Origin of the sequence: Treponema sp. OMZ 788 (assembly GCF_024181245.1) — a bacterium.
Classification (GTDB): domain Bacteria; phylum Spirochaetota; class Spirochaetia; order Treponematales; family Treponemataceae; genus Treponema_B.
The window spans coordinates 634383-749725 of record NZ_CP051199.1 but is presented as its reverse complement, the minus strand read 5'-3'; the positions used below and the strand labels follow the sequence as shown (position 1 = coordinate 749725).

Genomic DNA, 115343 nt, shown 5'->3' with positions numbered 1-115343 from the left:
GCAGCTCTACAGGCAATGTTGCTTTTAGGGCTCTTCTTTCGGGAAAAGTGAGAGCGGATAAGTGCTTGGTGAACGGAACGCCTGCAACGGTTGAGCAGTTGGACGCTTTAAGAGCTTGTTCGATTGTGCCTGTTGAAGTTATGGATTTATCCCGAACGGAATAAATCAAAAAAGAAAATATTTATAGGAGAGGAAGATGTTACCTAGTTTGATTACAAAGATTGTAGAAGCGTTTAATCGAAAGCCCGATATTAACAAGATGGGTTTTCTTTCTTCGTTTTTTAGAACTACAGAGGATTCGTTTACGGATGCCGAAGAGTTTGAGTATGATTTGACAAGAACGGGCGAAGAGGTTGCACCTGTTGTTAGGGATTTGAATACAGGGGCTGTTTATATTGTTGAAGATAAATTCGGCAATAAAAAAGTACCCTTCCCTGTTTATGCTTTAGCGAGTGTTGCGGGGATTGCGCAGCTTATGAAAAGACAGCCGGGAGAAAATTCTTATGCCGAAAAAGTAAACTGGTTAGGCAAGATTGCCAAGATTTTGGTAAATGCCTTTTCAAAGATGACTGCGATGCTGCGTTATTCGATAGAGCTTCAAGCAGCACAAGTTTTGCAGACAGGAAAGATAACCCTTACGGACGAAAAAGGTAATGCGGTTTATGATTTAGATTTAAAACCGAATCCTTCACACTTCCCTACTGCGGCTATTGCTTGGGGTGCTTCGGGGGCTACAATTAAAAAAGATATTACAGCCCTTGCCGATGTAATCAGGAATGATGGACTTTGTGATGTTACCAATTTGATTTTCGGAAAAGAAGCGTGGGAGGCTTTTGTTTCAGATAACGATATTAAGGACGATTTGAAACAAGACGGATTGAGACTTGGAACGCTTAACCCATCGCTCGTAAACAAGGGCGGTAAGTATATGGGTTGGATCGATATCGGAGCTTACCGTTTTGATTTATGGCTTTATAATGCAGGATATAACAAGTTCGGTTCAAAAGATAAGGTTAAGTTTGTCGATGACGATAAGGTTATCTTCCTGCCCGATACGGAAGATTTGGATTTTAGAAAGATGTTCGGCGGTATTCCGTCTGTTGATCCCGATGCTATGTTCCCTGAATTGTTTGCCGGAAAAATACAGATCGATAACGAGTACGACTTTAGACCTAGGGTTTGGTTTGAAAAGAAAAACGAGGCTTATATCGGTGAAATCAAAAGCCGCCCGCTTTGCTGGCCCTTTTCAATCGACAGGTACGGCTGCTTAAAAATTAAGGCTTAATGTTTTTATAGGAGAGAAAAAAATGAGTAAGAAATATGTTGTTGCTGAGGGGTTTGCGTTTACTTCCGGCGGAATTATTTTAAACGAAGGTGATGAAATTACGGCTGAAAATTTCGGCGGTAATGAAGATGTTTTTAAGACGGCTATAGCCGATAAAAAAATTGTCGAAAGTTCAGAGCTTGCGGACGAAAAAAAAGAAGATGATAAGTCTTCCGGTAAAAATCCGCTTGAAAAGCTAAACAAAAAAGAGCTTGAAGATTTGGCTGCAAAGTTGAATCTTGAGACCGAGGGCAAAAAGAAAGAAGAGATTTTGCCGCTTATAAAAAAAAGCTGTTGCAGAATTATTGCAAAATGTTGAGGTTACACCTGAAGATCAGCTCAAGAACTTTGCCGTTATTTTCGGGTTGGAAGTTGAAGGCAAGACTAAAGACGAAGTAGTTACAGCCTTAAACGATTTACAAAAATAGGAATTAAAAAAAATGAATTTACGGGAGCTTGCGGAACAAGATTTGTCTCTTACCCTAGAAGATACTAGTCTTACGGGCTCCCGTTTTTTGTTAATCGACAAAAATAGAAATGAGTTTGAGCTTACGGGGCAGGTCGGAGATATAGGCTATCTTCTTAATATGGATGGAGTTCCTGTACAGGGGCGGACAATTACCGTTTGTTACAGAATGTCATCACTTGCATTGAAGACTAAAAATATTCCGCAAAGAGGCTGGCGGGTTCGATTAAGGGATTTAGGCGGGGCCGAATACGATTTGTATGTGGCCCGCTATGAGCCTGATAGGACTATCGGAATCGGAAGATTGATTTTATCGGTAAGTTTAAACGAGGGTTAATTATGGAAGCACAGATACAAGGACTTTTAAACGAGCAAGATAATGTTGAAAGGATTAGGGATAGGATTGCTTTTATTTTAAAAACCGAATTAAAAAATCAATATGAACTTGCCGTTAAGGATGGTTTGAAAAATGCTAAGGATTTTGATGTTAAGGTCTTTTTGGAAAATGACAGGCCTTGGGAATTTACTGAAAATGAAAGCGATAAAAATCCTTTTCCGTTAGTTAATGTTTGTTTGGTTGAGACAAAGAGAGCCGAAGGCAAGGCCGGAAGTGCTATAGGAAGGAAAAAATATACGGCTTCTTTTTTGGTCGATTGCTACGCTTGCGGTAATTACGGGCAAGACGGAAGGGATGACGAACTTAGTACGATTAGGGCGTGGACTTTAGCCCGCATAGTCAGGAATATTTTAATGAGCGGATTTTACGCTTATTTAGGTATGAGGGGCGTTGTACTTGAAAGGGATTTATCGGGAATAAAGACAGGAAGTCCTAACGATATAGAGAATAGTGCTGTTGCGGTAACAATCGCAAGGCTGGATTTTTCGGTTTCTTTTTACGAAGATTCTCCTCAAGGTGAGGGTGTCGAGTTTGAAGGAATCGATTTTAACTTGTTATCAAAAACCGGAGAGGTTTTAGTTAATTCGTAATTTGTAATTAGGAATTAGATAGGGGGTGTTTATGGGAGTTTCGGCGGCGGCTGTCAGCCGTGTTTGCGGCGTTAATGTCGAGTACAGAAATTTTAATTCGGGAAAGGCGTTTATGTTACCGCAAAGAGTTGCTATTATCGGACAAGGAAGCGATGATGCGGTGTTTGGTTTGGATAAGTTCGAGATTGAAGGAAATGCTAATGAGGTAGGAGCGAGGTACGGTTACGGAAGCCCTCTTCACCTTGCGGCATTGCAGTTTTTCCCACAAAACGGAAAGGCTGCGGATTTTCCTGTTACGGTTTATCCTTTAAAAAAAGCGGAACAGGCTTTGCCTGCTAAGGGTTCTATCGAAATAACGGAAGAGCAATCAGGACAAGGGGCTAAGGGAAACGGAGCCGGTGCTGTTTATATAGGCGGCGTGTCTTGCGAGTTTTCGGTTAAAAAGGGAGACAAGATAAATGTAATTTTACAGTCGATTAAGGCGGCGATTGACGGACGCTTAAATTGCCCTGCGAAGACCGAGGATATAACGGAATCCAAATTACCGCTTGTTTCCAAATGGTCGGGAGAAAGCTCTAACTTGATAACGCTTGAACTTGATGCCGATGTTCCCGGTGTTACTTTCAGCGTTAAGAAGTTTACGGGCGGAACGGTTGATCCTGATGTCGGGCAGGCTTTGAATAAAATAGGTGTTGTTTGGGAAACATTTATTTTAAGCTGTTTCGATTATAAAAAACCTGCAAGGCTGGATGCTTATCAGGAATTCGGCGAGGCAAGATGGTCGCCTTTGGAAAAGAAGCCCGTGCTTGTTTGTCATGGCTGTACGGATGTTTTGACCGATAGAACGGCCGTTACCGATAAAAGAAAGACGGATGCAATTAACTTTTTGATTGTATCGGTAAAAAGCAGGGAGCTGCCATTTGTTGTTGCGGCCCGTGGTCTTATTAACGACATTGTTAGTACCGCAAATTCCAATCCGGCGCAAGGGTATAAGGGGTTGTTGACGGGGCTGCATTGCGGGGCCGATGACGAGCAAGAAAATTATGTGCAAAGAACGGCATCGGTAAATAAGGGTTCTTCTACGAATATAAAAAACGGGAACATTGCAGAATTGAACGACATCATTACTTTTTACCATCCCGAAAACGAAGGGCAATTCCCAAGTAAGAGGTATGTTGTCGATTTGGTTAAACTGCAAAATGTTGTTTTTAATGTTAGGTTGATAATGGAAGCAGACGGCTTAAAGGGTGCACCCTTGGTAAGCGATGCTACTATTACAGAAAACAAAACGGCGGTACAACCTAAGACGATTAAAACTTCGTTTATGAATTTGGCTGACTCGCTCGCTCTTCAGGCGATTATTCAAGAACCCGAATTCAGTAAAAAGAATATGGAAGTTAAAATTGACGGCAATAATCCTAAACGGGTTAATGTTAAATTTCCCGTTAAGTTGTCCGGCAATGTTGAGATTTCGGATTCCGATATTTATTTTGGATTTTATTTAGGAGGTAACTAATGATAGCAGGGCCTTTTGAAAGTCATACGCTTAACGGCAGACGGTTTACTTGCGATGCCGATGACGACGCTAAGTGGAAGTTCGGCGGAAAGAATAATGAGGTAAAGCCTAACGGAGACGGATCAAGCCGTGTTGTACAATCGAGAAAAACCGATTCCATTGAAGGGGTTAGTTTGGTTATAGATTTTGACAAGGGCGATGATGACTTTTTGCAGGATTTAAAAAATTCGGGCAAGATGTTTGATTATTCGGGAACGGCAAATGACGGGGCGGTCTTTGCCGGTTTGGTGCAGATTGTTGACGATATAGAAATTTCTTTTAAGGAAGGAACGGCAAGTATTTCGTTGCAAGGAAAAATTGAAAAACAAGGAGTTTAAAAATGGAAAAACAATTTAAGGTTGACAGGGAAACGGCGGTTTCGGAGTTTGAAAAGTATTGTGAAGCAAACGAGATTGATTATGATGAATCGGCAATGAGCGATGAAGATATTGAAGGCTTTAAGCCGTTAAAAGAACGGTTTGTAAAGGCTTGTATGGCGGGGCGTGTCGAAGTTGACGGAACAGAGATTAAATATACGGTTTCGCAATTCAGCAGTAAAAACGGCGGAGATGTTGTAACGATAAAGAGACCTGCGGGAAAATCTTTTATCGCTATGGACGGAAGCAGTGATAAGCAGTCTGTCAAAAAACTTCAAGCATTTTTTTCGGCAATGACGGGTAAGGAAACAAGTTATTTTAGTAATTTGGATGTTAAGGATTGGCTTTTTTTCCAAGGAGTTGCAATACTTTTTTTAGCCGAATAATTTCCGTTTGTGCCGTTGACGGAAAGAAAAAAAAGGTTTTAGGGGCGGCGGGCATTGTTAATCAGTTTTTGCAGATTTGTTTAGACTATTCGAGCTTGCCGCCTTTAAATGAGATGAGTATTGAGGATATTCATTTTTTTTATGGTGCAAGAATTAAAGAGCTTTGCAAGATGCAAAAGGATTTATAAATGGGTAAGAAATATTCGTTATTGGCTATCTTTAAAATTAAGGATCAAGCTAGCGGTACGCTTGATAAAATTAGTGGTAAGGGAAGGGCTGTTACTGCAAGATTTAAAGGCGATATGGCTAAAACCGAACAGATGATGGCTAGGGTTGGCGATAAGATAAAAACTTATGGTAAGTATGCCGTTGGTGTAGGTTTGGGTGCAATCGGAGCCGGAATTGGTGTTGCTACTAAACAGTTTGTTAATTTTGATGCTGCCGTAACTAAGTCAGGAGCTTTGTTTAAAGATATGAATCCTTTATCGGAAACTTATGCTTCACAGCTTGAGGCAATAGGGAAAAAAAGCCGTGAAGTAGCAGCCCTTACCGAGTTCAATGCCGTTGACACCGCCGGAGCTATGCAAAAAATGGCAATGGCGGGACTTTCAAGCGAAAAGGCTATGGATTTATTAATGGGAACAACTAATCTTGCGACTGCTGCCGGAACGGATTTAACAACAGCCGTTGATATAGCAACGGATGCTCTTGGTGCTTTTAAAATGGATGCAACATCAAGTAATTTGCAAAGAATTAGTGATGTTATGGCTAAAACGGCAAGCAGTTTTAATACAGATTTAGGACCGATGTTTGAAGCTATACAATATGCAGGGCCTAGTTTTACTTCGGCAGGGCAAAGTGTAGAAACATTATCGGCTTCTATCGGTGTTTTGGCAAATGCCGGTATTAAAGGTTCTAATGCAGGTACCGCTTTAAATGCCGTGTTTACACAACTCGGAAACGCAGCAAAACAAAAGCAGCTAAAGGGGTTGGGAATAAATGTAACCGATGAAAAAGGGAATTTTTTACATCTTTTCGATATTGTAGGGCAACTTGAAAAAAAGTTAGGCGGTGTGGGTAATGCTCAAAAGCAAGGAATTCTTAGCAGTATTTTTGGAGAACGAGGTAAAAGGGCTATAGATTTACTTATGTCCCAAGGTACGGAAGGGTTGCAAAAATTTGAAAACGAATTAAAAAACGCAACAGGATCAGCTGCTTTAATGGCTGATGTTATGCGAGGTTCAATTCAAAATAAATTAAAAGTTTTAGGTTCAGCATTGACGGAATTAGGATTTAAGTTTGTAGACGCTTTTGCAAAAAAAGGAAGTGTAGGAATTTCAAAACTCACAGATGCTGTAACTCGTTTTAATCCTGAACCGATTATTAATTTTTTTAAGGTTGCGGGAGGGGAATTTTTTAGAATTTTAAAAATTTTATGGGGTTTGAGAGATGTAATTGTGATTGCAGCAGCTTCATGGGGAGTTTATAAAGCGGCTTTGATTGGAGCACTTGCAGTAAAAAATATAATGGATATGGTTGGAGCTATAAGACTGTTGATGGCATCACAGCAAGGAATGAATGTTGTACAAGCTGCTTTTAATGTTTTATTAAACGCTAATCCTATAGGGTTGATAGTTGCCGGGGTTACTGCTTTAGTTCTTGTTATAAGAGAAGTTTGGACTGAATGGGATAGAGTTACGGAAGCTTTTAAAAATAACGGAATGGGGGCTGCTATCGGTATGTTTTTTAAATTGATAGTATCGGGGTTATTAATGCCTATTCAAAAATTGCTGGAGCTTTTATCGGCTCTTCCTTTTGTCGGAAAACTTATTCAGCCTGCTGCAAAAAAAAATAGAATCATGGCGGGATAGTCTAAAAGGGGTTGAACTTGAAGCTAATTTAGTAAATACGGCATCGGGGGTTGGTGCCGGAGCTGTTTCACAAAGTGTTGCTAAAGAAAATGAATTATCCGTTGTATCTCCGGCACAACAGGCGGCTTATTATTCGAGGCAAGACACATACCAACATGCGGAAATTTCGGTAAAGGCGGAGCCGGGTACAAGTGCTAGGGTTAGTAAGCCCCCTGCTTCTCCTAATTTTAATCTTGCCGTTTCGGGGAGTTATTAAGGATTTTTTTATGGAATGGGAAAACAAAATAAGCGAGGCTAGGTATACATCTCCGAGTGAAAAGACCGTTACATTTTTATACGGGAATGTTTCCAAAGAAACGGATTTAAAAACAGGGCTTTTTACTTTTCCCGATAAAGACGGGGCGATGGTGCAGCACCAAGGTGCGGGGGCTATGAGTTTTCCTTTAACCTGTATTTTTAACGGCTCGGATTGTATCGAAAAAGCCGATAGGTTTGAAGCAATGCTTTTTGAAAAGGGAATAGGAGAATTGCAGCACCCGATATACGGAATACATAAGGTGGTTCCGCATGGAAAAATAAAAAGGATTGACGATTTAATTTCGGGGCTTCACGATTCGATTGTTGAGGTTACTTTTGTTAAGGTTATTACGGATGAAAATATTCCGAAACTGCAAAAAGTTGAAGCTGATGAAATAGAAAAACAATATGAAGATTTTGCAAACGCCGCTTGTGAAGATTTTGCCGGCGGTGTTACTTCTAAAAATATAGATGATGAGTTAATGCAAAAGTCTATTTTAAATACGCAAACCGAAAACATAAAAAGTGAAATGGAAGGACTTGTTTCTTCAAAAAAAGAAAAAGCGGATTTTTTTATAAATTTAAATGAACTTAAAAATGCAAACAATAAGATTTTTGATAAAGAAAAATCGAGCGGAAACGGAGTGTTAAATGTTGCCCGTTTTGTTTTTGGAATAATGAATATTCCTTCAAGGGCTGCGGTTAGCGTTTCCGAAAAGATTAAAAAATATAATTCGACGGCCCGTAAACTTATGGTTCAATTTAAAAATGATCCATTCGGGAAAACGGCGGCTGTAAATTCGATAATGACAGCCCGCTTGTCTTTAGGCGCTCTTGTCGGAAGTTTGGCGGCGGGTGCTGCTTTACAAATTGCCGAAGGTGCGGCGAGTAATAAGAAAGACTTGAATAATCTTGTTTCAAGAAGCGATGCTTTAAATGCGGCGAGTGAGATAGAAAGTTTATTTTGGACTATAAAAAAGTTTGATGATGAAAAGGTAAAGACTAATAAGTTTGTAGATAAAGATGCGGATTCTTATTTCGGGTTATATAATTTAATTTATAAAAGTATTTTGCTTATTATAAATTCTTCTTTTGCCTTGCCTATGCAAAGGATTATTGTACTTGATAGGGATAGGCAGCTTATAGAATTGAGTGCGGAATTATACGGCTCGATTGATTATGTTGATTCACTTATTTTTGACAATAAATTGACGGCCGATGAAATTGCTTTATTGCCTATGGGAAAGGAGATTACTTATTATGTCAAAAGTGCATAAGGTTGTTTCGGGTGATACGCTCGGAGCAATTTCAATAAGGTATTTGGGTTCTTTTCAAAAATGGCATAACATAGTAACCGCCAATCCTCAACTTGTCGGAAGGAAAACTGCTATTGACGGATCACCTTTAATCTTTCCCGGAGATGTGCTGATTATACCTGTTAATGAAAGCGACGGGAAAGGCGTTGTTTCTGTGGTAGAAGTTGCAGACGGAGAGCAGGATGTTGCTATCGTTATAGGCGGTAAAAAATTTGTAGGATTTACGGGGTATGAATTAAATTTATCTTTTGATTCGCTTGATACCTTTTCTTTTTCGGCCCCTTATGATTCCGAATTAAAAGAATTAAAAGAAGCTATAGAACCTTTTAGCTATAAGTCTTGTGAAATTTATTATAAGGGTTCGTTAGTTTTTAACGGGAAACTTTTAACGCCTGAACCTAAGCTGGAAGACAGTACGGCCGAAATAACTTTACAGGGTTATCCTCTTTGCGGTGTTTTAAATGATTGTAATATTCCGCCTTCAAAGTATCCTGCGCAATATAAGGGATTGAATATTAAGCAGATAGCGGAAGAGCTTACAAGTTCTTATAATATCAGAGTTGAAATGAAAGGCGATACGGGGGCAGATTTTGAAAAAGTTGCTTGCGAGCCTTCCGAAAGTATTTTACAGTTTTTAACAAATCTTTTAAAGCAAAGGGATTTACTTTTTACAAATAACGAAAAAGGGCAGCTTGTTATTTTTAGACCGAAAGAAAAAAAAGCCGAAGTTTCTTTTGTTGAAGGAGAGCCGCCTTTATTATCGGTTGTACCAAAATTTAATGCTCAAAATTTTTACAGCCACATTACGGGTTTTACAAAAACCGATTCTAAAAACGAAAGTTTATCTTATACCTTTAAAAATAATTATTTAATAAATAAGGGTGTACAGCGTTATAAATCAATTATGATTGATGATGCTAAAACTCAAAACGATTTGGAAAAGGCGGTTAATTCACAGGCAGGGAGGATGTTTGCCGATTGTGTTTCTTACGAGCTAAATTGTGAAGGGCATGTGTTGATTGATAATCAATTATGCAAGAAAGGACTTTGCGTTTGCGTGAAGGCTCCTAAAGCTATGATTAGGCGTGAAACGAATTTTATAGCACGCAATATTAAAATTATTAGAACGGCAGAAAATAAGACAACTCAATTTTCGCTTATATTGCCCGGTTCTTATTCGGGAAAGATGCCGGAGGTGTTTCCATGGGAATAATCGGAAGGTTTTTAAAAATTGTAAAGGAAGATAAATTTAACGTTGTTACGGCCGAAACAAGGAAGGGGTTTGATGAAGAGGCTTTATTATACGCAAATGCCGGAGATGATTCTGTTCCTTGCGATAATGACAGGCTTATTTTAATTAAGGCAGGAAACACGGGAGAAAGGGCGGCCGTCGGAAGTTTAAATGAATCGCAGGGTGCGAAGCCCGGGGAGAAGATTTTATTTTCCAGAGATAAAGACGGGAAAGTTGTTGCAACTATCAAAATGCTTAATTCAGGAAATATTGAAATCGAATTAAAAGGCGATTATAAAATAAAGACGGAAGGGAATATTGAATTAAACGGTTCGGATTTTGGGGGACTTATTAAAATTGAAGAACTTAAAATGCAGCTTCAAAAAAAATACGGCAATATTAAACGGGATTTTAGGAACTTTAAAAGCTCCTATTCCTGAGCCGGGGAACGGGGCACCTAGTGCTTTTCAAGGGGCTTTAATTGCAGCTGTCGGAACGATGCAGGCGGGGGATTTTTCAAATATCGAAAATAAAAAGGTTAAGCACGGGAGCGGTTAATGAGTGATTTTGAAGGGGATGTGCTTTTGATTGAAACTCCTGATGGGGGCGATGTTGTTGTTGAAGACGGATTGATAAAACCTTGTAAGGATTTTTCAAGTGCCGTTTATCTTTCTCTTTTCGGCGGAAATAAGGCTGATGACGGAAAGGTTAAAAATTCTAGGACTTGGTGGGGAAATGTTTTAGAGGATTTAAGTGAAGACGAAAAAATGATTTCGAGATTTCAAGCTGTTGTTTTAGGAATGCCTTTATCCGTTAAAAATATGAGAGAGGCTGAAAGGGCTGCGAGCCTTGATTTAAATTGGTTTATCGAAAAAAAGATAGCCGATGAAATAAAAACATCGGGGCGGATTAAAGAACGGAATAATTTTTTATTGAGTGTCGAAATAAAAAAAAGAAGGTAAGACATTGTATGATGAAGAGTTTGCTTTATTATGGCAAGGAGGTTTAAATGGCGTATAAGAATAAAAGTATAAAAGAGATTGAGGCTCTTTTGATAAATTCTTTTGAACATGAGTTTAATAAAAAATTACGCTTATTGCCTAAGTCGTTTATCAGAGTTTTTTGCCGTGTCCTTGCCGGGGTTTTTATTATTTTATACAAGCAAATAGGATGGTATTTTTTACAGCTTTTTCCTGAGACGGCCGATTGGCAAGAAGTTATTATTTTAGGACAAAGAATTAGGCCGCTGGTTAAGTTGGGTGCTTTATTCGGAATAGGTGAACCTTTAGCCGGTGTTCAATGGCAAGGTGTTATTGAGGCTGGTGTTTTAAAAACGGGAAGTGTCCTATATTCGGGTACTCAATTAAAAAGCAGTGTAACGGGGAAAGTTTATGTTACGAATGAAACAAAAACTTTGCTTTTGAACAAGGAAAGGGTTAAGGTTGTTTGTACAGAAATAGGCACGGCGGGGAATTTGGAAGTAAGCGATGTACTTAATTTTGTAAATCCTTACGGGTTTATAAAATCGGAAGCGGTTGTTTTGGAAGTTGAAAGAACGGGACTTGATGAAGAGTTGGAAGCTAACTATAGGGAAAGACTGATAAACAGATTCCGTTTACAGCCTCAAGGCGGTGCATTGGCGGACTATAGAATTTGGGCTGCCGATGTTCCGGGAGTGTTAAGGGTTTACCCTTATAACGATAAGGAACAGCCGGGCGGTGTGCTGCTTTATGTTTCAGGAATACCTTCGGTTTTTGATAATAGAATTCCTGATAAGGGTTTGCTTAAAAAAGTCGGAGAAGCCTGCACCTATGATCCCGAAACAGGAAAGGCAATACGCAAGCCGTTGACGGCTATGCTTGATCCAAAGAATGACGGCTCTTATGAAAATATTAAACCTATTTCTGTTGTTGAAATAGAGGTTGCCGTTACCGGCGTTACAGGAATTGCCCCTGCCGATTTTGCGGAATTGATTAAACCCGCCCTTAAAAATTATTTTTTGGATAGGGACTTGTATATTAGAGGATTATCCGATGATAATAATCGTACAAATGTTGTTTCAAAAAATCATGTTATAACCGTAATAAATCAAATAGCCGTTGCTGCTAAGGCTGTTTTTGAAGAGGTTGTTTTAAAAAAAGAAAATGTTGTTTTTAGCTCTTATGTTTTAGATAACGGCAAGCTGGCAAAGTTGGGAGCTTTTTCAATCAACGGGGTTTCTTATTAAGGAAAAAAATAGATGGTAGGTGCTTTTTTTAATGCTATAAAATTATTGTTTCCTAGATCGAGAGCTTTTGAGCTTGTAAAAGATACAAATAAAAAAAAGTTAATTAAGGCTATAGCCGTTTTGCCGGAAGATATTCGGGTTGAAATGGAAAAAGTTTATTTTGATTTGTTTCCAGAAACAAGCCGTGCTATAGATGATTGGGAAAAGACCTTTGCTGTTGTTTTTTCAAATAAAGAATTAGAAAAACAAAGGGGTGTTTTGGCGGCTCTTTGGAAAATGAATAAGGGCGGACAGTCTTTGTGTTTTTTGCAAAATATATTAAAAAATATAGATGAAAGAATTTTGGTTGCAGAAAACTTACCGATAAGCAATCCCAGACAAAGAAGCGTTACGCATGTTGCTGTTTGCGGAAATAAAATAATGTGCTGCAAAAATAAAAAAGCGGTATGCGGATATAGAATAGGAGATGATAATTTTATACCCTCGGTTTTAAGAAATGATGTTTCGGAAGTTTATTCGATTAAAAACGATCCTAAGTTTTGGGTTTATTGTTTTTTTGTTTGTAAAAAAATTATTCGGAATTCGAAAGGCAAAATTTTATATATCGAAAAACTAAAAATAAAAAAAGAGTTTAGAAATTATATTGAGTATTTAATTTTAAAAATAAAACCCGTACATTCGGTTGCGGTTTTATTTATAGAATGGATAGATTAAAATAATGGAGTTACGATAAACAGTTCGGCAGAAATTCCGCCTCACTGTTTATCATCGAGTTTTGTGCTTGCACAAAACATCGTATTATTTTATGCAGTTTGTAAACAAACTGCGTGAAAAAACTTTTTTCGCAAATTGATATTTGCTGCAAAAAGTTTTTATGGAGGTATTATGATTAAATTGGATGCAACATATTCGGATTATGTGAATACGAGCGATCCGAAATACCCAGCCGGTAAGGCGGTAGATGCTTCGGGAGAAGAGAGTACGGACGGCACTCCTCTTTTGGCGAAATGGATGAATGATATTAATGGCACAAGGCAGGCTATTATCAAAGAGGCATTCGGCGATATGTCCAGTATATCGGGTGTTCCTGATGATGCAGATGATTCGGATGTTTTGAAAGCGTTAAAAAAAATAACGCAAGATTATACGAATCAAAAATTTATCGAACATTACCAAAAAGGTTACTTCCAAATGCCCGGAATGCCCAGCCCGCTTGAAGATCTAACAATGCATTATGCCGGCTATAGTTGGTATGAAGTAAATTATAGGGGTAACTTCTTTAGAGCAAAGGGAGACAATGCAAATCCCTTTAGTTCTAAAAAATTGACAAAAGAGCAAATCAAGAATGGAGACTGTGTCTTTCAAGATGATGAGCAGTGTGATGCAATAAGAGAAATCAACGGATATCTAACAACATTTAACGTGAATATGTATTCACATCAAGGTGGAGCTTTGTTCACGACCTCGTGGGACGAATATTCGGTACGCGGTTCTGAGAATATAAGCTCTAAAGTTGGAGCTATTAACTTTTCTGTAGCAAGAGCCGGTCTCCCAACGGCAGAAGAAAATCGCTCACGCAACCTAACCTTTACCTTTTGGTTGCTCGTTAAAAATGAATAGGAGAAATTAAATATGGAATATTTTGAAAGAATAGAAATTGAGAACAACCTTATTACAAAGCATGTTATCGGCGAAAAGCCGAAGGTCGAGAAAAAAGGGCGTAACTTACATCTACGCCTCAAACATACAGTCGAACATCGGAGACGATGTTCGACTGTATGAGGATTTAATTACGGGAAAGAAAAAACCTTTAAAAAAACTTGTAGAAGAAAAGCTCATCGAACCGCCCGAAGGTAAGAAGCTCAATACTGACGGCACAGCCTTTGAAGATATGACAGACGTCGAAAAGGTTGAGGCGGGATTAAGAGTTTTAAAAGACGATGAAAAAATAGAGGGAGATTGTATTGTTAAAAAATCAAAAAGAGAACTTTACAACGAGGGTAAGTTATCAAAAGAACAATACAATTTATATATTGACGAATTGAGAGAAGCAGATTATCGGCGTGAGGCTGATCCTCTCGGTATGCAGGTTTTTCGAGGCGATGTCGAAAAATCTGTATGGCTTGAGAAAATTGAGGAAATAAAAAAACGGCATCCGAAGGTTGAATAGAATTTACTTTTGTAATTTATCCATTTGAGAATTAAAAATCTTTTGGCCGTCGATTGCGGGTTTTTCGCAAGCGTTTTGAAAAAAAAGGTGTAGGTGGGGTGCGTGTTTGTGATTTTGAAAAACTGTACACTTGTTTTAATTTAAAAGACACCTGCCCTTTTGAGGAGTGAAATCTTGTAACCTTGTGAAGATTTTTACCGAAAGAAATTAGTTTACCGGTTTTAAAAGAAACATAAGCACGGGCAACTTGCCGGGCTTTTTGGGAACGGATATTTTTTTTAAAAAGGCCTTTAACTTTTTGAGAGCGAAGTTTATTTACTCTATATATTCTTGAAACGGGCTTTGCTCTGTTTCCGCTTCGGGCTGTATCGGTTGGGATTGCGAGTTTTGAACCTGTTGCAGGTTTATGAATACCGCCTTTTTCTTGGCGTTCCATGTACGAGGCTTTTTGATTTATACCGACTGTAGAGTGAATGGCGTTTAAACTATATAAACCCTGCGGCATTTTGTCAAACTGAACTTGTTTTGTTGTAAAATTATTTCGGAGTGTAAATTTATTTTTCATAGTGTTAATGGTGTTTTTTCTTGCAAGAGCTGCCTGAACATTCACCGTGTTTGTTGCTGCCTTTATAATTGTTTTTTTTGCATCGATTGTTAAAAGATGAAAACTTTCGGGATCGTGAATTACCATTTTTGCAGTTTGAGACATTTTTTTTCTCCTTTTAAAATAACTCTAATTGATTATAGTTTATAACCGTAAAATCTTCAATAAGATGTTTGGCTTTTCGAGATTGTTTACAGTTTTCTTTTATTTCCTTTTTTGCTACTTTTAAGGCTTCATGTTTTGAAAGAAAAATAAAATCTTTTTCATGCGGCGTTTTTTGTTTTATTATTTTTTCTATTTTCATTTTGTATTCAAAAGAAAATCGATTATCCAAACGATAAATATTTATTTCGATAAAGTTACCTTTATGATTTTCACTTATGCTGTCTACTTTTGTAAGAGGAAGTTTTTCATTGTTTAAAATATTGAGTGGTGAAACAAACATTTAATACTCCTTAATCATCTTCAAAAGGATTTTCATCCGGCGGTTCAATGTAATTATTTTTAAAATCATCTTCAGGTATTGTGTTTGAATGGACGTTTTTATTTTCTTTTTCAGTTAATGACGGCTGTTGTGTCTTGCCTTCATAGGGTTTTAAACGGACATTAAAAAAACAGAGTTCGGGATTACCGTCTATTTTTTTCTGTTTGTAATTTATTTCGAGATAATCATGTTTTAAAAATCGGACAAATTTATTGCGGGTTAGGGCTTCTTTGTCATCTGCCGAAAAATTGTAATAATCAAGATAGCGTTCATATACCGCTTGAACTTTTTCAAAAACATTTCCGGACATATCGAATTCAAGATTATCGGTTACGAATTTATCAAGATCGGTTTCTTGTTCTTTTACATAGTTTTGTTTGTAGTTTTTACATTCTTCCGATAATGGAATTGCCCCTTCATGTTCGTACTTTAAATCAATATATGTTTCTGCAAAGTATTTTATGATTGCAGGATATTCTTCTTTTATTGATTTTAAAATAGTTGATAATGACTTTGTTCCTTTTTCGCCTTTTTTATGTTGAACAGAAAAAGGAATAACTATCATTCGGTCTATTGTTGCTTCATCGTGTGCATCAAAACGAGGGCTGTGGTTTGTACACATTATTATCTGTGATGTAGGAATAAAGTCGTGAGGTTCTTTGTAAAGACCTCGTGCAGTTAAAGTATCGCCGCCCGTTAATTCTTTCCATAGGGCATTATTTAAATATCCGTTGCGTTCCGTTTCTTGAGCGATTGCCGCTCCCTTTCCTTCAAGGCGGGCAATATAAGGCGTTGCTTCGTTTCCCGATAAGCGCCTTTTATTTTGAGAAACAAGAACATCGGAAGGAAGGCGTTCCAGCATGTTGGTGTAAATATCTTTTAATAATTCTATTGTTGTGGTTTTGCCGGTATGAGTTTTACCGATAAATATTCCGCCGTATTTATATTGAGTATTCCGTGATGGTATAAGTGATAGATAATAGATTAAGGTTTGCAGTGTCTCTTCGTTTTTAAAATTGGATTTCATAAAGTTTAAAAACTTTTCAGGCTTTAAGGCTTTTTCTACGCTTTCTGTTTTGTACGGTAAAACTTCTCTTCGGTATTCTTCAGGTTCGGATTTTCGGAATACGATTTTGTTTCCCGAAAAATCCATAACGCCGTCGAGAAGCGTAAGCGATTCTTTTACCGTAGGGCCGTCAAACAAAACTGATTCACGGAATACTTCAGGTTTTAATCCCGATAAATCTTGCACTAATTCAACACGGAAACGGCGGGCTTCTATTTTTTGTAAAAGTTCATAAACTTGTGCCTTGTTTCCTATTCGTCTTTGTAAAAAATAACGCAAAATGTTTGATAGGATTGTGTATGAGATACCTGCGACATCGGGCTCTCTAGTCCAAACGTGGCCGTCAAAGAAGTAATGTTTTTTTTCGGATTCAACATAAATCAATTTACCTTTTAAAACATCGGCTATGAGTTGAGCGGCTGAACGCACTCCTTTTGTTGTTAAAAATTGCATTGCGTTTGCGTTGAGTTCCATCGACTTATAGTCAATAGCAACTATTGTTTTTTGCTCTTTTATTTTTTTTAGGATTTCGCTTTCAGGAACTAGGGCTTTTTCTATTTCTTTTAATAAATATTTTGAAGCTCCGTATTTTTCGCAAGCCTCAATTAAAAAGTAAGGGCTATAGTCGGTGTTCTTTTCAATCTCTTCATTTGAAGCCCCCCACTTGGCAAGTTCTTGTTTTATTTGTGAGTGTCCGCAAGCCTTTACGCAAGCAGACACAAAGGGTTGAATGTCTTTATCGTCGAGATCGTTGTATTGTATTTTTTTTAAAATTGTCTTAATGCGTTTAATGCTTACCGTTTCGTAGGCTTCCCAAAAGGGCACATCCGTTTTAGGCTTTTTTTGAGGCGGGGTATATTCTTTTGCCTCTTCAATGGCTTTTTTTACTGCATCCAATTTACCGGCTATTATTGCGGCATCTTGATCCTTGTATGGGAAGCCATCAGGAAAGGAAGCGATTTTTATTTTTCCTTTAAAGCCGGCTTTTAAAAAAGTTTCAGGCAGATTTGAAGTTCTTTTATCGTTTTCGTCGAAAGAAATAAGCCCCGCCGTTTTTTTGCCGGAATCGTCGTTGTCAAAAAAAATGATAATTTCAGGAACATTTAAAAGGTATTTTTTTATTTTAGGAGCGGTTAAGCCTTTTGTTCCGCCTGTAGAAAAAACATTTTTAATTCCTGATGCTGAACATGCGATTGCGTCAAGCTCGCCTTCTACAAGAATAACAGGTTTTGAAGCGTCTATCGTTCCGGGCATTGGAAAGGTGGAACATGATTTTGTACCTCGCTTTTCACAAACGCCGTCTTGATAATAGTGCAGCTTATAGCCGGTGCCTAGTTTAATGACTACGCCTGAATGCTCCCAGCTTGAGTAACCCGTTTTAGGATGCGCAAGCGGAACGCCGGCGCCCTGCAGCACGCTCCTATCCAGCCCGCCCCGTGCGAGGTCGAAGCCGGGCCAGTAAAAAAAATACTTTACCAAATTGTCGATCATGCCTGAAGGGTAAGAAGTATTTTTTTGAGTACCTGTTCCGCCGCTCGAAGCGGCCCTTGTGTTTAAGAAGTTTATTATGGCTTTTTTTGAAGCTTTATTTTTTAATAGATATTTTTCAAATTCTTCACAGGCTTTTGTATCGGGAGTAAAGGTTTGTTTTTCCGTTTTTATTTCGGGAGGCGGAACATAGTCATCGCCGAAGGTCTTTTCTACAGCTTTGAATTGTTCGGCTTTGTCTTTGATACCTTCCAAAATTTCTACGGCATCGTAAATGTCGCCGTGAATACCGCAGTTTCCCGAATAACAAATGAATTTATCGTCAAATAATTCGCAAGACGGATTTCTATCTTCATGATTGGGATTAAAACAGCGGATAAGTCCCCGTTCAGCTTTAATGCCTTTTAAGCGTAAGTATTCGATTAAACGGTTTTTGTATTTTTCGTAATTCATTTGTGCTATCCTTTTGGCGTTAAGGTGTCGTTATTTTTTTTAGGCAGTAAAGATTTTTATTGTTAAAATTGCAATAATAACCGCTTCGATGATTGCGATTATTCCGATTAAATCTCTTTTGCGAGCGAGATTAAAAATAGTTTTTTTTAGCGTTGATTGAGCTTTAGCGTTTAAGGCTTTTTTATATTGCTTGCGTAATTTTTTGGATTGTTTTGAATTCATATTTTTTTATAGATCCTTTACCATATTTCCAATTCCTCTTCTTTTTCTTGTGAGGCGGTGAGTTCGATTTTTGCTATTTCGCCTTCAAAAGTTTTTTTTATGTTATGAAGCTTTTGAGTTACGATTGTTTTATTTTCTTTTATCATAGCAATTTCCTTTGGACTGTATCTGGTTCCGTCTTTACAATAAACCCAGCCGGTTTTTAAGTGGACGGCGATTTCTTGTTTAAGAGATTCGCTGTAAATGTATTTCCAGCCGGGTTTTTGTTTAGTCATTAATCCCTCGTATGAAGTAAGGCGATGATGTCATAGGCCGCCTCAATTTTTGCCTGCTCGCTTATTTTTAATGTTTCATTTTGTAAAGTGCCTATTTTGTTTTTAACCGCTTGAATATAGTCCGTTATTTGATTAAACACAAATTTAGAACTTATTAGCTTATCTTCCGGCTCTATCTCTTCTCCGTATATGGTTTTGCCTTTTAGAGGGTTTTCGGGTTTAATATTTTTTTCAAAATAAGTGTGTTCTTGCTCTGTAGAAGTTTGAGCAATTACCGAGTTTTCATCATGGATTTCGGATTGAGAAGTTAAAGGTTCTTGCATGGGTTGAGTTTGCATTTCTTCTTTAATAGCCGACTCTTCCTTCAGGGGTTGTGGCTCTTCATTTTTGAAGTTTTCCGATTGGTTTTCTGAAACCCCTGTATCGGCGAGTGATGGATTTTTATATTCCCTTGTAATTTTTTCGGCAGCAGCTTTTGTTCCGCCTAGTTCTTCAAGTTTTTCTACTAGAGGAATTAAATCATCATCAGGAATTGTACGAAAGGCCGTTAAAATGTTTGTTTCATACTCGCAATTTATTCCTTTAGATGTAAGGATTTGACGAGTTTTGTGAGCGGCAAGGTGTCTTGATACCCACTGCTCGCTTTTAGCTAATTTTGCGGCAATTTCACGCTGACTTAAACCTGTGTTAAGCATTTCAAATACGCCGTTCTCCCTTTCGGCCGATGTTAAATCGCTTCGTTGAATGTTTTCGATTAACTGTAGTGTAAGTTTATCACCCGTGATGATTACTGCATCGACCATTGAAAAGTCATCGCCTTTTGAACATAGAAATTCAAGGGCTCTTTTTCTTCGGTTACCTGCAACGAGTTCAAATTGCGGAATACCTTCGGAAGTCAGCCCCGCCCGCTTAACTACTATAGGCTGCATAAGTCCGTTGTCTTTTATTGATTGTGCAAGTTCTTCAATATCCCGATAATCTTCACGGACATTGCCTGTTTCTATAATTTGTGAAAGACTTATTTTTTGCGTCCTTCCTGCTGATTCAATTTTAGCCATTGTTTACTCCTTTTAAAAAATAATCGATATAATTTTCAAGCCGTTTTTTTACGGAAGCATGAATCGGGTAATTTACATTTTCGGTTAAGCGTTTTAGAGACGGAATATCGGGAATTGCTCCGGGGATTAAAAATTCTTTAAAAGTATTTTGATATTTCTCCAAAATGCCCGGTTCGTTTGTTTTTGTATTCGATTTGTTAATCGAAACATAGGTATCGGCTACGATGTTGCAGTTTTTCAAAATATCAAAATAAAGTTCGATTGCCGAAAAGTCCAAAGAAGAGCAAGTGCCCGGCAGAATTAAAATGTCCGCACAAAAAACGGCGTTCCGGGTGTGTGCACACCAATACCCGGGCGGATCGATTAAGATATAATCGTACATGTCTTTTAATCCTGTTTTTGCAAGATTGATTTTTAATTGAATGTCCATAATATTATTTAACAAATTGTTTTCGAGGCAAGACGGAATTATGTCAATGTTTTTTTTTGCAGGATAAACGCCGCTAAAAGAGCTTACCGTTTCCGTCAATAAATTTTTAGAAGTTATATCTTGAAAAAGTTTATTGTAACATTTGGTAAGGGTGCAGTTACTGTCAAGGTCGATTTCAAGAACTTTAAAACCTCGACTTGCAAGCGTTTCGCCTGTCGTTGTGATTATGGTGGTCTTCCCTACCCCGCCTTTATAGCTTGATGCAACTATTATTTTTGCCATTGTTTGCTCCTTTATTTAAAACGGAATTCCTTCCGGCTGTTCCATTAGATCAGAATCATAGATTGGATTTTCTTCATTATTTGTACTTTTGCTTTTCGGCGAGCTTAAAAGAACGAGGTTTTGAACATTTAAAACAATGTCATTGTGAAGAGTCTCGTTTTTGTCTTTCCAAGGTTTATGATTTAATTCTGCCTCTATTGCGATTTGCTTACCTTTGGTCAAATGTTTTTGCATAGCTTCACCGTATTTGCCCCAAATTACGCAATTAAAAAAATGAGCTTTTTCAACCCATTCATCATTTTGTTTATACGACTTATTACAGGCTATGCTGAAAGAGGTGCAAGCGGTTTCGTTTGCAGTGTACCTTAATTCGGCATTGCCGGTAAGTCTTCCGGTTGCTGTAAATTTGTTTAAGTCTGTCATTTATTTACTCCTTAATTATTTTAAAACTTTTGACAAAACACTTCCTGCATGGAACTTCTTCGCCTTTTGCCCAAAATTTACTCGCACCTTCCAAATAATCATCTGCTAAATATAGCGGATACCATTCTTCATTAGTGTTAAAGTCTTTAATAGCTGTAGCTTTAAAAACAGAATGGATAGAAGAATTGATTTGAATTAGAGTGTTCTTTTTGATTATCATTTATTTACTCCTTAATTATTTTTTCAAGAAACATACATCGTTTCTTGTTATATTTACGGCGTTAGCCAAAATATACATGTACTCTTCCGTTGCAGCTTGAAGTCCATCGAAGACTTTTACTTGCGTGTTTTCTTCGTCTTGAACGGTTGCTGCTATAGTGCCCTCTTCCGTTTCGGCAAGGCCTGTATAAAAGCCTTGAAGGTCTAGGCGGCTGTGCGGAATTATTTTAATGATATATTTGCTGTTTTCGTTTTTCATTCTTGGCTCCTTTTTTCGTAGTTTGAAGGAAGTTTAACGCCGAAGCGTTCAGCGTAAGGTTTTAGGTTGTTGTCGGTTATGCTTAGCCATTCAAGGACATCGGACTTTTCCCAAGACTTAATACCCCCGACCAATTTATAGTTTGTTCCGCAGCAGGGCTGCAAGAAAAGTTTAGACCGATAGGTTTCGATAGACCTGTTGGTTTTTAGTTTGACGGCAGTTTCCAAATCTACCCATGCAGGAAGGGAATCGGTGAAATTCTTTTTAGCTTCAATTTCCCTATTTTCTTTTATAAGAGAAATTGCCTGCGTTATTTTTAGATCTAAAACTTGGAACTGATATTCTTGTTCTTTCATAAGCCGTACTCCATTTTTAGGAAGCATTTACGATTGACCGTCCATGCTTCGGTTGCTATTAAATTTTTTTTTACCGGAACGGGAAGCCCGTCCGATTTTTTTAGGGCTTTCCAAAGTCCTACCGAGGAAAGTCCCGATTCAACACTTGCAGTAAAAAAGCTGTAGTATAAGAAGCCGTTTATAAATACGGGTTCTTTTTTACCGCTCTTTTTCATCTTTGCCCCCCCTTTAAAAATGACGGCTTGCCGTTTCGCAGTTAGCCGCAAAAAAATTGCGCTGTCGGCCCCTAACCGTCCGGCTTATTCCTTGCTATATATAAACTAGGAGAGTCCTAGCCTTATCCGTGGTTGACTGCGAGTTTTATAGGTACTTTTATTTGCGAGGCATCAAACTCTGTAGATTCATTGGTTATCTGTTTTTGAGCTTGCATTCCTGCGATAAAAACAGAAAGATTTTTATTTTCTGCTTCAGACGATTCGAGAACATATTTGATAATCTCTTCTTTTAAATTTTTAATCATAATTGAATTACTCCTTATTCTGTTTGAATAACTCAATTATACATTGAATTATAAAACTTGTCAAGCATTTTTTATTGACTTATTCAATTTTTTTTGATATAATCTTTTTTAAGAGGTTGATAGATGAGTTTATCAGATAGAATGAAGTTTATTTTAGAAAAATCAGGACTTAATCAAAAAAAATTTGCAGAAAGAATTGATGTGTCTGATGGTTTTATTTCAAAATTATTGAAAGGTAATTGTAAAATATCGAATACAACAGCCGCAGTAATTGAAAAGGAATTTGGGTTTTCAAAAACATGGGTTTTAGATGGTGTTGAGCCTAGGATGGTAGAAAAAAAGGAACTCACTTCTACACAAAAAAAAATAATCTATGATGTTGAAAATGTTTTGACAGAAGAGGAAGCAAGAGCTGTTTATGCTTATATTCAAGTTCAAAAACAAATGAAAAAAGAGGAGAAAGAAAATGACAATTAAAGAAATTGCGGAATTGTGCGGTGTTGAAGAACGCACTGTAAGGAATTGGTGTCATGGAAAGAGATTTCTTAGGGAAAATTTTTCCTTAAGAAATGTTATTGTAAAGAAACTTGAAAAAGGATCACCTGAAAGACCTTCTGATTTTTCTCTTGAAGAAACATTGGCTATAATCGGCGATGGAGGCGGTAATAAGACTTTAGCGGCTATGCTTGAAGAAAATCACGCTCTTGAGGCTCAAAAAGCCCTTAAAACGCATGAAAACAGCCTTTTACCGCTTAGTTTTAACGGTTTTACGGTTAGAACGCTTACAATCAATAATGAGCAATGGTGGATAGCTAAGGATGTTTGTGATGTTTTAGAATTAGTGAATTCCCGTAAGGCATTAGTTTCCTTGCCCGAAGATGAAAAGATTACCGTAACTAGTAGTTACGGTAATCCGAGAAATGGTGTCCCGCATCAATTAAGTGCAGTTAATGAACCCGGGTTATATAGGCTGATATTTTTAAGTAGGAAGCCGTGTGCTGAAAAATTTAAAAATTGGGTTTTCAAAGAGGTTTTGCCGAATATCCGTAAAAACGGGGTATATGATGCTACAGGGGCTATTAACGATAGGCTTGAACGGATAGAAAAGGCTCTTTCAAGGATTGAAAGGGGGCAAAATGCACAATCAGGATATACGGCATTACCGCTTCCTGAGGATACACATGCCGATATACTTAGGTTTGGCGGTAAATTTCTCGAAATAACGGGCAATGATGCAGATTTTATTGAGGCGAATGTACTTTTTAAGCTGTTTTTTAGGCATGCAATGACGGTTCCCATTAACAGCAAGAAGTTTTTTGAGGAATTAAGCTATATTTTTCCGCAGCTCCGTTTGGATTCAAGCCGAAAACATAACCCTGTTTTCAGGGGATGTATAATAAAATAGCTAAAAAGGGGGTAGAAAAAAGCTACCCCTCTTTTATTTTGCTTGCCAAATTTGGCAAGCAAAAAGGCTGGTGGTTTTCCCCAATTTTGGGGAAAACCTTTGTTAAGGTTTAAAACTACAAAAATTAAGGAGAAAGAAAATGAATGAACTTATTAAAATTACAGAAAAAGATGGGGATCAGCTTATAAATGCCCGTGATTTGCATGAATCCCTACAGGTTGGAAAAGATTTTTCAAATTGGATTAAAGACAGGATTGAAAAATACGGTTTTATTGAGGGAGAAGATTTTTTCAAAGACAGTAAATCTTGCTCGCCAAATTTGGCGAGCAAGATTCAAAACGGTTGGGGTGGTAATAATAAACTTGAATATTTTTTGACACTAGATATGGCAAAAGAGCTAGCTATGGTTGAAAATAACGAAGCAGGCAGGGAAATTCGGCGCTATCTTATTAAAGTTGAGAAAAAATTCAGAGAAATAGCTATTTCAGGGAAAATTCCAATGCATACGGAGTTAAAAAATGAGCTTTCCGAGATTAGAAAAGCCCTTACAGATATTAAAAAAGGACAATTACAAATTTCTGCACAGCCTGAAATAACCGATCCTAAGACGGCGATGCTATATTTCGGCGGTAAATTCCTTGAAATAACGGGAAAAGATGGTAATTATGTCGAAGTTCAGACACTTTTCAAGATTTTTAAAGGTATGTTTAAGGTTGAAATTGATTCTCATAAGTTTATGTATGAATTGCCGCTCGCTTTTCCGGAAATACGCCTCGATACAAGGCGTAAATATAAAGCTCTTTTTAGGGGTTGTATGATAAAATGATTGAATAAAGCACTATGGGAAATTCCTATAGTGCTTTTTGTATAAAAAGCTGATACGAAAACTTTTCGTATCGGGACAAAATAAAAATTAAGGAGTTGGAGAATGACAATTAAAGAAATTGCGGAATTGTGCGGTGTTGATGATACTACAATATTACGATGGACACGCAATATATCTGACTGCAAAATGCAGTCAGATATTAAAAGCAAATTAAAAAAATCAGGGCATGGAATTGCTTCTGATTTTTCTCTTGAAGAAACATTGGCTATAATCGGCGATGGAGGCGGTAATAAGACTTTAGCGGCTATGCTTGAAGAAAATCACGCTCTTGAGGCTAAAAAAGCCCTTAAAACGCATGAAAACAGCCTTTTACCGCTTAGTTTTAACGGTTTTACGGTTAGAACGCTTACAATCAATAATGAGCAATGGTGGATAGCTAAGGATGTTTGTGATGTTTTAGATATTAAAAATCCTCGTGATGCTATTAGTTTTTTAGATGATGATGAAAGGGGTTCCGTCGGAATTTCCGACGGAACCTCCCCTAAAGGCGGGAATCCGAATATGAATATCATCAATGAATCGGGTTTGTATACGCTTATTTTGCGTTCCAATAAGCCGGAGGCTAAAAAGTTTAGAAAATGGGTTACTTCCGAGGTTTTACCGAGTATTCGCAAAAATGGGGCATACGATGTTACAGGGGCTTTTAACGATAGGCTTGAACGAATGGAAAAGGCTCTTGAGGACTTAGCAGAATTTAAAAGCACCATATTAAAAATAACTTCCGAGCCGAAAGTTGTAGAATATCGGACTATAAACTCGCAATTGGACGAAGATATATATATTTTTTATAAAAAACATGTAGACGATTCCGTTCCTACGGCCGTTTATACAAAAGCTATCGATGTTTGGGACTTATTCAAATACGATACTCACGCTAAGTACCCAAAAGCCGAGTTTTTGGAACGCTTTAGAGCTATATATCCGCAGTTTACATTTGAGAAAAATAAAAATATTGATGTATTTTGGGGATTTCGTCTGGTCGATACATGCGGTGTTTGTTGAAGGTGAAGATTTTTTAACAAAAAAATTTTGAGCTCGCTAAATTTGGCGAGCTCAAAAAGGACTTGGGAATTTTCGCCAAATTTGGCGAAAATTCCTGTGAAAATGTAAAAAAAGCTAAAATCTTGCTCTCCAAATTTGGGAAGCAAAAAAATTTCTAGGAATACCCTAAGAATTTTTTAGGGTATTCCTAGAAAAAAAGGGGGTAGAAAAAAGCGACACCCTTTTAATATTCTATACAAAAATCCCTGACAGTTAAGTCAATAAAAAAGTCAAGTAATGCAGACGGCTATAGCAAGACTTGACTTTTTTATCTTCTTATTATATAGTCATCAGCAAGGTATGGATGTATATAGCAAGTTAAATGTTATTAGTTTACACCCAGAATGTCGGCGGTTCGATCCCGTCAGCGCCCATTTCTTTTCTTTTAAAAACAAATCCAATTTTTTAATATGACAAAATTTTGTAAATTCAGCTTGTTTTTCCTTTTTATTTTAATAAGTGTTTAATCAGCATTGACAGACTTACGCCAATGGCGTATAATAAGATATGAAGATTATAGAAACGCCTGTTTTTACAAAACAAATAAATAAATTACTGGATGAAGATACGTATAAACAATTTAAAGAATATCTAGTATGCAATCCATTAAAAGGTAAGTTGATTAAAGGAGGCGCAGGAATACGAAAAATAAGATGGGGTAAAAAGAATACGGGAAAAAGCGGCGGTGTTAGGATTATCTATTTTATAAAAACTGAAACAAAGATATATTTGCTATTTGCTTATTCAAAAAGCGATGCGGAGAATATTACAAAAAAACAAATAAATATGCTGGCAAGTTTTATTAAAGATTTATAAGGAGTTTTTATGTTTAAAAGAAAAAAAATGAGTGATGAGATGTTTACTGAATTACTCCAAAGCGTAAAAGAAGCTGTTTTAATTGAAAAAGGAGAAATCATCCCTTCAAGGGTTTTTGAAATAGAGCCTTTAGATATTGCTAAAATACGTGATAAGACAAATAAAACACAAGAAGAATTTGCCGCTATGCTTAATATCAGTATAGGAACCCTACGAAACTGGGAACAAGGACGGCGTAAACCTGACGGGGCGGCATTATCTCTCCTTAAAATTGTTTCGGCTAATCCCCAATATGTAGAAAGTGTACTGCAAGGCGGTTAAAAATGTATGTCCTTTAGGAATGCCAAAGTACGAATAAAGGAAAGTGCAAAGTGAGAATGTCGAAGGACGAACGATTGGAAGTACGAATGTCAAACTTTGCTCTTCGTACTTTGTACTTCTCACTTTGATATTCTGCCTAGGGGCCGGCAAGCCAACGGAAACAGAGGCCGTCGCTCCAGCCGCCTCCGCGTACCGTATAGTCTAAAATATAAAAAAGGTCAAGATAAAAATAAGGTAAAATTCTCTTCGCAAGCTTAAAGAAAATGCCCAGTCATAATTTCTTTAAGTTTTTTCTAGTTTAATTAAAAAATATTTATTTGGCTGTAGTCAATATCAAAAGCTGAAGCAATTTTTAGCTTGGTCGTTTTGCGGATTCTTTTTGCTTTTTCCATTTGGCAATAGGCTGCCTGGCTTATACCGATTTTTTCAGCTACTTGTGCCTGCGTAAGACCGAGGTATTCCCGCCATGCTTGAACGGGACTTATACCTTGGTGAGCAATGTTTTTTATTATTTCGTGAGGTATTGTTTTTTCCTCGGTAAGTTCCTTTGTGTTGCCGTTGATTAAGGTTTGAAAAACCTTAAAGGGGACGATTGCATATTCCGGTACTCCTGCCTGATTTTTAATAAATTGAATGTTAGTAAGTGTTGTCATCTCTTTTTTTAACCTCCTCAATTGAAATTATTTCGATCACTTTGCGAAAATTAAATAATATCCTAAAGCGTCCAATTCTAAGACGGTATTGGTATTTATGATTTTTCAAAGTTTTTACATTTTGAACATTAGGAAAATTATACAAGACATCAACGCCATCGGCTATTTGAATTTGCTGCTCCTGCGGGAGCTTTAAGAATTGTTTTGTTGCCTTGTTTTTCCATTCAATTTTTATCATATAAGTATTATAGGTTATTATAAGTATTATGTCAATCTTGTTTATATTTTTTCTTCAAAATTTACTACCTCTTACAAGCATTTTTGCAAAAGGTCGGGGTTGCGGACTGCTTCGTCTATAATGCACCTTATAGGCTTTCCACGGCTTACGCATGAATTCCTGAGCTAAATAAAACATTAAACCTAAATGAATCATCAAAAGTACAAAGCATTTTCTTCCTTTTCAGAGTTTTACCGTTTTGATACATTTTCATTCGATTAAAGCAAATCCTCCTTAAAATTGCTATGTTTTCAGCAGTATTTTTTTCTCGAATTTGACATTCATCGTCTCTAAATATTACATCCAGCGACCAGTGTAAGGTGTTTTCTATTGTCCAATGTGTTCTTACAGCTGTTACAAACTCATTTATATCCTCTATACTGCTAATAAAGTAACGCTTTTCACTGTATTGTTTGCCTTTGCACCTTACAGTGCTTTTGACCATTCCAAAACTCTTTAAATTTGCCCATTTATTCTTATCTGCAAACCAGTTTATATTACTTGAAAGAAAGTATTCTCTTTTTTCTTCTCTGCCATGCCCGATATCCAAGGTTTCAAATCTTAAAAGTGTGTTTTGAAAGTCTTTATCTTCTATAGAAAAATAATCTTTTACATCATTATACGCTGCCGGTTGATTTTCTTTTAGAGCCAATACATAATCACATTTTTTCTTTGTGATTTCTTTTGCTATTTCTTTTTGACAACCCATGGCATCTATAGTAATTATCGAGCTTTTTAGTTTTAAAAGGTTAAGGAGTTCAGGAATTGCTGTGATTTCATTCGATTTTTCAGCACATTTTATTTGTCCTAGTACAACTCCCGCTTCGTGAGCGAATGCACTTACCAAATGAATACCTCTACTTTGTTCACTTGCACTTCCACGTAATGTTTTTCCATCAATGTGAATGTATGAACCTGCTGGAATATTAAGGGATTGTTCAATCCACGAGATAAAAAGGTTTTGAAATTGTTTGGGATTAATCATCGCAAGGACTCTTCCTATGGTGTCGTGCGAAGGAACGCCATTTTCTAACAAGAGTCCTACCTCATTTTTTAGCCAATCCTTTTTTACTTCGGCAAATTCCCCTATTTCAAATACAGTTTGAACTCCGCTACAAACAGCACACAGTGCTATTACCAATATTTCACTGATTAAGTGCTTTACTTTGCCCGACTGACGATTATCGTTCAGCTCGCTAAAATATTCTTTTAATGTTTTCATACTTTAAATATCGGCTATTTTTTTTCATGCGTAAGCCGTGTAGGCTTTCCCCCATTGCTGGACAAAAGGCCGATTTTTTTGTAAAATAACAGGAACTTTAGATGCGGCTTTAAGGAGCATAAAAGATGTATAAAAGCGATTTTCCCTTGCTTATGCAAAATCCTAACATTCATTATTTGGATTCATCGGCAACGGCACAAAGGCCTGTACAGGTTATCGAAGGCGTTAAAGAATATTTTTTACACTCAAACGGGAATGCGGGGCGGGGCTCTCATTCCCTTGCAATAGCTTCTTCCATTTTGGTTGAAGAAACAAGAAAAAAAACGGCGGAGTTTATCGGGGCAGATAAAATAGAAAGCATTATATTTACAAAAAATTCTACCGAAGCTCTCAATATAGTTGCTTATTGCTACGGCTTATCGCAGCTTAAAAGCGGAGATGAAATTCTATTGGCTGTATCAAACCATCACGCAAATCTTGTACCGTGGCAGTTCGTTGCAAAACAAACAGGGGCAGACCTAAAATTTATCTACCTAAATAAAAACGGCACCTTGGACATGAATGACTTTAAAGCAAAACTTTCAGCTAAAACGAAGGTTGTTGCCCTTTCAAGCGTGGTAAATGCAACCGGAATTATAAACCCTGTAGAAGATGTTATAAAACTCGCCCATGAAAACGGAGCCGTTGTTGTAGTCGATGCAGCCCAATCGATAGCTCACTACAGGCAGAACGTATCGGCCCTTGACTGCGATTTTTTGGTTTTTTCGGGCCATAAGATTTTTTCCGACTTCGGGGTCGGAGTGCTTTACGGAAAAAAAGAGCTCTTGGACAAGATGCCTCCCTTTTTATACGGGGGAGATATGATCAATTTTGTCACGGAAGAATCAAGCGAGTTTAAGGAAGCCCCTTATAAATACGAGGGCGGTACCCATGACACTTCTGCCATAGTTTCTCTTAAACACGCAATAGAATATATCGAAAAAATCAGCTATTCCAATATAGAAAAAACCGTAAAAGAATTGGACGATTACGCTCTTTCGGAATTAAAAAAACTTGACTTTGTTGAAACCTACGGAACCGATGCTCCGGAGCGGGCAGGCATAATCGCTTTTAACGTAAAAGATGTACACTCGCACGACACTTCCTATATCTTAAACGAGTACGGAGTCATGGTAAGAAGCGGTCATCATTGTACTCAGCCCCTCATGGCGCACTTAAACATAAACTCCTGCTGCCGTGCAAGTTTTTCTATTTTTAACACAAAAGAAGACATAGACGTTATGATAACGGCATTAAAAAAAGTAAAAAGCGTTTTTTTAAAGGATTAAAAAAGAATATTGATAAGGAAACATAAATGGATATAGATACAATTTATCAGGAAATGATTTTAGAATATTCCAGAAAAAAAGAAAACTGCCGGGAACTTTCGGGCGAAGGCGTAAAGATAGAAAGAGGTCATAACCCCTCATGCGGCGATGACCTTACCCTCCTCATCAGGGAAAAAGACGGAATCATTGAAGAAGCTTCTTTTTTGGGAAGGGGCTGTGCAATTTCTACGGCTTCTACAAATATGCTCATCGAACTTATAAAAGGAAAAAAAGCCGAAGAAGGCAAACGCAAGGTAGAAATATTTTTTAAGATGATGAACGGGAAAGAAGTTTCTGAAGAAGAAAAGGAAGAACTGGAAGATGCTCAAATCTTGGAATACTTTGCCCAAATGCCTGCCCGCATAAAATGTGCAACTTTAAGCTGGCACTCAGCCGATGTTCTTTTAAACGAAAAAAAAGGGACAGTGTAAAACAAAGTCCCTTTTTAATAAACAGCAAAACCAAGGCTTATTTTTCGATATCGCTTGATTTTACTTTTACAATATGGCCGGGGCCTGCATCAAAGATAATCACAAAGTCTTTTACCTTGATGTCGGCATATTTAATGATAACCTCATTGTTTTTATCAAGCTTGGTCTTAAGAATAACCTTTTTTTTGGGATCCTTTTCCTTGGGGTTTTCAATGCGTATTTCGGTACCTGCAGCGGGTGAGCCGTCAGAAAAACCGCCTTCACAGATAAAGGTTCCGTCACCATTGTCATAGCAAAGCAACATCGGGGCATGAGCAAACAAAAGAGCTGCTCCCAATACTAAAAAACAAACAAAAATAGCTGTTCTTTTTTTCATCTTTCCTTCTCCTATTAAAATTTTTTATTATAATATCAAATAAGTTCCTCTAAAGCCAATCAGACCTTAGAGGAATATCCATTTATTTTTGTATGAGTCCGCTTAAAATTTTGCGGCAAGAACCTTCAACGCGCTTTGCAATCATTTCGTTTGATGAATTTGCAGGTATGCAAGTCGGTTTTCCTTTAATCTTTGCAAAATCAGCATCTGTCATACCATACCAGAAGTGGAAATGAGATGGACTTCCGCCGGGGTTTGTAAAAGAAATTGTCTTAAACATTCCGGCATCTTTTTTATCCGTAGATACGGCCAAGAAGCCGGGTTTTGCAGCATTTTCGGCAACTCTCTTATAAGCTGCCCTGTAAATTTCTTTTCCGTCCTTATACATGACAAATTCGTTCTTTCCGTTCTCGGTAACAAATTCGATGTGAGTATAAAGCTCTGTTGTTCCGTATGCTTTTTTCATTTCGGAAATGATTTCGGCCTTTGTAAAGTCTCCGCCCTTAGGATTTTTTCCGGCAAATTCTTTGATGATTTTGTCGTAAGCAGCATTAACTTCAGCACTTGTATTATCGTAAATTAAGGAGCTGTTCATCCATTTTCCTTCTTTAGCATAAACGGCAAAGGGTGCAGGAAGTTTGGCAGCACTTGATTCTATCGATTTTTTAAAATTTTCCAAAAGTTTTTCATTGCTTGTCGAACCTGCAACATAGGTAGGCCAATAAGAAGGATCGGCTTTTTTTACAAGGGTATCAATATTCGTTCCGCCGAATCTTACATGCCAGTGAACCTGTCCTCCGTCATGGCTATGAGGATGAGTACAGATCATATACTTGGCCATATTAAGTCCGCGTACATTTTTTACAGCCTCAAATGTTTCCCAAAAAGAACCTTCATAACCGGGCATAGGAACCTTGCCTAGATATTTATATTCGGCAACGATCTCTTTTTGTTTTCCGTCTGCATCAATAACGGTAAAACTTATCTTATTAGTCCCGTCAAATTTTACCCTTGCAAAAGGCGTCTTTCTTCTTCCTTCAATAGCATCTTTGATACCCTCTTGGGTATAATTTGAATTCTTTGATGCAGCTTCTTTGTATAATTCTTTCAAAGAAGGATCGTTTTTTACAACATCCACCGAAACCCATTCACCTTTCCAGGCAGCCAATTCCATTCCGGGAATAAGTTTTTCAACTTCAGCCTTAGCCGACTTAGCGGCTTCAGGCATGGACTTACATGCAGTAAATGCTACCGCAACAGCAATCAAAATAAGTGCAATTTTTGCACCGATTTTTTTATTAGACATAACATCTCCTTAAAATAAAATTATGACTAAATGCTGCCGATTTATATTTAAACAATCGGCAGCAATTTCATTTTTAATAACAGAACTATTTTCCGGTTAATGCTGAAAGAGTTCTTTTTGCGGATCTTTCAATACCGCTAGCTCGGATATCGGCAGGAACATCTACCTTGTAACAGGTAGGGGTACCTCTCTGAGCAGCAATATCCTCTTCGGTTGCTCCGTACCACAAATGGAAGTGATAATTAGGAGCACCATGAACAACTACAAAGGATATAAGAGAGAACATTCCGGCATCTTTCTTTTCGGCTTTCATTGTCATATAAGCCTTTGCCTTGCCGGGCGCAACTCTTACATAGTTTGATCTGAAGATTTCTTTCGAACCTTTAAAAACTATAAGCTCATTTTTTCCGTCTTTTATATTAAACTCAAGATGAGTAAAATCTTTTAAACTGTCATCGCTTTTTTGCAATTCTGCAATAATTTCTGCTCTGGTAAAGTCTCCGCCCTTAGGATTTTTTCCTTCAAACTCTTTGATGAGCTTAGCATAGACATCCATAACCTCTTTGCTTGAATTTTCAAAAACAAGGAGACTATTGATCCACCTTCCGTGTTCTGCATAAGACTTAAAGGGAGCTGCATCCGTCCATTTAGGCATAGTTTCAATTGAAGATTCTGCACCCTTTAACATATCGTTCTTTTTTGTTGAGGCCGGAACAAAGGTAGGCCATGATTTTTCTCCGTTTATAAGCCAATCAAAACCGTAGTAGCCGAAACGAACATGCCAATGAACAGGACCATCTCCGTGTTGATGAGGAGGCATAATAATCATATTTTTTACAGCCTGCAATTCTTTTCCTGGGTTTACCGCTTCAAACGTATACCAAAGTGAACCCTCATAACCGGGAACAGCCTTCGTACCCATGTATTTGTATTCACATACTACATTGGATTCACTACCGTCTTTCTTCTGCATTGTAAGAGTAACCTTATTGGTACCGTTAAATTTCATAGCGGTTACAGAACTTCCATACATATCTTTGACGGCAGCCTTCAAACCGCCTTCAGTATAATAAGGCATTCCTTCAGCAGTCTTCTTATAGGCTGCATTCAATGACGCATCATTCATTACCGTATAAGTAGAAACCCATTTACCTTTCCAAGCTGCAAGTTCTTGTCCTGCTACCAATTTATCGGGACTTACTTCCACTACAGCAGGCATAGACTTACATGCAGTAAATATAACTGCAAATGTAACCAAAATAAGTGCAATCTTTGCACCGATTCTTTTATTAACCATAAAATAAAACTCCTTTAAGTTAATAAGTTAAATATGTCTAACATTTAATTCAAGAGAACTCAGAATTAAAGCAAGTTAGTCTACTTTTTTTCTTCCGCAGAGCAGCCGCAGCATCCGCAACCGCAGCCGCTCTTAGGATTGATGTTTTTTTCTCCGCAGCTGCAGGCTGAAGCCTTACCCTTAAATATCCTGTAATATTTACGGATGAGTAAGACAACAACACCTGCAACTATGGAAATAGTCAAGACCATTCCTAATGTCATAAGGACATTCCTTATTTTACAGGCATTGCCTCAATCCAGAGTACGGCATCCTGAGAAAGTTCTTTACCGGCAAATTTCTTGGCTCTTCCTGCTCCTAAAGCAGCAAAGCCCCAATAACCGGCCTTATGTGGAACAAAGGAGAAAACACCGTTTTTATCTGCAAGAATAATAGTTGCAGCAGCCTCGGTTTTAGCTTTATCGCCGAATTTGCTTGCCTTCATATCTACATCAAAGTTAATATATTCAACTTCAATTTCAGCATTGGGAACGGGCTTACCTTTTGAATCTACAACAACTCCTCTAAAAATGCCTCCTACCCAAACATCATAGGGCTTTACCAAGGGCATAATTTCGGGGTAACCTTCAGCACATCTTGCACTCCAATCAGTATCAAGACCGGCCTTATTTATAAACACCTTGGTAATCTGCTGGATATATGCATCCTCGGCACCTTCATAGTAAGGATGGGGAACAGCGATAAGAGCCCAGTCTCCGCCTCCTCTAAAACCGTTATCTTTATTCAAGGTAAGATCATAAGCCGAAGCTGTATTTTCGGAAGTTGTAAACTGTGTTTTCTTTAGTGAAGGCATAAGGTCCTGCATCTTTTCTTTATGAATAGAAAAGAATTTTTCAAAACCTTTAATTTCACCGGCTTCGTTTTTACCGATGTCCATTGTATGGCCGGATTCGGCAGGATGGGTAAAAACAATCTTAAAATCAACAGAGTTGCCTTCAACGATTGAAGTCGGGGTATAAATCATTTGAAAGTGAGCAAATGAAGCCATAGCTACAAAGAATAAAAGTAAAACTATTCCTGTAATTTTTTTCATATAAAACTCCTATACATATTCTAGTCTAAAGACTCATTATCTAAGTTCAAAAAAAGATAGAGTAAAAAGGCACCCCTTAAAACTCACGGATAAATCTTTTTTCGAATTTAAATGTAAATTATCGCTGACAATCTATATTATTTCTTAAAAAAAAGCAAGCCCTCCAATAAAAATTTATAGGAAACTCTTAATTAAAAATACACGGAGAATAAATAAAGAAAAAACGAAAAACATGGATAGAGCTATATAATAATTAGTTTTCCGATTTTCCTTCCCTCCGAAGGATTCGTAACACAAATAGGCAGGTCTCCTGACTTATGATTTAAAGTTTATCGCCTTCCCATATTAACAGTGGCTCATGCTTCTAACCATATAAATAAATTACAAGCATTATGATAAACAAACTCAATTACAGTAGCGGGGGCTGTGCAGGTTTTTCACCTGTTTCCCTTTTAATCTTAAAATTATTTAAGAACCTTATTTGACTATAACCTCGAGAATGATTATAAACATTTTAAAAAAAAAGCCAAGCCCCCAAAGAGGCTCGGCTTTTATTATCTACTTGTTTTCGGCCTTATCCGAAATCTTTTTAAATATAGGAGGCCATGCAAACATAACCACAAAGAGTAAAATTACGATAATCAAGGCAGCAGGAGAAAAGCCATCCTTAGGACCGGCTTTTTCAGGTTTTGCGGCTTCAGCAGCAGGAGCTTGGGCAACAGGCATAACAGCCTCTTCTGAAGCATCTTCAATCTTACTAACCTCAAACCAGATAACGGCATCCTGAGAAAGTTCCTTGCCGGAGAATTCCTTTTCCTTACCTACACCGAGGGCGGCAAAGCCCCAATATCCGGGACAGGGAGGAATAAATTCGAAAACGCCTGTATTATCGGCCATTATCATACCAGCACCGGATTTTTGCAGCTTGGGTTCTCCGGTAAATTTCTTGTTTGCCATATCAACATCATAGTTCATATTTTCAAATTCAACCTGAGCATAGGGCACGGGATTTCCTTCGGAGTCCAGAACAAGGGCACGAATAACGCCTCCCTCCCAGATTTCATAAGGCTTTACCAAAGGCAGTATCTCGGGATAACCTTCGGCAATCCTCGACTGCCAATCGGTTGAAAGTCCGGCCTTATTAATAAATACCTTTGTTATCTGCTGAATATATCCGTCATCTGCCGCTTCAAAATAAGGATGAGGAACGGCAACCAAGCCCCAGTCTCCTCCTCCCTTAAAGCCTGTATCCTTATTAAACTCAAATGTATATGCAAAGGCCTTGTTTTCTAAGGATTCAAATTCTCCTTTTTTTAAAAAGGACATTAAATCGGTCTTGGCTTCTTTATGAACGGAATAAAATTCTTTTAAACCCTTGACTTCTCCGGCTTCATTCTTACCTATATCCATTGTAAGCCCAGACTCAAATGGGTGGGTAAAAGAAATTATAAAATCAACCTTATTATTTGAATCTTCTATTATGGAAGACGGAGTATAAATAATCTGAAAGTGAGCAAAAAGGCTCAAAGCCGTACAGCATAGCAATACGGAAAAGAATAACTTTTTCACTTTTTACACCTACCTTTTTTGTTTTTTAAACAGGAAGACAATTAGTACCGAATTTATCACGGCAAGCACAAGGGCTAAAATTGCCGTAAAAGAGGGACCGACAGCGGGCATTGCCGAAACGGTATCCATGGGAACCCATCCTACGGAACCGGCAGCAGCAACAGGTTTTTGTGCCGGAGCAGCCTCTGCAGGAGCTTCGTTTCCGCTTGCCGATGCATCAGCAGCCTGACTGCCGAAACCGCCTGCAGGCTCAGGTCCTTCCTTTACAATAATATGACCGGGACCTGCATCAAATGTTACAGTATACGGAACACTCGGAATAGGCAGATTGAGTTCGCCTACATCGGGGAATTCTCCTTCCCAGATTTTTTGACCTGTAGCTTTATCGGTAAGATAAAGTTTAACTCCGGCAGCAGTAGCTCCGTTTGAAAATCCGCCTTGAACATAGATAGTTCCGTCGCCGTTATCCTCAACAGTCAATAGGGGCGAATGTGCAAAAAGCAGGATAGAACACATCATCAAAATAAATACAATGCTTATTTTTTTCATTTATATAACTCCTCTAAAATTTATAATTTAAAAATCAAAAACCGAACAATCTTCCCAACTGGAATACAAGGACGGCAACCAGAGAGCTTAGCACTACAGGATATAGAACACTGAACAAGGTCCAGCCTACACTTTGAGTCTCGGTCTTTGTTGCCATAACGGTAGCAATACAGGGCGGGAAGAGAGCAATCAAAATCATAATGGTAAGACCGTCTAAGGGGGTCAACCCCGTTTCCTTATCCTGAATGCGGGCTTCCAAAACCTTGCCCGAATCCTCGCTTGCAGACTCGACACTGTAAATAGTACCCAAGGTAGAAACAAGGGCTTCTTTTGCAGCGAAAGAACCTAAAATAGCAATGTTTACCTTCCAGTCAAAACCTGCATATTTTGTGACTGGTTCCATAGCCTTTCCAAGATAACCCAAAATAGAATTTTCCAAGGTTTCTTTTCGCAGCTGTACAGATATAAGTTTTAAATCGGCACTTGCAGGGCGTATAGCCTTTGCTGCGGCAGCGGCCTCAGAATCGATTACGGTTGTGCCTGAAATTTTTATCTTTCCGGTTCTGACAAGGGCAAAAAAGTAAGGATTGAGCTTTTGCCAATAAGCATAAAAGGAAGCCTTTAAAATAGGCTTTTGAAATTCTTGAGCACCATCATAAGCCTTATCAAAATCTTTTTTTGCAGCAGAATACATATCAAGGTAGTTTTTAAAAGCACCTATATTGCTGCCGAGTTCGATTTTTCCCTTTAAGGCTATTTTTGTAAATTCGGGATTTTGTAAAAAAAGCCTGTTTACATTTCTTTCCGTCCCCTTAGCTCCGCCGAACCAATTTAAGGCATCATATAGATAAAGCTTTTCGTTTAAACGCTGGAATTCTATAAAACCTTTTTCGGAAGCAAAATATTGGGAATATGAATTATTTAGTTTTCCTGCAAAGTCCTGAATATAGGCTTCTTTTTTTGCTTCGTATTGAGCGGTTTTTTCCGTGTTCAAAGAGGGAAAGTTTACACCCGCCCAGATTATAACCGAAACGGCTACTACTGTAGTCGCAACTTTTTTTATAAAACTCCATAAGCGTTCAAAGGTGCGGATTAAAACGCCTCTTAAAGTCGGCATATTATAAGCCGGAAGCTCCAAAACAAAGGGTTCGGGCCTGCCGTGAACAACATAGAGGCTGAAATATTTTGCAACAATCAAGGCCACAATCAAAGTAAAGAATGAAATTCCGCCCAGCACTATCCATTGATAGCTTGTAAAAAATATTCCCGTAATTAAAACATAAAAGGGAATCTTTGCCATACAGTTAAGCAGAGGCAAGATTAGGATAGTTACCAAGCGGGACTTATCGTCACGGATTGTTCTTGTGGACATAACACCGGGAACAACACAGCCCCCCATTATAACGCCAGACAAAATCATAGGAAGGGTTGACTGTCCGTGTAAACCGAACTTGCGTAAAACCCTGTCCATGATAAAGGCAAGACGGGCCATGTATCCGACATCTTCCAAAAAGGCTATTAAGGCAAACAAGCAGAAAAAGATGGGCACATAGTTTAGAATCATTATTGCACCGTCAATTATTCCGCTTAAAAATAGGCCTCTCAAAGGACCTTCGTTTATAAGGCCGTCAGGATAAATAAGCTGAGACACTATCGTGCGTACAAATTTAAATATCGGGAAAACCTTATCGGTCATCTTATAACCCAAAACTACGGTTATCCAATAAAAGACCAAAACTAGCTCGACCAAGATCAAAAGACCGTAAACCTTGTGACAAAGCACCTTATCGATTCTGTCGGTCGAGTTTATACTGCCTGAGCCGCCTTTGGTATAGATAATAGCGGCACCTCCGGTAAAGGCAAGAGCTCCGGTTATGCTAAGGACCAAGCGGAGAATGTTGTTTGCAAATATCTGAATCGGCAAAAGCAAAAAAAGCGAATCCAAAATCTCATAAGTTACAAAACAAAGAATAATGGCGGCAACAGCCTCGGAAACCTTTCTTTTAATGTTTAAGGTCTCGACGGCTTTTTGTTCAAGCTCTTTTTTTGAAACCGCAGCTTCAACAATTTTTTTTGCAGCAGCCGAGCGTGCAAGGGCTATTTCTATTTCAAAACTATGCTTATGCTTTTCCTTGTGCTCCGCTTCAATTTCCTTTATAAAATTTAAAACGGAATCAAAGTTTGTAAAATTTTTACCCTCCTCCTCGATAACCGCTGCATCCTTTTCACAAAGCTTGATTGCAAGCCATCTTAGAGGAATCGAGAAAAGATCATCCTTTGCAGAAGCCCTTAATTTTTCTACAATCTTTTCCAAATAGGATTCCATGTCCTTACCATAGGTAAGCATAAAGGGTTTTTGAGGTTCAGAGCTTTCAGCCGTTCTCGAAATAAGTTCTTTTAATTCGTTTACTTTTTCTTTTTTCTTGGCTGAACCCGCGATTATAGGAATCCCTAACAGGGATGACACCTTGTCTACATCAATTTGAAGACCTGAATTTTTTGCAGAATCCATCTTGTTTAAATACATAACAATGGGGCAATTCATCTCCAAAAGCTGAAATGTAAGATAAAGATGTCTTTCCAAATTTGAGGCATCGGCAATGTTTACTAAAAGCTCAGGTTTTTCACGCAGAATAAAATTGCGGGTTACTCTTTCTTCAGGCGAATAAGAAGTAAGGCTGTAAGTACCCGGCAAGTCGGTAATAAAAACCGACTGATCAAGGGCAAAATACTCTCCCGTTTTTTTCTCTACTGTGATGCCCGGATAGTTTGCAACATGCTGATGAGCTCCCGTCATCATGTTAAATAGGGTTGACTTGCCGGAGTTAGGCTGACCGGCAAAAGCAATATTTATTTTTTCTTTTTTCATATTCTAAACTTCTTTTACAATGATTTTTTTAGCTTCGTCCTTACGGACTGCTACAAGCGAACCGCAGATTGAAATATCAAAAGGATCTAAAAGGGGGGCTTTTCTTACAACCGAAACTTCAGCTCCGGGAGTAAACCCTAAACTTATAAGTCTTTGTAAGGTCATGCCGGAAATCTCAAGGTCTTCGATTATTCCTTTTTTCCCCTGCTCCAATTCATCAAGAGTCATTTAAACCTCCTTTACCTTAATCTATAAACGTACCAATATTTTGGAAGCAAGATTATAATCTACCGCATATTTTGAACCGTTTACCAAAAGCAAAATAGGCCCTTTTTTGTCGGCCTGAGAAGTAACGACGGTTACTTCAGTATTAATATCTATTCCGAGACTGCGAAGACGGGAAAATTCGGCCCCCGTTCCGTCAAATTTAAGCACGGAGGCCCTGTCGCCTTCCTTTAAAATAATTAAGGGTACCAATGTCAGCGTCCTCTCACAAAATGTTGTAAGAAGCATACATCATTTTTTTATTTTAATCAAGGCATAAAATTAAAAAAATTAAAATTTAGTTCTCATCCCTGTATAGATCAGCCTGAGAGGAATAAAGCCTTCTATATTCCATACATCTTTATAATAAACATCGTGGGGAAGATCCATAAGGGAACTTAAATCTTCAAGCTCTCTTTCATCAAAAACTTGAGAAGCATAGACGGCTTGGATTTTTTGTGTTGCAATATATTCATTTATAAAATCCAGAGTCAAAAAAGCACACCATACAGAAATACTCAAAGATTAAATTTTTGAGAAAACTACCTAATTTTAAAGAAAGTTAAAATCTGTAAACGGCGGCTGTTTTTGTCTACTTGTTCAATTTATTTTCTTCTCAATCCTGTATATGCTTCACGCCTATCTGCAATTTTCGGCTAAAGTCTATTAAGGCAAGTTATCTCTAATTTTTTCAATCCTTTCTTGATCCGACATAAAATTATATAGGCTTTTAGCATCTTCAAAACTTATAGGCACACTTTCAAAAGAAATTATAAATTCATGTTTCGGATTGATAGGCTTAGCCATAAAAGACTTGACAACCAAATAAGCACTATTATCTTTTAACAAAAATCCGAATTCCAAATGATTTTCTTTTGAATTTAAAATCAAAAACCGCTCCATGCTTTCATCTATTTTAGAATTTATAAAGCAATATAATTCCGTAGAACCTAGTAAGCCGGATCCGTTTCTTATATTATCTTTTTTCGCAGTTTCAACTATCTTAAAAAAATATTCAAGAATAGTTTTAAAGGAAGCCGAAGAATCAAAATCCAATCGGGTCTTATATAAAAGAGAATCAAGCTCAATCGAAATAAAATCGTCTTTCTCGCTTTTATTCAAATTATAGCTTACCGTATATGAAACATCAAAACCGGACTCAAGAGTCTGAACTCTTTTTTCTTTAGCAATACTTTGAGAATGAATCGAAGTCTTGGGAAGTGTAGCACAGCCTGCAAAAAAAACAGCTAAAACAAAAATATAAAAGAAATAATTTTTTCTCATGCCTTTTATCCTCTCACACATTTATTATATCTCATTTAAAAAAAAAGTCAATCCGATTTTAGAAGTCAGACTTGACCCTCATCAAAAAAAAGGATAGTATCTGCATATGAAGAAATTTGAAGAAAGACTTGAAAAGCTTGAAAAGATAAGTAACGATATACGCTCTTCCGATATTCCGTTGGAAAAAGCTTTGTCCCTATTTGAAGAGGGAATAAAACTTGCCAAGGGGCTTGAAAAAGATATAGAAAAAATGGAAGGAAAGATTGAAGTCTTATTGAACCAGCCCGTACTGCCTGAAGAAGAACCTGAACTTGATCTATTCACGATTACAGAAGAAAACTAGAGGAAAACCGAATGAGAGAATACAAGCCCGTTAAGCTCTTATCAAAAGAAACTGCAAGTAAAATAGCAGCCGGAGAAGTTATCGAACGGCCGGCCTCTGTTGTGCGGGAGCTTTTGGATAACTCGATAGATGCGGGAGCCTCTCAAATTATAGTAGAAATTGAAGAAGGCGGAATAAGTACAATCAGGGTGAGCGATGACGGCTGCGGTATGACAAGGGAAGACTTGGAGCTTTGCACCCATACCCATTCCACAAGCAAGATAGAAGAGGCGGAAGACCTCCTCCATCTGCGGAGCTTGGGCTTTAGAGGCGAGGCTCTTTCTTCGGTACAGGCGGTAAGCTCCCTCGAAATTACCTCGACGCGTGAAGGCCCTGCCGCCTGGAAACTTTCTTTGGGAAAGATTTCCCCTGCCCGCCTAAACAAGGGCACAACAGTCGAAGTTAAAAACCTTTTTGAAAACTTCCCTGCCCGTAAAAAATTTTTAAAACGCCCCCAATACGAGGCTTCCCAATGCCGGCAAACCTTTGTCGAAAAGGCCCTCCCCCACTACAATATTGAAATGCGCTATATAGCAGACGGAATAAATAAGCTCATTCTTCCGGCTCATTCTTCTTTAAAAGAAAGATGCCTTACCGCCATGGGCTTTAAAGAGCCTGAAGAACTTTTTTATGAGATAAACCAAGAGGGTGACGGATTTTGCTTTACAGCCGTTTTAGGAAGCCCTGCGGTAGTCCGCTCCGACAAGCGGAATATCTACATCTTTGTAAACGGAAGGCGGATAAACGAGTACGGCCTTGTTCAAGCCGTGTGCTATGCCTCTGAAGGATACTTTCCCAACGGAGGCTTTCCGGCAGCCTTTGTCTTTTTAAATATAGAACCCGAAAGAGTCGACTTCAATATTCACCCTGCAAAAAAGGAAGCCAAATTCGAAGATTATAAAGAAATTCATCACAGCCTAAGCTCGTCCATCAGTTCTTTTTACAGGCAAAAAACCGTGTCGGATCTTTTAAAGGAAAGCTATGAACCTGAATACACACCCGATTTAGGCTTCGAAAAAAAAGAATTTGAAGCTGCCGAGTTAAACCAAAGCTATAGCTCCGGCTTGAAAGAAACCTATTGGCCGGGACGTACATCTGCCTATTGGCCCGCTTCTCCTATAAAACAAATTGAGACCTCAGCCCCTGCTTACGGCACATCGGCTGCCGCTCACAAAGTGCCGGCTCCTCCGCAAGATATACCCAAATCCGACTTTAAATTTTTAGGTCAATTTTGCGGCACATTTATAGCCGTAGAAAAAAACAATGCCCTCTATATAATAGACCAGCACGCAGCCCATGAGCGGATTCTCTTTGAAGACTTAAAAGCAAGTCTAGGCCCCTCTCAGGAGCTTTTAATTCCGTACCGCATCGAAACGGAATCGGACAAAGACGATGAAATAATAAGATTAAACCTCTCTGAGCTTCAAAAAGCAGGGTTTATTATAAATGAAGAAAAAAAAGGCCTTTGGATTATAAGGGCTGTTCCCATAAGATGGCACGGCACTGAAAAAGATTTAAAAGAAGACCTTGCAGGAGCAGGTAAGGATCCTGCAGGACTCATGCACCACATCCTTGCAAGCTCAGCCTGCCGCACCGCCTGTAAGGACGGCGACATAATCGATCCAGTCTCTGCATACAATATAGCGGTCAAAACCTTTGCCCTCCCCGAACCGCTTTGCCCTCACGGCCGTCCCTTGTATTTTATAATCGACCGCACAGAGCTTTTTAAGCGTATAAAGAGAATTTAACTTATGCTTGACTCTGATGCCTTAAAAGGGTAAAATAAACACATAAAATTTGTTTTTAAGGAGTTTTAAATGAAAGAAATTATCGCAACAAACAAGGCACCCTCAGCTATCGGCCCCTACTCTCAGGGAATTAAGGCAAACGGTTTTGTATTTACATCGGGACAGATTCCCTTGGATCCTGCTACAGGAGCCTTCCCCGAAGGTATTAAGGCCCAGACACGCCAGTCATTACTTAATGTAAAGGCAATCTTGGAACAGGCAGGAACAAGCATCGAAAAGGTAATCAAAACCACCGTTTTTTTAAGCGATATGAATAACTTTGCTGCAATGAACGAGGTATATGCAGAAATCTTCGGTTCATCAAACCACCCTGCAAGATCAGCCGTACAGGTTGCCCGCCTTCCTAAAGATGCCCTCGTCGAAATCGAAGTAATCGCCCTTGCATAATTTAATTAAAGTACGGATTTTTCCTGTGCTTCTGGCTTCGGTCCTCTTATTTGCCGCTTGTGCAAACAAAGAGGCCGAGTCCGGAACAGCATCTTTACCGGAAAAAACTGAGGCGGAAAGCAGACAGATAAGCACAGCCTGGTATTATTTTACTCAAGATGAAGCATCGGAAGTGCCATGCTTAAAACAAGCAGACTCTCCCGAACAAGTTCCGGAGCAAGGCTTTCTGCCGTGGACAGAGGCTCTAAGAGTATCCGGCTTAGGACTCATGTATGATCCTCCCCTCTTTCTTGTAAATAAGGCAGGGATTTTACCGGCATTCTCCATTGAACGAGAGCCCAAAATAGAACTCAAAAGCGAATTTTATACAAAAACGGCTGAAGGATTTTATAAAACCGGCCTCGGAAGCCTTTTAAGATTATATACAAATACCGTTTTTTCGGATGTTCTGCCCGATGAAGCTCCATCAAGCCTCCTTAGGTATAATAGCGTAAACGGAGAACTTTTAAACATTGTCCGCCCGGAACACTTTAAACTCTCAAACAATTCACAGCTTTCTGCATTGGAATTCGAAAAAAAATGGTTTGCGGCTTTTAAAACGGAAGAAAAAGATCATGTCGGCTTTGACTATTTTTCATTTTCTTCGTTTGAAGACCTTTTAAAAGGAAAATACTCCGTCATTAGCCAAGAAGAATTTATACAAGCATCTTCTCCTTATTCCGTCGTTGGAGATAAGGACGGCATAGATAACATTCTCAAGATGACCGAAAAAAACATAAAGGCTGAACTTTTTTCTGAAGATCTAAGAACAAAAAAGGTAATTTTTTACCAAAATTCCAATACTTCATATGCAGGAGACTTTGAAGCCGCAGCCGTAATATGCGAATTCGGTAATGAAAACAATCAAAAGGCCTTTAAAGCCGTTCTTTTAGAAACAGGAAGGCTTTTTTATACGGATCCTGAAACACAAGAATGGAAAAACACTACCCTGCCTTCCCTCCCCGATAGCTTTGTTTATACATACTTTGTCATAAAAAACGGAACCATAATTTCGGCATGGGAAGAACAAAGTTTTTTCGAAGTAGGCCGCTCCGGTTTATTGGTACACAAAATACCGCAATAAATTATATAAAAAAGACAAGAATTTGATATTATCTAGTTGACAAAAATGCGAGCTCTCATCTATTATAATCATATAGATATAAATTAATAGTAGTATAAGGGGTTGTTTATGCTTGAAAATCTTGAATTGGAAAAATTAGATAAGGCCTTAATTTTTAGTGATTCATACAATGATGACTTTGACGATGATGACGATTTCGATGATGATTTTGACGATGACTTTGACGATTTCGACGACGATGACGATTTTGATGAAGACTTTGACGATTTCGACGATGATGAAGACTTTGACGATGATTTCGATGATGATTTTGACGATGAAGATTTTGAATATGATGATGACGATGATGACTTAGATTATGATGACTTTGATGAATAATATGTAAAAATATATTTACCTAATAACCAAAGAGCAGAATAAATTCTACTCTTTGGTTATATTTTTCTTCTATTAGTTATTGAATTAAATTAAAAGCTAGGGTATAATTAACTATAATTTATTGTATAAGTAAGATTAGTTCTATAATTAATCTGTTCTGCCTGCTTAAAATAAAGGCTTGAGTGTAACATTTTATAATGTGCTATGTTTAGAGTATTGTAAATCAATGCTTAGTATTTTACAGCCGATACAGTACGAGTTTTAAATATTTATATAAGTATATTTATAAGGAAAGAATATTGCAAGAAATTAAAGAAGGCTTTATAAAAACAGGCGAGCTGCCTGTAAAAACCTTGACATCAGAGCAAAAGGCTAAACTCAATCTTAGAGGTAATGAACTTTATAATAAAAAGGACATAGCTGCTGCTGAAAGGATTTTTATTACAACCGGCTATTCTGACGGTCTTGCAAGAATCGGCGACTACTACGCAAAACAAAATGAACACCTGAAAGCATTAAAATTTTATCATCTGGCACATAATACATATAAAGAAGGGATTTTGCTGGATAAGTTGGCGGAAATTATACGTATGCTGATTTAAAATTTCGATGCATATAATTAATTTTGGATGTAAGTACATATATTTACGGAGGATTAATGTCAGACATCAAACATAAGAAAGAATTAGCCAATATGGATAAGCTGGATGAAACTACAGGAATTTTCACAAACAACACAGAAAAAGAGAATCCAGCCCTTGAAGAAACGGATTTTTTAAATAGTCCGGCTTTTAATGAAGACATCTTTAACACAGAGGATTCAAAACAAATAGAAATTTCGGAACTTTCAAAACAGGCCTATTCGCTTTTAAAAGGCAACAGTATTAATGAAGCTATAAATGTTTTTAAAAAAATATTAGAGCTTGATCCTACAAATAATTATGCCTTAGTCGGATTAGGCGATGCCGAGCGTAAAAACAATAGATTTAATGACGCAGTACAATTCTATAAGCAATGCCTTGAACATCATCCCGGCAATAACTATGCTCTTTTCGGTCTTGCAGATTGCTATAAATCAATGAACCAATTTCCAAAAGCTATCGCAATATGGGAAGAATACCTTAAATTTGACGATAAAAACATTACCGTCTTAACACGTGTTGCCGACGCTTACCGAAAAACCAAGGAATTCGACAAGGCTGAAAAACTGTATTTAAAAGTATTGGAAAAATCTCCTAAAAATGCTTATGCCCTAATCGGTTTGGGACACCTAAATTATGACTTTAAAAAATATAGGGAAGCCCTTGTCTATTGGGAAAAAGTGATGGAATCAAGCGGGGAATTTGTCGATATACGAATCCTAACTTCAATCGGAAACTGTTACCGTAAAATGAAACTTTTTGATAGGGGCGTATATTATTTTGAAAGAGCTCTTGAAAGGTCGCCCGACAACTTCTACGGACTTTTCGGTTTAGCCGACTGCTACCGAGGCTTAAACCAGCAGTATAATTCTATAGTATATTGGAAAAAAATACTTCAACTGGATCCTAACAACAAGGTTATTTTAACACGAATAGGCGATGCCTACCGCAGTATGAATGATTTTGAAAAGGCAAAAGAAAACTATCAAAAAGCTCTGGATATTGACTTTGATTCATACGCAATGTTGGGCCTTGCAATATTGTGTAAGCTGCAGCAAAAATATGATCAGGCGATCACAACCCTAACTCACCTCAAAGATACAGAGGATACAAATTACAGGGTATATCTTGAACTTGCTCAATGCTATATCGAAAAGAAAGAAAAACAAAAGGCAATAGAAACTTTAACCGATTTTCAAAAACTTGGAATCAAAAATCAGACAATTTCAGACCTGCTTTTTGAATTGACAAAAAATGACCACTAAAAAAAATGAAGCATCTCTTTCAGGAATGATTCCTGAAGAGATTCAAAGCTTCTGCGGTCTAAAAGATAAATTCCGAGCCGAACAAGTTTTTCGATGGATAGCTTCAGGAGTACAGAGCTTTGATGAAATGACCAACATTTCATTGGATATGCGCTCTGCCCTCGCAAAAGATTTTTCTTTATTTTCGACCAAAATAAAAGAGGCTTTAAAAGACAAAGACGGTACAATAAAGCTGGCTGTAGAGCTTTATGACGGAGCCGTAATAGAAACCGTATTATTGACAGATAAAGCAAAACGGAAAACAGCCTGTGTTTCATGTCAGGCAGGCTGCCCCATGAAATGTGCTTTTTGTAAAACCGGACAGATAGGCTTTTTAAGAAACCTATCGGCTTCAGAAATTGTAGAACAGTTTTTACATTTGGAAAAAGAAGCCGGAACCTTGGATAATATAGTCTTTATGGGCATGGGAGAGCCGATGCTTAATTTAAGCGAAATAAACAAGGCTATCAATATTCTTGCTCATCCTAAAGGTAGAAATCTTTCAAAGCGGCGTATAACAATTTCGACTTCAGGCCTATGCAATGGAATATACGAGATGGCAGATAAGGGGCCGGAAGTCCGGCTTGCTGTTTCATTGACAACAGCCGACGAAACATTAAGGACAGAACTCATGCCGGTAAATAAAACAAACAGCCTCGGTGAGTTAAAGCAGGCAATAAAATATTTCAACTCAAAATCGAACAAAAGGGTAACCTTAGAACTCGCCCTTATGAAGGGACTTAACACCGATAAAAAAGCGGCCGGGCAGGTTATAGAATTTGCGAAAGGCCTTGAGTGCTTTATAAATTTAATTCCTTGGAATCCTGTAGAAGGCTTAAATTTTAAAACTCCGTCAGAAACGGAAGTCCGAAACTTCGAAGCTTATCTAAAAAAGGCAGGCCTAAATATAAGCACGCGTCAAAAAAGAGGCCGGAGCATAGCAGGGGCATGCGGCCAGCTTGGCTCTACCTCAACAAAAATCAGGACAATTCAAAATTAATACAGAGAGAAAATTCTGTTTAACTCCTGTATTCTTTCTTCCGGTATAGGAATAATATCAAAAGAAGGCTTTGCAAAAAAGTATCCCTGAAACAAGTCTACACCGAACCGCAGCAATACATCAATCTCATCTATTGTTTCAACACCTTCAGCTAGGATTATTATATCTCTTTTCTTTGCATAGGAAACAAGGTTTTCCAATACATTTTGTTTATCGAGACTCTTATGAACATCCCTTACTATAGACATATCTATCTTTACAAGATTGGGTGACAAAAATAAAAGAGATGACTCGTTACTATAACCGCTTCCAAAGTCATCAATTGCAACCATTGCATTCCAGTTACGAATTCTCTCATTTTTTAGATCATAAAAGTTTGTATTAAGAGGTTCGGACTCAGTAATTTCAAGAACAATATTTGAAAGATAAGGCTTAAATCTTTCTTCAAATTCAAAAAACTTTGCTTCAGACAAAACCTGGGAGCTTATGGTATTTAAAAATATTTTAGTGTTTTTCGATATTTCGCCTTTTTCTATCTTTTTAACAAATGTTTCCATTGCTCCAAAAAAAGTAAGCTCTTCAAGTTTATGCAGTTTTGATTGAGCCTTAGCAAGACGCAGAATATCTTCAGGGCTCTTAAATTCCGGAGCAAAAGAGCGCATAAGCATCTCATATCCGTAAATATCGCCTGTACCGGAAGTAACAATCGGCTGTAGGGCATATTCTATGAGATTCCTTTCAAGCATCTGATTAAGAGCTTCCGTACCATGGATCATTATATAATTCTTTTTATAAACATCCAAGTTAAACTCATGTAAAGAACCCTTAAACGAATGTTTTACATCATACATTGCAAAATCTGCATATCTCACCAAATCAGCCTGGTTATCTGCATCATAAGGATACCAAGCCAAACCTGCAGAAACGCGGAGTCTTGAATTTTCTCCGTTTGGGAGAACTATAGGTGTTTCCTGTATATCCTTCCAAAAAGCGGTCAAGATAAGCTTTATTTCATCAGAGGTCGAAAATGTGTAAAAGAAAGTATAAAACTCATCCCCTGAACGGCGGCAAACAAGACAGCGATCCTGTTGAAGCATGGCAAGTTTTTTTCCAAAAGACATAAGATGGGTATCGCCGTACGCATGACCAAAAGAATCGTTTAGATATTTTAGGTTATCGAGATCCCACATTACAAGGGCACAGATGCCTAAATGCTTTTGCTTAAATACTTCGGTAATCTTTCTGTCAAAGGCGGCTCTATTATAAAGACCGGTAAGGTCATCATAGTTCATTTGAAGCTCAAGTTTTTTTCGGTCTTCGACTTCCTTTGTAATATCAAGAGCTATACCTAAAATTTTGTCGTTTTCCTTAGTCTGCATAAACCGAATCCAGCGGACCATTCCGTGAGCCCCCGTCGGTATAGCATAGATAGTTTTAGAATCATCCTTTGAATTTATATAGTACTCATAATGATCCAGCAATTTATAAAATTCGTCAGTCTTCAAAACCGAATCGCCTGAATATTTTTGAATATTAAAAAGCTTAAACCAAATCGAATTACAAAAAACCGTTCCCATTAAGATATTATGTTCAAAAACTCCTATAGGAACTTGAAGTTTTTCTATGATTGTAGATACACGCGATGCAGCATTAAACACACTCGCACTTAAGTTTTCTATAGCGACAATAAGAGTATCGATTTCGGTTATATTCATTTTTTCGATATTTACTATTTTTCGGGGATCACTATTTTGCAGCTTTAATACAACCTTTGTAAACATATTCGAAATATGTTTACTCGATAAGTAAGAACCGGCTAAGAACAAAAAACCGGACACAAGTACAGACTGCCAAAATATTTTTTTAAGAGTTACCGAAAATGAAAGAAGGCTGGCTTCAGGAGCCAAACCTATCAGCACCCACTCTTGATTTTCGTACATTCCGTTCCGCTGATAAAGATGAAAAGGCTCTATCGCCAGACAGTACTTCTCTTCAAAAATTGAGACCTCTTCAATCGTATAAACATTCTTATAATTGGAACGCTCTACTTTAAAGGCCGGAATATGGCTTGCATTCAAATTTCTAGCTATGCTGCTAAAAACTATCGGCAAAAAAGTTCCTGCATCATTATGAATATCATGCACTGCCATGCAGTACATTCCCTTTTTAGAAATATCCAATTCATCAAAACCTAAAAATGTTTGTATATACTTTGCAGAAAGATCTATACCTAGCACTCCATAAATATTTCCTGCATCATCCTTTATTGGAATAGAATATGTAATCGCATCATCACTCAAAGGATCAAGCTTAGAAAGCGTATTCCAAAATGCAAGATTTTTAGCAGGCTCATTAGGATACTTCATGGCGGCGGCAATAGGAGCATTAAAATAACGGTAAGCTACATCATGACTATTAGGTACTATCGTAAAAAAAGGCGACCAGTCTACACCAAGGGCAATATTATGATTTTGCACAACCTCAGAAGATCCTCTCGATATAACAAGATCATCGTTTATAGAAGAATAGGATGAAGGCTCTTCGTTTCTGACATATAAACCGGGATAAAAGAACGCGTTTGTCTTTACCAGAGGGCTGGGAGCATCTATAACAAAAAAGACTCCTGTAACATAGTTTCTTCTTATGGTATAAATAAGCTCAGGTAAAATAGTATTAAGAACTCGGTTTTGCAATTCAGGCATATTTGCAAGCTGATAAAGATCAATATTATTACGGGATAACTCAGTCTTAATTACCTTTAAAACTTTTTCATGTAAGTCCGAAATTCTTGTCCATCTATTAGACATTTCATTTTCGATCAATATTTTTCGGTTTAAAACTTTTTCGCTTAAAACACCGTAGGCATTATCGCTGGATTTTTTTAAGATATCGGAACTTAGGAACATCGACATCATAACCGCTGCCTGAATAACAAATACAAAAAGCATAGGAACTAAGAGCCGTGACAAAATGGAGGTAGAATGTTTTCGCTTAGCTTTACTTTTTTTCATTATCACTCCGCTTATTTTAAATCAAATAATTTTTTTTCCAAATCGGTAAACCATGCTTCAAATGAAGCATCTCCAATAAAATTTTTTAATGCATCTTCATTGCTTTTTCCGGCTTTAATCTTTTCAACAACCTTAGCCCTATCTTCTTTTGCTTTTTCTTGGAGCAAATCCGAAAGAATGTGCCTTGCTTTATCGGAATTTTTAAAAGCAGGTTGAAAATAAAGATCCAAAGACTTCATTGTATCTATACTTACCTTGAGTGCATCCTGTACAATAGGCAAAATACATATACCGTCACTACAAAATGCAGCCGTTACGGACTCCACTTCCAGCTCCTTTTTCTTTACGGGAAGATACCCTGTAGAAACTGCAAACTCGGAATATTTTTGCATATCGGTAAACCATTTTAAAAACAGAACCGATGCAGTTTCTCTTTTTATGTTACTCCTTAATACTGCCATACCGGCACCTTGCTGAACAACGGTTTTACGCTTTGCATTTCTAAAATGCGGAATGGGTAAGACCTCCAAATCGACAAGCCTGAAATTTCCAAAAGAATCTATAACCTTAGACGGCATATATATTGAAGAAGAAGTTGAAGTTATACAGGAAATAATATCTCCTGTTTTTAAATCATCAGCCCTAAACCGTCCCTTTGCAGTAAAAAAACCTTTAACATAAGGAACATAATAATTATCCCAACAAGTCCTCAAAGTTTTTTTATCCAAGACAAATTCGACATCGCCGTTTTCCAAAACTTTAAAAATATTATTGCCTAATTCATAAGTACCCGTTAAAATGTAATTACTTAAGGCATCCCTCCCAAAAAAAGGTCTACCGTCATTAGGCTCTTCAGTTAAAGAATCCGTCCAGTTATAATATAATTCGGCAACCTTTACCAAGCCTTCCCAAGTAGTTAGGTCTCGGTAGGAAACACCCATCGCTTCAGCAAAGGGTTTCCATGCAGTTTTATTTAAAACAAAAACTTCAGTGGCCTTTGCAACCGGAAAGAGTTTAATTTCATCATTTACTCCAAAACCTGAGGAATATAGAAAACTTTTAACATACTCGTCTTTCTCTTTTTTGGTAAAAAAATCGGACAAATCCACCAAAAGATCTTGTTTATTAAAGTCATAGGCTGTATCGGGATAGGCCGAAAAAATATCTGGGATTTCATCAGCCCCTAGTTTTTGGGAGAGGGCATCGGATAAAAATGAAGATATTTCTCTGGCATTTCCGGCCCTTCTAATACCGCGGACATAAACGCCGTATTTAGCTCCCTCTGAAGCATTAAAATTATCTACCAGCCTGTCAAATTTTTCTTTTTGAGATGCACTATAATAATGCCAAACATTTATAGTAATGGGATCATTTTTATCCAAAACATTATCTAAATCATACTTAACGGCATTGCCTTTAGATAACCCACGATTACATGAGAATATAATCAGACAAACACAACAAAAAAAGACCAGCTTCAATATTTTCATAAATGCCTCGTGTGCTATATTCTACCATATAGTATTGGCAATTTCAAGTATTAATAGAGAAAGTAAAGTATTTTTTTTATATTTAATAAGAACTAAGGATTCTTTTTTATCTTAACATACCCCAAAGGAAGCAATTCACTATAAAGAGGCCTAAAAGAGTTATCAAATCCGTAGGTTGCTGCAAAGGCTGCAACATAAAACGCATCGGGGGACGGACTACTTGAAACTTGCACATCAGAGTCACCTCTTTTTGCATTAGAAAATAAATCACCGAATTGGCGTAAAGCCGTTGCAAGTATTTCTCCTTCAACGGCAAATTCATTAGGTAATGAAAGCACAGCTTCAAGCCTGAATTTTACACGCCTATTATTAGATGGGGATGAACTTGGACCTGAAACAAGAGGTCTATCTTGATAAGATTTGCCTTGATATGTCAGCAGCTTATAATTATAAGACGACAATAGATAATTAACGGCGTTGGCAGGATTTGACTCATTATACTTTACCATATTTTCTATCAGATTTTTACAATCAGTTTCGGATTCATAAATGCGGTAATAAACTTCAAACCCTTTAAAAAAACCTAATGCAATATCCCAGTTTTTTATATCGGATGTTCTAAATTCAAAATACATCTGATTTTCATCAGTATGTCCGGCAGGATTATGTATTAACTCGGGAGGCTCCAAATAAACAATATCGTCTATCCCGCAGGAGAAAAAAATAAAAACACTTAAAAAAAATATTAACTTTTTCCCAAGCATAAGACCTCGTTTAAGGATAAATCCGTTTTACCGAATCTATCCTTAACTCAATTATTGGTTATCACTTCCGGTAATTACGATTATTCGGGATTTTGCAAGAAGAGCCCATTCATTTTGAGGATACTTTTCCAAAAGTCTATTATAAGTATGTACAGCATCTTCTTTTTTGTCCAAAGCTTCGTATAAGCGGCCGGCATTAAAGATAGCCCTCGGAATTAGCGGAAAATTTTCGACTTTTGAAGCTCTTTCGTAGTAAGAGAGAGCTTTTTCTTTATCACCTAACTCATCGGCACAAGCGGCAGCATTAAATGAAGCAACACCTTCAGCATAGGTGTTTTTTACGGCTCCGGCAGCAAGTTCATAAAATTTTAAAGCATCTTCATACATTTTTCGCTGAAAATAAATTTCGGCTATTGCAGTATTGGCTCTAAAACCGGCATAGGATGAAGAATATTTGCTTCCTAAAGCTTTTAATTCTTCAATGGCCTTGTCTTCGGCTCCTTTGACAGCCTCAGAAACTTGTTTCTCACTCTGATCGGCAGGATCTTCAGCTGAAGGATTTTTAGCCTTATCTTCTCTTTTAAACTCTTCAAGCTCATAAATAACTTTTTCAACGCCGATTATGGAAGTTTTTCTGGAATTCTCGACTGTTACAAACCAAACAATTGTAACTGCTACTGCAGCCAGAATACAAACCAAAACTCCAAGCACTATTTTTCTGTATTGGACTAAAAAATCATTGATTTTTTGTGCCAAATCTTTATTTTCCTCTGAAACCATTTTATATCTCCTTAATTTCAAGCTCTTTTATCAATCTCGATAAATATGTACGCTGTATTCCGAGTTTTTCGGCAGCAGCTGTTTGATTCCATTTATGTTCATTTAGAATTTTGACAATAAAAGATTTTTTAAAATCATTTACGGCTGATTTTAAATCCCGATCCGAACAATTAGCCTCAGGCTCAAAGGATGAGGACTCAAGTTTTAAAAGCAAATCCTTTTCCTCGATATAAGGCGGCTTACCCAAAACACAGGCTCTCTCAACGGCATTTTCAAGTTCCCTAATATTTCCCGGCCAAGAATAAGCATTTATAAGTTTTTCAGCATCGGGCGAAAAGCCCAAAAACGGCTTTTTTACTTCTTTGCTGAATTTTTTTAAGAAAAAATGAGCAAGCTCCGGTATATCCTCCTTCCTGTTTCTAAGGGGAGGAATATATATCGGCAAAACATTTAGGCGGTAATAAAGATCCGATCTGAATTTACCCTGCCTTACAAGCTCTTCTATGTCCTTATTTGTTGCCGCTATAATCCTGGTGTCAACTGTGAGGGTTTTATTTGAGCCGACCCTTTCAAAGGCCATTTCCTGCAAGACCCGCAAAAGCTTTGTCTGCAATGTTAAAGGGATATCGCCTATTTCGTCCAAAAAAATGGTTCCCTTATCGGCTAGCTCAAACCTGCCCTTCCTGTCCGAAATTGCATCCGTAAAGGCTCCTCTTACATGGCCGAAAAGCTCGCTTTCAAGCAAGCCTTCGGGTAAGGCCGCACAATTCACCCTGATAAATGGATTATTAACACGCCTCGAATTCAAATGAAGCTGTTCGGCAATCAGCTCCTTCCCTACACCGCTCTCTCCCAATATGAGTACGGAAGCATCGGAAGCGGCTATATTCCGGCAAAGTTCAAGTTTTTCATTCATCACCTTGCTTTTTGCGATAAATGTATGATAGCCTCGATCTTGTTCCAATTGGTCTTGGAGGCAAATGATTTCTTCCCTGGATTTCTTATAATGCTTTGCGTTTTGATAGGCTATGGCTGTCTGAGTAGCAAAAAGTTCCAATACATTCAAATCGTCGGTATCAAAATCCTTTTCGTCTCTTTTGTTTAAGACTTCAATAACCCCGATACACTCGTCTTTAATACGCATGGGTACCGCAATCATATTACGGTTTTTATAGCCTGTAACCTTCTGAACGGTAGGATCAAAACGAGGATCGCTTAACACATCGTTTATTATGGCACTTCGGTTATATTTTATAACCCAGCCGGCAATACCGTCCAGTGCAAGCACTATTTTTTTTGCTTCAATCCCCTTAGGCCCTATTGCAATTTCAAACCTAAGTCTTTCACCGTCCGGCTCAAGCATCAAAAGAGATGCAGCATCCCCTTCCACAACATCCATTGCCGATTCTACAATTTTTTCCAACAGAATGCTCAAATTGGAATAGTTTGAGTTTATCAGCAAGCTTGTGTTTATAAGAGTGTTAAGCTTATCTCTTTTAATGCTCTCAACCGTGCTCATAAACGAACAGATTTACTCCGGTTTATTCTTTAAGAGGTCTCCAAGAGTATAAGATGAATCATCATCTTCTTGTTCGGTTGACATATACTGAGAAATTTCTTCCTGCTGTTGTTTTCGTTTAAAATCTTTAATTGAGAAAGCAGTCTTTTTGTTTCTCGGATTGATTTCAATTACCACAGCCTTTATCTTATCGCCTACAGCATATTTTGCAAGAGCTTCTTCCGGTGTTTCCTCTCTGGACTCAACCAAATTTTGTTTGTGGATTAAGCCTTCGATGTCTCCGGGCACTTTTACAAACACACCGAAGTCGGTAATTGAGGAAACTTCTCCTTCAACAATAGAACCTACCTTGTAAGCGGCTCCGAATTTTTCCCACGGATCATCGGTAAGCTGCTTGATACCCAAACGGATTCTTCTCGACTCTGCATCGCATTCGATAACGATAACTTCAATTTCCTTGTCTACCTCAAGCTCGCTTCCCGGATGCTTTACGCGTTTAATCCATGAAATATCGTCTGCGTGTAAGAAACCGTCAATACCTTCTTCAAGAGAAATAAAGGCTCCGGCATTTGTAATTTTAACAACCTTTCTGGTTAAGCGTGTTCCTACAGGGTAGCGTTCTTCGATGGTATCCCAAGGATTATCGGTAACCTGCTTTAATCCCAAAGAAACTCTTCCGGCCTGAATATCGTAGCCTAGAATCATACATGTTACCTTGTCTCCGGGCTTTAGGATGTCCTCAGGCTTATTGATCTTCTTAACCCAGCTGAATTCGCTGATATGGGCCAAACCTTCGATTCCTTCATCCAACTCGATAAAGGCACCAAAGTCTGTCGTCTTTGTAACAGTTCCGGTAACAATGTCGTCAACATGGAACTTGTCTTCAAACTGAAGCCAAGGATCCTGAGTAAAATGCTTTAATGAGAGATTAATTCTCTTGTTCTCGGGATCAAGGCGGATTACCTTAAGCTCGATTTCTTCGCCCTTCTTTACGAAGTCCTTAGGACGGGTCACATGGCCCCAGCTCATATCATTGATATGTAAGAGACCGTCAAAGCCGCCTAAATCAATAAAGGCACCGAAACTGGTAAAGCTCTTAACAGAACCTTTTACGGTGTCGCCTATCCTTGTATTTTCAAAAAAAGCGTCTCTTTCTTTTTCGGTACGCTCTTCCATGTACTTGCGTCTGTTTACAACAATATTCTCGCCTGAGCGTGAGTTAAAGCTCAACTTTTCAATGTAGAATTTTGATTTTAAACCAACCAAGGTTTCCGGTTTTTCAACTCTGGATACATCTGCCTGACTTAAAGGTAAGAAAGCAGTCAGTCCGCCGCCGAGCTTTACCTCGTAGCCGGCTCTTACCTGCTTTAAGATAGTGCCTTCAATGGGAGTCTTATCGGCATAAGCCTGTTTAAACTCTTTTTGAAGAATCAGCCTATCGGCCTTAAGTTTTGATACGGACAAATGACCGTTTGAGCCTTCGGTTTTTTCGATAAGAATAGTTACCTTATCGTTTACCTTAGGAGCCTCATCAAACTCATCCAAAGGAATATGACCTTCGGATTTACCGCCTACATCGACAAAAACGGTTCCGTTGTTTACTTCAACAACATAACCTTCTTTAATTGTCCCCGCCTCTGGAGCCTCAAAATTATTTAAGTACTCCTCTTGTAATTGTGCTTGGATGTTTCCGTTGGAGTCTTTTTCAACATCCTTTACCACTTCCATCTTTTCCATAGATAACCCTTTATTATTGATATTTTCCGACTTTGACATCGGCATTATTGCCGACACCTTCGCCAGCATTTTTGCATAAACTTCATTTATATTTAAGCCCGATGTATCTAAATACACGGCATCGGGAGCTATTTTTAAGCTCCCTTCTTTTTTATTTTTATCCACCTCATCTCTTTCGAGAATCGTTTTTTTTATTTCTTCCAGCGAAAGATTGCTTGTTCCCTGATTGAAGCGTCTTTTTGCCCTGGCCTCTGCCGAAGCGTCAAGATAAAACTTAATATCGGCGTTAGGAAATACAACAGTTGTCATATCCCTGCCTTCACAAACAGCTCCGGTCTTAGCGGCTTCTTCACGAATCTTTTTATTTAAGATACGCCTTATAGGAACTATAGCTGAAAGAGGAGCAACAATTGATTCAACTGCATCACTTCGAAGATAAGCTTCAACATTTTCATTACCTAAAAACATTGAACCGTTTATATAAAACAGTTCAGTCTTTTCTGCAAATGATGTCCATTTTTCTTCATCGGAAATATCGGGCACCTGTCCGCCGCTTCCGTCATCCCCTCCTCCGGAAGAACGCAGCACGGCAAGAGCCAAGGCTCTATAAAAGCTGCCCGTATTCATAAATGTGATGTTCAAATGTTCAGCAAGCATCTTGGCAAGGGTGCTTTTGCCTGAGCCTGCAGGTCCATCAATCGCTATTATCATATTATACTATTATACAATTTTTTTCACATTATGTATATACTTTTTTATAAAAAGTATAGTATTTTTTTCTAAAATATATTATTATGTGGGTGATTATGGGAAAAAAAAATACATCTTTAGGCTGTTTTTTTTGGCTTGCATTTATTTTATTGATAGCCCTGCTATTTTTTATCAACAAAGACAATATTGCCCGCGTTTTTGAAAATACAAATGCTATGAGCATCTTCCAAAAAAAAGAACCTCAGCAAGAAAAAGAAATAGAGGCGGACCTTCAAGGCATTCAAAACGAAATAGAAAAAATAAGAGCCGCAGAAAAAGCGGAAGAAGCTTCTGAAAAAAAAACGGAAATCAAGCCTGAAGAAACGCCTAACCAAGCTCAAAAAACGGAAAAAAAAGATTCCGGCGAAGAAAAAACTCAAAAAGACACAAGATTTAAAGAAGAAAAGAAAACAGCTTCTCAAAAATCAAACGAAAAAACGGCAAAAACTGAAGTTCAATCCGTAAAAAAAACACAGGAAAACAAGAACAAAGAAGAATCAAAAAAAGAAGAGCCCAAACTTGAGCAAAAAAAAGAAAAACGGAATTACAAGGTTTATTTGGCCAAAATAGATTCGGACGGTAAATTGGTAAGAAAGGCTGTTATGAGGCAGCTTATAAAAACCGATTCTCCATTAACTGATGCCATACAAAGCCTCCTTCAAGGCCCGACAACCGAAGAGGCAAAACAAGGCTTCCGCTCCTTTATTCCCCCCGATACAAAACTTTTATCGATAGAGGTAAAAAACGGGGTTGCAGAAGTAAACATAAGTGAAGATTTTCAGTTTAACCGGTATGGTATAGAAGCTTATCAGGCCCAGCTTGAACAGATAGTTTTCACCGCATGCGAATTTTCAACAGTAAGTTCGGTTCAGTTTTTAATCAACGGCAAGAAAAAAGAATATCTTGGAGCTGAAGGCATATGGATAGGCTCCCCGCTCTCGGTTAACTCTTTTGTAAGATAAGATTATTTTTAAATTTTAAAGATAAGCCATAAAAAATTATTGCAGTTTATAAACCGGATGCCCCGCCTACAAACTGCAATTTTAAATTAATATCAAACATTAGCCCAAAAATACTTGAGCATTATTATCGATAGCCAATATAGTTTTACATTCAGAACATCTAAAACGGCCGGCCTTAGTAGCCTTAAGTTTCTTTGAACATATAGGGCAGGCAAAGATTTTTGGAAATACTTGTGCATTTGCGGTTGTGCTTGAGCTTTGGAAAAAGGCTACCGCATCAGACAAGGCATCCTTAATATTGAAAAATTGAGAAAAGCCTAGAAGCTGGAATATTTCATATACCTTAGGCTGAATATCCAATAAAACTATATCTCCGCCTCTTGGTTTTACTGTTTTTAAAAAGGCTGTAAACGAACCTATACCCGTTGAAGAAACGTAGTTTAAAGCTGCACAGTTAAATACAATTTGTATAAATCCGCCGTCTATAATTTTTGCAATGCGCTTTTGAAAAAACGCAGAGTTATAGGTATCAATGTAGCCGTTTAAAAAAACAACCACGCATTTGTCAAGTCCATCTACTCTTTGAAGCCGAATCTTCAAGCTGTCATCTTTTTCATCATCGAAGCCGGCTATAACACTGTTATTACTCATAATTCTCCCGATTTACTTTCAAAATAAAGAAATAATCCAGTATCTCTAGCCTATATTATACCCTTTATTTTAAAAAAAGTCAAACATAAAACAAAAAAATATATATTTTTCTGTACCTGTACTTTATAATAATTCAAATAATACCATACAAGAACAAAGACATCCTATCACAGTTACAATATCGGCGGATATTTACAAGGTTATAGCTTATTTTTTAAAATTTCACAATTTTTTTTAATTTCTATTGACATAAGGGCTGAATGAGGGCAATATACAAAAATGAACTTTGAAAAAACAATTATTTTGTGCCGTCCCGAAACAAGTGCAAACATAGGAGCCGTATGCAGAGTTATGGCAAATACAGGTTTTGAAGATTTGAGAATTACGGGAAATAAAGAGGATTATGATGAAACGGAGGTCTTAAAACTGGCCCTTCACGCCTCCCATGTGTGGAAAAAAGCTCATTTTTATCCTCCGACAATCGAAGGACTAAAAGATGCCGCCTCGGACTGTTCAGCCTTGATAGGAACAAGCAGGCGTACCGGCCATAAACGAAAAGATCTGGGTATAAGCCCGGAAGAACTTTGTATGGATTTAAAAAAATTTTACGGGGGCAGACTAGGTCTTGTTTTCGGGAATGAACGCACAGGTCTTATCGATGAAGAGCTTAATCTATGCTCGTTTTCGGTTAATATCCCTGCTGAAGAAGCCTTCGGCTCGTATAATCTTTCACATGCAGTACTTATTCTTTGTTACTCCATTTACATTGCAGAAAAAGATAACCCAAGTACGGAAAAAAACATCTACTTACAAAAGGCTTCAATGAAGATGATTCAAGAAAATTCCGAACAGATATGTAAATACCTTTCAGGCCTCGGTTTATTTAAAAAAGGCGGAAAAAAAATAAACGAAACCTTTTTTATCGAGCTTTTATCCTCTGCGGGTGCTTCTGAATTCGATACTATGCATTTAACTGAAATTTTTAAGAAACTTTTTTTCATGTATAGTTGTTAGTATACAAATTAAGAGTATGCATTATGTAATAAAAAACATATTTTTTGTTGAAAATTATCGGTTAATGCATTATATTGTCAAGTAATAGGTTGGCTTTTAGGAGGGAGATTATGGTAACTGTTTTGTCGGTAGGAGGCTCGATAGTAGCTCCGGATAAACCTGATTTTGATTTTTTAGATAAATTTTCAAAAATTATAAGAACTTGGCTTTCTCAAGACTCATCACGAAAACTCATCATGGTAATCGGAGGCGGAGCTCCGGCCCGGGATTATCAAAACGCATATAGAACAGTGTGTGATCTAAGAAAGGGTTCTGTAAAGAATGATGAAGCAGATTGGATAGGAATAATGGCTACAAGGCTCAATGCCCAGCTTGTCAAGGCTGTTTTTGAAGATCTTTGTCCTAATCCTGTAGTTTATGATCCCACATCAGTGGATATGTTCGGCGGTCAAATTCTGGTTGCAGCCGGCTGGAAGCCCGGTTTTTCTACAGACAATGATGCCGTACTCCTTGCCGAAAGATTTTCGGGAAATTTGGTAGTAAATCTTTCAAACATTGCTAAGGTCTATACAGATGACCCAAAAAAGAATCCTGAAGCAAAACCTATAGATTCAATTTCTTGGGAAGATTTTATAAAAATAGTCGGAACCGAATGGGTTCCGGGAAAAAATACCCCCTTTGACCCTATAGCCAGTCAAAGAGCCCAAAAAGCAGGCATAAAGGTCATATGTGCAGCAGGAAAAGATATTGAGAATTTGGAAAATATTCTCAATGGTAAAGAATTCAAAGGAACGGTGATAGGTTAGTGCAAAATTATTACAATATACTTAATGTTTCTAATAATGCTAGTGAAGACCAGATCAAACAGGCATATAGATCGTTGGCTATGAAATATCATCCCGATAAAAATCCTGATAATAAAATAGCCGAAGAAAAATTTAAGAATATAAGCGAGGCTTATTCGGTGCTCTCTGACCCTAAAAGACGAAGGGACTATGACCTAAGCATAGCAAGCCCATTCAGCTCATCAGAGAGAACATATAATTACGGTCAAAATGCAAACCCCTTTGGAGACGATATTTTCAATTCTAACTGGTGGAAAAATTGGAGAAAGGTCCGAAATGCGAATGCAAAAAAAAGGGAGAAAATCAGCCGAAGCGAAGCCTTCAAGATTCTTATACGCGGCATAGTACTGACTATAGCCGGACTCTTGCTATTTAAGAGTATTATCTTTTTAGGAATTTTCGGGCTTCTTTTAGCCTTATCCCTTGTTTCGGAGGGCATCATCCGAATACGGAAAGGCTATATGGCGATATTTGATTAGGGCTTACCAACGGTAAGAGGTTATCTTTGATAAGAGGCAGCCCTTAGCAGGCTCTTATCTTTCTCTGAAGATAATTCGGCCTCTTGTTAAGTCATAGGGGGATAAGGCAACTTTGACCGTATCTCCCGGTACAATTTTAATATAATGCTTTCGCATCTTTCCCGATAAATGAGCCAAAATAACATGACCGTTTTTTAACTCAACCCTAAACATAGTATTGGGAAGAGACTCCTTAACAATACCTTCAACTTCAATTGCTTCTTCCTTAGCCACAAGACCTCCAAAAAAATGAATAAATTCAAAAAAAACATTTGCTTTTTGCTTGATTTAGTCGTATAATTCTAAGGTCTATTAAAAAAATTGTCAACTAGGAGACGTGTATGAAAAAGAAGTTTATTGAGGAAATGAAAGAATATTTGCTAAAAGAAAGGGATGAAATACTCGCTTCATTGCAAAAAAACAATGAAGAGTATGCAGAAACCCTAGCGAACAGCATTCCCAAAGACTTTGCGGATCTGGCCTCGTATAGTACCGACAGAGATATGCTCGAATTTATCGGCGAAAATAATGTAAAAAAGCTGCAAAAGATTGATTCTGCATTGGAAAGGATAAGAGAGGGCAAGTACGGAAAATGCATTACCTGCAAGGAGCAGATTCCTGAAGACAGGTTAAAGGCCCTGCCCTATGCCCTAAAATGTATCGAATGTCAAAGCAAATCCGAAAAAAAGATGCGTCCTTAAAACGAAAAAATAAGCATCAACCATCTAAAAAGGCCTTGAGCTTAAAGCTTCAAGGCCTTTTAATTTTAATGGGTAACCTTATCCGAAAAGTCCGCCGGACATCATTTTGGCTTGCAAGCCTTTATTCTTTGAGACCTTCCGCATCATTTGGCGGGTCTTTTCAAATTGTTTTAAAAGCTTGTTAACATCGCCTACAGAGGTTCCGGAGCCCTTTGCAATGCGCTTACGGCGGGGCGGCCCGATAATACGGAAATTATCCCTTTCTTTTAAGGTCATGGACTGGATTATGGCCTTTTGGCGTTTTAAAAGAGAAAGATCTAGCTTATCCTTGTCTATCTGACCTGAAAGACCGGGAATCATATCAAGCATTGACTCTAAGGGGCCCATTTTTTCGGCCTGCTCCAACTGCATGAGCATATCGGCAAGGCTGAAACTTTCATTTTGCATCTTTTTTTGAAGCTTTTCGGCCTCTTCTTCATCATAAAGAGCTTGGGCTTTTTCGACAAGAGAAACGATGTCTCCCATGCCCAAAATGCGGCTTGCAATGCGGTCGGGGTAAAATGGTTCAAAATCTTCAAGTTTTTCGCCTGTTCCTATGTAAAAAATAGGCTTGCCCGTTATAGTTTTTAGGGAAAGGGCCGCACCGCCTCGGGTGTCGGAATCGAATTTGGTAAGGATTAGGCCTGAAAGACCAACCTGCTCGTCGAATTCCTTTGCAACATCAACTGCCGTTTGTCCCGTCATGGAGTCGGCAACAAGGATGGTTTCCATAGGTTTTACTGACGACTTGATATTGACGATTTCCTTCATCATGTCTTCGTCGATTTGGAGGCGGCCCGCAGTATCGACGATAACCGTATCGTAGAAGTTCTTTTTGGCAAAGGCCAGACTGTTTTTAGCAACCCTTACCGCATCCTTTGTTTCTTCCTTGTAAACGGGAACACCGATATTATCTCCCAAAACTGAAAGCTGCTCGACGGCGGCGGGGCGGACAAGGTCGCAGGCAACCAAAAGAGGCTTTCGGCCCTCGTTTTTAAGCTTTAAAGCCAATTTTGCGGCACTGGTCGTCTTTCCCGAACCTTGGAGCCCCAAAAATAGGATGACGGATTGGGTATCAGGCCCCCTTAGGTCGAGGGATTTTTTTTCATCCCCCAAAAAGGAGGTCATCTTATCGTATACAATCTTTGTAAACTGCTGCCCGGGATCAACGGATTTTAAAACCCTTTCGCCCTTGGCTTCTTCGGCTGTGGCATTTATAAAACGGCGTACAACCCGTAAGTTTACGTCGGCATCCAAAAGAGCCGTTTTTATTTCTTCGATTGTATCTTCGATATTTTTTTCGGTAATTTTGGACTTACCGCTCAAAGAGCGGATTATCCCGCCGAATTTTTCGGTAATATTTTCGAGCATATTACTTTGTATCTCCCTTTAGTAAGTTTTCTATTAAATCAAGAGGTTTTAATTCCTTGTTTAAGATTTTATAAAGTCCGGAACATATGGGCAGCTTTAAATTACGCTTTTCTGCAAGAATGTTCAGGTATTTACAAGCAACTACCCCTTCGGGCAGGTAACCGATTTTATCTATATTTTTAATGAGATCGTCCAAATTTTCAAAAGAAAGGAGGATTTTTTTTGTTATGATTTCATTTCCGAAGCGGCGGTTTCTTCCGTACTTACTTCGGCAGGTTACGTCCAAGTCGCCTACCCCCGATATTGAGGTAAAGGTTTCGGGATGGGTAGCCCCCATGGCACGGCCTATAATCTGAATCTCGTTTAAGCCTGCTGCCAAGAGGAGGGACTCGGTATTGTCGCCGAAGATATCGGAGGTTACCGTCAAGGCATCCAAGACACCGAAGGCGACAGCTATAACGTTTTTAGCGGCTGCACAAACCTGCACCCCGATTATATCCAAGCTGGAATATACGAGCATACTCCTCGACCTTAAAATCTCGCGGCAGCGGATGGAACACATGGGATTTTGCGAAGCCGCTATAAGACCTGTCAGTTTGCCTTCGGCCACCTCTTCCCCGTGACTTGGGCCCGCAACATAGACCAGATGATTTTTATAAAAATCGGGAAGCATTTTTTCCAAAACATCTATTATAAACTGAGGCTCTCCGTTTTCGTCCGGAATAAACCCCTTTGTCAATACGGCTATCGTAGGATAAGGCATAGTACCGTCATCATTGCTGAACGGTGCAAATTTTAGAAGTTCTTCAACTGCTGCGGTTAAATAAAGCGAAGGGCTTGCTAAAAATATAAAAGAAGCATCCTTACATACCTCTTCCATATCCGTAGAGGCAGAAACGGTTTTGGGCAATTTATGATTAGGCAGATATTTTACATTTATATGGTCCGTATTTATCGAATCGGCAACAGAAGCGGTATGGCTCCAAAGAACAACCCTGTGTCCGTTCTTTCCTAAAGAACAGGCCACAGCCGTTCCCCAAGAACCGGCTCCGATAATCGCAATCTTATCGTTCACAAATTCTCTCCTGTTTTTAAGTCTACCATTTTTTGACAAAAGTTTCAAGAAATGCAAATTTGAAAAAACAAGCTTCTTTTCCGTTCTTTACAATTTATAGATACTATGATATATTAAGCTCATGCGTAATAAATTAAACCGGAAAGCCGCTTTTTTTGCATTAATTTTACTGGTCTGCTTGTTTTTTTCGTGCAAAAAAGATAAAGAGTATGAAATGTCGTCTGATGATGTTTCTTTAGCTGAAGTTCTTGTAAGATCCAAAATTATTGTCGGAGTAAATGCGTACAATCCTCCCATCTGTTTTTACGACAATAAAAACGAAATAGTAGGTTTTGACATTGATGTTTTTAAAGAAATAGCAAATGCAATGAATATAGATGTGGAATTCCGTACAATAGTTCCCAGCGAAATAAACGAGCTTATAAATGGCGGAGTTATCGACTGTATAGCATCGGGTTTCTCTTATTCCGATGAAAGGAATGAAGCCTATGAGCTTACTGCACCTTATTTACGCAATGCTGTAGTTCTTTTGACTTTACGATCAAGGGGAATTAACAGTATAGAAGACTTGAAGGATAAGAAGATCGGAGGACAAAGAGGAAGTTTGGGAGCAGCCTTAATTAAAAATAATCCCGAAATAATGAGCAGGATACATTCTCTCAATGATTCATACAGTAATATTCCTCACATTTTAGTAGACTTAAAATCTTTCGGTGTGGATGCCTGTGTAGGAGATATTTCGACAATGGCTGCATACCTGAACAAAGAGCCAGAGATGTACAGCCTTGTTGAACAGGCTATAGCCTTGGACTCCTATGTATATGCTTTTAAAAAAGGCAGCGAGGCCTTAAAAACTGAAGTAGAACGAGTTTTATACGAACTGGAACAAAAAGGGATTCTTGAAAAGATTTCAAGAAAATGGTTCGGCACGGATATAATAATTTTTGGAAAATAAAGAGGAAAATCTGTTATGAAAAAAAATTCGAATTGTATTTTAAAACTTGGTTTTATACTTTTGTTTGCCTTATTATTTATGGCCTCCTGTAAACCTAGAGCCGTCCGCATCCAAAAAAAAAGAAAATGATATTTCTCTTGCAAAAGTTCTTGTAAAAAAGGAATTTATAATAGGAATAAGAGATGATTATCCTCCTTTTTCTTTTAGAAACCTTTTTACGACAAAAATGGAAGGCTATGACATTGAAATAGCGAAAGAACTGTGTAATAAAATGAAAATAAAGCCGGTTTTTAAAGCAATAAAATGGGCTCAACGTGATAATCTACTGAAAGAAGGAAAAATAGACTGTATATGGAGTGCCTTTGCATACAGTAAGGAAAGGGATGAGGTATATACTCTTACAGCTCCTTATATAAAAAGTGCCGTAATATTCGTTGTAAAGGACCAGTCTCCTTACTATGAAATCCAAGATATAAGAGAAAAGAAAATAGGAGTTACAACCTCATCATTTATACAGGCAAGTCTGAAAAAAGCAGAATTTACCCATGGTGTATTTAAGAAGACGGTTGTGTTTAGGACTGCACAAGAAGCCTTAAATGCTCTTGAAAAAGATGAGATAGAATGTGTAGTATACGACCTTCTTTCGATAAACAGCCTGATACATACACGAACAGGATCTTACAGGGTACTTGATGAAGCTATAGCATATGAAGAATATGTTATAGCCTTTAGAAAAGGAGACCTTGCCCTGATGAATGCAGTCGAGTCAAGTTTAAAAGATATGGCTAAAACCGATTTTTTAGAAAAAACAAGTAAAAAATGGTTCGGGGCTAACATATCCATCATAGGACGCTAACCCCTATTTGCTTATTTTGTGTAAACTCCGACTATTTCGCAAATATAAACATAGTGAAAATTTTTTTGAGGATATGCATCCACTATAATCTGCGGGTCGATAAATAAATCCATATCGAATTCGCTGCGGTAGAGTTTACGGCATGAAAGGACCGCCTTAGCCTGCTCAAACGAGATAATCCCTTCGTCAAGCATAATAGGTTTTAAACCTGTTTCCTTTGCTTTGTCTATATCGCGGCCTGAAGCGGAGCCGCAGAATGCCAACATATTTCGCACCCACGGATCATTTTCGTCAAAAAAAGAAAGAGTCATATAATCTTCTTTATCGATAAATTCGGAAGTATATCTGGTGGGCCTTACATAAACGGTAGCTGTCAGCTTATTCCACAAAAACCCTATGGATCCCCAGCCGGCAGTCATTGTATTCCATTGTTCACGCTTGGTTCCGCATCCTGCAGTCAGTAAAAAGCCCTCATTATTCTGTCCGGTAATAGATGAAATAGGTTTTATCAATTTATCCAGAATTTCGGCAGCCGCTTTTTGCATTTTAAATTGTGACATAAGTTTCCCTCCGAATTTATTATATACGATAATCCTTTGATGTTCAAGAAGAAATTTTTCTTCTTTTTTATTTTTAAATTTTATGATACAATTACCTTATGAAAAAGTTTTGCTGCATTTTTTTTGCTGCCCTAGTATTATCATGCCGCTCTCCCCAAATAACAAAGATAAAAACGATGCCGGCAGAATCGGAAATATTTTATGCATCGGAAAAAAACGAAGAAAGTTTTTTAGGCTTTCAGACTGAGGTAAGTTTTCCGCTTGAAGATGAAAAATTCGATCCGTCGATTTTGCCCAACAGCTTTATTCCGTTTAAGGCCTATAAGGGACAGGGAGAGATTTATTTTTATGCAAAAAATATAAAAAGTTTTATTTTATATTTAAACGGAAAAAAAATAGATACAAAAAAAATATGTACAAATCAATACACTAAAATTTATATTGGAGATGATGTAATAAACGGAAGTAATAATATTCTTATTACAAATATTGAAGCAGAAAAAAAATTTGACAATGATTATAACCTGTCGGTAAAAATCCCCTACCCTTCAATCATCGAAAAAAAAGCAAAATTAAATAATGTAAATTATAGAGCCTTTCAAATAATAGACGATATTATGAAGGCCGAAACAGAAAACGGCTTTCCGTCGGCTCAAATAGTAGTTGTAAAAGACGGAAAAATGATAAAAAACTCGGCCTACGGTTATATAAGCACAGTCGACGAGTTCGGATATCCGCTGATAAATAAGAAACCTATTACCGATGAGACCCTTTTCGATTTGGCGAGCAATACCAAAATGTACACGGTAAATTTTGCCTTACAAAAACTTTTATCGGAAAATAAAATTTCAATTTACGATAAGATAAGCAGTTTTTTCCCGGAGTTTAAAGATAAAAAAAGAGCTCTTTTTAAGGGAAAAAAAGAAATTACCGTTGAAGACTTATTAAAACATCAGGCAGGTTTTCCTGCAGGGGCTCAATATTATGTAAACAAAAAAATAACCCAAAAAAAGAAAAACGACAAAAGGCAAAACAAGGAAATTGTTTTAGAACTTATTTGTAATACTCCGCTAATATATTCTCCGCGTACGGAAGTATTATATTCCGATATAGATTATATTCTCCTAGGCTTGATTATAGAAAAGGTAACCGGTATGCCCTTGGATAAGTATACGGAAGAAAATATTTATAAACCCTTAAATTTATCTTCAGTGTGTTATGAGCCCTTAAAAAAAGGCTTTACAAAAGAAGATATTACCGCAACCGAAATACATGCACCAAAAAGAACAAGGGATAAAAAATTTCAGCACCTAAAATACTTGCCGGTTCACGGAACAGTGCATGATCCGGAGGCCTATAATTCCATGAATCAGGTAAGCGGTCATGCCGGGCTATTTGCAAATGCAAAAAGCATAGCGGTTCTTGCTCAGGTTATGTTAAACGGCGGAGGATACGGAAATATCAAACTATTTGATTCAAGCGTTTTAAATTTATTTACCAGTCAGGGAAACTTTTTTTCGCAGGCAGGTTTAGGATGGAGGAGGCAGGGACTTAATAACAGCTATGCCTGGGCCTTTTCGCAGCTTGCAAGCCCAAACACAATAGGCCACACAGGCTGGACCGGAACCCTGACCGTAATAGATCCTAAAGAGGATTTAATAATCATAATATTTACAAGTGCAAAGAACACTCCAGCCCTGTTCGGTAAAAATTTACGCGGAAAATATGAGGGAGATTTTTATCTTGCAAAAAACTATGGAGCTCTTACAACCCTTATTTATTCCGCATTTAAAAATTATGATGATGCTATGCTGGATCAAATGCTTATCGAACTTGCAATAGGCAGAAAAGAAATTATAGATACGATTCCCGAAATATATGATAATGAAGGCTCTTACAAGGATTTAAAAGCCGTTATGGAAAGCCTAAAGGAACAGTCAAAAAAGTCATCCGCATTGAGAGATTTTTTAAAAAGTAAAAAGGCAAAAGAAATATTTGAGGAGCTTACCTCAAGACACTCAAAGAAAAATTTGGTAAAACGCTATTCCGAAGGAAATGCAAAATGAAAAAAAAATTTTTTTTCATTTTCTTTTTTAGCCTTGCACTCCTTGCCCTTGCTAACGGAAAAACGGACAAGCCGGATTTTAAACTCGGCATTGAAAGAGTAGAAGAGTTTTTTAATCTTTTTAAAGGAAAAAGAATAGGCTTGATTACCAACCAAACAGGCATAGATTCTTTGGGAAGATCGAGCATCGAAATTCTACATGAAAAAACAAATCTTAAAACCCTCTTTTCTCCCGAACACGGAATAAGGGGAAACGCACGAGAAGGTGCCGGTATTGCCGACTCGGTAGATAAAAAAACAGGGATTATCGTTTACAGTCTTTACGGAAAAACAAAGCGGCCTACAAAGGAAATGCTAAACGAAATAGATGTTTTGTGCTTTGATATTCAGGATGCGGGAGCACGGTTTTACACATATATCTATACAATGGCCTATGCCATGGAGGCCTGTGCCCGTGACGGAAAAACATTTGTAGTTTTTGACAGGCCCAATCCCATAAACGGAATAAATGTCGAAGGAAATATTTTAAATGAAGAGTTTAAATCATTTACGGGCTATTTTCCCATTGTGCAGCGTCATGGAATGTCTTGCGGGGAATTGGCCTTGATGTTCAATGAGGAATTTAAGATAGGCTGTAATTTAAAGGTAATACCTATGCAGGGCTGGAAAAGGGAAGATTATTTTGAAGACCTTAACTTGATGTGGATTCCTCCCTCGCCAAATATTCCCACACCAGATACGGCCTTGGTCTATTCCGGCTTTTGTATATTTGAAGGAGTAAATATTTCGGTAGGCCGCGGAACAACAATGCCCTTTAAATACCTTGGAGCCCCCTACATAGAGGCGGAAGCCTTGACAGCAAAACTAAATGCTCTCCGCCTTGCCGGAGTATTTTTTAAGCCCGCTTATTTTACACCGGCCCTTTCAGTTTATAAGAATGAGCTATGCGAAGGCGTTCAGATAATCGTAAGGGATAAAAATAAATTTTTACCCGTAAAAACCGGAATTGCCGTAATGTATACAATAAGAGAAATGTATCCCGATAAGTTTAAGATATACAACTACCCCGCAAAACATTGCGGCCTAAATCTATTAACCGGAACGGATAAGCTAAGCAAAATGAGCCTTTCCTTAGATGAATACTTTGACTTCATTGAAAAGGACGAACAAAAATTTTTAAAGATGAGAAAAAGGTATTTGATGTATTGAAAGTACGAAGGTCAAAGGTTGAACTTCAAACCTCGCACTTCTCACTTTTCTATCTTCACATTTAAAATATCTGCCTATACTCTTTAAAAACTTGTTAATCTATGTTATACTACAAACAGCAAGGAGGCATAGCTATGAGTACTTCAAACAGAAAATATAAAGACTCGGTCTTCGTCGATTTATTCAGTGAGGATGAAAAAGCTAAAGAAAACTTTTTATCTCTTTACAATGCCTTACATGGTACGGAACTTAAAGATACAGAACAGCTGAAAAATGTCAGACTTGATCAAGTTTTATATATGTCATTTTATAATGATGTGTCATATCTTGTAGATAACAAAGTCATAGTACTTGCAGAGCATCAATCAACTATCAATCCTAATATGCCTTTGCGTTGTCTTGAATATGTAAGCCGTCTTTACGAAAGCCTCTTCCAGTCAAAGGAAAAATATAGCCGTAAACTTCTTAATATTCCAACCCCGGAATTCTATGTTTTCTACAATGGGGAAGATCCATTTCCCTGTGATAAAACACTAAAACTCTCAGAAGCTTTTATAGAAAGTACAGAAAAACCCAACCTTGAATTAACCGTCAAGGTAATAAATATAAACCAAAAAAAACGTCATCCGGTTCTGAAAAACTGCAAACCGATGTATGAATATACCTTATTTGTAGAAACAGTACGCAGATGGAAAAAAAATGATCCTCAAAATGCTTTTCAAAAAGCTATTGAAGAATGTATAGCGAATGGTATCTTAAGTGACTATCTAAAACGCAAAACTAAGGAGGTAATAAATATGCTGTTAGCTGAATATGATTATGAAACCGATATAGCCGTACAGCGTGCTGAAGAACGTGAAATAGCCTTTGCCGAAGGAATTGAACAAGGAATAGAACAAGGTATCGAACAGGGAATTGAACAAGGTATTGAACAAGGAATAGAACGAGGTATCGAGCAAGGAATTGAGCAAGGCTCACACCAAAAAGCCCTTGAAACAGCAAAGCTGATGAAAGAAGCAAATTGCGAACTTGATTTTATTGTGCAAATGACAAGGCTTTGCAAAGAAGAAATTGAAGCTTTATAAAATTAATCCGCAATAAATCAAGCTTTCAATATCTCGATTTGTTTTACATAGTCTTCTCCCCAGTAATCGCAGAGCATTGCGTAGGCGGCGGCTTGCAGGGAGGGAATGACAAGATGTTTAAGCTGACCGAGGTTTGTTGCAAGATAGGTGTTGCATATTGCACGAAGTTCCCGTATAAGGGCGGGAGCAGAATGTTCGGGGAAGGGATGTTCGTCAATATATGAAAAAATAAGGGTAAAAACCGACGAGGTGGAACAAACCTTTTCCCAGCGTTCAAGGCTTGTAATGTGATTGGCGGACGTAATGCCCGAATCCTGACTGTAATTGTAAACAACCTTATCGATACCGTAATAGGACGGCTTTTCAAGCAAGATGAAAAAATACAAAAGCAAATCTTCGGCATTGATACAGTAGGTATGGGGAAGTGTTTCGTATACCGAACGCAGTATGCTGGTGCGGAACAGTTTTGCGCACAAAAACCCGTTATGCCCTTTTTTAATTAAAAAATTATCGAGAATCTCATCCCCGGAAAGATGTCCGTTAAAAATCAGCCGGACAATTTTTGCCTTTTGCTCGAATCTCTGATAAGCTTCAGGTGCGATTTTATCGGAACCGTGCAGGGTAACAGCCATTTTGCCGTGAACTATATCGGCGGCATTGTCAAGATTCCCGCTGCCGGAAGCAAGTAAGCCTTCATAAAAATTCAAAAGGGCATCGGGCGGAAGGGTGTCATCGGAATCTATACAGCATACCCATTCCCCTTGTGCGGACAAAGCTGCCGTTCTGCGTGCTTCAAACAAGCCCTGATTTTTACGGTGCTGCAAAAGAATCAGGGGAACGCCGAGGCTTTTGAATTTCTTTTTATAGGGTTTGAGGATTTTAGGTAAGGAGGAGCCGCCGGGGCTTCCGTCATTGACGATAAGGATTTCAATCGGTAAAGCTCCCCGCCCTGCGGCATTAGCGGGCAGGGGCTGCTGCTCCAATATGCTGTCCAGCAAGGCGGGTAAAGTGCTTTCCGTTCCGTATACCGGAACGGAAAGACTGATAAGGGGAAGCATTACGGTAAAAATTCATACTCGGCGGATACTGTTAAAACCTTTGTAAACGTTGTATTTTCAACCGGCTCCCCGACAGGACTATTCCAAGAACCTATATCAAACGTAAATACTTTATCAAAATTCTTTATGCAATGCCAGTCATATTTTTCACCATAATATCCGTCGGAGGCGATAACGAGTTTTTTTGGTTTTACGGCAATAAAGCGGAGCGGAGCAAAATTTTTCTCCAATGTATCCGGCTCTGAAGTTTTTTCGCGTGATTCATACAAAACCCGTTTATTATCTCCAAAATCGGCAGTACTGCTTATATACCATAATTTACCCGAAGTGAATAATCGCTTATCAGTAGTGCTGTTATCTTCTCGCATTTCTTTTAAGGTTAACACATATAAGTTACCATCCTGAATATGCATATCCGTAATTTTTTCATTTATAGAGAAAGCTCCTACTTTTTCGGAAGTTCCTTCGGGTACGAGAACAACCGTTCCCAATAAAGCTTTAGAAACCTTATCATAGCGGTTGATTTTAATACCGTATGTAGGAGTGCCGGTCGGCGGAGTTTCCGACTTCCTAAGAGCAACAAAAAGACCGTCCTTATTTGCCGCAAGTGCGGTAATGCGCCAGCCCGGATCTGCAACACTATAAGGGTCATCTTTAAAAGCATCGCTAAAATCACCAGTCCATACGAACCTGTTTATATCATTATTACCGCTTATACAATACAACACATTGTAATAATTTTCTTCAGGCGAACTTCCCGCTTTATGAGCGGTAAATCTATGAGAACGTGAGGTATCTACAGCCATAGCACCGGGTAAATGAGAGGGAGTAGGAAATGCGAATTCTTCACCCTCTTCGTATGTTCCGTTATCCTTCTGCATAAAACGCTTTATCTTGTTATTACTGAAACCTTTATACGGGATATACAAAATGCCGCTTTGATCAAAGGCAAAAAGGCCGTCTTCGTTTGATTCGGTTTCAAATAATTCGCCCGAAAGACCTTGTTGCTTGAATGTCGTTTTTTCGAAGCTGCCGTTTCCATCATGTGTCTTGTTCCAGACAATCGTCTTGGTATTGGGAGCTTTCCACTCCTTCCATTCGTTATACCATTTTGCAGGGCCGACATCCGTAAAGGTCAATTCGTTTGTTTGCATATTCAAAATGGCGATGCGGTTGCGGTTTTTAACGACACGGGCACCAGCGGGAGTATCGGCGGCATCAAAGCCGTCGTCGGCAATGTAGAGGTTTTCATCGTCAAAGCCGATTACCTTTACCGCCCCGTAAAAATTTTTTGCGTAATAAGAGGAGGGGAGTACCTGATTTTCAATAGGGAGAGAACCGGCCGGTTTTCCGATAAGTATCGGGTCTCCTACAATATCGGGTAACCCGTCCGAACCCGTACCGAGTTTCCATTTAAGTACGGCACCCAATGTGGGCTCGGCATCATCGTCATAGGAATCAGATTCCTCAACAGAGCTAAACAGAATATACAGGTAATCGCCGCGGATAAAGAGGTCCTTTGCTTGCCAGGCTTCCAGCCCGTACCGCTTGGCATACCCTACAAGCATATGGTAATCTATCACATTAGAGCTAGAAGAGCTGCCGACTTTCGAAAAATAGAGGCGATAATCATTCCAGTCGGGACAGCCTGCAATTCTTCCGTTATCTACGGCAAAAAGACCGGTGTCATAACCCGAAGTAACACGGGCCAAACTAAGGTCTTCTTTTATCTCCATTAAATGCCTTACGGAAGCACCGTACATCTTCCCCGTTGTATAATCATTTGCAAGAAAATCTACTGCTGCCTGAACGGGATGTCCGTCAAGTTCCCCCTCGCTTGTATAGCGGACAAGTTTTTGCGGATCACCGGCCTCATTCGCTTTATATCCGACATACAATCTTCCCTTACTGTCGCGGGAAAAGATATGCTCTAACCTTGTCGATTCGGGCACATTAATAGTTTTTCCGTCCATGTGGAGGGTTAAGCTGTAAGAAGGTACACCCTGCGAGTTGGTTACTTTCGTTTGCGTAAACAGCAGGTTATTTAAACCTGAAGCTTTTTTGCTTAAGAGAACGGTTACCCGGTTTTGGCCGGAAGTTACAGTGTGAGTTTTTTTGCCCGACCATTGAGCTGAAGGGTTGTAGGCAGTAACGGTTATTTCTACTTTTTCACCTATGGGTACAAGTTCAACAAGGGATTTAGGCTCATCGGCCTTCAAACTTCTGGTGATAATACTTCCGCTTTCGCCGATTATTCTGACCTCCAGCCTTGATGATGCAAGGATGGGAAGTCCATTAGAATCCAAAGCTCTCGATCCGTCAGGTAGGGAGCCGTCAAAACCCAAAACGAGCTCGCCATATTCATCATTTATCAGAAAATTACATGACGATACCGCTAAAACAAGTATCAACATAAAAAACAATAGCTTTTTCATGACACACCTCCTAAAAAAGGTCAAATGTTTAATATAATGCAACTTACGCAAAGAACGCTAAGGAGTTTACCCGAATTGATTATAAATTGCTTAAACGGCCTTCACGGTTGTATTTCCAATATCCTACATCTTTCATTATACATCAAAAAAGACAAAATACCAAGATAAATGCGGGAAAAAACAAAAAATAAATAAAAAACGAATAGTAATTTGTACCTTTCTAAAGTTTTTCCACTTCTTCTTTGCTTAGGCCGGTGGCTTTTGAAATAATTTCCATAGCAAATCCCATTTCAATTAAGTTTTTTGCTGTTTCAAGTTTATTTTGGTATAAGCCTTCGGCACGGCCTTCAGCTAAGCCCTCAGAACGGCCCTCGGCTAAGCCCAGATTCCTTCCTTCGGCACGGCCCTCAGCTAAGCCTAGATTTCTTCCTTCGGCACGGCCCTCAGCTAAGCCTAGATTTCTTCCTTCGGCTCGCCCTTCCTCTAAACCCAGCCGTCTAGCCTCATTCCTTTCACATTCTACATACATCTCGTATTTTTCGTTAGAGAGCTCTATTGCCATCCGCCTCTCTTCATCCGTTACCCTAAAGAGTGTCGCTTCTGCCATCCTTATTCCCTCCTCCAATTTACACAATTCTTCCAACATTCCGCTTTTTTTGTCTTCTTCATAGTTGGCCAAAAATCTTATCCAAAAATCTTTTAGAGTGTACTCTTCAAGTTTCTTTTTCATAGTATAAACTATTAGCTCGTTTAATTCAACATAAAGATATTGAATTACAGAGCTATCAGATACTCTTACAAGCTCTGCATTTTTGGGAACATCGCAGCCGAAAACCGAAAGGCTTATTGCGTACAAAAAATCGTCTTCTTTAGGCTCCGTCTTTAAAAAAGCGTGAGGCTAACCTCAGAAGATACATTTGACTCCGTCTTGGATAGTTGTTTTTCCAAAACTGCTGCATTTCAAGGTCCACAATAAGACCTGTATCGGTCTTAATCAAAAAATCAAGGCGGTAAGTTTCTCCTGCCGACCTATCCCTGATGAGCTCGGTATTAAGGATGTCGGCCTTTGTGATTTTACCGTAGGAATCTTCCAAAAAGGCGTTAAGAAAGCTTATGAGGGCCTTGTTTCCTTCTTCTCCTTTGGAAAACATAAGCTTAAATACCCAATCGGTCTTGGGATTTAAAATAGTTTTTTCATCATTCATAAGAACTCCTATAAAAACTTTTTGCAGAAAATCCTTCCTGCTTTCACATAATTATAGGGTTTTACTTTGAACAAATAGTAATTTTTTTTTTAAGAAAATTGGGAAAGTTCGAATGACGAACTTTGTCCTTAGTACTTTTCACTTCTTCCTTTAGCACTTACACAAATTCAAAAGCATCAAAGGGATAGCCGTTCCTTAGGCTTGGGAGGGAGGCTTCGATTTCGGCGTTTGAAGGAACCTTATAAGGCAAGTTAAGCTTAAAAATTTTGTTGACTGCCTTTCCGCAAAGTTCTTCTAAGCGGGATTCTGGACAGCCGGCCTTACGCAGTTCTTTTAGAAGAATAAGAGAACCTGCAAAACCCGGAATACCGGAGGCTCCTTTTTTCTTATCTTCAATGGTGTGAGGAGCATGGTCGCTTTCTATCCAGTCAACATCGCCCGAAATAAGCGCCTTAAAAACGGCTCTTTGATCTTCTTTTTCACGCAAAGGAGGGTTCATCTTGACAAAGATACCTGATTGTTTATAGGCTTCGGTATTTAAAAGAGCGTGATGGGCCGTAGCTCCGCACGAGATATTTAGGCCTCTTTTTTTTGCTTCGGCAACCAGTCTTATGCCTTCTTTTGTGCTTATGTGGCAGATATGTATATGCCCCTTAAAACCTTCAGATTGAATAAGGTCAATTTGATCTTTTATGGATTCTGTTTCGGCTGTTACGGGACGGGCAAGACTGTGAGTTATGGGATCTTCAATATTGAAAATGGAGTTATCCATAAGGCTTTCTTTTTCGCAGTGAATTGCGATAAGCCCCTCATAACCTAGTCTTGCAAGGGCAGAATAAACATTACGCTGCTCTTCTTTTTCGACAATTCCCATGTTTCCTGTGGAATGTCCGGCGAACATTTTAAAGCCGACGATTTTGGGAAAATGCTCATTATAAAACGAGACCATTTTTTCTATTTGAGAACTATCTGAGGTTAAGCCGCCGTAAGCAGCATAGAAGGCAGAAACTCCAGCATCTTTTATGGAGCGTTCGGCAAGAGCAAATCTATCCAATACGGCTTCAGGGGATGTAAGCGGAGGATTTGTATTAGGCATATCAAAAAAGCCCCTAAATCCTGCAGGGCAAGCCAAAGAAAGGGCATGGAAGATGGTCTCTTTTTCGGCCAATAGGCCGTCCCTAAGGTGAACATGCGAATCTATCATAAATTTATCTTTTAAACCTAAAAAAACAAAACGGCTTCGCCGTAGTCTTCATCCTTTGTTATACTTATTTCAAGCTTATTTTTTCCGTCAAATTCTATGCCGTCCATTTCTATTTTTAAGGCATAGGCTTTTATGGGTTCAACACCCTTGTCGACAGTCTCGTTGATAACCCTCATAGTAACGATTTCATGAAAATCTCCGTTTACCGAAACTGTTATATCGTCGGTATTAAGCTCCGGAGCTATGGCCTTTTCTTCCCCTAAAAGAAGTTTTGAGCTCATTGGACGAAAATAAACCATCATGGTATTATCCGTATCCAAAGACGGGAAAAATATCAAACTGAAAATTTCTATTTTTCCCAGTTTAGGATTTATTTCGACATTTTGCCTCAAATCTATATTGTAGCCCCAAAATTCAAGGAAATTTTCATTGAACCCTTTTGAAGCGATAAAATAAGGGTATTTTTTTGATTCGGTTTCTAAACAAAAACATCCGGCTTCATCAGCTTCGCCGCTTACAATAATTTCAAATCTTTCGGTTAAAAGAGCCACTTTTGCATGACTTACGGGCTTTTTATTTTTATCCCTAATAATTCCCTTTACAAAACTCATACAAATTCTCTCCTTAGTGTTAAATTATATATCAAAAAAGAGTGAGTTGTCAAGCAAAAATCGGTTTTAAAACTATTTGCGTTTATATTTTGAAGCAGAGTTTGAAGTTTCTTTTTTCTTTTTTGTGTCTCTTTTTGGTTTTGAAGACAATCCTCGTTTAGGCCTTTTAGAGCCGTAAGAGGCAGGGGCTTCGGTTTTTGCGTCAATGTGCATATGCGGAAGACCTCTTTTCTTTTTGCAAAGGCGTAAGGCATCATTTGCTGCATTTTTAGGCATCGTAGCAAGAGAAAACCTATCCATGACCTCAATATCGTCTACCAGTCTTTCAGGGATTGAAAGAAGGCGGCTTAGCATTTCGGCCAGTTTACGCTTTGTAATTCCGTCTTTTCGGCCGACTCCTATATAAAGGCGTAAGCTATCGTCATCCGATTTACGTATGCGGCCTTCGGATCGGACGGGCTTAATAGTTTTATAATGTGAGGGAGATAAAAATGAGCCGTACTGCATTTGAAGAATAAAGGCAAGAACTGTTTGAGCATCCCCGTATTCTACAAGTTTATTTGCAAAGGCTGCAAAACCTTGTTCGGGCTTTTCTTCGTTCATTCTTTTTTCGATTTGAGCAGCCGTTTCCGTTAAGATACGGGTTCTTTTGATTTCGATGACTTGTTCGATTGAAGGAAGTTTACCCTCTTTTAATTCGCCTCGGGCGTGTTTGCGAAGATACTCTATTCTTTTTACCTCGTTAGGGCGGACAAAGCTGACTGCGATACCCGCAGCTCCGGCACGGCCGGTTCTTCCGATACGGTGGGTATAGGTCGGCCCGTCATAGGGAATTGCATAGTTTACAACGTGCGTGATGCCTTCAATGTCGATACCGCGGGCGGCAACATCGGTTGCAACAAGGATGCGGGTCTTTTTTGATCTAAAACGTTCCAAAATTTTTTCCCTTTGGCTTTGAGGAATGTCCCCATGGAGGGCGGCAGCTTCGTAGTGCCTTTCATCAAGTTCTTTTGCAACATCATCGGCATCGATTTTGGTTTGACAAAACACTAGGCCGTAAAAGTTAGGGCTTGTGTCTATAAGGCGGACAAGGGCTTCGGTTTTATCACCTTCCCTGACTACCCAAAAAAATTGCTCGGTTAAAGAGGCTCTTTCTTCTTGGGGCTCTTCTTCTACAATTTCATAGTCACCCATAAAGTCGGAGGCGATGGCCAATATCTGCTTGGGCATCGTAGCCGAAAACATTAAAACGCGGGCTTCGGGATTTGCCTTTGAAAAGATATTTTCTATGTCTTCGATAAAACCCATGTTCAGCATTTCGTCGGCTTCATCCAAAATAAAATATTCTATATCTTCTATTTTTAAGGAGCCCCTCTCAAGATGATCCATCACCCGGCCGGGAGTTCCGACAACGATTTCGACACCGGTTTTTAAGCTTCTCAGCTGAGGGCCGATTGCGGCTCCTCCGTAAACTGTAGTGATACGGGGAAACTCTTCAATTCTAAAAGATTCAAGTTCACCTGCGACCTGAACGGCCAGCTCTCTGGTCGGTACCAAGATGAGGGCTCTAACCTTTCCGGTATTTGAACGCAGCTCCTGCACAAGGGGGAGCCCAAAGGCAGCCGTCTTTCCCGTTCCGGTCCTAGCCTTAGCTATAACATTTGCCTCTCCGGAAAGAAGGCGGGGAATGGCCAAAACCTGAATAGGAGTAGGCTCTTCAAAGCCCTTGGCTTCAACTGCTTTAAGGACTATATCGTCAAGTCCCAATTCTTTAAAAGTAATTAACATAATCGTTTCAGTATAATAAATCCGTAAAAAAAAATCTATAGCTTAACGATAATTGACACTTATTCCGTTTTAGGCTAAACTTAATCTTAATATGAATTACATCGAATTATTAAAAAAATCGGCAGAAAAAACCAATAACTGTGCGTGCATGGGCTTAGACCCTGTCCTTGAAGCAATTCCAAATAAAACGGGAAATGTAAAAGAAAATCTTATAAGCTTTTTTAAAGAGCTTTTCGATAAGATGCAGGAGAAGAATTTAATTCCTGCGGCCTTTAAACCGAATATAGGTTATTATTCGGCACTCGATAAACCTAGGGAAAAGGATTTTTCGGGTTCAGAAAGCCTTGCAGAAATTTTATCCTTAACCGAAAAGCATTTTCCTGACATCCCTGTCATCCTAGATTCAAAGAGAGGCGATATTGCGAGATCGAGTCTTAACTATGCTATCGAGGCCTTTGACGGATGGAAGGCTGATGCCGTAACGGTAAGCCCCTACATGGGAAGCGACTCTATTCTTCCGTTTATTTCCGAAAAATATTTTGGGAAGGGAGCCTATATTTTAAACCGGACAAGCAATCCGGGTGCAAAAGATTTTCAAAATCTTAAAACGGATGCAAACAGTAACAACAAGCCTGAGCTTTATATCGAGGTTGCAAAAAAAATCGCTTTTTATGCAAAGGAATTCCCCGGAACGGGAGCTGTTGTCGGTGCTACAGGAATGGACGAGCTTAAAATAATTTCCGGCATTTACGCTCAGGCAGGAGAAGTTCCGATGCTGATTCCGGGAGTCGGCTCCCAAGGCGGAGATGCAAAAACCGTTATAGATGTTCTTAAAAAAGCAGGCTGCAATTTATCCCTTATAAGAATAAACAGTTCTAGCGGCTTGACCCATCCTTGGAAAAAAAGCACCTATACCTGAAAACTATTTGGAGCTTTGCATAAGCAATATCGAAAAACTGCTTAGCGAAACTGCAATTAAAAACATCAGTCCTTAGAGTAAATAGAATTTAAGATGGAATCGATGCGGCGTTTTGTGTATCCGCTTATAACATAGGAATTATTTAAAGCGGAATCAAATAAAATAAAATCGCCGCCTTCCATCGGAGTAAACAAAATTTTTATTTCTTCCCTGCTTCCTAAAATCAATTTTACTTCCTCGGTTTCGGAATTGTTTATGAGAAAAGCGGGAAAAATATCTATACATGAAAATTGTTTTAAAAATGTTTCCAACTCATCAAAGGCCTTTTCGTTTTTGTTTGAGCGTATTATCGAACCCTTATTTTTTTCGATAAGGCGAATTGAACCTTTGTCTAACTTATGTTTATAAATTTGAAGGTCAAGCCAGACACCCGGCCTTAGAGTTAAAAAAGAAGACATAACATCGGGCATAATAAAAATTTTGGTACGGGCATCTATGCGTACATAACGGTTTATGCCAAGCGTATCGTTTTTTCCGAAAACAAAATCGCCGATTATGGTTTTATCGGAACGCAAAAGCTGCAAGCGTGAAGCATGATCTTCATCCAAGCCGAAATTAGTATATTGTTTTACAGAATCGCTTATAAGTTTAAAATTTTGTTTGGTACTCAACACAGAAAAAAGTCTTTCGATTAATTCCGGCTGAACCTTATATTCTCCGGCCTGAGTATTCAAAATAAAATTATCTTTTTTTTTGATTAACCTTAATTCGTTAAATCGAGGCGGAAGAGAATTATCTGGAATGGTAAAAATAATTTCATCTATGTTTTTAATATTTTGTTTTGAAACAAAGGAACCGTTAAAAATATCAGCTTCGGGTTTAGGTATATTTACAAAAATTAAAACTAAGAGAAAAAAAATATTTATAAAAATCAGTGTTTGAGTATATTTTTTTAATTTAAAAAAGTTTTTCATCTTAATCTCCTTTGTTTTATAAACATATAAAGACCTGAAATCAAAATAAAAAGAGGCAGAAGTATAAGAGAAAACAGTCTTGCTCTGAATATAAGGCTTATTCTATCTTCAACTTGTTTAAATGGAAGAGGAGAATGTTTTTTATTTTTTAATAAAAGAAGATTATCTTTTAAAGAAATATATTCTACACAGTTAACCATAAAATCCATATTATAGGTAGAACCGGTATAGTCTATTGTACGGCTTATCATATACTCGTCGCTTATCACCAAAATGCGGGAAGGCTTTGTTTGACCGGCAGCAATTACTGAAGGCTTAAAAGATGCATCTTCAAATTTTTTAAAATGATTTTCAAGAGGGTCTGTGCTGTAAGAATCGAGAACGGTCAAAGAATTTTTTCCCGTAAACAAATAAGGAACAAGATTAGGATTTTTGTTTAAATCAAGATCTATTGAAGAAGGCCAAAAAGAAATTAACGGACTATACCCGGCAAATATCGGATGATTTTTTTTTATACCGCTTAACGGAAATCGAATCCAAAAAGGATAATTGATTAACTTTGTTCCCCGGTTATCAACCTGAGACATCGTAAGACGGAAATTATTTATCAAATCGAGAGCCGTATCGGAATTTATATAAAAACCGTGATGCGAAAGAACATCCAATAAGAAATCTTTAACCTTGGGTTTTGCTTTCCATGAGCCTTTTACATCCACTGTATTCCCGGAAACAAAAAAAACTGCCCTACCCTCTTTTTGTAAAAATATATCTATCGCAGCTGCCGAAGCGTAATCTAAATAATCAGAACCTATGACCAAAAGAGGATTGTCCTGAGGCACTGTATCTATGGGCAGCTTTAAGGGCAGAACATTAAAACCTGAATATTCAAGCCACGGAATTACATAAGAGTAATCGCTTTCAAGCAAGGACGGATTTGCAATCAAAGAAACTGTTGATGATTGAATATTTCCCATAGCCGAATCCCGCATACTTAAAATGAATCTTGCAATGTCATACTCCAATGTATCTACATCATCGATAAAAGGTATGATCCTTGTTTCTCCCATGTATTCTATCATAAACCCGGAATACAATTTATGGATTATTGTAACGGCATTATCTTGAGCTTCTATTTCGCGGGGGACTATTCCTAGTTTTGTTACAGCTTCAGGAGAGAGTCCTGAGGTGTCTTTTACCGAAACATTAAATTTACCTTTGGAATGCTGCTTATATTCTGTAAGCATATCGTCAAGATATTTTAATGACGGGAAAAAAGCATCTACATTAGCACTTTTAAACCAAGTTACTTTTACCGAAGCTTCAAGATGAGTCAATAATTCTTTTGTATAAGAAGACAATGTATAGTTTTTTTCTTTTGTCATATCGAATCGAAAATATAATTTTGAAGAAACAAGAGAAATTAAAACAAGCATTAAAACAAAAAGTATAAATTGAAGCTTATATTCTTTTTTCATCTTACATTCCTTTGTTTTGTCAAAATAAAAACATTTAATTCGATACCTAAGACCATCAGGACAAAATAAAAAATAAGATCCCGGGAATCCAAAAGTCCGCGAGCTGCCGATTCAAAATGAGAGCTAAAAGAAAGATAGCCTATAAAGCTATTCAACAATATAGGGAAATTTAAATTTTTTGTTAAAGGATAAATAAGGGTAAAAAATAAAACGGTCAAAAACGAAAGCAGAAAATTAATTTCAGTTTTACTGCTTAAGGCAGAAAGCCCGAGTGAAATAGAAATAATACCTGCACCGAATAAAAAAACGGAAAAATAAGAAACAAAAAAAGAACCAGCATCAAAGTAAACCAACGAAAAAACCGAGAGCGGTATTACTAAACTTAAACCAAGCATGATAGACCAAACTAAAATAAGGCTTAAATATTTGCCGAGCACAAGATAACGTATTGAGACAGGCAGAGAAAACAAAAGCTTATCGGTAAATTGTTTTTTTTCGTCACTCCATACACTCATCGTAAGCATAGGAATTACAACACAAAGCAAAAAAGGTATATTTAAAAAAAACGGTTTTAAGTCCGATAAACCTGCATTAAACCATGAATCGGTTCCGATAAAGGCAAGAGCTGCACCCAACAGAAAAAAAAGAGAAGATGCATAAAACGAAGAACTCTTATACATCATCTTAAATTCTTTTTTTGCAATAAAAAAAAGAAGACTTTTATTTGTTTTTTCTAAATTCATTTTTATTTATCCCTGCAAAAAATTCAAAGGCTTTTTCCAATACGGTATAATTAATTTCGGAATCAAACTCGCAGCCGCCTTCTTTTAACTGATCTTTTATTTCTAAAAGATTTCCTACTGCTATTATTTCTCCCTTATTAATTAAGATATGATTAGAACAAAGCTCTGCGGCCTGTCTTAAATCGTGAGTGCATATCAAAATAGTTTTTTCTTTTGCAATATGCAGGATCTTTTTTTCAAAATCTTTTACCTGTACCGCATCAAAACCTGAAGCCGGCTCATCTAAAATGATAAGCGGCGGATCATGCAAAACAGCTTGAGCCAAACCGACACGCTGCTTAAACCCCTTTGACAAGCCCTTAATCCATCTGTCCCTGACTTCATCTATTCCGCAAAAATCGATTACCTCATTTAAAGCCTCATGCAAGCTATCGTTTTCTATTCCGTGCATTTGGCCTGCAAAATATAAAAAGTCATAAACTGTCATATTTGCATAAAGAGGATTTTGTTCATATAAAATACCTATACGCTTTTTTGCTTCAATGCCGTCATTTAAAACCGAATATTTACCGACAAAAGCATCTCCTTCATCAGGAGTATAATAGCCAGAAATGCAGTTTATGATACTGCTCTTACCGGCACCGTTTAACCCCAAAAGAGAGGTAATTTCTCCTGTTTTTAACTCAAAAGAAACATTCTTACAGCCTATAGAAGGATTCTTTTTGCTTCCGTAATATTTACTTAAATTTTCTACCTTAAGCATTATTTTTTCTTGATTCCCAAAATAGTCAAATCGTCATACTGCTGATCTTCACGCACATTTGTGTAATAAAGATATTCGTTATAAGAAGCATTCGGTTTACGCCTTCCGCAATAAGTTTGATATTGTCTAAAGTGCTTATTTAAAAAGAGGTCGATTTTTTTATCTACCTGCACTATATCGGTTTCCGTCGCCTTAGGATCCTGATACATGCGGAATATTTTTTCTACAGAGACAAGACCTAAAACAGCATCTTCAATCGAACCTTCAAGATTTGAAAAATCAAAATCAAATTCTTCATTTTCGATTGGGTTATGCCATTTTTTTAATTTAAACGAGCTGCGTGAAAAAATATTTTCGATGATTTCACAAACACGGGGCTTACCCAACTCTTCTCCGTCTTGGCCTACACTATGAGTTTCATGTTCCTCATCTTTTTCAAGCCCCGGTTCTTCACATAGGACAGGCTCCAGCTTGGAATTTCTAAACAAGCGCTTTGCTTCTTCAATACCGTCAGTGTAAAGGAAAAGAACATCCCCAGGATTAAGTTTTACGGTTTCAACCTTAAAACCGCCCTTCATGTCTATCATAAATGTCGGGAAAACTCCGGCAGCAGAAACTTCGGTTAAAATGACCTCTTTCATTTTCTTTGAAGCTGCATCATAAATATTTATAACGTTATCGCCTGCATTGCAAAAATGAACATCGCCGCTTATCGAATCCATAATACAAAGGGTAAAGGCTGCAAATCGCCCCTTAAAACCGCGCGATTCAATCAGATCGTTTATTCGAGCTACAACCTGATCTATTTTTAGTCCATTCTTTTTGTAATTCCAATCTCTGAAGTAGTCCAAGAAAAGAGTTGCGACCTCAACCATGATAAGAGCGGCAGGAACTCCCTTACCTGCAACGTCGCACTTTATAATTGCATAATATCGGTCATCAAGCTTTATATAATCGAAATAGTCTCCCGATACACCGCGAGCTCCTTCATAGTAACCGAAAAATTCGACATTATCGTCTACGGTTTTTCCGCAGGTAAGTTTTCTTCCGGCCGAATCTACATCAAGAGGTAAAAACATTTTTTGAATTTCCTTACCCATTGTCAAATCCTTTGATGCGGCAGCAGCCTCAACAAGACCGTTGGTCATCGCATTTATGGTTGTACCTAAAACGCCTATTTCATCCTTTGTTTTAAGTTTAACATCCTTACCTGCAAGAAGTTCCTTATCTTCTGTAGCGGAAATCATAGCAACATGTTCAACCAATTTCTTAATGGGGGCTGTGATAATTGAAGCCAATATCAGAGCTCCGGCCATACCTATAACAAGAGCACCTAAGGAAATAATAAAAATAATTTTATAAAGGTCATAGGTTGCTTCATCAATTTGTTCAATCAAACCCTTTGTTGAAACTTGAATATATACCATACCGTGAACAAAATTGGATCGGTCTCCCGTTTGCCGGTAAAGAATAGGTTTATAAAAAAGATAGTTTGTAACATCTCTTGAAAGTTTTTTAGAGTTAAATTCGGGATAAGATCCGGCTCCCTTTATACTTAATCCGTTCAATTCGGAATTAAGCTTTGTTTCCATTTGATTGATAGCAGCCTGAATTTCATTTCGCCGCTCTACTGATTTTGCATCTGTGCTCAAAGCAATTCCTACAGCCGTATTTGTCAAGGCTTGAATTTCATCGGCAAGTTCACCCACACTTGCTCTTGCTTCTTGATCAATTTGATCTAGGTTTCTATAAACATCTTCAAGCTGAAGAAGCGACAACTCGGATTGACCTACAACCAATTCGGGAGTATCTATTTTAGAAAGAATGTTTTCATCATTGGAAGCCCAAACAAAGTTATGTCCGATTTTTTTATTATCAATATGAATACCGGTTATCGTTGCAAAGGTAGCTTCTTTAAGAGCCGAAACTTGAGATGGTAAGAATCCTAACTCCAACACATTTTTTGAAGGAAGATAGGCCTTAGCTCCGGAAGTTAAACTTTCAAGCAAAACTTGGGTGTTTGAAGCCAAACCTTCAGCCAATAATCTTTCCTGCGTTTCAGAAAACCTAAATCCCAAAGGAAGAGCCAAGGTTAAAATAACGGATACTACCAAAGTCGTTGTAAATAAAATAAACTTTACTCTTAAACCTCCGCCTCTAACTTTTAATGCAGATAGTTTCTTTTCTTTTTTAAATATCATAGTACCTCCGCTCAATAAGACAGTTACTTCTTGTTTTATTTTTATAGCTTCTTTTATGGAATGAATAACTCCGGATATCGAAAAAATCATAACGAGTAAAATAAATACACCGAAAAAGATAATTAAAAAATAATCCGAGAAATCGTAATCGCTAGCCGAAAGAAGCCAGTTATATTTATAGGCATTTCCATAATCGCCTAATTTAATATTTCCTATATCATCAAAAGATATGGTTTTCTTTGCAAAATAAACTCCGCGGTTTGAGTGCATAAGTCCTACATAATATCTTCCGGGTTCCAAATAGTTTATTTTTATATTTGATATGAGTTTATCGCTAAGAATTGAAAAGTCTTTTTTTTCTATGGTTAAGTCATAAGGAGCAACGCCGTCAGCATCCACATATAGAGAACTTACCTCGCCGCCTGAAGCAAATCCCTTACCTACCAAAGAAAGAGAAATAGAACCATCCATAGCCTGCACCGCATTTACATCTCCAACATAGGTATACGGAATGTATTTGTTTAATGCGAAATATTTTACTGCAGGAGCTCCGATATTTCCAAAAGAGTCTACAGCCGAAACGGTTAAGGCATAAAGACCGTTTTCATAATTTTTAAATTCTCTTTTATTTGAAACGGAACTTATTTTTGAAGTATTTAACTCAGCCTGTATATTATCGGACAAAACTTTTTGAACAACATCATCATCTATAAAACCAAAATCGGATTTTTTTAGATATGAAATAAATTTTTCTACATTACCCAAATAAGAAAGATTCCATATATAACCGATTATAGCCGTTTCGGGTTTTCCGTTTATGTCAAACTCCGGCGGATTCCATTGAATATCAAATGTATTAGAGGTTAAAAAACCTTTTTTATCTAAATCCAGTAAATCAAAAACAGGAGGTGAAGGAGGAACTATATCTCTTTCATAAGAAACGGTAGTCATCTCAGACCAGTTTCCGGCATAGTCGCAGATTCTAACACCCAAATACCAAAGACCGTCTTCTTCAGGTTCATACACTAAAAAAGAGTCATCTTTTAATTTTTTAATTACGGGTTCAACAGATTCAGGAGGAGAATCCTTTGACCATTCGTAAGAGTAACCGGCTATACCCGACGAATCATTTGGAAAACGGATCTTCATCGTAATTTTTTGTTTTCCATCTGAAGTTTTAGCATCAAAGTTTACAGGCTGAAGCTGAGCTTTTCCAACTTCAAAGTCAGGTTCAATATGCATTATTTTTGCAGAACGCAGTCCTTCCTGCCAAACAATATGCAGGTTTCCATCCACAAAAAACGGATTTACAAAAAGTACGGAGCCGTTTATCGACATGACCGAATCGATCAGCCAATTAGTATCTTCTTTTCTTGCAATAAAAATCGAAGATTTACCGTCATAACTTTCCGACCATGATATAAGAGGCTTATTATTATAGGATATAATTCTAGGACTAAATATACTTCCATTTTGAGACGGAATAACTTCAATGGGAGAAGCGAGTCTTCCTTTATTATCCAAAACTGCATAGGCAGTAGAATTTTTTTCGCTTCGGAAAGGAGATTGCTCCCAAACCATAAAGATAGACTTTTCGGAAGAAAGATAAGATATATTAGGTCTTTGATTATTGAAATTAAAATCATCGGTTATTCTTACAGGTTCCGACCAAGAATTTCCTCCATCCGACGAAAATGAAGAGAAAAGCTGATAAGCACGTCTGTCTTCATTTTTATCCAAGGCTTGAAAAACCAAAACATCATTTTTTGCAGAGGCTGTATGTGCCGGAAGAAAAAATTCTGTCTATTTTTTTTACAAAGTTAAATTCTTCAAAAGGCGACCAGTTAAGACCGTCTTCCGATGAAGAAGAATATATAGAGAATTTTTCATTTGCTCCGTGCGAAATAAACATAAGATATTTACCGCTTGAAGCCACAGAGAGTTGAGGAGAAAGCAAATCATATATTTCGGTGGTAATATTTTTTACCGTATATGTTTTACCGTAATCGGTACTTTTTAAAAGAGTAATGGTATTACGGTTTTTTACTAATGCAATTAAAATACTGTCATCATTTCCGACAGCGATAGAAACTATTGACGGAATATCGGCCGTATAAGGAATAGGCGGAATTATTCTTTCATTGATTGTCCATTTATTATTTACATATACACCCGCAGAAATATATATCAAACCTTCAGTATCGGAAGACTTAACAGTCTCCTCCCAAACAGATGCAGAAATATTTGCATTCGAAGCCGATTTTAAAAAGTGTCCGTTTCGGCCGCTTATAACGGAAGGATTTTCCCAATAAAATTCCTTTGCCGACAATGAGAATGTAAAAAATAAAAACATTAAGAATATGTTTAAAAATTTCTTCATGTATTTTTTTCCGTAAATCATAGTAATGCATCTATCCTCTTTTTTAATTCTCTAACCTTTGCCGAATTTCTGGCATTTCGGCTTTGCATAAGCTGTTCAACCAATGCAGCCGCTATAACCTTATTTCCTTTTTGAAGTTCGGCAACGGCTTGCTGATATTGTGCTTCATCGGAAGCCGAGAGTACTACAACGGCAGCACCTCCCATACTCATTTGTATAGAGTCCTTCAATTGTATTGCAGAAACATTTTGCGGATCCAATTTAATAGCTGTATCCAACTGCTGAAGGGCAATAGGGAACGAAAGCCTGTCACCGGATCTGTATATTGCCTGAGCTGATTTTGTAAGATTGGAAGATTCGGCTATTGCTTTTAAGTTGGGAGGAGGCAATTTAAGACCAAGGTAAATTTCAACCTCATTTTTTAATCCGGCAAGCCCCGGAAAGTTTTTATCTATTCCGTACAAGTCCAATAAGTCGCTATAAGACTTTTGAGAATTACGCTTGTACTCGGCTCTTATAGTTTGAACCTTACGCTTAAACTGTTCATTAAAGTTTACCGGATCTGTCAGTTTATCTATTTTTAAATTTAACTGACCTGCAATTTCGTTATAAGGGAATATTAACAATACCTGGCGTATATTATCCTTAGCCTGATTTAAATTATTTAAAGCAGAAGTCTTCTGACCGGCTTTTATTTTTTCTTCGGCTTCCAAATATAACTGATTGGCATTATTTAAAAGCTGAATCATTTGAGGATAAAGAGGAGCTGAAGCCGGAATAGATCTTCCCGTTTTTAATGTTCCTGCAGTATTTACTATTGCCAGCCAGTTTTCAATCTCTTCGTTGGGTTCAACATTTGTAACAGCCCAACGGCTGCGTGCCGCAGTCAAGGCTTCTTCGGCTCGTATAAACTCGGTATTAAAATAATCTTTTTTTGCCTTTTCCAAATAAGCACGGACATCTTTAACAACTACAGCGTTTTCGGCATCATTAATATCCTTACCAAGCTGATCAAGTCTAATATCGGTAAAACTTCTGTATTCAGGGTTTTCTTCAAATTGCAAGGCATCGTTTGTTCTTGTTCGGGATAATTCTATGTTACGTCTTGCAGCAGCAAAATTACCTGAGGCCAAATTTCTTTTTGCTTCCTCGAATCTTAAATCGGCTTCATTTTTTGCTAACTGTATTTTTAAAAGAGTCGACTCTGTTAATGCCAAATCAGAATCTATGACACCGGACAGCTCTTTGAGGGATGCAATTGTTTTTTCAACCCCGTTTTTGTTTTCTTCAAAAATTTTACTTGATGCCGAAATTGCAGGGTCCGCATCTTTAACAAAATTATTTAAAATCCTAAGATCCAATTTTATAATTTCTCTTAAACTTATGAGCTCTTTTCTGGCCTCTCCGGGAGATATTTTATCGTTATCTTTTTGAGCCGATGAAAAGATTTCATATCTTTCTTTTGTTTCATCAAAGGCACGGTTTGCGGATCGATTATTTATAATTGCAATTTCGTCATAGCACATAAGACGGCTTTTGTTCAAATTGCTTAACAATAAATTATTTTTAACATCTAAAGCTTCTTGTTCTTTGGCAAGATCGTTTGCAATATGAGGCATCGAAGACTCGGAGAGCTTTTTAACCGATGAAATCATAAAATCCAATTCTTGAATTTCAGCCTTTAAATTCTTAATTTTAGAATTTTCAGAATTTCTTAATTCATCGGAGCTGCCCGTATAAGAAGCCGGAACAGGCTGTATTTTTGTTCGCATAATCAAAAAGCGGCTATAATATTTTTTTGCGGAATCCATGATTTTGTTAAGCTCGGCCAAAGAATTTCTTTTTTTATCTTGGGAATCAACAACCTTTCCGAATCGCGAGCCTGAGCGTGTATTAATAACGGAATAAATTCCGGTCAAACTTTTTAAATGAAAATCAAGTAGAGATAGATTTTTTTCTATAGATATATCGTTTTCAAAATTAAATGTATCGCAGGATTCAAACCATAGCTTTTTAATTTCCTGCCAATGTCTGTCAGCCAAAGAATAAAGCGGATCATAAACACCGGCTTCCATAGCACCTTCAACACCTTCATACTCTTTTGCAGAATCCCTTCCCTTGGTTAAGCGGTATGCAAATGGCAAAATACTTTCTTCGGCCTCAGCATTTCTGGTCCTTTCATTTAAATAAATCTGTTTTAAAAGTGCACCCGATTTAACCAATGAACCGGTAATATCCCTAAGCCTGTCTGAAGAATTTTTCAAAGCACTTAGTTCGTTTCCGATAGAAGATACCGATGAAGAAAAAGCCTTTGTTCCATATTTATTAACATCGGAAATAAATTTAGAATAAGCTTCTTCATATTTTTTTGTATCGGCTTTAATCAAATCAAATTCTTTTTTCAAAACACTGCTTATTCGGTTATTTTCATCTTCGCTCATTGCATCACCGTCATACATCGAAAAACCTTTGACAAAGACAGAAGACGCATCATTATATTTTTTTTCTTTTATAAGTTTTATACCTTCATTCATGATTTCATTAAACTTTATACGGTAAATAGCATAGAATGAGGAAGTTTTTACCCTGTACAAAAAATCCCTAAGTTCGGGATCCATATCGGATTCCAAAATTTCCATCTTATCTATTATGGCAATTCTTTTTAAGTTGTTGTTAGGATCTACCTTTAGAAGCTCTATAAGTTCATGGAATGCTTTTTGAAATTCGGCTTGGTTTTTCATCGTTTTACGGGCAAGGCTTATTCCGTTTTCCATTGATTCGGGCTTATCTTCAATAACATCAACTATATTCTGCAAGGCCGCAGTATTTTTCGACTCTTCCAAAAGAGATCTGGCCGCAGCATAATCTTTTTCGGCAGTTCCCTTTGAAAAGACCGCTATATAGAGAGAAAATATAAAAATAACCGTAACAAAAACCTTTTTATTCAAATTTACCAAACCTTAATTAGATGAACTTAAAAAGTCATCTGTACAAAAAACTCCTATATCAATTTTCGGCTTTTTATACTTTTTTTTAACAAAAATCTCTAAAAACTGCTTAAAAAAAATCCGAAATTCATATATAATAGTATAAATATGAAGAGAATTTTTCAAGCCGTTTGCATAGCTATTTTTCTCATTTTTTCAAAAACAAGCCTTTTTTGTGCCGATATTTCAAATTTTTATTCGGGCGTATCGTCAATCTTCGATATATTCACACAAAAATTTGAAGGAGAAACAGCTTTTCGTTCCCTGTTAATTCCATCCGGAGGCCGATTTGAAGGGCTCGGAGGGAGCTTTACGGCTCTTTCCAACGATATAAGCTTTTTTGATTCAAACCCGGCCGCAAGTGCTCTTTTAAAAGAAACCGAGATAAACGTTTTGCACAACAGCTGGATAGCCGATTCTAAGCTCGAAACCGCGGGTTATACCCAAAGAAAAAATCATTTAGGCTGGGGAACATCACTCAGGTGTTTTTATATCCCTTTTACGGAATATGGCACATTAGGAGAAAAAAAGGCATCTGGCTACTACAGCGAAACATTTTTAACCGCTAATATAGCCTATAATTTTTTTGCCGGCTATGATTTTAAAGGTGTAAGCCTCGGCGGAAGCATAAAAACAGGAATAAGGTCTATGCCTCCTTTTTCAGGGCAGGGAGAAGCGGCAGATTTAGATAATCCGGAAAAACAGTACAAAAATGCTGCACAACAAAACGGATATGCAGTCCTTGGTGATTTTGGAATAATGATAAGAGCCAATGTTACAAAAAGTTTTTACAGTGATGAGCCTAATTTTTATTTCGGCCTTAGCTTAAAAAATTTCGGGGCTCCCATAAAAGGAGAAATACCTCCTTCATATATATCCCTGGGCTTTGCGTATCGGCCTGTAGATTTCTTTTTGTTCGGAATAGATTTAAATCAGGGAATAAATGTTGTAAACATAAAAAATTCCGGATTTCCTTACGGAAGTTTAGGATTTATGTTTTCGATCACACAATATTTTAATCTTCTGACAGGTATCGGAATTAATGGAGGAAACCCTAGATTTACTTTGGGAGGAGAGGTCAATCTTTCCGGTGTTCAAATTTCTGCAAATTATACCCTCGATCTATCAAGCCAGATTACAAATATAAGCCGTATAAGCGTCGGTGTAAAGCTGCTTTTAGGTCAGGATAAGAGAGACGAAAAACTTAGTACCGTAAAAAAGCTATATCTTGAGGGCTTAAAAGAGTACAACAATAAAAACTATCAAAATGCGATCGATCTTTGGAAAGAAATTTTAACGATAGACAAACGCTATGATCCCGCAATAGAAGGTATCGCCATGGCCGAAAAGCAGCTAATGCTGTTGGATGAAATCAAGAGAATCTTGTTTCTTGACTAAGAGCTTCTTTATTTATCGGATGCTTTTTTCTTGGCTGCCTTAGGTTTCTTTAAAGTTTCTTTTTTCTCTTTTACGGAAGAATCTTTTTTTAAGGCCGTTTTTGTTTCAGACTTTTTCGATGAGGAAGCCGAGCTGCTCTTTTCTTTTGCAGAAGTCTCTGTCTTCTTCTCTTGGGCCTTTTTAATCAGGGATTTTTTTTCTGTAAGTTCTTCGGCAGAAAGAGCTTCGCGTAACGAAAGACGCACGCCCTGAGCCTTTAAGCCCTTCTCGGCAAAGGAGTCGGCCTTAAATTCTTCTTCTATCTTTTTTACGCGCGGTTTCGGCGCATAGTTGAGCTTAAAAGAAAATTTAGGTTTGGTGCTTGCAAAAAGCACCTCGGTATTATCGGGGGCAAAAAGATAGTCTCTGTTTAGGATGTAGCCTTCTACCCTCGCCCTCTTTATATAGGCGTACTTTGTCTTGGAATCGCGGTAAATTACCGTAAAAAGAACCTTCGAAAGTTCTTCTTTTTCGGCAAAACCGCAGTACCACATTCCCGTATCGACAAAGACGCGGTCGGGCACATCCATAACGGTATAAACACCGCTCTTCCTCAAAATAAAGATACGGTCATAGGGGCTGACACGCAAGATCTCTTTTCCTGTGGTAACGGAGGTACCGAGATAGCCTGTTTCTTCATCGTATCGGAGGGCGGTATCCCTTGTTACGGCTTCTTTTACGTCAACCTTTGTAAAGCCCGTAATTTCGGTCTTGCGTTTAAATTCCTCTGCCGGAAGCTTGGCCGCAATTCCGTCCAAAACCGAAATAGCATAGCCTTTTAAGTTCTTCAATAGTTTGGCAATTTCTTTTAAGCGGTTATTTATTTCTCTAACTTCTTCACGGTTTTTGTTTATATCGTAAAGAGAGATGCGTCGGATTGGGATTTTAAGCAATTTGTCTACATCATCTTCGGTTACCTCACGGATTAATTCCTTTTTAAAGGGAACAAAGCCCTTGATAACCGCATTGATAACTCCTTCGGCCGTCTTCATCGTTTCAATCTTTTTGTATATGCGCTCTTCTATAAAAATGCGCTCAAGGGTGCGGAAGTGGAGGCGGTCTGTCAGCATGGCTTTTTCGTATTCAAGCTCGTCCTTTAAAATCTGAACCAGCTGCTTGGCGTGATATTTTATTATATCGGTTACGGTAATTTGAACGGGAAGGTTGTCCTTTATGACCAAGAGGTTGCAGGGAATCGACTGCTCGCATTCGGTAAAGGCATAGAGGGCATCGACCACATCGGCCGAGTAAACCCCTCTGGGGAGCTTTAACTCAATCTCGACCTTTTCGCCCGTGTAGTCGCTTATTTCGGAAATCTTAACCTTTCCGGCCTTTGAAGCAGTCTCTATGGAGTTAATCATGCTTTCGGTAGTGCTGCCGAAGGGAAGTTCCCTTATTACTATTCTTTTCTCGTCGGAGGTGTCGAGCTTGGCCCTAACCAATACCTTGCCCAAGCCGTCCTCGTATTCCGAAACATCGATCAAGCCTCCCGTGGGAAAGTCGGGGAAAAGAGCAAAGGATTTTCCGCTTAAAAAAGCTTTTTCTGCTTCTATTATTTCGAGGATGTTGTGGGGCAAAATCTTTGTGGACATACCTACGGCAATACCCTCGGCTCCAATCGCAAGCACTACGGGGAGCTTGGCCCTAAAGGCTAAGGGCTCCTTGTTTCTTCCGTCATAGGAAACGGTATAATCGGTTATATGGGGATTATAAAAGATGGTCTTTGCAAATTCGTTTACGCGGCACTCTATGTATCGTGGAGCGGATGCCTCATCGCCTGTAAAAATATTTCCGAAGTTCCCTTGAGTATCTATAAAAAGTTCTTTTGAGGCAAGAACCACGAGGGCGTTTCCTATGGAAGCATCACCGTGAGGGTGGTACTTCATACAGTGACCGATAACGTTTGCCACCTTGTGAAACTTCCCGTCATCCATCTCAAAAAGAGAATGTAAAATTCTCCTTTGAACGGGCTTTAAACCGTCCTCAAGGTCGGGAATGGCCCTGTCGCGGATAACATAACTTGCATATTCCAAAAAATTCTTATTAAAAAGACTTTCAATATAATCCATCTTTTTCCTCAAAAAAAAGTATCTTAAGATGATACACTAAAAGTGAAAATTTGTCTACAAGAGCGGAAGCTGTCAATAAACCAACAAAGTATATGTAATTTTTAACTGTCTTCCATTAAAGCGTCTTTACGGGTATAATGCTCTTTTTGATATCAGACGTACAAAGAACGTATAAAGTGAGGAATACATGAAACTATTTTTTAAATACTGCAAAGAAATTTGGAAAGAAAACAAACCCCTTGTTTCCCTCATATATTTTTTAACCATCCTCCTTGCCTGCGTTGAAATAACCCTCCCCCTCCTTTTTAAACTCTTCATCGATAAAACAAGGGAAGGAATTGGAGGCGGAACCTTTGGTCTATACATTTTTTTATATACATGCTGTTTATTGGCAGGAAACTTTTTAAATGTTTTTTGGTATCAATTATTGGACAAGGCGGGCGGAATAATCTTATTACGTGTCAGGAATAATATTTTTAAGAGCATCGCAAATGCTCCTTTTCAAAAGATAAGCAATACAGGAAGGGAAAAGATTAAAAATATTTTATTCAATGATACCATGAGCGTTTTTTCAAATCTCACGCTTTTCGGAATCAAGATCTTTTCAAATCTTTTAATGCTTGCTCTATTTTTAATTTTTGTTTCAGTCTTAAACCCCGCCTTGAGCGCTTTACTCCTTATTATGTCGGGTGCAGGCTTTTTGATTTCTTTAGCGGCGAGAAAAACCATAAAGAAGAATTCTCAAAACGTAAATGCAGAATTAAAAAAAACTAACGCCCTTACAAACTACTTTATTGATTCGATAGAACTCTTTAAAACAAACGATTTGGAAGGCTACATTGAAGAAAAACATGAAAAACTGCTTAAAAATTTTATCAAGATTGCCCGCAAAAACGATTTTACCCAAGTCTTTTTAAAAAATCTTTTGACAAACATCAACATGGTTTTTACCCTCCTCGCCCTATCCTTGGTTATAGTTTTAGGTAAAAACACTTCGGCAGGAGACTTATTGTTTTTGTTTTTTATCTCGAACATGATATTTTCTTTCAGCACCCAGACCGAGCAGCTGATATCGTCCTTTTATGCAAATCTTCCCGCATTTGAGCACATAGAAGAAATACTAAAACTCGGCAAAAAAGATTCGGAAGAAAAATTTTTAAAATGGGAAACATTGCAATCCCTTGCATTCGAAAATTTTTCCTTTTGCTATAATCAGGATAATGATGAAAAACCAAAAACCGCCCAAAGCCCCGCGCCTCTATTAAATAATTTCAATATGACTTTTCATCCGGGAGATAAGGTAAAAATCTGCGGCAAAAACGGAAGCGGAAAGTCCTCTCTTTTAAAACTTTTAGCGGGTCTTCTTGAAGCTTCAAGCGGTTCGATCCTCATCAATGGGAAAAATATAAAGGAATACTCATCTCAATTTAAAAAGCATAAAATTCTTTATATAAGTCAGGATGAGTTCATTTTAAATGAAACAATCGAAAAATATTTTGAAGTTATAAAAACGGGCCTTACAGCGAAAGATATCACAAGCTTTTTAAAGACATGGGATTTTTCAAAAACAAAAACCGATGAAGAGCTTTTAAATTTTATCCTCGAAGACAACGCAAAAAATATTTCAGGAGGCATGAGAAAAAAACTCCTCGCCCTAAAACTTTTTGCCCGTGCAAAGGAAGCCGATATCATGCTCATAGACGAAATAGAAGCCGGAATGGATGTAGAAACCGTTAAGCGCTACCGCAGCGAAAGAAACAAGATTTTAGGAAGTTCTCAAGAAAAGATAATTTTTGAGATTGCCCACACCGAAGATGAAGACGATTTTTTCACCCGTCTTCTTAAAATCGGTTCAGGGAAAGATATTAAATTAATAGACTGCATGACTACCACACAGTTTTAACAGGATAATGAGGAATATTTATATCTTTTGTAATAAGAATAAGATTTTCAATTATAGACTGTGCAATAATTAGACGATCAAAAGGATCGCTATGTATATTTGGAAGCTCTATTATTTTATCCAGATGTTTTGCTTTAATTTGTATAAGTGAAATATCTTTTTCATAACATAAAGCTTCAATCTCCGAAATGGAAGAATCCAAATCAAGTTTCCCTATAGTCTTCTTAATTGCTATTTCCCATAGTGAAACAATACTAAAAAAAATTTTACCCTCTGTGGTTATTATCTCAAGAGCTCTCTTTGACAATTTAGGAGAATCATTTAAGAACCATAACAGGGTATGTATATCGAGCAAATACATTAAATATATCCTTCAAAACATTCAGGCGTTTTATCAAAATCATCCGACATATAAAAAGAGCCTTTCAAACCACCCGGGGTTCTATAGACAGTTTTCTTTTTATTAGCATTATTCTTATATAACAAGAAATTAATATAATCAAAGACAGATTGTTGTTGTTCGATAGTCAGATTATTCATTTTCTTTTCTAAGGAAGAGTAAGACATAAAATCCCTCCGCATTAAGTGTAACATATTCTAAAAAAAAATACTATATAAAAACTAATTTTCAATTAAAATCATAAAAAAAGCCCCCTGGCTCTAAAGACAAGGGGGCTTTTTAGTTTAAAAAGCTAAATTAAAAAACGGTTTGCTCGGAAACGGGTGTTTCAAGAGCTTTTAATGCTTTTTCAACAAGGGCGCGGCGGAGTTTTTTCTCATCTGCATCGTTCATTTTAGGATCACCGAGCGGGTGAGGAATAGCTACGGCCGGCACAATTCTGTTTGCACCAACAGTCTTTGAGATAGGAACAACAGTTGCAATATGTACTACCGGGAGATGTCTCTCGATTTCTTTAACCATCGTTGCACCGCAACGAGTACATGTGCCTCACGTGGAGGTAAGAATTACAGCCTGCACTCCGTCGTTCACAAGTTTCTGAACAAATTCTTCGGCAAATTTCTTTGAGCGCTTTACAGCGGTACCGTTTCCTACCGTTGTATAGTACTTGTCATGAAGCTTTCCGATCTTTCCCTCTTTTTCCATGTCACGCAAAACGTCTACCGGAAGAACTCGGTTGGGGTTTGCGTTACAATAGGTCGGGTCGTATCCGCCGTGAGCTGTTTCGCTGTCGGCTGATGAAAGAGCGGCCATACCTGCGATTGAGTATTCGCCGTAGTGTGAAGCGTTTGAAGCTTCGATGTGGTCGGGGTTACCCTTGGGTACAACACCGCCTGAGGTTACCAATGCAACCTTTGCCTTGGAAATATCCTTAACAGCAGGCTGAGGAGGTACTCTGTCGAATACGGGCATCGGATATTCCGTTACGAACTCTTCACCCTTAATCTTCTTTATGAGCATATCAACAGCTCTCTTTGCACCTCTTTCTTCTGCAAAGTAGTTTTGGCGTACGCCTCTGGGTAAGAGACCTTCTTTTTCGGGGCAGCAAATTTTTTCGCCTGCCAAAAGTTTTTTAGCCAAAGCTCCGATAGCAGGAACAGCTTCTCTCATGCTTACAGCAGAGTTGCCTGTCTTGATTGTATACATAAAGGCTTTGAATACATCATAACCGGGGTTTTCTTCATAGAGACCTGAAATAGCGGGGATGCCGAGCTCAAAGGCAACCTTTGCTGCGTTACCGCAAGCCATACCGTATCGTCCGGCGTTAAATCCGGGACCGGCAATAAGAAGATCGGCTTTAGCATCTGTAAGAACCTTCTTAACAAAGGCAAGAGCTTCTTCTTCGTGCTCGTTAAAATAGTTATCACCGCAGATAATGGTCTTGACGATCTTTCCTGTATCTCCCAAGGCACCCTGAATTCCGGCACCGGGACCTGCTGTTCCGTCAATAACCTCCGGTTTGTAGTCAGCCATGTCTTCTCCGCCCTTTCCGGCAAAGAACTGATTGATATAATGAACAATTACTTTACTCATAGCTTAACTCCTTATATTCCTCTTGCGCTAAGATTCCAGAATCCGAGCTCGTTTGTAGCACCGGTAATAACCTGAATTTCAGCTTCAATTGTTCCGTCGGCATGTAAACTTCCGTCCCAAGCACCTGCAATAACGTTTGCCTGCTTTACATCTCCGATGATGGTTTTCATCGGGGGAAGTTTTACAACAGCGTTTGCGTTTCCGTTAGAAACTACTGCATTTCCTAAGGGGTTTGAGTCAGCAAGAGACTGACTTGCACCGTCTTGACCGGCATATTCGTCGGTTACGAGAACGGTTTTGATACCCTTTTCTTCGATCTTGCGGCAGTTCATGATCAAGTCGGCATCGGGGTTTCCGAAACCTTCTTCAGAAACGATAACTGCATCGCAGCCGAGCATTTCGGCCAATTTTGCGGAAAGGTTAGAAGATCTTTCCTTGTCTGCAAGAGTTACGTTTTCGTTTGTAACGATTACACCCATGAAGTTGATATCTTTTCCGTGTCTCTTGTAGAGTTCATGGATAATGGGGCTGTTCTGGTGAACATAGGTCGGGTTTTTATCGCATGCAGAAACGCAGTTACCGCTTACGATTGCACCGTCCATAACTTCTGTGGGGTACATGATTGTGGGAAGAATCTGCTTTACGTCGATACCGTAGTAGTAGGTGTCGTGTAAAAGACCCTGGCTCTGGAGCATATAAACATAGCCTACCTTGGGAAGGTTGGGATATTGCTTAGCCTGCTCTACGAAGGGAAGTGTTTCGTAGGTTTCTACAGAAGCGGGTTTTACGTTTTTAGCAGCTTCTCCGAGATATCGGGCTGTTTTTAAGCCCATAAGGCGTAAGGCCTTTTCTTTGATAGCACGGGTAACATCGTCCTGAATCTTGCAATCAACAACGAGGTTAACGGTCTTTGAGAAGGGTGTATATTCAGCACCCGGGCCGCTCATGTCGATGATACCTTCCTGAAAACCTACAACGGTTCCGGTTGTAACTACAGCAGCACCCTTCAATACGTGGGTTTTACCTGCTCCAACAACAGCCTCTTCACCGGTAAAGAAACCGGGGAAGCAAACTCCGCTGCCTTCTACCTTGCATCTGGGTTCAAGAACATCTTTTACAGGGATAATTCGTGTCTCATCGCCGGGCTTTGCAATGTGCAATTCAACACCGGTTACAAGCGGATCTTCCTTGATAAGAGCCTCAAGTTCAGCTTTGTTTACTTCAAGGCATGTTCCATTAACAGCTGTTTTGTCGCCAAATTTCATGTCGTTAATGGGTATAATACCTAATTCAAGTTTCACTTTTGACCTCCTATTATTTTTAGTCAATAGATTGATTACTTTGGGTTTTATTATAGCAGGAATTACATATATAGTCAATTCTAAAAATTGAATTTAAAGGATAAATAATTAAATTTTTATCGCTTGGAGTAAACGCAGCCGCAGTAATCCTGTCTGTAAAGGCCGTATTTTTTGCTTAAATTTATGGAGTCAAGGTAGCCGTTCCGTTTTTTAAAATCGCAGGTGAGCCATCTGCAATTTTCGTCTTCGAGAGAAAGACCGATAGCATTAAGTTTTTCAGCATTTTTTAAGGGACTTACCGACAGGGTTGTGGAAAAAAAATCGAACCCGTCCTTTTTAGCCCTTTCGGCCGTTTTTTTAAGCCTTAAAAGGTAGCATCTCATACATCTTTCCCCGCCTTCAGGACAATCCTCCAAACCTTCAGCAATTTTATGGAATTCCTGCGGGTCATAATCTTCCTTTATTATCTCTATCTTATGAGAAGAGAGCTTTTCTTCATTATATATTGAAATAAGATGCCTTTGCTCTTGGGCCCTTTTTTCATATTCTTCGGAAGTGTCTATATTGCTGTTATAATAGAAAATAGTAATCTTAAAAAAAGGAGCGAGCTTTAATATAACGGAAGAACTGCAAGGTGCACAGCAGGAATGGAGCAGGAGAGTTTTATCGCTTGAGCCCAAATTTTTTATAGTCTCCTGCATGAGCCTGTCATAGTTTATTTTTTGCGTCATGATTGCGGAATAAGGATTTTAACTCTTTTGGAAATCTTATCTACATAACCGGGAAGGTCTTTTATTTCCGTTCTGGGGAACCTAAAACCTATTGCACCGGGATGGCCTCCGCCGTCCGTAATACTAAATTCACTTAAAATAGGCCTTAAATCAATTCCCTTTACATCTCCTGATGCCCTTATTCTAAGCTGAATTTTATCGGAGATTTCCGCAGGATCAAAGTATGCCGAGATACCTACTCCGCCGACCTTTTCGGCAATATTATCGGTAGCACGTTTTATAACACCCAAAAATTGATTATAATCAATACCCGAGCTTAAAGCATTGGACTGTTTTTCGTCTAAAATTATAACGCCGACACGGCCGTCATATGAAGCATTTTTCATTATTGACTCATAAAGCCTTGCATCTTCATCTGAAAGTTTTTCCATCACATCCACAATCTCATTTACGGAACTTATGTTTTTAGAACCTTCATTAAATTGCTCATGAAGAATAGAATTGAACTTTTTTAAAAAATAATTATAAAAAGCCTTATCACGCCGCTTAAAAAGATAATTTCCCATTTTAGCATCCCCGATCATGCCTGTAAGCATAGCAAGAACTATGTTTCGGGAATATAACTCATTTATACCGTATTTTTTAAGAATCTCCGGGCGTTTTTCGAGTTTTAAGCAGATCTGTCCTATTATTTCGCAGGTACTTGAAGCCCTCAATGTGAGTCTATAATCCACATCGCCTGAATAGTCCGCATCCGCGGCAAAGTGATGATCAATTTCAACCTTAGGCAGTTTTTTGTCCTTTAAAAAAACTTCAATATCATCATTTGAAGCTATCATATCGGGCTTAGGGGTATCCAAAATCACGACAACATCAGGACTTATCTTTTCAGTAACATCTTTAACAAACAAAGAAATAGAATTGTATCTGCAAATATCCGCAAAAAAAGACAGGTTATCGGGAACAAAATCCTCCAAAAAAATATTTACGGTCTTACCGAATTTGCGTAAAAAAAGGCCGAAAGCAACAACAGAGGATATACAATCCTCATCGGCGTGCTTATGCCCTAAAAGCAAAAAGGATGATTTGGTATATATAAGATCAAAAATCCTTTCCATAACAGCATTTTTTCTGCCGATACTTATAGGTTTTATCTTTTTTATTTCACAATTATTACAACTCATTGCCTTACAGTATAGCACATTATATTAAAATATCAATATTCTTTTTAGTTTTTTGCAAATATATCGAAAATTTTTATAAAATTCTTATCTTATTTAATGAATATTATCAAAAAAACAAAAAATTACTTGTAAAATATGGATTTTTACAGTACTTTATATATATGGAACTGAAAAAACAAACCCAAAAGGGGACTATTATATCTGAAAAATTTATAGAACCGGAAAATTATAGGGTCATTCTTCTTAATGATGACTTTACCCCTATGGATTTTGTTGTGGCCGTCCTTATTTCTATATTCAATAAGTCGCCTGAAGAGGCCGAGACATTGATGTTTAAGGTTCACAAAACGGGACAAGCATCTGTCGGAATCTATGTATATGACATAGCAACAACAAAGTGCTTTCAAGTATTAACGGCAGCAAAGAATAATAATTTTCCGCTGCAATGCAAGGTTGAAAAGGTATGAATTTTACGGTAAGTATAACTGTCAGACGCATTTTTCAAGATGCTGTGGAAGACGCAAAAAAAAGAAATCATGAATTTGTTACTCCGGAGCACCTCTTGTGGGCTATTATGTTCAATCCTAAGGCCTTAGAGCTTTTTACCCTTTCAGGTTCGGATTTGGGATATATCCACGATAACCTAAACACCTACCTTGAAAACAAGATTCCGCTGAGAACACAAAATAATCAGGCTGAACCCATTCAGACTGTGGGCTTACAAAATGTTTTTGAAAGGGCGATTTTAAACTGCAATGCTGCCGAAAAACCGGTTATAGGCATTAACGACATAATAGTGAGCCTTATGGATGAGGAAAAAAATCATTGTTCTTTTTTTATGAAGAAAAGCGGGATAGACCGCCTAAGGCTTTTGCAGCTTGTAAGCAGCCCCGACTTTTATGATGACGGTAAAACCAAGAGTGCCTATGAGCAAGCCGAAGATGCTGAGGCAGACCTAAACATTAAAGAAAACTCGAAACATAAACCTCAAGCAGCCGAAGAAAAAAACGCTCCCGAACACGACAAAAACAAGGCACAAAAAACTTATCTTGAACGATTTACGGTGAATTTAACCGAAAAAGCCCGCAAGGGCAAGCTTTCCCCCATCATCGGAAGGGAAGAAGAAATAGAAAGAACTGTTCAAATTTTATGCCGCAAGCAAAAAAACAATCCCCTCCATGTAGGCGGAGCAGGGGTCGGAAAAACGGCTATAACTGAAGGGCTTGCCCAAAGAATTACGGCAAACAAGGTTCCGAGCTTTTTAAAGAATGCAAATATATACAGCTTAAGTCTCTCGGATCTCTTGGCCGGAGCAAAATTCAGGGGCGACTTTGAAGAGCGGCTTAAACGGATCATATCCGAGATTTCAAGAGAAAAAAATGCTATTCTTTTTATAGATGAAATTCACACCGTGGTAAACGCAAACTCAGGCGGAGGCGGAATTGAAGCCCCTGACCTTTTAAAACCGATCTTGTCTAATGGAAGGGTGCGCTGCATCGGAGCTACAACCTTTGAAGAATACAATAAGCATTTTACAAAGGATGCTGCTCTTGCAAGGCGTTTTCAAAAAATAGACATTGAAGAACCAAGCGAAGAAGAAGCCGTTAAGATACTAAAAGGCCTTAAAGAAAGCTACGAGAAGTTTCATAAGGTGCATTACAGCGATGAGGTTTTGGAATCGGCAGTTCATCTTTCGGCCCTTCATATAAGAGACAGATTTTTACCCGACAAGGCTATAGACCTTATAGACGAGGCCGGAGCTCTGATCAAAATCAGGGCAGACAAAGAGAGAGGGTCAAATACTGAAGAAACCGAAGAAAACGCCGAAGAAGCTTTGCCTGCGGTAAGCCTTTCGGATATAGACAAGATTGTTGCAAAGGCTGCAAGGATACCGGAGCAGAAGGTTTCGGTAAACGAGACGGAAAAGCTCAGGCGTTTTGAAGAGATTCTTTCAAAGAAAATCTTCGGCCAAAGCCCGGCTATTGAAGGCGTTACCAAGGCAGTAAAGCGATCCCGTGCAGGCTTCCGTTCCAAGGATAAGCCGGTTGCAAATTTTTTGTTTGTAGGCCCCACGGGTGTCGGTAAGACGGAGCTCGCTAAAACCCTCGCCGAAGAGCTGGGGATTCCTCTCCTCCGCTTCGATATGAGCGAGTATCAGGAAAAGCATACGGTGAGCCGCCTCATAGGTTCGCCCCCGGGCTACGTAGGTTTTGAAGAGGGCGGCCTTTTAACCGCAGCTGTACAAAAAACACCGAATGCGGTTCTTTTATTGGACGAGATAGAAAAGGCTCACCACGACATTTACAACATTCTATTACAGATTATGGATTATGCAACCCTCACGGATAATCAGGGAAGGAAGGCAGCCTTTAACAATATAATTCTTATTATGACAAGCAATGCAGGCTCTTCAAACATAGGAAAACCCTTGATAGGCTTCGGAGGAGAGCGCATTTCGGAATCGGCAGTGGATGAGGCTGTCGAAAAGACATTTACCCCAGAGTTCAGAAACAGACTTGATGCAATCATAAAATTCGGACCTCTTACGATGCAGGTTATGAGTCTCATCATCAAAAAAGAGGTAGAAAAAATAAGCAGCCAACTTGCCGAAAAAGAAATTTCGCTTGAGCTTGAAGAAGACGTTATAGACCTTTTAGCCGAAAAAGGCTATTCGGAAGAATTCGGAGCCCGCAATGCGGCCCGCCTTGTCGAAGACGAATTTGTAACGCCCTTAACCGACATGATTCTTTTCGGAGAAACAAAGAAGGGAAGCTCCGTAAAATGCCGTATCGGGGATAAGATGAAAAAACCTTATTTGGTTTTAAGCGTAAAATAAACGGCTTAATACTTAAAAACAATGTTGACCGGTTTTTCTTCATTATCGCTTTTAAGTTCCGATGAAAAAAAAATACTCTTAAAAAGAGGCCAAAAGGATTTTCCTTGGCTTGAAAGCGATGACTTTTTTGATTTTAATAAGGCTTTCGGTGAAGAAGATTATATTCAAAAATCCCAAGATGATGAGGTAATATCGGGAGGGAACCTTTCACCCGGCATGATTCTTTCGGCCTATAAACATTCTTTTTTTCCTTGGTTTTCGGAAGAAGATCCTATCATCTGGTTTTCCCCTTCTTTGCGCTTTGTTATCGACAAGAATTCTTTTCATATTCCGTCCCGATTAAAAAGAGAAATAAAAAAAGCCGATTTTAGGATAACCCAAAATACGGCCTTTGATGAGGTTATAGAAAACTGTGCCCTAATAAAAAGAGAGGGACAAAAGGGAACTTGGATCACAGATGATATGCTTCAAGCTTACAGACTCCTTCATAAGCTGGGTTTTGCCCATTCCGTCGAAGCTTGGCAAGGCAGCGAATTGGCAGGCGGCTTTTACGGGCTTTACATAAACGAGGTCTTTATAGGCGAGTCCATGTTCAGCAAGGTAAGCGGAGCTTCCAAAACCGCCTTCGCCCTCTTTTCCCAAGACTTTTTTAAAAGCAAAAAAGACCTTTTAATCGATGCCCAAATCCCTTCTGAAAACATAAGGCGCTTCGGCGGCTTTAAAATACCGCGAAATCGGTATCTCGGAATTTTGAATTCCTGATTTTTATATATCAAGTATACTTGCGGACACTAGACAATTTATAAAAAAGCGGTTAAAATAGTAGATATGTAGTAAAAAAACAGGTTTTAGATTTACTTACCAAAAAAATTTGGAGGATTATTTTATGAGGAAAAAGATGTTTTTGTTTACGGCTGTTTTAATTGCCGTGTTTTTATCGGGCTGCGATCAAAATGTTGACACATCTAAAAAAACCGAAAAGCCGTCCATCGCCCCCCCCCCGAGTTCAGTAACAAAATATAAAATTACAGTAACCCAACCCTCAAGCGGCAAAATCGACGTAAGCCCCGCTCTTCCAACTGATGGAAAGGTTGATAAGGGAAGCGAGCTGACCTTTAAGCTTTCCGCAAATACAGGCTATAAGGTTAAAGAGCTTATTATAGGCGGCATAACATATTCCGATGTTACAGATAACAGCATTACAAAAAAGGTAAAAATCGAAAAAGATACGGCAGTTTCTGCTGTAGTGGAAGCGGAAGCAAGCCAACCGGCAGAACAAATAACTATTGGAAATTCGGTTATCTATGTTACTAAAGATGCGGGCGGGAATATAATTAAGGCAAGCGGAACTATCTTCTTAAATGAAATTGAAGAACTTGCACAAAAAAGCACTAATAATATAGTAATCAACACTGATGCTCTTACCATAAAATCGTTTAAAAAGGAAAATAAGGACTTCACCGCTTACAAAATAAGTAAAGATACATTAAAAAAAGCCGCAAAGGCATTAAGTGTTTTAAATATCGAAAATGCCGACAGCACCAAACAAGCCATTACACTTGATGAAAATGCAAACATAAAAACTATCAGCGGCGATATTTCATTAAAAGATATTATGAAATGTACCAATGAAGAAATAACGGAAATAGCAAAATATATTGCTTACAATTTAAAAGAAAAAACAGAGCCTGATTTTGATTCAACAAACTTAAAAATAAATACTTTTGATAAAAAGCCGAAAGGAAATTCCGAAAATATTGAATGGGAATATATATCTACTCCTATTACTCCAAAATTTTTAAAAGAAACTAAACTCAATGCTCTTAATAAAGCAGTTTTGAATTTTAAAGATGGTGATGTAAATGTTCCTGTAACATTTGAAAGCACTTTAACAGATTATTTTGATGTAAATGAATTTTATAAAGAAATAGAAACAGGAAAATTAAATATATTAAAAGATACAAATATAACTGTAAAAAATGATAAACCAAAAAGTATTCAAATTTTATTAAGGGATTTACAAGAAAAAAATCTTAACAGTTCAGGTCATACTTATGCTCCATATATTGACAGTGCAGATTTATTAACACTAATTAAAAATGAAAAGTTGAAAGATGCTCTTGTTATCGGTGACATGTATGTAAAAGGTAATATAAAAAATTTACTTCCACTTCTTATAGGATTAAATAAAATTGAAGAAATTAATAATGGTATAAAATTTTTAAATGTAGACGAGTTTAAGTGTCCAGGACCAAATGTTACAGAATATGATGGTGGACAAAACAATACTGAACCTTTACCTGTAGACCAATTATTAGAATTTCGTAGAAGAACTGATGAAAAATGGAATAGTGTATTAAAAAAAGATACCAGATCAACAAGAATACAAAATTTAGTTTTAAATAATATAGATACTACTACCATGATTGAAGAAGATTTAAAATTATTGAATTTTGAAGGAAATTCTGTTACTGGAAATATAATATTTAAAAATAGTAATCTATCAAAAATGCAATATAGAGGAACAAGAGGTCCTGTAAATGTTACTTTTGATAACACAATTTTACCAACAGATATGATAAGTTCTGGTGTTAATACACTTATATTAAAAAATGTAGCTTTCCCAAAAGAAGAATTTAATAATAATCTTGAATATGACTTCACTGATTTACCATACAATACTCCACATATAACAGATAGTTTAGAAATATATGGTGAAATAAAAGATAGTATTTTAAAGGATGCAACTCCTGAACAATTAAATTCATTAGTTCCACAAAAAAATATGCCTGAAAAATATAAGGGTTCAGAGGAAATATATAATAGACTTAAGAAAATATTTAGAGGTGAAGCACAAAATAAAGATTTTGGAAACTATCAAGGTTCCATACAAAAACAACAAAGTCAACTTCTCGCTTTATTACAAACCCAAAATAAATCCCGCGGTTAGTTGATTTGTGCGATTTTTTGAAAATATGCGGGCAATTACTGCGTTACATTGCCAAAAGCGTACATCCTTGTACACTTTTGGCAGCGAGTTTCGGCACTGCCGAAACATCGCTTCTGATGTAACCGGCGGCATCCATGCCGCTTCTGAAAATCCTCGACCGTATCAGAACTGCCATGGATGGCGGTGGATCAAATGTTTTCTACTTCTTCTTGGCTGAGACCGGTTGCTTGTATTATCTTTTTTACGGAATCACCGAGCTGCTTTAATATTTTTGCCGTTTCAAGGGCTTTTTGGTATGAGCCGTCTGCAATACCCTGTTGTATTCCAATTCTTAGACTTTCTTCTCTCTGTACTGCGATGTCTGTATCGTAATCATATTCGGCTACTAGCATATTTATAATTTTTCTATTTCCGCTTGAGTAAGCCCTGTACCCTCAGCAATTTTTGCTATCGGTATACCCATTTTCTTAAAAGCTAAAGCTGTTTTTATTACTCCATCGGAAAAGCCTCGCTTAATACCTTGTTCAATACCTTGTTCAATACCTTGTTCAATACCTTGTTCAATACCCTGTTGTATTCCTTGTTGTATTCCAATTCTTAGACTTTCTTCTCTCTGTACTGCAATGTCTGTATCGTAATCATATTCGGCTACTAACACTATTGATTACCTCCTCTTTTACAAATATACGGGTATCTACTGCGTTACTTCACAAAAAACAGTCCTCGACGTGCAAAAAGCACGCCTGCGGGTGTTTTTTGTTTGTGCCTTGTATCTACCTCGTCTATTTGCAAAAGTGCTCATACTATATAACCGCCACGGAGGGCGGTGGGTTTAGCTTTACGATGTTTTGAGCTTTGCTCAAAACTCGAAGTCAACGACTGTACACGGATGTACAGTCGTTGACTGGGCATATTCTCGTTTATAGTTGACTGATGTTCAGCTAACACGATGATTTTACCGTCTACAAGACAGGAAACATCGTTTATTATGTTCATATACATGACATTATCGAGCCTTATATTTTCTACAGGACAAGACATTTGCAGGTTTGTTCCATGCAAAGCGTTATATAACGATAAAAAGTTTTCTTTCGCTTTTTCGTCTTCCGAGAAAAGATCAACGAAGACTAAATCTTTATATTTTCTGTTTGCCGTACTCATAGCTGCTTCCTCACTGGTTGTATTATATCATATATGAGAAGGTTTTTAAAGGGTATTGACAGTGTATTTTTGTTCTGGATGCAAATATTTTCAAAGGTATAATAGACTTAAATATATATTTAGAGGTGAAGTATAAGTTAAAGATTTTGGAAACTATCAAGGTTCCATACAAAAACCTACTAATACATTCCTTGCTTTAATACAAAATCAAGGTAAGTTTCATGGTTAGTTGATTTGTGCGGCGGCTTTAAAATACCGCGAAATCGGTATCTCGGGATTTTAAATTCCTGATTTTTATATAACAAGTATACTTGCAAGTATACTTGACAGTTAAATAAAAAAGCTTTACAATTTACATAATAGGAGGTATGACGGATGCCGCAGATATCCTTATATGTAAAAGAAAGTCATTTTGAAAAAATTGAAAAAGCCGCCAAAAATGCAAACAAATCTATTTCAAGCTGGGTATTGGAAAAAATTCTTCCTCAAATTGAGCCTTCCTACTCCAAAGAATTTATAGATCTTTTCGGCTCGATAGATGATAAAACCTTTAAAAGACCGGAACAGCTGAAATGGGAAGAAGACAGCCTTAGGGAGTTCTTATAATGTATTATTTGGACACAAATATCTGTATTTATTTTTTAAACGGAAAATATCAATCCATCAAAAATAAAATTTTGTCTATTCCTCCTTCTAAGATAAGGCTTCCGGCAATTGTAAAGGCTGAACTTTTATTGGGTGCATATAAGAGCATCAAAAAGAAAGAGAATCTGAAAAGACTTGAAGTATTTTTTAAAGAATTTGAAGCTGAGCCTTTTTCGGATGAAGCGGCATACACCTATGCAGACATCCGTTCAAAGCAGGAAAAAAACGGTATCATTATCGGGCCCAACGATTTACTTATAGCGTCAATAGTCTTATACAATAACGGAATATTGGTAACGAATAATACAAAAGAATTTAAAAGAATAAAAGCTCTTAAACTCGAAAACTGGATTGACGAATCCGGTATCAAAGGTTAAAATGCTTTTATGCAAATTCAAAAAAGAACGGAAGGCCGTAATTTATTTTTAATTTATTTCGGTACAATCACTTCGCTGATAGGAGACGAGATAGGAAGCGTAGCTATTTCTATCTGGGTCGCCCTTCAAACAGATAATCCTATAAATTTTGCCCTTGTTTATTCTGCTGCCAAATTTTCACGAATTGTTTTTTCGCTCTTTTCGGGTTCAATCGTAGACAGCTTTAATAAAAAAAAGCTCTTATACTTAAGCGACTTGGCTCAGTTTGTTCTAAATATTTTTATTCTATTTTTAATTACGGTAAATTTAAATTTTAACTTAAAGGTATTTTTGTTTTGCCTTATAAGTGTTTCGCAAGGCTTTTGCCTATCCCTCTTTAAACCGGCAAGCAGGGCAATTTTACCCGAAATAATAAATAAAGAAAATTTAAAAAAGGCCAATTCGGTTTTGGAAATGAGCAGGAGCTTAATTTCGATGCTTGCCCTTATCTTTGCGGCAGGGCTTGTGATGCTCTTAGGCTGCGAGCTCTGTATTTTAATCAATGCTCTAAGTTTTTTTATATCGGCCCTATCCGAAATTTTTATCCGCTATAATTTTAAAAAGAAAGATGAACAAAAGAAAACCGATTCAAGGTTAAAAAAAATCTTCGACGGTTACCGCTATGTTTTAGGCGAAAAAGAACTTTTAAGGCTAGCCTTGCTGGCTTCATGTTTAAACTTTTTTTGTACACCTATTTTTTCGAATATACTTACCTATCAGTTTAAGACGGTTTTTACGCTTAATTGGCAGACAGGTTTTGCTTTTATAAATAATTTTTTAAAAGACGAAAAATCTTTTTTAGCCCTTTTTTCTTCAATTTGTTTTTTCGGCATAGGAATAGGGAATATACTGGGCAGCCTTGCTTCCCAAAAAGTTTCAGGTAAAAATGTAAAATTATTTACTTTGATTTTGCAGTCTCTTTCTTTTTTGATCTTAGGTTTTTATTTTTATTTTTTAAGAGAAAACAACTTTTTATTTAATGTAATTTTACTTAGCAGTATTGTAAGCTTATCCGCCCTATCGGCGGGTTTTAGTATGGGACTCTTTAATGTCCATACAACAAGCCTTTACCAAAAAAAAAGTAGTCCCCGAATTTTCAGGAAGATTTTTTGCCTTTAATACCGTGCTGATTCAAATATCTTCGCCGATAGGCATGCTTATCGGAAGCAGCATAGCCGCAACAGGAATTTTTTATCCGGTCTTCCTTTTTGCAGGAGGCTTTTTATGTCTCCTAGCCTTTTTTAATATGACAAGACTTAAATAAAAAATTAGGAGAAAAACAAAATACTATCCAATATGGAATAATTAAAGTCTTGTCCTTCTCCTAATATAAACTTCAAAATAAAGAAATCTAATTTTAATTCTTTTTATCTAACACCTTCTTTTTAAAGGTTCTAAATTCAAAGAAGAGAAAAACAATTGCACAGGTATTTAGAACTGTTAATATTATGGGGAGCTTACTCGGTCTTTTGGTTTTGATTCGTTTCGGTTTTGCTGCAGAAGCCTCGGAAGAGGCTTCGGAAGATTCGACTTCTTTTGAAGTTTCTTCTTCTGACATTTCTTCTTCGCTTGCTTCCCAATAAGCGACATGGCCTGCCCCGTCAGAAGCTTCTGCCGACATTACTTTAAGAGAAGAATCAAAGCGGTAAAAACCCTTATCGTCTACCTCACCTTCTTGAATTACATCAAAGCCTCCGTCGGAATAAAGGATGACCTTCGTGCCGGGTGTAAAGCCTCCGCCGTCATACTGCACCTGAAAAACTCCGGGCTCTACAAGTTCCAAAAACATTGCATGAGAAAAAGCTGCAAGGCTTACAATAAACAAAAACAATAACGTAAAAGCATATTTTTTCATAATTTACCTTCTATGATAAAAATCAAATTAATTAAGATTTTTTTATAAATTCCTTTTAAACCAGTCGGGTCTCGCCTTCATCATGAGCTTGACGGCAAAGCCGGTAATTACAGCCTCGACCGCCATAACGACGGAGTGAGAAACAAAGAGGGCTATAAAGGTCTCCTTTGCAAAACTTCCTCCCGTCATAAGAAGAACCGACAAAACCAAAACAACAAAGATTACGGAAAGAGCACCGATAACCATTCCCTTTAAAAGCACATTATCGCTCTTCCAATTATAAAAAATAATGGCCGACAATATTGAAGAAACGGAAAGCATCAGAGTGTTGGCACCGAGAGTTGTAATCCCGCCGTGCTGGAACAAGAGAGCTTGCAGCAGCAGGGCAGGAAAAAACGCAAGAGGCGCCTTACGCCCGACAATAATTCCTATCAGACCGCACATGAGCGGATGAACCGAGCTCGGCGGTATCGGAATCATAATTAACGAAATAGCAAAAAAAGTTCCCGCCATAAGACTTATCTTCGGGATATCCTCTTCTTTTGTTCCCTTGACGGCAAACGCAATTCCTACAGCACTGGCCGCATAACCCACGGCACAAACCGCCGTCGATAATCCTCCATCGGATATATGCATAACTCCTCCTATACCCTATAACAATAAATGTAAGGCATCTTCAACAGAACGCGGGGCCGGATTTTTATGGCCGAAAAGCCTTGCAAGTTTAGGCATAATGATGCCGGCCCTTTGCAGCACCTCTGCATTATTAAAAACGCTCACGGCCTCCCCTCCAGCAACCAGCTCCCCCTCGTTCATCACATAAACATTATCGGCCCACTCATAACAAAAATCCTGATCATGGGTCGAAAAAATAATCGTCTTTCCTTCCTTGGAAAAATCATCCAAGATAGTTTTAAAGGCAGATTTTACCTTGCTGTCAAGCCCTGAAAAGGGCTCATCGCATACGATGATTTCAGGCTCCATAACAAGGACGCCTGCTATGGCACAAATCTTCTTTTGCCCCAAGCTAAGCTGATAGGGCGAATAATCCTTTAAGTGCTCAATATTAAGCTTTTTTAAGATACGGTTTACGGCTGCTTCTATTTCTTCCCTATCCATACCTAAGTTCTTTAGACCGAAACCGATGTCCTCGTAGACGCTTGTCAAAAAAAGCTGATGATCGGGATAATCGAACAAGAAACCCGATTTTTTTCTTATCGAATTTAAACTCTTTTTAGAAACATCCTCTCCCAAAATGCTGACCCTTCCCGTTTGAGGCAAAATTGTTCCGTTAAGATGATAAAGAAGGGTTGACTTGCCGGAACCGTTTAGACCGACTACTGCTGTCTTTTTTCCTTTTTCAAAATGAGCATTTATACTGTGTATTGCATTCCTTCCGTCGGGATAGGTGTAGGATAAATTTTCGATTAAAACAGCCATGGTATCTCCATAAATCTTTCTATTAGTGTAAGACTCGCAAAGAGCGAGACAAAGAAGACAAGAAGGCCTATATAAAGGGGCGAGGCAATTTTTTCGGGCTTAAATTTGGTTTCGGATGTAAAGCCCCGAGCCCTCATAGCATTATAAACCTTGTCGCCGTGATCCGCCGCCTTCAAAAAAAAAGCCGCCTATCATTTCGCCGTAGGTTGAAACCTTTGCAAAGGTTCGGGCATTATCAAAACAGCGGGCATTCATCGCCTTTGCGGTCTTGTCTATATCTGTCCTTACCATAAAGAAATATCTAAAGGTAAGGGAAATAATTTGATT

117 protein-coding genes, 4 pseudogenes and 1 riboswitch (2 of these 122 cut by a window edge) are annotated in these 115343 nt (G+C 38.0%); of the genes and pseudogenes, 55 read left to right on the top strand and 66 right to left on the bottom strand.

All coding sequences use genetic code 11. From position 1 onward, the window contains the following. The 19 genes from E4O00_RS03560 to E4O00_RS03475 all read left to right on the top strand — a co-directional run. Positions 1-164 carry the 3' portion of a hypothetical protein gene (locus tag E4O00_RS03560; RefSeq protein WP_253678615.1) on the top strand. 211 nt of this gene lie to the left of the window's left edge, so only the last 164 of its 375 coding nucleotides appear in the window; its start codon lies beyond the left edge, outside the window; the stop codon is at positions 162-164. 32 nt (positions 165-196) lie between these two features. After that, on the top strand, positions 197-1285 hold the full coding sequence (locus E4O00_RS03555) for a major capsid protein (protein WP_253678614.1): 1089 nt from the start codon (positions 197-199) through the stop codon (positions 1283-1285). A gap of 22 nt (positions 1286-1307) precedes the next feature. Continuing rightward, on the top strand, positions 1308-1643 hold the full coding sequence (locus tag E4O00_RS03550) for a hypothetical protein (RefSeq protein ID WP_253678613.1): 336 nt from the start codon (positions 1308-1310) through the stop codon (positions 1641-1643). Further along, on the top strand, positions 1630-1752 hold the full coding sequence (locus E4O00_RS13980) for a hypothetical protein (RefSeq protein ID WP_256483988.1): 123 nt from the start codon (positions 1630-1632) through the stop codon (positions 1750-1752). The genes E4O00_RS03550 and E4O00_RS13980 overlap by 14 nt, the downstream gene beginning before the upstream one ends. Before the next feature lie 12 nt (positions 1753-1764). Further along, positions 1765-2127, top strand: a complete 363-nt coding sequence (locus E4O00_RS03545; RefSeq protein WP_253678612.1) for a hypothetical protein — start codon at positions 1765-1767, stop codon at positions 2125-2127. A 2-nt stretch (positions 2128-2129) separates the two neighbouring features. Then, on the top strand, positions 2130-2777 hold the full coding sequence (locus E4O00_RS03540; RefSeq protein WP_253678611.1) for a hypothetical protein: 648 nt from the start codon (positions 2130-2132) through the stop codon (positions 2775-2777). Positions 2778-2808: 31 nt separating this feature from the next. Next, on the top strand, positions 2809-4293 hold the full coding sequence (locus E4O00_RS03535; RefSeq protein ID WP_253678610.1) for a hypothetical protein: 1485 nt from the start codon (positions 2809-2811) through the stop codon (positions 4291-4293). Then, entirely contained in the window at positions 4293-4670 is a 378-nt protein-coding gene (locus tag E4O00_RS03530; RefSeq protein WP_253678609.1) for a hypothetical protein, read from the top strand. The genes E4O00_RS03535 and E4O00_RS03530 overlap by 1 nt, the downstream gene beginning before the upstream one ends. A gap of 2 nt (positions 4671-4672) precedes the next feature. Next, entirely contained in the window at positions 4673-5095 is a 423-nt protein-coding gene (locus tag E4O00_RS03525; protein WP_253678608.1) for a hypothetical protein, read from the top strand. Positions 5096-5283: 188 nt separating this feature from the next. Then, positions 5284-6966 (top strand): phage tail tape measure protein, encoded by a 1683-nt coding sequence (locus E4O00_RS03520; protein WP_253678607.1) that lies wholly within the window; start codon positions 5284-5286, stop codon positions 6964-6966. Next, on the top strand, positions 6911-7222 hold the full coding sequence (locus E4O00_RS03515) for a hypothetical protein (RefSeq protein WP_253678606.1): 312 nt from the start codon (positions 6911-6913) through the stop codon (positions 7220-7222). Before E4O00_RS03520 ends, E4O00_RS03515 begins: the two co-directional genes overlap by 56 nt. Positions 7223-7232: 10 nt before the next feature. Further along, complete coding sequence (locus E4O00_RS03510; RefSeq protein WP_253678605.1) at positions 7233-8540, top strand: DNA circularization N-terminal domain-containing protein; 1308 nt, start codon at positions 7233-7235, stop codon at positions 8538-8540. After that, positions 8524-9792 carry a LysM peptidoglycan-binding domain-containing protein gene (locus E4O00_RS03505; protein WP_253678604.1) on the top strand — a complete coding sequence of 423 codons (1269 nt, stop codon included), beginning with the start codon at positions 8524-8526 and terminating at the stop codon, positions 9790-9792. The genes E4O00_RS03510 and E4O00_RS03505 overlap by 17 nt, the downstream gene beginning before the upstream one ends. Beyond that, the gene (locus tag E4O00_RS03500) at positions 9783-10250 is read left to right on the top strand and encodes a hypothetical protein (RefSeq protein ID WP_253678603.1); all 468 of its coding nucleotides are present in this window, start codon (positions 9783-9785) and stop codon (positions 10248-10250) included. Before E4O00_RS03505 ends, E4O00_RS03500 begins: the two co-directional genes overlap by 10 nt. Before the next feature lie 117 nt (positions 10251-10367). Beyond that, a complete protein-coding gene (locus E4O00_RS03495) occupies positions 10368-10772 on the top strand; it encodes a hypothetical protein (RefSeq protein ID WP_253678602.1) in 405 nt (134 codons plus the stop codon). Between the two features lie 47 nt (positions 10773-10819). Next, positions 10820-12037, top strand: a complete 1218-nt coding sequence (locus E4O00_RS03490) for a baseplate J/gp47 family protein (protein WP_253678601.1) — start codon at positions 10820-10822, stop codon at positions 12035-12037. Positions 12038-12049: 12 nt separating this feature from the next. Further along, the gene (locus E4O00_RS03485) at positions 12050-12751 is read left to right on the top strand and encodes a hypothetical protein (RefSeq protein WP_253678600.1); all 702 of its coding nucleotides are present in this window, start codon (positions 12050-12052) and stop codon (positions 12749-12751) included. 171 nt (positions 12752-12922) lie between these two features. Next, on the top strand, positions 12923-13657 hold the full coding sequence (locus E4O00_RS03480; protein WP_253678599.1) for a hypothetical protein: 735 nt from the start codon (positions 12923-12925) through the stop codon (positions 13655-13657). 61 nt (positions 13658-13718) lie between these two features. Next, positions 13719-14207: a hypothetical protein gene (locus E4O00_RS03475; protein ID WP_371922712.1), complete on the top strand. Its 489-nt coding sequence runs from the start codon at positions 13719-13721 to the stop codon at positions 14205-14207. Positions 14208-14238: 31 nt separating this feature from the next. Here E4O00_RS03475 and E4O00_RS03470 read toward each other — a convergent pair whose 3' ends face one another. The 13 genes from E4O00_RS03470 to E4O00_RS03410 all read right to left on the bottom strand — a co-directional run bounded on the left by E4O00_RS03470 (position 14239) and on the right by E4O00_RS03410 (position 22346). After that, the gene (locus tag E4O00_RS03470) at positions 14239-14916 is read right to left on the bottom strand and encodes a hypothetical protein (RefSeq protein WP_253678598.1); all 678 of its coding nucleotides are present in this window, start codon (positions 14914-14916) and stop codon (positions 14239-14241) included. 13 nt (positions 14917-14929) lie between these two features. After that, the gene (locus E4O00_RS03465; RefSeq protein ID WP_253678597.1) at positions 14930-15256 is read right to left on the bottom strand and encodes a hypothetical protein; all 327 of its coding nucleotides are present in this window, start codon (positions 15254-15256) and stop codon (positions 14930-14932) included. A gap of 10 nt (positions 15257-15266) precedes the next feature. Then, positions 15267-18302 (bottom strand): toprim domain-containing protein, encoded by a 3036-nt coding sequence (locus tag E4O00_RS03460; RefSeq protein WP_253678596.1) that lies wholly within the window; start codon positions 18300-18302, stop codon positions 15267-15269. 39 nt (positions 18303-18341) lie between these two features. After that, on the bottom strand, positions 18342-18524 hold the full coding sequence (locus E4O00_RS03455; RefSeq protein ID WP_253678595.1) for a hypothetical protein: 183 nt from the start codon (positions 18522-18524) through the stop codon (positions 18342-18344). 17 nt (positions 18525-18541) lie between these two features. After that, on the bottom strand, positions 18542-18799 hold the full coding sequence (locus E4O00_RS03450) for a hypothetical protein (RefSeq protein WP_253678594.1): 258 nt from the start codon (positions 18797-18799) through the stop codon (positions 18542-18544). Continuing rightward, a complete protein-coding gene (locus E4O00_RS03445; protein ID WP_253678593.1) occupies positions 18799-19857 on the bottom strand; it encodes a ParB/RepB/Spo0J family partition protein in 1059 nt (352 codons plus the stop codon). The genes E4O00_RS03450 and E4O00_RS03445 overlap by 1 nt, the downstream gene beginning before the upstream one ends. After that, positions 19850-20569 carry a ParA family protein gene (locus E4O00_RS03440; protein WP_253678592.1) on the bottom strand — a complete coding sequence of 240 codons (720 nt, stop codon included), beginning with the start codon at positions 20567-20569 and terminating at the stop codon, positions 19850-19852. The genes E4O00_RS03445 and E4O00_RS03440 overlap by 8 nt, the downstream gene beginning before the upstream one ends. A 15-nt stretch (positions 20570-20584) precedes the next feature. Beyond that, positions 20585-20992 carry a single-stranded DNA-binding protein gene (locus E4O00_RS03435; protein WP_253678591.1) on the bottom strand — a complete coding sequence of 136 codons (408 nt, stop codon included), beginning with the start codon at positions 20990-20992 and terminating at the stop codon, positions 20585-20587. Between the two features lie 4 nt (positions 20993-20996). Beyond that, positions 20997-21212: a hypothetical protein gene (locus tag E4O00_RS03430; protein ID WP_253678590.1), complete on the bottom strand. Its 216-nt coding sequence runs from the start codon at positions 21210-21212 to the stop codon at positions 20997-20999. Positions 21213-21227: 15 nt separating this feature from the next. Further along, a complete protein-coding gene (locus tag E4O00_RS03425; RefSeq protein WP_253678589.1) occupies positions 21228-21470 on the bottom strand; it encodes a hypothetical protein in 243 nt (80 codons plus the stop codon). Further along, the gene (locus E4O00_RS03420) at positions 21467-21826 is read right to left on the bottom strand and encodes a hypothetical protein (protein WP_253678588.1); all 360 of its coding nucleotides are present in this window, start codon (positions 21824-21826) and stop codon (positions 21467-21469) included. The genes E4O00_RS03425 and E4O00_RS03420 overlap by 4 nt, the downstream gene beginning before the upstream one ends. Further along, positions 21823-22041 (bottom strand): hypothetical protein, encoded by a 219-nt coding sequence (locus E4O00_RS03415; RefSeq protein WP_253678587.1) that lies wholly within the window; start codon positions 22039-22041, stop codon positions 21823-21825. Before E4O00_RS03415 ends, E4O00_RS03420 begins: the two co-directional genes overlap by 4 nt. 122 nt (positions 22042-22163) lie before the next feature. Next, the gene (locus E4O00_RS03410) at positions 22164-22346 is read right to left on the bottom strand and encodes a hypothetical protein (RefSeq protein WP_253678586.1); all 183 of its coding nucleotides are present in this window, start codon (positions 22344-22346) and stop codon (positions 22164-22166) included. A 123-nt stretch (positions 22347-22469) separates the two neighbouring features. On the opposite strand from E4O00_RS03410, the gene E4O00_RS03405 reads away from it, so the two are divergent. The 6 genes from E4O00_RS03405 to nadS all read left to right on the top strand — a co-directional run bounded on the left by E4O00_RS03405 (position 22470) and on the right by nadS (position 26815). Then, the gene (locus tag E4O00_RS03405; protein ID WP_253678585.1) at positions 22470-22823 is read left to right on the top strand and encodes a helix-turn-helix domain-containing protein; all 354 of its coding nucleotides are present in this window, start codon (positions 22470-22472) and stop codon (positions 22821-22823) included. Beyond that, complete coding sequence (locus tag E4O00_RS03400; RefSeq protein WP_253678584.1) at positions 22813-23751, top strand: BRO family protein; 939 nt, start codon at positions 22813-22815, stop codon at positions 23749-23751. The genes E4O00_RS03405 and E4O00_RS03400 overlap by 11 nt, the downstream gene beginning before the upstream one ends. Before the next feature lie 139 nt (positions 23752-23890). Next, on the top strand, positions 23891-24577 hold the full coding sequence (locus E4O00_RS03395; RefSeq protein ID WP_253678583.1) for an antA/AntB antirepressor family protein: 687 nt from the start codon (positions 23891-23893) through the stop codon (positions 24575-24577). Positions 24578-24679: 102 nt separating this feature from the next. Further along, on the top strand, positions 24680-25639 hold the full coding sequence (locus E4O00_RS03390) for a BRO family protein (protein ID WP_253678582.1): 960 nt from the start codon (positions 24680-24682) through the stop codon (positions 25637-25639). Positions 25640-26185: 546 nt separating this feature from the next. After that, positions 26186-26494, top strand: a complete 309-nt coding sequence (locus tag E4O00_RS03385) for a type II toxin-antitoxin system RelE/ParE family toxin (RefSeq protein WP_253678581.1) — start codon at positions 26186-26188, stop codon at positions 26492-26494. A gap of 9 nt (positions 26495-26503) precedes the next feature. Beyond that, complete coding sequence (gene nadS, locus E4O00_RS03380; protein WP_253678580.1) at positions 26504-26815, top strand: NadS family protein; 312 nt, start codon at positions 26504-26506, stop codon at positions 26813-26815. A 302-nt stretch (positions 26816-27117) separates the two neighbouring features. Here nadS and E4O00_RS03375 read toward each other — a convergent pair whose 3' ends face one another. From E4O00_RS03375 to E4O00_RS03365, 3 genes are all read right to left on the bottom strand, one after another. After that, positions 27118-27468: a helix-turn-helix domain-containing protein gene (locus E4O00_RS03375; protein ID WP_253678579.1), complete on the bottom strand. Its 351-nt coding sequence runs from the start codon at positions 27466-27468 to the stop codon at positions 27118-27120. Then, positions 27452-27706, bottom strand: coding sequence for a type II toxin-antitoxin system RelE family toxin (locus E4O00_RS03370; protein ID WP_253678578.1), 255 nt, complete (start codon positions 27704-27706; stop codon positions 27452-27454). Before E4O00_RS03370 ends, E4O00_RS03375 begins: the two co-directional genes overlap by 17 nt. A 145-nt stretch (positions 27707-27851) precedes the next feature. Next, complete coding sequence (locus E4O00_RS03365; protein ID WP_253678577.1) at positions 27852-28967, bottom strand: ISAs1 family transposase; 1116 nt, start codon at positions 28965-28967, stop codon at positions 27852-27854. A gap of 125 nt (positions 28968-29092) precedes the next feature. On the opposite strand from E4O00_RS03365, the gene E4O00_RS03360 reads away from it, so the two are divergent. Together E4O00_RS03360 and sufU are read left to right on the top strand one after the other, a co-directional pair. Next, positions 29093-30295, top strand: a complete 1203-nt coding sequence (locus E4O00_RS03360) for a SufS family cysteine desulfurase (protein ID WP_253678576.1) — start codon at positions 29093-29095, stop codon at positions 30293-30295. A 26-nt stretch (positions 30296-30321) separates the two neighbouring features. After that, positions 30322-30765, top strand: a complete 444-nt coding sequence (sufU, locus tag E4O00_RS03355) for a Fe-S cluster assembly sulfur transfer protein SufU (protein ID WP_253678575.1) — start codon at positions 30322-30324, stop codon at positions 30763-30765. 37 nt (positions 30766-30802) lie between these two features. Here sufU and E4O00_RS03350 read toward each other — a convergent pair whose 3' ends face one another. From E4O00_RS03350 to E4O00_RS03295, 12 genes are all read right to left on the bottom strand, one after another. After that, positions 30803-31141, bottom strand: coding sequence for a hypothetical protein (locus E4O00_RS03350; RefSeq protein ID WP_253678574.1), 339 nt, complete (start codon positions 31139-31141; stop codon positions 30803-30805). 82 nt (positions 31142-31223) lie between these two features. After that, positions 31224-32447, bottom strand: coding sequence for a ZinT/AdcA family metal-binding protein (locus E4O00_RS03345; RefSeq protein ID WP_253678573.1), 1224 nt, complete (start codon positions 32445-32447; stop codon positions 31224-31226). An 85-nt stretch (positions 32448-32532) separates the two neighbouring features. Next, a complete protein-coding gene (locus E4O00_RS03340; RefSeq protein ID WP_253678572.1) occupies positions 32533-33744 on the bottom strand; it encodes a ZinT/AdcA family metal-binding protein in 1212 nt (403 codons plus the stop codon). Positions 33745-33824: 80 nt separating this feature from the next. Continuing rightward, a complete protein-coding gene (locus E4O00_RS03335) occupies positions 33825-34007 on the bottom strand; it encodes a hypothetical protein (RefSeq protein ID WP_253678571.1) in 183 nt (60 codons plus the stop codon). Positions 34008-34018: 11 nt separating this feature from the next. After that, the gene (locus E4O00_RS03330; RefSeq protein ID WP_253678570.1) at positions 34019-34837 is read right to left on the bottom strand and encodes a DUF4198 domain-containing protein; all 819 of its coding nucleotides are present in this window, start codon (positions 34835-34837) and stop codon (positions 34019-34021) included. 282 nt (positions 34838-35119) lie between these two features. Beyond that, a riboswitch (cobalamin riboswitch) is annotated at positions 35120-35332 on the bottom strand. A gap of 63 nt (positions 35333-35395) precedes the next feature. Next, complete coding sequence (locus E4O00_RS03325) at positions 35396-36406, bottom strand: DUF4198 domain-containing protein (RefSeq protein WP_253678569.1); 1011 nt, start codon at positions 36404-36406, stop codon at positions 35396-35398. A 9-nt stretch (positions 36407-36415) separates the two neighbouring features. Further along, complete coding sequence (locus tag E4O00_RS03320) at positions 36416-36955, bottom strand: hypothetical protein (RefSeq protein ID WP_253678568.1); 540 nt, start codon at positions 36953-36955, stop codon at positions 36416-36418. Between the two features lie 34 nt (positions 36956-36989). Then, positions 36990-39824, bottom strand: coding sequence for a ferrous iron transport protein B (gene feoB, locus E4O00_RS03315; protein WP_253678567.1), 2835 nt, complete (start codon positions 39822-39824; stop codon positions 36990-36992). A gap of 3 nt (positions 39825-39827) precedes the next feature. After that, complete coding sequence (locus E4O00_RS03310; protein WP_253678566.1) at positions 39828-40052, bottom strand: FeoA family protein; 225 nt, start codon at positions 40050-40052, stop codon at positions 39828-39830. Between the two features lie 21 nt (positions 40053-40073). Then, the gene (locus E4O00_RS03305) at positions 40074-40337 is read right to left on the bottom strand and encodes a FeoA family protein (RefSeq protein ID WP_371922711.1); all 264 of its coding nucleotides are present in this window, start codon (positions 40335-40337) and stop codon (positions 40074-40076) included. Between the two features lie 42 nt (positions 40338-40379). Further along, positions 40380-40583, bottom strand: a complete 204-nt coding sequence (locus E4O00_RS03300) for a hypothetical protein (protein ID WP_253678564.1) — start codon at positions 40581-40583, stop codon at positions 40380-40382. Positions 40584-40754: 171 nt separating this feature from the next. Continuing rightward, positions 40755-41372, bottom strand: a complete 618-nt coding sequence (locus tag E4O00_RS03295; protein WP_253678563.1) for a hypothetical protein — start codon at positions 41370-41372, stop codon at positions 40755-40757. Positions 41373-41478: 106 nt separating this feature from the next. Here E4O00_RS03295 and xseB point away from each other — a divergent pair, with 106 nt between their 5' ends. The 8 genes from xseB to rlmN all read left to right on the top strand — a co-directional run bounded on the left by xseB (position 41479) and on the right by rlmN (position 48395). After that, positions 41479-41715 carry an exodeoxyribonuclease VII small subunit gene (gene xseB / locus E4O00_RS03290; protein WP_253678562.1) on the top strand — a complete coding sequence of 79 codons (237 nt, stop codon included), beginning with the start codon at positions 41479-41481 and terminating at the stop codon, positions 41713-41715. 11 nt (positions 41716-41726) lie between these two features. Further along, positions 41727-43502, top strand: coding sequence for a DNA mismatch repair endonuclease MutL (gene mutL / locus E4O00_RS03285; RefSeq protein ID WP_253678561.1), 1776 nt, complete (start codon positions 41727-41729; stop codon positions 43500-43502). 69 nt (positions 43503-43571) lie between these two features. After that, positions 43572-43949: a RidA family protein gene (locus E4O00_RS03280; RefSeq protein ID WP_253678560.1), complete on the top strand. Its 378-nt coding sequence runs from the start codon at positions 43572-43574 to the stop codon at positions 43947-43949. A gap of 25 nt (positions 43950-43974) precedes the next feature. Beyond that, entirely contained in the window at positions 43975-45072 is a 1098-nt protein-coding gene (locus E4O00_RS03275; protein ID WP_253678559.1) for a DUF8086 family protein, read from the top strand. Positions 45073-45180: 108 nt separating this feature from the next. Further along, entirely contained in the window at positions 45181-45450 is a 270-nt protein-coding gene (locus tag E4O00_RS03270) for a hypothetical protein (RefSeq protein WP_253678558.1), read from the top strand. Between the two features lie 299 nt (positions 45451-45749). Then, positions 45750-46052: a hypothetical protein gene (locus E4O00_RS03265; protein WP_253678557.1), complete on the top strand. Its 303-nt coding sequence runs from the start codon at positions 45750-45752 to the stop codon at positions 46050-46052. A gap of 56 nt (positions 46053-46108) precedes the next feature. Beyond that, a complete protein-coding gene (locus E4O00_RS03260; RefSeq protein WP_253678556.1) occupies positions 46109-47356 on the top strand; it encodes a tetratricopeptide repeat protein in 1248 nt (415 codons plus the stop codon). Continuing rightward, positions 47346-48395, top strand: a complete 1050-nt coding sequence (gene rlmN / locus E4O00_RS03255; RefSeq protein WP_253678555.1) for a dual-specificity RNA methyltransferase RlmN — start codon at positions 47346-47348, stop codon at positions 48393-48395. The genes E4O00_RS03260 and rlmN overlap by 11 nt, the downstream gene beginning before the upstream one ends. On the opposite strand, the gene E4O00_RS03250 is transcribed toward rlmN, so the two are convergent. The 6 genes from E4O00_RS03250 to rpsA form a co-directional block, all read right to left on the bottom strand. Next, entirely contained in the window at positions 48392-51406 is a 3015-nt protein-coding gene (locus tag E4O00_RS03250) for an EAL domain-containing protein (protein WP_253678554.1), read from the bottom strand. The two genes, rlmN and E4O00_RS03250, sit on opposite strands and share 4 nt — an antisense overlap. An 11-nt stretch (positions 51407-51417) precedes the next feature. Then, positions 51418-52896 carry an extracellular solute-binding protein gene (locus E4O00_RS03245; protein WP_253678553.1) on the bottom strand — a complete coding sequence of 493 codons (1479 nt, stop codon included), beginning with the start codon at positions 52894-52896 and terminating at the stop codon, positions 51418-51420. Positions 52897-52988: 92 nt separating this feature from the next. Beyond that, positions 52989-53660, bottom strand: a complete 672-nt coding sequence (locus tag E4O00_RS03240; protein ID WP_253678552.1) for a hypothetical protein — start codon at positions 53658-53660, stop codon at positions 52989-52991. Between the two features lie 51 nt (positions 53661-53711). Further along, positions 53712-54440: a tetratricopeptide repeat protein gene (locus tag E4O00_RS03235; protein ID WP_253678551.1), complete on the bottom strand. Its 729-nt coding sequence runs from the start codon at positions 54438-54440 to the stop codon at positions 53712-53714. 1 nt (position 54441) lies between these two features. Then, on the bottom strand, positions 54442-55959 hold the full coding sequence (locus tag E4O00_RS03230; protein ID WP_253678550.1) for a sigma-54-dependent Fis family transcriptional regulator: 1518 nt from the start codon (positions 55957-55959) through the stop codon (positions 54442-54444). A 12-nt stretch (positions 55960-55971) separates the two neighbouring features. Then, positions 55972-58407 carry a 30S ribosomal protein S1 gene (rpsA, locus tag E4O00_RS03225; RefSeq protein WP_253678549.1) on the bottom strand — a complete coding sequence of 812 codons (2436 nt, stop codon included), beginning with the start codon at positions 58405-58407 and terminating at the stop codon, positions 55972-55974. A 95-nt stretch (positions 58408-58502) separates the two neighbouring features. Between rpsA and E4O00_RS03220 the strand changes: the two genes are divergently transcribed. After that, complete coding sequence (locus E4O00_RS03220) at positions 58503-59408, top strand: GerMN domain-containing protein (protein ID WP_253678548.1); 906 nt, start codon at positions 58503-58505, stop codon at positions 59406-59408. 99 nt (positions 59409-59507) lie between these two features. Here the strand turns inward: E4O00_RS03220 and E4O00_RS03215 are convergent, their stop codons facing one another. Then, entirely contained in the window at positions 59508-60059 is a 552-nt protein-coding gene (locus tag E4O00_RS03215) for an STAS domain-containing protein (RefSeq protein WP_253678547.1), read from the bottom strand. A 279-nt stretch (positions 60060-60338) separates the two neighbouring features. Here E4O00_RS03215 and E4O00_RS03210 point away from each other — a divergent pair, with 279 nt between their 5' ends. The 3 genes from E4O00_RS03210 to E4O00_RS03200 all read left to right on the top strand — a co-directional run bounded on the left by E4O00_RS03210 (position 60339) and on the right by E4O00_RS03200 (position 62397). Further along, a complete protein-coding gene (locus tag E4O00_RS03210) occupies positions 60339-61073 on the top strand; it encodes an RNA methyltransferase (RefSeq protein ID WP_253678546.1) in 735 nt (244 codons plus the stop codon). A gap of 110 nt (positions 61074-61183) precedes the next feature. Beyond that, complete coding sequence (pyrH, locus tag E4O00_RS03205; protein ID WP_253678545.1) at positions 61184-61879, top strand: UMP kinase; 696 nt, start codon at positions 61184-61186, stop codon at positions 61877-61879. Continuing rightward, positions 61879-62397, top strand: coding sequence for a J domain-containing protein (locus tag E4O00_RS03200; RefSeq protein ID WP_253678544.1), 519 nt, complete (start codon positions 61879-61881; stop codon positions 62395-62397). The genes pyrH and E4O00_RS03200 overlap by 1 nt, the downstream gene beginning before the upstream one ends. Before the next feature lie 54 nt (positions 62398-62451). Here E4O00_RS03200 and infA read toward each other — a convergent pair whose 3' ends face one another. Further along, entirely contained in the window at positions 62452-62670 is a 219-nt protein-coding gene (gene infA / locus E4O00_RS03195; RefSeq protein WP_002668257.1) for a translation initiation factor IF-1, read from the bottom strand. 107 nt (positions 62671-62777) lie between these two features. Here infA and E4O00_RS03190 point away from each other — a divergent pair, with 107 nt between their 5' ends. Beyond that, positions 62778-63137, top strand: a complete 360-nt coding sequence (locus tag E4O00_RS03190) for a TraR/DksA family transcriptional regulator (protein ID WP_253678543.1) — start codon at positions 62778-62780, stop codon at positions 63135-63137. Between the two features lie 78 nt (positions 63138-63215). Here the strand turns inward: E4O00_RS03190 and ffh are convergent, their stop codons facing one another. Together ffh and E4O00_RS03180 are read right to left on the bottom strand one after the other, a co-directional pair. Next, positions 63216-64547, bottom strand: coding sequence for a signal recognition particle protein (gene ffh / locus E4O00_RS03185; protein WP_253678542.1), 1332 nt, complete (start codon positions 64545-64547; stop codon positions 63216-63218). Between the two features lies 1 nt (position 64548). Next, entirely contained in the window at positions 64549-65622 is a 1074-nt protein-coding gene (locus E4O00_RS03180) for an NAD(P)H-dependent glycerol-3-phosphate dehydrogenase (RefSeq protein ID WP_253678541.1), read from the bottom strand. 214 nt (positions 65623-65836) lie between these two features. Here E4O00_RS03180 and E4O00_RS03175 point away from each other — a divergent pair, with 214 nt between their 5' ends. After that, positions 65837-66577, top strand: a complete 741-nt coding sequence (locus E4O00_RS03175) for an ABC transporter substrate-binding protein (RefSeq protein WP_253678540.1) — start codon at positions 65837-65839, stop codon at positions 66575-66577. Positions 66578-66641: 64 nt separating this feature from the next. Beyond that, a complete protein-coding gene (locus E4O00_RS03170; RefSeq protein ID WP_253678539.1) occupies positions 66642-67433 on the top strand; it encodes a substrate-binding periplasmic protein in 792 nt (263 codons plus the stop codon). 11 nt (positions 67434-67444) lie between these two features. Here the strand turns inward: E4O00_RS03170 and E4O00_RS03165 are convergent, their stop codons facing one another. Beyond that, positions 67445-67993, bottom strand: coding sequence for a flavin reductase (locus E4O00_RS03165; protein WP_253678538.1), 549 nt, complete (start codon positions 67991-67993; stop codon positions 67445-67447). A 98-nt stretch (positions 67994-68091) separates the two neighbouring features. Between E4O00_RS03165 and pbp4b the strand changes: the two genes are divergently transcribed. The 3 genes from pbp4b (at position 68092) to E4O00_RS03150 (ending at position 72352) form a co-directional block, all read left to right on the top strand. Next, a complete protein-coding gene (gene pbp4b / locus E4O00_RS03160; protein WP_253678537.1) occupies positions 68092-70059 on the top strand; it encodes a penicillin binding protein PBP4B in 1968 nt (655 codons plus the stop codon). Then, the gene (locus tag E4O00_RS03155; protein ID WP_253678536.1) at positions 70056-71267 is read left to right on the top strand and encodes an exo-beta-N-acetylmuramidase NamZ family protein; all 1212 of its coding nucleotides are present in this window, start codon (positions 70056-70058) and stop codon (positions 71265-71267) included. Before pbp4b ends, E4O00_RS03155 begins: the two co-directional genes overlap by 4 nt. Positions 71268-71401: 134 nt before the next feature. Further along, positions 71402-72352, top strand: a complete 951-nt coding sequence (locus tag E4O00_RS03150) for an Rpn family recombination-promoting nuclease/putative transposase (protein WP_253678535.1) — start codon at positions 71402-71404, stop codon at positions 72350-72352. Between the two features lie 17 nt (positions 72353-72369). Here the strand turns inward: E4O00_RS03150 and E4O00_RS03145 are convergent, their stop codons facing one another. The 6 genes and pseudogenes from E4O00_RS03145 to E4O00_RS03120 all read right to left on the bottom strand — a co-directional run bounded on the left by E4O00_RS03145 (position 72370) and on the right by E4O00_RS03120 (position 80653). Next, positions 72370-73410 (bottom strand): glycosyltransferase family 2 protein, encoded by a 1041-nt coding sequence (locus tag E4O00_RS03145; RefSeq protein ID WP_253678534.1) that lies wholly within the window; start codon positions 73408-73410, stop codon positions 72370-72372. After that, on the bottom strand, positions 73410-75845 hold the full coding sequence (locus E4O00_RS03140; RefSeq protein ID WP_253678533.1) for a hypothetical protein: 2436 nt from the start codon (positions 75843-75845) through the stop codon (positions 73410-73412). Before E4O00_RS03140 ends, E4O00_RS03145 begins: the two co-directional genes overlap by 1 nt. 220 nt (positions 75846-76065) lie before the next feature. Further along, positions 76066-77050: pseudogene (locus E4O00_RS03135) on the bottom strand (PD-(D/E)XK nuclease family transposase). 157 nt (positions 77051-77207) lie between these two features. Further along, a complete protein-coding gene (locus E4O00_RS03130; protein ID WP_253678532.1) occupies positions 77208-78254 on the bottom strand; it encodes a dihydroorotase in 1047 nt (348 codons plus the stop codon). 17 nt (positions 78255-78271) lie between these two features. Beyond that, positions 78272-78865, bottom strand: a complete 594-nt coding sequence (locus E4O00_RS03125; RefSeq protein ID WP_253678531.1) for a carboxypeptidase regulatory-like domain-containing protein — start codon at positions 78863-78865, stop codon at positions 78272-78274. 72 nt (positions 78866-78937) lie between these two features. Then, positions 78938-80653, bottom strand: a complete 1716-nt coding sequence (locus E4O00_RS03120; protein ID WP_253678530.1) for a DEAD/DEAH box helicase — start codon at positions 80651-80653, stop codon at positions 78938-78940. Between the two features lie 91 nt (positions 80654-80744). Between E4O00_RS03120 and pyrF the strand changes: the two are divergent. Further along, positions 80745-81648 (top strand): annotated as a pseudogene (gene pyrF, locus E4O00_RS03115) (orotidine-5'-phosphate decarboxylase). Here the strand turns inward: pyrF and E4O00_RS03110 are convergent. The 7 genes from E4O00_RS03110 to E4O00_RS03080 are packed head-to-tail and all read right to left on the bottom strand — an operon-like array spanning position 81638 to position 93056. Then, on the bottom strand, positions 81638-82546 hold the full coding sequence (locus E4O00_RS03110; RefSeq protein WP_253678529.1) for a DUF4340 domain-containing protein: 909 nt from the start codon (positions 82544-82546) through the stop codon (positions 81638-81640). The pseudogene pyrF and the gene E4O00_RS03110 overlap by 11 nt on opposite strands. Then, positions 82543-84021 (bottom strand): GldG family protein, encoded by a 1479-nt coding sequence (locus tag E4O00_RS03105; protein ID WP_253678528.1) that lies wholly within the window; start codon positions 84019-84021, stop codon positions 82543-82545. The genes E4O00_RS03110 and E4O00_RS03105 overlap by 4 nt, the downstream gene beginning before the upstream one ends. After that, on the bottom strand, positions 84018-84764 hold the full coding sequence (locus tag E4O00_RS03100; protein WP_253678527.1) for an ABC transporter permease: 747 nt from the start codon (positions 84762-84764) through the stop codon (positions 84018-84020). The genes E4O00_RS03105 and E4O00_RS03100 overlap by 4 nt, the downstream gene beginning before the upstream one ends. Next, the gene (locus tag E4O00_RS03095) at positions 84742-85527 is read right to left on the bottom strand and encodes an ABC transporter ATP-binding protein (RefSeq protein WP_253678526.1); all 786 of its coding nucleotides are present in this window, start codon (positions 85525-85527) and stop codon (positions 84742-84744) included. Before E4O00_RS03095 ends, E4O00_RS03100 begins: the two co-directional genes overlap by 23 nt. Then, entirely contained in the window at positions 85527-89468 is a 3942-nt protein-coding gene (locus tag E4O00_RS03090) for a SpoIIE family protein phosphatase (RefSeq protein ID WP_253678525.1), read from the bottom strand. The genes E4O00_RS03095 and E4O00_RS03090 overlap by 1 nt, the downstream gene beginning before the upstream one ends. A gap of 19 nt (positions 89469-89487) precedes the next feature. Then, entirely contained in the window at positions 89488-90129 is a 642-nt protein-coding gene (locus tag E4O00_RS03085; protein WP_253678524.1) for a hypothetical protein, read from the bottom strand. Next, a complete protein-coding gene (locus E4O00_RS03080) occupies positions 90126-93056 on the bottom strand; it encodes a hypothetical protein (RefSeq protein ID WP_253678523.1) in 2931 nt (976 codons plus the stop codon). Before E4O00_RS03080 ends, E4O00_RS03085 begins: the two co-directional genes overlap by 4 nt. Positions 93057-93203: 147 nt before the next feature. Here E4O00_RS03080 and E4O00_RS03075 point away from each other — a divergent pair, with 147 nt between their 5' ends. After that, positions 93204-94493, top strand: a complete 1290-nt coding sequence (locus tag E4O00_RS03075; protein ID WP_253678522.1) for a UPF0164 family protein — start codon at positions 93204-93206, stop codon at positions 94491-94493. Between the two features lie 8 nt (positions 94494-94501). Here E4O00_RS03075 and E4O00_RS03070 read toward each other — a convergent pair whose 3' ends face one another. Next, complete coding sequence (locus E4O00_RS03070; protein ID WP_253678521.1) at positions 94502-96601, bottom strand: DNA topoisomerase IV subunit A; 2100 nt, start codon at positions 96599-96601, stop codon at positions 94502-94504. 187 nt (positions 96602-96788) lie between these two features. Here E4O00_RS03070 and E4O00_RS03065 point away from each other — a divergent pair, with 187 nt between their 5' ends. Further along, positions 96789-98504: an ATP-binding cassette domain-containing protein gene (locus tag E4O00_RS03065; protein ID WP_253678520.1), complete on the top strand. Its 1716-nt coding sequence runs from the start codon at positions 96789-96791 to the stop codon at positions 98502-98504. On the opposite strand, the gene E4O00_RS03060 is transcribed toward E4O00_RS03065, so the two are convergent. From E4O00_RS03060 to E4O00_RS03035, 6 genes are all read right to left on the bottom strand, one after another. Then, a complete protein-coding gene (locus E4O00_RS03060; protein ID WP_253678519.1) occupies positions 98488-98865 on the bottom strand; it encodes a type II toxin-antitoxin system VapC family toxin in 378 nt (125 codons plus the stop codon). The genes E4O00_RS03065 and E4O00_RS03060 overlap by 17 nt on opposite strands. Next, on the bottom strand, positions 98865-99071 hold the full coding sequence (locus E4O00_RS03055) for a DUF2281 domain-containing protein (RefSeq protein WP_253678518.1): 207 nt from the start codon (positions 99069-99071) through the stop codon (positions 98865-98867). The genes E4O00_RS03060 and E4O00_RS03055 overlap by 1 nt, the downstream gene beginning before the upstream one ends. Before the next feature lie 130 nt (positions 99072-99201). Beyond that, positions 99202-100497: a glycine reductase complex selenoprotein B gene (gene grdB / locus E4O00_RS03050; RefSeq protein WP_253678517.1), complete on the bottom strand. Its 1296-nt coding sequence runs from the start codon at positions 100495-100497 to the stop codon at positions 99202-99204. Positions 100498-100508: 11 nt separating this feature from the next. Then, a complete protein-coding gene (locus tag E4O00_RS03045) occupies positions 100509-101798 on the bottom strand; it encodes a glycine/sarcosine/betaine reductase component B subunit (RefSeq protein ID WP_253678516.1) in 1290 nt (429 codons plus the stop codon). A 116-nt stretch (positions 101799-101914) separates the two neighbouring features. Beyond that, a complete protein-coding gene (locus E4O00_RS03040) occupies positions 101915-102532 on the bottom strand; it encodes an epoxyqueuosine reductase QueH (protein WP_371922719.1) in 618 nt (205 codons plus the stop codon). Next, a complete protein-coding gene (locus tag E4O00_RS03035; RefSeq protein WP_371922710.1) occupies positions 102526-103713 on the bottom strand; it encodes a DHH family phosphoesterase in 1188 nt (395 codons plus the stop codon). Before E4O00_RS03035 ends, E4O00_RS03040 begins: the two co-directional genes overlap by 7 nt. 161 nt (positions 103714-103874) lie before the next feature. Between E4O00_RS03035 and E4O00_RS03030 the strand changes: the two genes are divergently transcribed. The 4 genes from E4O00_RS03030 to E4O00_RS03015 all read left to right on the top strand — a co-directional run bounded on the left by E4O00_RS03030 (position 103875) and on the right by E4O00_RS03015 (position 109499). Next, complete coding sequence (locus tag E4O00_RS03030; protein ID WP_253678513.1) at positions 103875-104180, top strand: ATP-dependent Clp protease adaptor ClpS; 306 nt, start codon at positions 103875-103877, stop codon at positions 104178-104180. Further along, on the top strand, positions 104177-106549 hold the full coding sequence (clpA, locus tag E4O00_RS03025; RefSeq protein ID WP_253678512.1) for an ATP-dependent Clp protease ATP-binding subunit ClpA: 2373 nt from the start codon (positions 104177-104179) through the stop codon (positions 106547-106549). Before E4O00_RS03030 ends, clpA begins: the two co-directional genes overlap by 4 nt. Positions 106550-106570: 21 nt before the next feature. Beyond that, the gene (gene aat, locus E4O00_RS03020) at positions 106571-107311 is read left to right on the top strand and encodes a leucyl/phenylalanyl-tRNA--protein transferase (protein ID WP_253678510.1); all 741 of its coding nucleotides are present in this window, start codon (positions 106571-106573) and stop codon (positions 107309-107311) included. A gap of 124 nt (positions 107312-107435) precedes the next feature. Beyond that, entirely contained in the window at positions 107436-109499 is a 2064-nt protein-coding gene (locus E4O00_RS03015; RefSeq protein WP_253678509.1) for a hypothetical protein, read from the top strand. A 188-nt stretch (positions 109500-109687) separates the two neighbouring features. Here E4O00_RS03015 and E4O00_RS03010 read toward each other — a convergent pair. Continuing rightward, positions 109688-109909, bottom strand: a pseudogene (locus tag E4O00_RS03010) (hypothetical protein); the annotation flags it as partial. Then, positions 109894-110660, bottom strand: a pseudogene (locus E4O00_RS14140) (hypothetical protein). The pseudogenes E4O00_RS14140 and E4O00_RS03010, both read right to left, overlap by 16 nt. A 375-nt stretch (positions 110661-111035) precedes the next feature. Between E4O00_RS14140 and E4O00_RS02995 the strand changes: the two are divergent. Genes E4O00_RS02995 through E4O00_RS02985 form a run of 3 tightly spaced genes read left to right on the top strand, consistent with a single transcriptional unit; the run spans position 111036 to position 112840 of the window. After that, positions 111036-111266 carry a hypothetical protein gene (locus E4O00_RS02995; RefSeq protein WP_253678507.1) on the top strand — a complete coding sequence of 77 codons (231 nt, stop codon included), beginning with the start codon at positions 111036-111038 and terminating at the stop codon, positions 111264-111266. Continuing rightward, on the top strand, positions 111266-111682 hold the full coding sequence (locus E4O00_RS02990; protein WP_253678504.1) for a type II toxin-antitoxin system tRNA(fMet)-specific endonuclease VapC: 417 nt from the start codon (positions 111266-111268) through the stop codon (positions 111680-111682). The genes E4O00_RS02995 and E4O00_RS02990 overlap by 1 nt, the downstream gene beginning before the upstream one ends. Positions 111683-111691: 9 nt before the next feature. Beyond that, entirely contained in the window at positions 111692-112840 is a 1149-nt protein-coding gene (locus E4O00_RS02985; RefSeq protein WP_253678502.1) for an MFS transporter, read from the top strand. A 238-nt stretch (positions 112841-113078) separates the two neighbouring features. Here the strand turns inward: E4O00_RS02985 and E4O00_RS02980 are convergent, their stop codons facing one another. The 5 genes in view from E4O00_RS02980 to E4O00_RS02960 are tightly spaced (at most 42 nt apart) and all read right to left on the bottom strand, a layout consistent with a single transcriptional unit that may run on beyond the window. Beyond that, a complete protein-coding gene (locus E4O00_RS02980; RefSeq protein WP_253678501.1) occupies positions 113079-113576 on the bottom strand; it encodes a hypothetical protein in 498 nt (165 codons plus the stop codon). Positions 113577-113618: 42 nt separating this feature from the next. Further along, positions 113619-114212 carry a CbiM family transporter gene (locus E4O00_RS02975; RefSeq protein ID WP_253678500.1) on the bottom strand — a complete coding sequence of 198 codons (594 nt, stop codon included), beginning with the start codon at positions 114210-114212 and terminating at the stop codon, positions 113619-113621. 15 nt (positions 114213-114227) lie between these two features. Next, positions 114228-115016, bottom strand: coding sequence for an energy-coupling factor ABC transporter ATP-binding protein (locus E4O00_RS02970; RefSeq protein WP_253678499.1), 789 nt, complete (start codon positions 115014-115016; stop codon positions 114228-114230). Beyond that, positions 115004-115192, bottom strand: coding sequence for a hypothetical protein (locus tag E4O00_RS02965; protein ID WP_253678498.1), 189 nt, complete (start codon positions 115190-115192; stop codon positions 115004-115006). Before E4O00_RS02965 ends, E4O00_RS02970 begins: the two co-directional genes overlap by 13 nt. Continuing rightward, a protein-coding gene (locus E4O00_RS02960) for a CbiQ family ECF transporter T component (protein ID WP_253678497.1) crosses the window boundary here: on the bottom strand, positions 115158-115343 show its final stretch. The gene runs 375 nt beyond the window's last position; the window shows 186 of its 561 coding nt (coding positions 376-561); its start codon lies beyond the right edge, outside the window — the gene reads right to left on this strand; the stop codon is at positions 115158-115160. Before E4O00_RS02960 ends, E4O00_RS02965 begins: the two co-directional genes overlap by 35 nt.

Coding starts and splice junctions, on each gene's coding strand:
- E4O00_RS03110 (WP_253678529.1), bottom strand. CDS start 82,546: ATGAAAAACTTTTTTAAATTAAAAAAATATACTCAAACACTGATTTTT.
- mutL (WP_253678561.1), top strand. CDS start 41,727: ATGAGAGAATACAAGCCCGTTAAGCTCTTATCAAAAGAAACTGCAAGT.
- E4O00_RS03230 (WP_253678550.1), bottom strand. CDS start 55,959: ATGAGCACGGTTGAGAGCATTAAAAGAGATAAGCTTAACACTCTTATA.
- E4O00_RS03210 (WP_253678546.1), top strand. CDS start 60,339: ATGAACTTTGAAAAAACAATTATTTTGTGCCGTCCCGAAACAAGTGCA.
- E4O00_RS03100 (WP_253678527.1), bottom strand. CDS start 84,764: ATGAATTTAGAAAAAACAAATAAAAGTCTTCTTTTTTTTATTGCAAAA.
- E4O00_RS03330 (WP_253678570.1), bottom strand. CDS start 34,837: ATGAAAAAAATTACAGGAATAGTTTTACTTTTATTCTTTGTAGCTATG.
- E4O00_RS03525 (WP_253678608.1), top strand. CDS start 4,673: ATGGAAAAACAATTTAAGGTTGACAGGGAAACGGCGGTTTCGGAGTTT.
- sufU (WP_253678575.1), top strand. CDS start 30,322: ATGGATATAGATACAATTTATCAGGAAATGATTTTAGAATATTCCAGA.
- E4O00_RS03405 (WP_253678585.1), top strand. CDS start 22,470: ATGAGTTTATCAGATAGAATGAAGTTTATTTTAGAAAAATCAGGACTT.
- E4O00_RS03055 (WP_253678518.1), bottom strand. CDS start 99,071: ATGTCTTACTCTTCCTTAGAAAAGAAAATGAATAATCTGACTATCGAA.
- E4O00_RS03220 (WP_253678548.1), top strand. CDS start 58,503: ATGGGAAAAAAAAATACATCTTTAGGCTGTTTTTTTTGGCTTGCATTT.
- xseB (WP_253678562.1), top strand. CDS start 41,479: ATGAAGAAATTTGAAGAAAGACTTGAAAAGCTTGAAAAGATAAGTAAC.
- E4O00_RS03215 (WP_253678547.1), bottom strand. CDS start 60,059: ATGAGTAATAACAGTGTTATAGCCGGCTTCGATGATGAAAAAGATGAC.
- E4O00_RS03120 (WP_253678530.1), bottom strand. CDS start 80,653: ATGTTAATTACTTTTAAAGAATTGGGACTTGACGATATAGTCCTTAAA.
- E4O00_RS03450 (WP_253678594.1), bottom strand. CDS start 18,799: ATGACTAAACAAAAACCCGGCTGGAAATACATTTACAGCGAATCTCTT.
- E4O00_RS03015 (WP_253678509.1), top strand. CDS start 107,436: ATGAGGAAAAAGATGTTTTTGTTTACGGCTGTTTTAATTGCCGTGTTT.
- E4O00_RS03400 (WP_253678584.1), top strand. CDS start 22,813: ATGACAATTAAAGAAATTGCGGAATTGTGCGGTGTTGAAGAACGCACT.
- E4O00_RS03540 (WP_253678611.1), top strand. CDS start 2,130: ATGGAAGCACAGATACAAGGACTTTTAAACGAGCAAGATAATGTTGAA.
- E4O00_RS03310 (WP_253678566.1), bottom strand. CDS start 40,052: ATGACTCTTGATGAATTGGAGCAGGGGAAAAAAGGAATAATCGAAGAC.
- E4O00_RS03455 (WP_253678595.1), bottom strand. CDS start 18,524: ATGAATTCAAAACAATCCAAAAAATTACGCAAGCAATATAAAAAAGCC.
- E4O00_RS03035 (WP_371922710.1), bottom strand. CDS start 103,713: ATGAGTTGTAATAATTGTGAAATAAAAAAGATAAAACCTATAAGTATC.
- E4O00_RS03390 (WP_253678582.1), top strand. CDS start 24,680: ATGACAATTAAAGAAATTGCGGAATTGTGCGGTGTTGATGATACTACA.
- E4O00_RS03420 (WP_253678588.1), bottom strand. CDS start 21,826: ATGAAAGAACAAGAATATCAGTTCCAAGTTTTAGATCTAAAAATAACG.
- E4O00_RS03145 (WP_253678534.1), bottom strand. CDS start 73,410: ATGCTTCCCCTTATCAGTCTTTCCGTTCCGGTATACGGAACGGAAAGC.
- E4O00_RS03485 (WP_253678600.1), top strand. CDS start 12,050: ATGGTAGGTGCTTTTTTTAATGCTATAAAATTATTGTTTCCTAGATCG.
- E4O00_RS03510 (WP_253678605.1), top strand. CDS start 7,233: ATGGAATGGGAAAACAAAATAAGCGAGGCTAGGTATACATCTCCGAGT.
- E4O00_RS03270 (WP_253678558.1), top strand. CDS start 45,181: ATGCTTGAAAATCTTGAATTGGAAAAATTAGATAAGGCCTTAATTTTT.
- E4O00_RS03095 (WP_253678526.1), bottom strand. CDS start 85,527: ATGCTTAAGGTAGAAAATTTAAGTAAATATTACGGAAGCAAAAAGAAT.
- E4O00_RS03550 (WP_253678613.1), top strand. CDS start 1,308: ATGAGTAAGAAATATGTTGTTGCTGAGGGGTTTGCGTTTACTTCCGGC.
- E4O00_RS03155 (WP_253678536.1), top strand. CDS start 70,056: ATGAAAAAAAAATTTTTTTTCATTTTCTTTTTTAGCCTTGCACTCCTT.
- ffh (WP_253678542.1), bottom strand. CDS start 64,547: ATGCTCGAAAATATTACCGAAAAATTCGGCGGGATAATCCGCTCTTTG.
- E4O00_RS03545 (WP_253678612.1), top strand. CDS start 1,765: ATGAATTTACGGGAGCTTGCGGAACAAGATTTGTCTCTTACCCTAGAA.
- E4O00_RS02980 (WP_253678501.1), bottom strand. CDS start 113,576: ATGAAAAAATATGCTTTTACGTTATTGTTTTTGTTTATTGTAAGCCTT.
- E4O00_RS03125 (WP_253678531.1), bottom strand. CDS start 78,865: ATGAGTTTTGTAAAGGGAATTATTAGGGATAAAAATAAAAAGCCCGTA.
- E4O00_RS03495 (WP_253678602.1), top strand. CDS start 10,368: ATGAGTGATTTTGAAGGGGATGTGCTTTTGATTGAAACTCCTGATGGG.
- E4O00_RS03490 (WP_253678601.1), top strand. CDS start 10,820: ATGGCGTATAAGAATAAAAGTATAAAAGAGATTGAGGCTCTTTTGATA.
- E4O00_RS03150 (WP_253678535.1), top strand. CDS start 71,402: ATGAGTACTTCAAACAGAAAATATAAAGACTCGGTCTTCGTCGATTTA.
- E4O00_RS03240 (WP_253678552.1), bottom strand. CDS start 53,660: ATGCTTGGGAAAAAGTTAATATTTTTTTTAAGTGTTTTTATTTTTTTC.
- E4O00_RS03060 (WP_253678519.1), bottom strand. CDS start 98,865: ATGTATTTGCTCGATATACATACCCTGTTATGGTTCTTAAATGATTCT.
- E4O00_RS03370 (WP_253678578.1), bottom strand. CDS start 27,706: ATGATAAAAATTGAATGGAAAAACAAGGCAACAAAACAATTCTTAAAG.
- E4O00_RS03445 (WP_253678593.1), bottom strand. CDS start 19,857: ATGGCTAAAATTGAATCAGCAGGAAGGACGCAAAAAATAAGTCTTTCA.
- E4O00_RS03085 (WP_253678524.1), bottom strand. CDS start 90,129: ATGATTTACGGAAAAAAATACATGAAGAAATTTTTAAACATATTCTTA.
- E4O00_RS03415 (WP_253678587.1), bottom strand. CDS start 22,041: ATGAAAAAGAGCGGTAAAAAAGAACCCGTATTTATAAACGGCTTCTTA.
- E4O00_RS02975 (WP_253678500.1), bottom strand. CDS start 114,212: ATGCATATATCCGATGGAGGATTATCGACGGCGGTTTGTGCCGTGGGT.
- E4O00_RS03295 (WP_253678563.1), bottom strand. CDS start 41,372: ATGAGAAAAAATTATTTCTTTTATATTTTTGTTTTAGCTGTTTTTTTT.
- E4O00_RS03395 (WP_253678583.1), top strand. CDS start 23,891: ATGAATGAACTTATTAAAATTACAGAAAAAGATGGGGATCAGCTTATA.
- E4O00_RS02995 (WP_253678507.1), top strand. CDS start 111,036: ATGCCGCAGATATCCTTATATGTAAAAGAAAGTCATTTTGAAAAAATT.
- E4O00_RS03340 (WP_253678572.1), bottom strand. CDS start 33,744: ATGGTTAATAAAAGAATCGGTGCAAAGATTGCACTTATTTTGGTTACA.
- aat (WP_253678510.1), top strand. CDS start 106,571: ATGTTGACCGGTTTTTCTTCATTATCGCTTTTAAGTTCCGATGAAAAA.
- E4O00_RS03475 (WP_371922712.1), top strand. CDS start 13,719: ATGTTATCGGCGAAAAGCCGAAGGTCGAGAAAAAAGGGCGTAACTTAC.
- E4O00_RS03435 (WP_253678591.1), bottom strand. CDS start 20,992: ATGACAGACTTAAACAAATTTACAGCAACCGGAAGACTTACCGGCAAT.
- E4O00_RS03385 (WP_253678581.1), top strand. CDS start 26,186: ATGAAGATTATAGAAACGCCTGTTTTTACAAAACAAATAAATAAATTA.
- E4O00_RS03465 (WP_253678597.1), bottom strand. CDS start 15,256: ATGTTTGTTTCACCACTCAATATTTTAAACAATGAAAAACTTCCTCTT.
- E4O00_RS03140 (WP_253678533.1), bottom strand. CDS start 75,845: ATGAAAAAGCTATTGTTTTTTATGTTGATACTTGTTTTAGCGGTATCG.
- E4O00_RS03430 (WP_253678590.1), bottom strand. CDS start 21,212: ATGATAATCAAAAAGAACACTCTAATTCAAATCAATTCTTCTATCCAT.
- E4O00_RS03320 (WP_253678568.1), bottom strand. CDS start 36,955: ATGAAAAAAATAAGCATTGTATTTATTTTGATGATGTGTTCTATCCTG.
- E4O00_RS02970 (WP_253678499.1), bottom strand. CDS start 115,016: ATGGCTGTTTTAATCGAAAATTTATCCTACACCTATCCCGACGGAAGG.
- E4O00_RS03530 (WP_253678609.1), top strand. CDS start 4,293: ATGATAGCAGGGCCTTTTGAAAGTCATACGCTTAACGGCAGACGGTTT.
- E4O00_RS02985 (WP_253678502.1), top strand. CDS start 111,692: ATGCAAATTCAAAAAAGAACGGAAGGCCGTAATTTATTTTTAATTTAT.
- rlmN (WP_253678555.1), top strand. CDS start 47,346: ATGACCACTAAAAAAAATGAAGCATCTCTTTCAGGAATGATTCCTGAA.
- E4O00_RS03105 (WP_253678528.1), bottom strand. CDS start 84,021: ATGAAAAAAGAATATAAGCTTCAATTTATACTTTTTGTTTTAATGCTT.
- E4O00_RS03375 (WP_253678579.1), bottom strand. CDS start 27,468: ATGACAACACTTACTAACATTCAATTTATTAAAAATCAGGCAGGAGTA.
- E4O00_RS03425 (WP_253678589.1), bottom strand. CDS start 21,470: ATGAAAAACGAAAACAGCAAATATATCATTAAAATAATTCCGCACAGC.
- E4O00_RS03305 (WP_371922711.1), bottom strand. CDS start 40,337: ATGCTTCTTACAACATTTTGTGAGAGGACGCTGACATTGGTACCCTTA.
- E4O00_RS03535 (WP_253678610.1), top strand. CDS start 2,809: ATGGGAGTTTCGGCGGCGGCTGTCAGCCGTGTTTGCGGCGTTAATGTC.
- E4O00_RS03175 (WP_253678540.1), top strand. CDS start 65,837: ATGTCGTCTGATGATGTTTCTTTAGCTGAAGTTCTTGTAAGATCCAAA.
- E4O00_RS03460 (WP_253678596.1), bottom strand. CDS start 18,302: ATGAATTACGAAAAATACAAAAACCGTTTAATCGAATACTTACGCTTA.
- clpA (WP_253678512.1), top strand. CDS start 104,177: ATGAATTTTACGGTAAGTATAACTGTCAGACGCATTTTTCAAGATGCT.
- E4O00_RS03410 (WP_253678586.1), bottom strand. CDS start 22,346: ATGATTAAAAATTTAAAAGAAGAGATTATCAAATATGTTCTCGAATCG.
- pyrH (WP_253678545.1), top strand. CDS start 61,184: ATGGTAACTGTTTTGTCGGTAGGAGGCTCGATAGTAGCTCCGGATAAA.
- E4O00_RS03235 (WP_253678551.1), bottom strand. CDS start 54,440: ATGGTTTCAGAGGAAAATAAAGATTTGGCACAAAAAATCAATGATTTT.
- feoB (WP_253678567.1), bottom strand. CDS start 39,824: ATGAAAAAAGAAAAAATAAATATTGCTTTTGCCGGTCAGCCTAACTCC.
- E4O00_RS03500 (WP_253678603.1), top strand. CDS start 9,783: ATGGGAATAATCGGAAGGTTTTTAAAAATTGTAAAGGAAGATAAATTT.
- E4O00_RS03555 (WP_253678614.1), top strand. CDS start 197: ATGTTACCTAGTTTGATTACAAAGATTGTAGAAGCGTTTAATCGAAAG.
- E4O00_RS03505 (WP_253678604.1), top strand. CDS start 8,524: ATGTCAAAAGTGCATAAGGTTGTTTCGGGTGATACGCTCGGAGCAATT.
- pbp4b (WP_253678537.1), top strand. CDS start 68,092: ATGAAAAAGTTTTGCTGCATTTTTTTTGCTGCCCTAGTATTATCATGC.
- E4O00_RS03440 (WP_253678592.1), bottom strand. CDS start 20,569: ATGGCAAAAATAATAGTTGCATCAAGCTATAAAGGCGGGGTAGGGAAG.
- E4O00_RS03070 (WP_253678521.1), bottom strand. CDS start 96,601: ATGGATTATATTGAAAGTCTTTTTAATAAGAATTTTTTGGAATATGCA.
- E4O00_RS03130 (WP_253678532.1), bottom strand. CDS start 78,254: ATGATAGATTCGCATGTTCACCTTAGGGACGGCCTATTGGCCGAAAAA.
- E4O00_RS03345 (WP_253678573.1), bottom strand. CDS start 32,447: ATGTCTAATAAAAAAATCGGTGCAAAAATTGCACTTATTTTGATTGCT.
- E4O00_RS03360 (WP_253678576.1), top strand. CDS start 29,093: ATGTATAAAAGCGATTTTCCCTTGCTTATGCAAAATCCTAACATTCAT.
- E4O00_RS03260 (WP_253678556.1), top strand. CDS start 46,109: ATGTCAGACATCAAACATAAGAAAGAATTAGCCAATATGGATAAGCTG.
- E4O00_RS03365 (WP_253678577.1), bottom strand. CDS start 28,967: ATGAAAACATTAAAAGAATATTTTAGCGAGCTGAACGATAATCGTCAG.
- E4O00_RS03350 (WP_253678574.1), bottom strand. CDS start 31,141: ATGAAAAAAAGAACAGCTATTTTTGTTTGTTTTTTAGTATTGGGAGCA.
- E4O00_RS03030 (WP_253678513.1), top strand. CDS start 103,875: ATGGAACTGAAAAAACAAACCCAAAAGGGGACTATTATATCTGAAAAA.
- E4O00_RS03165 (WP_253678538.1), bottom strand. CDS start 67,993: ATGTCACAATTTAAAATGCAAAAAGCGGCTGCCGAAATTCTGGATAAA.
- E4O00_RS03190 (WP_253678543.1), top strand. CDS start 62,778: ATGAAAAAGAAGTTTATTGAGGAAATGAAAGAATATTTGCTAAAAGAA.
- E4O00_RS03335 (WP_253678571.1), bottom strand. CDS start 34,007: ATGACATTAGGAATGGTCTTGACTATTTCCATAGTTGCAGGTGTTGTT.
- E4O00_RS03065 (WP_253678520.1), top strand. CDS start 96,789: ATGAAACTATTTTTTAAATACTGCAAAGAAATTTGGAAAGAAAACAAA.
- E4O00_RS03245 (WP_253678553.1), bottom strand. CDS start 52,896: ATGAAAATATTGAAGCTGGTCTTTTTTTGTTGTGTTTGTCTGATTATA.
- E4O00_RS03250 (WP_253678554.1), bottom strand. CDS start 51,406: ATGAAAAAAAGTAAAGCTAAGCGAAAACATTCTACCTCCATTTTGTCA.
- E4O00_RS03480 (WP_253678599.1), top strand. CDS start 12,923: ATGATTAAATTGGATGCAACATATTCGGATTATGTGAATACGAGCGAT.
- E4O00_RS02990 (WP_253678504.1), top strand. CDS start 111,266: ATGTATTATTTGGACACAAATATCTGTATTTATTTTTTAAACGGAAAA.
- E4O00_RS03075 (WP_253678522.1), top strand. CDS start 93,204: ATGAAGAGAATTTTTCAAGCCGTTTGCATAGCTATTTTTCTCATTTTT.
- E4O00_RS03470 (WP_253678598.1), bottom strand. CDS start 14,916: ATGTCTCAAACTGCAAAAATGGTAATTCACGATCCCGAAAGTTTTCAT.
- rpsA (WP_253678549.1), bottom strand. CDS start 58,407: ATGATAATAGCGATTGATGGACCTGCAGGCTCAGGCAAAAGCACCCTT.
- E4O00_RS03520 (WP_253678607.1), top strand. CDS start 5,284: ATGGGTAAGAAATATTCGTTATTGGCTATCTTTAAAATTAAGGATCAA.
- nadS (WP_253678580.1), top strand. CDS start 26,504: ATGTTTAAAAGAAAAAAAATGAGTGATGAGATGTTTACTGAATTACTC.
- E4O00_RS03280 (WP_253678560.1), top strand. CDS start 43,572: ATGAAAGAAATTATCGCAACAAACAAGGCACCCTCAGCTATCGGCCCC.